This is a genomic window from Archangium sp. Cb G35, assembly GCF_001896145.1.
GTDB classification, from domain to species: Bacteria; Myxococcota; Myxococcia; order Myxococcales; family Myxococcaceae; genus Archangium; species Archangium violaceum.
In genome coordinates this window covers 56,532-171,874 of the sequence record NZ_MPOI01000015.1, presented here as the reverse complement: position 1 = coordinate 171,874, position 115,343 = coordinate 56,532, and the positions used below count along the sequence as shown (strand labels likewise).

General features: G+C 69.5%; 85 protein-coding genes and 1 tRNA gene (2 of these 86 cut by a window edge). 33 read left to right on the top strand and 53 right to left on the bottom strand.

What is annotated here, in order from left to right:
• A protein-coding gene (locus tag BO221_RS39550) for a UdgX family uracil-DNA binding protein (protein ID WP_073566099.1) crosses the window boundary here: on the bottom strand, positions 1 to 967 show its 5' portion. 452 nt of this gene lie to the left of the window's left edge; the window shows 967 of its 1,419 coding nt (coding positions 1-967); it begins with the start codon at positions 965 to 967; its stop codon lies off the left edge, out of view.
• Entirely contained in the window at positions 964 to 2,214 is a 1,251-nt protein-coding gene (locus BO221_RS39545) for a putative DNA modification/repair radical SAM protein (protein WP_073566098.1), read from the bottom strand. Before BO221_RS39545 ends, BO221_RS39550 begins: the two co-directional genes overlap by 4 nt.
• A 361-nt stretch (positions 2,215 to 2,575) precedes the next feature.
• Between BO221_RS39545 and BO221_RS39540 the strand changes: the two genes are divergently transcribed.
• Entirely contained in the window at positions 2,576 to 4,027 is a 1,452-nt protein-coding gene (locus BO221_RS39540; RefSeq protein WP_233166463.1) for a heme peroxidase family protein, read from the top strand.
• 85 nt (positions 4,028 to 4,112) lie between these two features.
• Here the strand turns inward: BO221_RS39540 and BO221_RS39535 are convergent, their stop codons facing one another.
• Entirely contained in the window at positions 4,113 to 4,655 is a 543-nt protein-coding gene (locus BO221_RS39535; RefSeq protein ID WP_073566096.1) for a hypothetical protein, read from the bottom strand.
• Between the two features lie 124 nt (positions 4,656 to 4,779).
• Between BO221_RS39535 and BO221_RS39530 the strand changes: the two genes are divergently transcribed.
• A complete protein-coding gene (locus BO221_RS39530; protein ID WP_073566095.1) occupies positions 4,780 to 5,886 on the top strand; it encodes a kelch repeat-containing protein in 1,107 nt (368 codons plus the stop codon).
• 175 nt (positions 5,887 to 6,061) lie between these two features.
• On the opposite strand, the gene BO221_RS39525 is transcribed toward BO221_RS39530, so the two are convergent.
• Positions 6,062 to 7,417, bottom strand: a complete 1,356-nt coding sequence (locus BO221_RS39525; protein ID WP_073566094.1) for a sigma-54 dependent transcriptional regulator — start codon at positions 7,415 to 7,417, stop codon at positions 6,062 to 6,064.
• A gap of 220 nt (positions 7,418 to 7,637) precedes the next feature.
• Here BO221_RS39525 and adh point away from each other — a divergent pair, with 220 nt between their 5' ends.
• A complete protein-coding gene (adh, locus tag BO221_RS39520) occupies positions 7,638 to 9,164 on the top strand; it encodes an aldehyde dehydrogenase (protein ID WP_073566093.1) in 1,527 nt (508 codons plus the stop codon).
• A 21-nt stretch (positions 9,165 to 9,185) separates the two neighbouring features.
• Positions 9,186 to 9,578 (top strand): DUF779 domain-containing protein, encoded by a 393-nt coding sequence (locus tag BO221_RS39515; RefSeq protein ID WP_073566092.1) that lies wholly within the window; start codon positions 9,186 to 9,188, stop codon positions 9,576 to 9,578.
• 129 nt (positions 9,579 to 9,707) lie between these two features.
• Here BO221_RS39515 and BO221_RS39510 read toward each other — a convergent pair whose 3' ends face one another.
• Genes BO221_RS39510 through BO221_RS54320 form a run of 4 tightly spaced genes read right to left on the bottom strand, consistent with a single transcriptional unit; the run spans position 9,708 to position 13,426 of the window.
• Positions 9,708 to 10,976, bottom strand: coding sequence for a nitrogen regulation protein NR(II) (locus tag BO221_RS39510; protein WP_073566091.1), 1,269 nt, complete (start codon positions 10,974 to 10,976; stop codon positions 9,708 to 9,710).
• The gene (locus BO221_RS39505; RefSeq protein WP_073566090.1) at positions 10,976 to 12,319 is read right to left on the bottom strand and encodes a hypothetical protein; all 1,344 of its coding nucleotides are present in this window, start codon (positions 12,317 to 12,319) and stop codon (positions 10,976 to 10,978) included. Before BO221_RS39505 ends, BO221_RS39510 begins: the two co-directional genes overlap by 1 nt.
• Positions 12,316 to 12,948, bottom strand: a complete 633-nt coding sequence (locus tag BO221_RS39500) for a hypothetical protein (RefSeq protein ID WP_052517506.1) — start codon at positions 12,946 to 12,948, stop codon at positions 12,316 to 12,318. The genes BO221_RS39505 and BO221_RS39500 overlap by 4 nt, the downstream gene beginning before the upstream one ends.
• Before the next feature lie 13 nt (positions 12,949 to 12,961).
• Entirely contained in the window at positions 12,962 to 13,426 is a 465-nt protein-coding gene (locus BO221_RS54320; protein WP_073566089.1) for a hypothetical protein, read from the bottom strand.
• A gap of 220 nt (positions 13,427 to 13,646) precedes the next feature.
• Between BO221_RS54320 and BO221_RS39490 the strand changes: the two genes are divergently transcribed.
• Entirely contained in the window at positions 13,647 to 14,576 is a 930-nt protein-coding gene (locus tag BO221_RS39490) for a helix-turn-helix domain-containing GNAT family N-acetyltransferase (RefSeq protein ID WP_073566088.1), read from the top strand.
• Between the two features lie 3 nt (positions 14,577 to 14,579).
• Here BO221_RS39490 and BO221_RS39485 read toward each other — a convergent pair whose 3' ends face one another.
• The 7 genes from BO221_RS39485 to BO221_RS39455 all read right to left on the bottom strand — a co-directional run bounded on the left by BO221_RS39485 (position 14,580) and on the right by BO221_RS39455 (position 25,078).
• A complete protein-coding gene (locus BO221_RS39485) occupies positions 14,580 to 14,984 on the bottom strand; it encodes a hypothetical protein (protein ID WP_073566087.1) in 405 nt (134 codons plus the stop codon).
• Between the two features lie 167 nt (positions 14,985 to 15,151).
• Positions 15,152 to 16,147 carry a ketol-acid reductoisomerase gene (gene ilvC / locus BO221_RS39480; protein ID WP_073566086.1) on the bottom strand — a complete coding sequence of 332 codons (996 nt, stop codon included), beginning with the start codon at positions 16,145 to 16,147 and terminating at the stop codon, positions 15,152 to 15,154.
• Positions 16,148 to 16,163: 16 nt separating this feature from the next.
• Positions 16,164 to 16,634, bottom strand: coding sequence for an aromatic-ring-hydroxylating dioxygenase subunit beta (locus BO221_RS39475; protein WP_052517520.1), 471 nt, complete (start codon positions 16,632 to 16,634; stop codon positions 16,164 to 16,166).
• Positions 16,635 to 16,639: 5 nt separating this feature from the next.
• Entirely contained in the window at positions 16,640 to 17,893 is a 1,254-nt protein-coding gene (locus BO221_RS39470) for a Rieske 2Fe-2S domain-containing protein (protein WP_073566085.1), read from the bottom strand.
• A gap of 4 nt (positions 17,894 to 17,897) precedes the next feature.
• Entirely contained in the window at positions 17,898 to 18,131 is a 234-nt protein-coding gene (locus BO221_RS39465) for a hypothetical protein (RefSeq protein ID WP_073566084.1), read from the bottom strand.
• Positions 18,132 to 18,350: 219 nt separating this feature from the next.
• A complete protein-coding gene (locus BO221_RS57155) occupies positions 18,351 to 21,893 on the bottom strand; it encodes a hypothetical protein (protein WP_073566083.1) in 3,543 nt (1,180 codons plus the stop codon).
• Positions 21,890 to 25,078, bottom strand: a complete 3,189-nt coding sequence (locus tag BO221_RS39455) for a CHAT domain-containing protein (RefSeq protein ID WP_073566082.1) — start codon at positions 25,076 to 25,078, stop codon at positions 21,890 to 21,892. The genes BO221_RS57155 and BO221_RS39455 overlap by 4 nt, the downstream gene beginning before the upstream one ends.
• A gap of 278 nt (positions 25,079 to 25,356) precedes the next feature.
• Here BO221_RS39455 and BO221_RS39450 point away from each other — a divergent pair, with 278 nt between their 5' ends.
• The 7 genes from BO221_RS39450 (at position 25,357) to BO221_RS39420 (ending at position 38,548) form a co-directional block, all read left to right on the top strand.
• On the top strand, positions 25,357 to 28,635 hold the full coding sequence (locus tag BO221_RS39450; protein WP_073566081.1) for a serine/threonine-protein kinase: 3,279 nt from the start codon (positions 25,357 to 25,359) through the stop codon (positions 28,633 to 28,635).
• A 10-nt stretch (positions 28,636 to 28,645) separates the two neighbouring features.
• Entirely contained in the window at positions 28,646 to 30,049 is a 1,404-nt protein-coding gene (locus tag BO221_RS39445) for a sigma 54-interacting transcriptional regulator (protein WP_073566080.1), read from the top strand.
• Between the two features lie 176 nt (positions 30,050 to 30,225).
• The gene (locus BO221_RS39440) at positions 30,226 to 33,027 is read left to right on the top strand and encodes an SBBP repeat-containing protein (protein ID WP_073566079.1); all 2,802 of its coding nucleotides are present in this window, start codon (positions 30,226 to 30,228) and stop codon (positions 33,025 to 33,027) included.
• Between the two features lie 23 nt (positions 33,028 to 33,050).
• Positions 33,051 to 35,345 (top strand): RCC1 domain-containing protein, encoded by a 2,295-nt coding sequence (locus BO221_RS39435; protein WP_083682134.1) that lies wholly within the window; start codon positions 33,051 to 33,053, stop codon positions 35,343 to 35,345.
• Between the two features lie 894 nt (positions 35,346 to 36,239).
• Positions 36,240 to 37,097, top strand: coding sequence for a Uma2 family endonuclease (locus BO221_RS39430; protein ID WP_073566275.1), 858 nt, complete (start codon positions 36,240 to 36,242; stop codon positions 37,095 to 37,097).
• A 72-nt stretch (positions 37,098 to 37,169) separates the two neighbouring features.
• Entirely contained in the window at positions 37,170 to 37,970 is an 801-nt protein-coding gene (locus BO221_RS39425) for a hypothetical protein (RefSeq protein ID WP_073566078.1), read from the top strand.
• 209 nt (positions 37,971 to 38,179) lie between these two features.
• Positions 38,180 to 38,548: a helix-turn-helix transcriptional regulator gene (locus BO221_RS39420; RefSeq protein WP_233166462.1), complete on the top strand. Its 369-nt coding sequence runs from the start codon at positions 38,180 to 38,182 to the stop codon at positions 38,546 to 38,548.
• Between the two features lie 66 nt (positions 38,549 to 38,614).
• Here the strand turns inward: BO221_RS39420 and BO221_RS39415 are convergent, their stop codons facing one another.
• Both BO221_RS39415 and BO221_RS39410 read right to left on the bottom strand, forming a co-directional pair.
• Positions 38,615 to 39,202 carry a thioredoxin family protein gene (locus BO221_RS39415; RefSeq protein ID WP_073566077.1) on the bottom strand — a complete coding sequence of 196 codons (588 nt, stop codon included), beginning with the start codon at positions 39,200 to 39,202 and terminating at the stop codon, positions 38,615 to 38,617.
• 53 nt (positions 39,203 to 39,255) lie between these two features.
• Positions 39,256 to 41,508 (bottom strand): protein-disulfide reductase DsbD, encoded by a 2,253-nt coding sequence (locus BO221_RS39410; protein WP_083682132.1) that lies wholly within the window; start codon positions 41,506 to 41,508, stop codon positions 39,256 to 39,258.
• A gap of 164 nt (positions 41,509 to 41,672) precedes the next feature.
• On the opposite strand from BO221_RS39410, the gene BO221_RS39405 reads away from it, so the two are divergent.
• Entirely contained in the window at positions 41,673 to 42,224 is a 552-nt protein-coding gene (locus BO221_RS39405; protein WP_073566076.1) for a GNAT family N-acetyltransferase, read from the top strand.
• Between the two features lie 9 nt (positions 42,225 to 42,233).
• On the opposite strand, the gene BO221_RS39400 is transcribed toward BO221_RS39405, so the two are convergent.
• From BO221_RS39400 to BO221_RS39390, 4 genes are all read right to left on the bottom strand, one after another.
• Positions 42,234 to 43,472 carry a VWA domain-containing protein gene (locus BO221_RS39400; protein ID WP_073566075.1) on the bottom strand — a complete coding sequence of 413 codons (1,239 nt, stop codon included), beginning with the start codon at positions 43,470 to 43,472 and terminating at the stop codon, positions 42,234 to 42,236.
• 173 nt (positions 43,473 to 43,645) lie between these two features.
• Entirely contained in the window at positions 43,646 to 45,073 is a 1,428-nt protein-coding gene (locus tag BO221_RS39395; protein WP_073566074.1) for an AAA family ATPase, read from the bottom strand.
• A gap of 181 nt (positions 45,074 to 45,254) precedes the next feature.
• Positions 45,255 to 45,416 (bottom strand): hypothetical protein, encoded by a 162-nt coding sequence (locus BO221_RS55625; protein ID WP_198956278.1) that lies wholly within the window; start codon positions 45,414 to 45,416, stop codon positions 45,255 to 45,257.
• A gap of 390 nt (positions 45,417 to 45,806) precedes the next feature.
• A complete protein-coding gene (locus BO221_RS39390) occupies positions 45,807 to 47,264 on the bottom strand; it encodes an ELWxxDGT repeat protein (protein WP_083682128.1) in 1,458 nt (485 codons plus the stop codon).
• A gap of 287 nt (positions 47,265 to 47,551) precedes the next feature.
• Here BO221_RS39390 and BO221_RS39385 point away from each other — a divergent pair, with 287 nt between their 5' ends.
• A complete protein-coding gene (locus BO221_RS39385; RefSeq protein ID WP_073566072.1) occupies positions 47,552 to 49,747 on the top strand; it encodes a (Fe-S)-binding protein in 2,196 nt (731 codons plus the stop codon).
• Between the two features lie 90 nt (positions 49,748 to 49,837).
• Here the strand turns inward: BO221_RS39385 and BO221_RS39380 are convergent, their stop codons facing one another.
• The 4 genes from BO221_RS39380 to BO221_RS39365 all read right to left on the bottom strand — a co-directional run bounded on the left by BO221_RS39380 (position 49,838) and on the right by BO221_RS39365 (position 53,808).
• Complete coding sequence (locus tag BO221_RS39380; RefSeq protein ID WP_073566071.1) at positions 49,838 to 50,803, bottom strand: PD40 domain-containing protein; 966 nt, start codon at positions 50,801 to 50,803, stop codon at positions 49,838 to 49,840.
• A 104-nt stretch (positions 50,804 to 50,907) separates the two neighbouring features.
• Complete coding sequence (locus BO221_RS39375; RefSeq protein ID WP_073566070.1) at positions 50,908 to 51,441, bottom strand: non-proteolytic archaemetzincin-like protein; 534 nt, start codon at positions 51,439 to 51,441, stop codon at positions 50,908 to 50,910.
• 28 nt (positions 51,442 to 51,469) lie between these two features.
• A tRNA-Gln gene (locus tag BO221_RS39370) sits at positions 51,470 to 51,543 on the bottom strand.
• Between the two features lie 129 nt (positions 51,544 to 51,672).
• Positions 51,673 to 53,808, bottom strand: a complete 2,136-nt coding sequence (locus BO221_RS39365; protein WP_083682125.1) for an MASE1 domain-containing protein — start codon at positions 53,806 to 53,808, stop codon at positions 51,673 to 51,675.
• A gap of 38 nt (positions 53,809 to 53,846) precedes the next feature.
• On the opposite strand from BO221_RS39365, the gene truB reads away from it, so the two are divergent.
• Positions 53,847 to 54,746, top strand: a complete 900-nt coding sequence (truB, locus tag BO221_RS39360; RefSeq protein ID WP_073566068.1) for a tRNA pseudouridine(55) synthase TruB — start codon at positions 53,847 to 53,849, stop codon at positions 54,744 to 54,746.
• 253 nt (positions 54,747 to 54,999) lie between these two features.
• On the opposite strand, the gene BO221_RS39355 is transcribed toward truB, so the two are convergent.
• Complete coding sequence (locus BO221_RS39355) at positions 55,000 to 58,866, bottom strand: serine/threonine-protein kinase PknK (RefSeq protein WP_143195948.1); 3,867 nt, start codon at positions 58,864 to 58,866, stop codon at positions 55,000 to 55,002.
• Between the two features lie 281 nt (positions 58,867 to 59,147).
• On the opposite strand from BO221_RS39355, the gene BO221_RS39350 reads away from it, so the two are divergent.
• From BO221_RS39350 to BO221_RS39325, 6 genes are all read left to right on the top strand, one after another.
• Positions 59,148 to 59,891 carry an energy transducer TonB gene (locus BO221_RS39350; protein WP_073566057.1) on the top strand — a complete coding sequence of 248 codons (744 nt, stop codon included), beginning with the start codon at positions 59,148 to 59,150 and terminating at the stop codon, positions 59,889 to 59,891.
• A gap of 36 nt (positions 59,892 to 59,927) precedes the next feature.
• Positions 59,928 to 60,683 (top strand): MotA/TolQ/ExbB proton channel family protein, encoded by a 756-nt coding sequence (locus BO221_RS39345; RefSeq protein ID WP_073566054.1) that lies wholly within the window; start codon positions 59,928 to 59,930, stop codon positions 60,681 to 60,683.
• Positions 60,667 to 61,080 carry a biopolymer transporter ExbD gene (locus tag BO221_RS39340; protein ID WP_073566053.1) on the top strand — a complete coding sequence of 138 codons (414 nt, stop codon included), beginning with the start codon at positions 60,667 to 60,669 and terminating at the stop codon, positions 61,078 to 61,080. The genes BO221_RS39345 and BO221_RS39340 overlap by 17 nt, the downstream gene beginning before the upstream one ends.
• Positions 61,081 to 61,086: 6 nt before the next feature.
• The gene (locus BO221_RS39335; RefSeq protein WP_073566050.1) at positions 61,087 to 61,527 is read left to right on the top strand and encodes a biopolymer transporter ExbD; all 441 of its coding nucleotides are present in this window, start codon (positions 61,087 to 61,089) and stop codon (positions 61,525 to 61,527) included.
• A gap of 371 nt (positions 61,528 to 61,898) precedes the next feature.
• Positions 61,899 to 64,574 (top strand): TonB-dependent receptor, encoded by a 2,676-nt coding sequence (locus tag BO221_RS39330; RefSeq protein ID WP_073566047.1) that lies wholly within the window; start codon positions 61,899 to 61,901, stop codon positions 64,572 to 64,574.
• Between the two features lie 24 nt (positions 64,575 to 64,598).
• A complete protein-coding gene (locus tag BO221_RS39325; protein ID WP_073566045.1) occupies positions 64,599 to 65,957 on the top strand; it encodes a hypothetical protein in 1,359 nt (452 codons plus the stop codon).
• A 184-nt stretch (positions 65,958 to 66,141) separates the two neighbouring features.
• Here the strand turns inward: BO221_RS39325 and BO221_RS39320 are convergent, their stop codons facing one another.
• Both BO221_RS39320 and BO221_RS39315 read right to left on the bottom strand, forming a co-directional pair.
• The gene (locus tag BO221_RS39320; RefSeq protein ID WP_158079993.1) at positions 66,142 to 70,488 is read right to left on the bottom strand and encodes a kelch repeat-containing protein; all 4,347 of its coding nucleotides are present in this window, start codon (positions 70,486 to 70,488) and stop codon (positions 66,142 to 66,144) included.
• A gap of 225 nt (positions 70,489 to 70,713) precedes the next feature.
• Positions 70,714 to 73,110: a PAS domain-containing sensor histidine kinase gene (locus BO221_RS39315; protein WP_073566041.1), complete on the bottom strand. Its 2,397-nt coding sequence runs from the start codon at positions 73,108 to 73,110 to the stop codon at positions 70,714 to 70,716.
• Positions 73,111 to 73,268: 158 nt separating this feature from the next.
• On the opposite strand from BO221_RS39315, the gene BO221_RS39310 reads away from it, so the two are divergent.
• Positions 73,269 to 74,030 carry a glutathione S-transferase family protein gene (locus BO221_RS39310; RefSeq protein WP_073566038.1) on the top strand — a complete coding sequence of 254 codons (762 nt, stop codon included), beginning with the start codon at positions 73,269 to 73,271 and terminating at the stop codon, positions 74,028 to 74,030.
• A 16-nt stretch (positions 74,031 to 74,046) separates the two neighbouring features.
• Here the strand turns inward: BO221_RS39310 and BO221_RS39305 are convergent, their stop codons facing one another.
• Positions 74,047 to 74,571 (bottom strand): hypothetical protein, encoded by a 525-nt coding sequence (locus tag BO221_RS39305; protein WP_073566035.1) that lies wholly within the window; start codon positions 74,569 to 74,571, stop codon positions 74,047 to 74,049.
• A gap of 256 nt (positions 74,572 to 74,827) precedes the next feature.
• Between BO221_RS39305 and BO221_RS39300 the strand changes: the two genes are divergently transcribed.
• Positions 74,828 to 75,610 (top strand): hypothetical protein, encoded by a 783-nt coding sequence (locus BO221_RS39300; protein WP_073566034.1) that lies wholly within the window; start codon positions 74,828 to 74,830, stop codon positions 75,608 to 75,610.
• A 19-nt stretch (positions 75,611 to 75,629) separates the two neighbouring features.
• Here BO221_RS39300 and BO221_RS39295 read toward each other — a convergent pair whose 3' ends face one another.
• Together BO221_RS39295 and BO221_RS39290 are read right to left on the bottom strand one after the other, a co-directional pair.
• A complete protein-coding gene (locus BO221_RS39295; protein ID WP_369865937.1) occupies positions 75,630 to 76,736 on the bottom strand; it encodes a metallophosphoesterase in 1,107 nt (368 codons plus the stop codon).
• The gene (locus BO221_RS39290; protein WP_073566032.1) at positions 76,733 to 77,872 is read right to left on the bottom strand and encodes a hypothetical protein; all 1,140 of its coding nucleotides are present in this window, start codon (positions 77,870 to 77,872) and stop codon (positions 76,733 to 76,735) included. Before BO221_RS39290 ends, BO221_RS39295 begins: the two co-directional genes overlap by 4 nt.
• Before the next feature lie 216 nt (positions 77,873 to 78,088).
• Between BO221_RS39290 and BO221_RS39285 the strand changes: the two genes are divergently transcribed.
• Positions 78,089 to 80,764 carry a protein kinase gene (locus tag BO221_RS39285; RefSeq protein WP_073566031.1) on the top strand — a complete coding sequence of 892 codons (2,676 nt, stop codon included), beginning with the start codon at positions 78,089 to 78,091 and terminating at the stop codon, positions 80,762 to 80,764.
• Between the two features lie 345 nt (positions 80,765 to 81,109).
• On the opposite strand, the gene BO221_RS55620 is transcribed toward BO221_RS39285, so the two are convergent.
• From BO221_RS55620 to BO221_RS39270, 3 genes are all read right to left on the bottom strand, one after another.
• Positions 81,110 to 81,517: a hypothetical protein gene (locus tag BO221_RS55620; protein ID WP_073566030.1), complete on the bottom strand. Its 408-nt coding sequence runs from the start codon at positions 81,515 to 81,517 to the stop codon at positions 81,110 to 81,112.
• Positions 81,518 to 81,673: 156 nt separating this feature from the next.
• Positions 81,674 to 84,127 (bottom strand): DNA topoisomerase (ATP-hydrolyzing) subunit B, encoded by a 2,454-nt coding sequence (gene gyrB, locus BO221_RS39275; RefSeq protein ID WP_073566029.1) that lies wholly within the window; start codon positions 84,125 to 84,127, stop codon positions 81,674 to 81,676.
• 125 nt (positions 84,128 to 84,252) lie between these two features.
• Positions 84,253 to 84,711, bottom strand: a complete 459-nt coding sequence (locus BO221_RS39270; RefSeq protein WP_073566027.1) for a hypothetical protein — start codon at positions 84,709 to 84,711, stop codon at positions 84,253 to 84,255.
• 99 nt (positions 84,712 to 84,810) lie between these two features.
• Between BO221_RS39270 and BO221_RS39265 the strand changes: the two genes are divergently transcribed.
• Positions 84,811 to 85,575, top strand: a complete 765-nt coding sequence (locus BO221_RS39265; protein WP_073566026.1) for a GNAT family N-acetyltransferase — start codon at positions 84,811 to 84,813, stop codon at positions 85,573 to 85,575.
• Between the two features lie 17 nt (positions 85,576 to 85,592).
• Here the strand turns inward: BO221_RS39265 and BO221_RS39260 are convergent, their stop codons facing one another.
• The 4 genes from BO221_RS39260 to BO221_RS39245 are packed head-to-tail and all read right to left on the bottom strand — an operon-like array spanning position 85,593 to position 89,504.
• Entirely contained in the window at positions 85,593 to 85,964 is a 372-nt protein-coding gene (locus BO221_RS39260; protein WP_073566025.1) for a response regulator, read from the bottom strand.
• Positions 85,961 to 87,610, bottom strand: a complete 1,650-nt coding sequence (locus BO221_RS39255; RefSeq protein ID WP_073566024.1) for an ATP-binding protein — start codon at positions 87,608 to 87,610, stop codon at positions 85,961 to 85,963. Before BO221_RS39255 ends, BO221_RS39260 begins: the two co-directional genes overlap by 4 nt.
• Positions 87,607 to 88,059, bottom strand: a complete 453-nt coding sequence (locus BO221_RS39250) for a response regulator (protein WP_073566022.1) — start codon at positions 88,057 to 88,059, stop codon at positions 87,607 to 87,609. The genes BO221_RS39255 and BO221_RS39250 overlap by 4 nt, the downstream gene beginning before the upstream one ends.
• Complete coding sequence (locus tag BO221_RS39245; RefSeq protein ID WP_143195946.1) at positions 88,056 to 89,504, bottom strand: CHASE3 domain-containing protein; 1,449 nt, start codon at positions 89,502 to 89,504, stop codon at positions 88,056 to 88,058. Before BO221_RS39245 ends, BO221_RS39250 begins: the two co-directional genes overlap by 4 nt.
• Positions 89,505 to 89,796: 292 nt before the next feature.
• Here BO221_RS39245 and BO221_RS39240 point away from each other — a divergent pair, with 292 nt between their 5' ends.
• Positions 89,797 to 91,893 carry a serine/threonine-protein kinase gene (locus BO221_RS39240; RefSeq protein ID WP_143195945.1) on the top strand — a complete coding sequence of 699 codons (2,097 nt, stop codon included), beginning with the start codon at positions 89,797 to 89,799 and terminating at the stop codon, positions 91,891 to 91,893.
• Between the two features lie 354 nt (positions 91,894 to 92,247).
• Positions 92,248 to 92,508 (top strand): hypothetical protein, encoded by a 261-nt coding sequence (locus tag BO221_RS39235; protein ID WP_073566017.1) that lies wholly within the window; start codon positions 92,248 to 92,250, stop codon positions 92,506 to 92,508.
• Between the two features lie 23 nt (positions 92,509 to 92,531).
• On the opposite strand, the gene BO221_RS39230 is transcribed toward BO221_RS39235, so the two are convergent.
• The 6 genes from BO221_RS39230 to BO221_RS39205 form a co-directional block, all read right to left on the bottom strand.
• Positions 92,532 to 93,248: a double-CXXCG motif protein gene (locus BO221_RS39230; protein WP_073566016.1), complete on the bottom strand. Its 717-nt coding sequence runs from the start codon at positions 93,246 to 93,248 to the stop codon at positions 92,532 to 92,534.
• A gap of 24 nt (positions 93,249 to 93,272) precedes the next feature.
• Positions 93,273 to 93,953: a TIGR02269 family lipoprotein gene (locus tag BO221_RS39225; protein ID WP_073566015.1), complete on the bottom strand. Its 681-nt coding sequence runs from the start codon at positions 93,951 to 93,953 to the stop codon at positions 93,273 to 93,275.
• A 69-nt stretch (positions 93,954 to 94,022) separates the two neighbouring features.
• On the bottom strand, positions 94,023 to 94,739 hold the full coding sequence (locus tag BO221_RS39220; RefSeq protein ID WP_073566271.1) for a double-CXXCG motif protein: 717 nt from the start codon (positions 94,737 to 94,739) through the stop codon (positions 94,023 to 94,025).
• Positions 94,740 to 94,760: 21 nt separating this feature from the next.
• Positions 94,761 to 95,441 carry a TIGR02269 family lipoprotein gene (locus tag BO221_RS39215; protein WP_233166461.1) on the bottom strand — a complete coding sequence of 227 codons (681 nt, stop codon included), beginning with the start codon at positions 95,439 to 95,441 and terminating at the stop codon, positions 94,761 to 94,763.
• Positions 95,442 to 95,476: 35 nt separating this feature from the next.
• Positions 95,477 to 96,625: an alanine--glyoxylate aminotransferase family protein gene (locus BO221_RS39210; protein WP_073566269.1), complete on the bottom strand. Its 1,149-nt coding sequence runs from the start codon at positions 96,623 to 96,625 to the stop codon at positions 95,477 to 95,479.
• A 57-nt stretch (positions 96,626 to 96,682) separates the two neighbouring features.
• Positions 96,683 to 97,120, bottom strand: a complete 438-nt coding sequence (locus BO221_RS39205; RefSeq protein ID WP_073566014.1) for an N-acetyltransferase — start codon at positions 97,118 to 97,120, stop codon at positions 96,683 to 96,685.
• Positions 97,121 to 97,621: 501 nt separating this feature from the next.
• Here BO221_RS39205 and BO221_RS39200 point away from each other — a divergent pair.
• A complete protein-coding gene (locus BO221_RS39200) occupies positions 97,622 to 100,351 on the top strand; it encodes a M1 family metallopeptidase (protein ID WP_073566013.1) in 2,730 nt (909 codons plus the stop codon).
• A 19-nt stretch (positions 100,352 to 100,370) separates the two neighbouring features.
• Here BO221_RS39200 and BO221_RS39195 read toward each other — a convergent pair whose 3' ends face one another.
• Complete coding sequence (locus tag BO221_RS39195) at positions 100,371 to 103,505, bottom strand: adenylate/guanylate cyclase domain-containing protein (RefSeq protein WP_073566268.1); 3,135 nt, start codon at positions 103,503 to 103,505, stop codon at positions 100,371 to 100,373.
• A gap of 370 nt (positions 103,506 to 103,875) precedes the next feature.
• Between BO221_RS39195 and BO221_RS39190 the strand changes: the two genes are divergently transcribed.
• Positions 103,876 to 104,763, top strand: coding sequence for a hypothetical protein (locus BO221_RS39190; RefSeq protein WP_073566012.1), 888 nt, complete (start codon positions 103,876 to 103,878; stop codon positions 104,761 to 104,763).
• Between the two features lie 37 nt (positions 104,764 to 104,800).
• Here the strand turns inward: BO221_RS39190 and BO221_RS39185 are convergent, their stop codons facing one another.
• From BO221_RS39185 to gnd, 4 genes are all read right to left on the bottom strand, one after another.
• Entirely contained in the window at positions 104,801 to 105,619 is an 819-nt protein-coding gene (locus tag BO221_RS39185) for a class I SAM-dependent methyltransferase (RefSeq protein WP_233166460.1), read from the bottom strand.
• Between the two features lie 42 nt (positions 105,620 to 105,661).
• Positions 105,662 to 106,243 (bottom strand): HdeD family acid-resistance protein, encoded by a 582-nt coding sequence (locus BO221_RS39180; protein WP_073566011.1) that lies wholly within the window; start codon positions 106,241 to 106,243, stop codon positions 105,662 to 105,664.
• A gap of 100 nt (positions 106,244 to 106,343) precedes the next feature.
• Positions 106,344 to 107,792, bottom strand: a complete 1,449-nt coding sequence (gene zwf, locus BO221_RS39175; RefSeq protein ID WP_083682115.1) for a glucose-6-phosphate dehydrogenase — start codon at positions 107,790 to 107,792, stop codon at positions 106,344 to 106,346.
• 3 nt (positions 107,793 to 107,795) lie between these two features.
• Entirely contained in the window at positions 107,796 to 108,815 is a 1,020-nt protein-coding gene (gene gnd, locus BO221_RS39170; RefSeq protein WP_073566010.1) for a phosphogluconate dehydrogenase (NAD(+)-dependent, decarboxylating), read from the bottom strand.
• A 236-nt stretch (positions 108,816 to 109,051) separates the two neighbouring features.
• On the opposite strand from gnd, the gene BO221_RS39165 reads away from it, so the two are divergent.
• Together BO221_RS39165 and BO221_RS39160 are read left to right on the top strand one after the other, a co-directional pair.
• The gene (locus BO221_RS39165; RefSeq protein ID WP_233166459.1) at positions 109,052 to 109,738 is read left to right on the top strand and encodes a TIGR02269 family lipoprotein; all 687 of its coding nucleotides are present in this window, start codon (positions 109,052 to 109,054) and stop codon (positions 109,736 to 109,738) included.
• 20 nt (positions 109,739 to 109,758) lie between these two features.
• Positions 109,759 to 110,502: a double-CXXCG motif protein gene (locus BO221_RS39160; protein ID WP_083682113.1), complete on the top strand. Its 744-nt coding sequence runs from the start codon at positions 109,759 to 109,761 to the stop codon at positions 110,500 to 110,502.
• A 27-nt stretch (positions 110,503 to 110,529) separates the two neighbouring features.
• Here the strand turns inward: BO221_RS39160 and BO221_RS39155 are convergent, their stop codons facing one another.
• From BO221_RS39155 to BO221_RS39140, 4 genes are read right to left on the bottom strand one after another with little or no spacing between them, the layout of a single operon-like run.
• The gene (locus tag BO221_RS39155; protein ID WP_073566008.1) at positions 110,530 to 111,264 is read right to left on the bottom strand and encodes a hypothetical protein; all 735 of its coding nucleotides are present in this window, start codon (positions 111,262 to 111,264) and stop codon (positions 110,530 to 110,532) included.
• Positions 111,261 to 111,944, bottom strand: a complete 684-nt coding sequence (locus BO221_RS39150) for a hypothetical protein (protein WP_198956277.1) — start codon at positions 111,942 to 111,944, stop codon at positions 111,261 to 111,263. The genes BO221_RS39155 and BO221_RS39150 overlap by 4 nt, the downstream gene beginning before the upstream one ends.
• A gap of 54 nt (positions 111,945 to 111,998) precedes the next feature.
• The gene (locus tag BO221_RS39145; RefSeq protein ID WP_073566007.1) at positions 111,999 to 112,529 is read right to left on the bottom strand and encodes a hypothetical protein; all 531 of its coding nucleotides are present in this window, start codon (positions 112,527 to 112,529) and stop codon (positions 111,999 to 112,001) included.
• Positions 112,530 to 112,563: 34 nt separating this feature from the next.
• Entirely contained in the window at positions 112,564 to 113,334 is a 771-nt protein-coding gene (locus BO221_RS39140; protein ID WP_073566006.1) for an SDR family NAD(P)-dependent oxidoreductase, read from the bottom strand.
• 135 nt (positions 113,335 to 113,469) lie between these two features.
• On the opposite strand from BO221_RS39140, the gene BO221_RS39135 reads away from it, so the two are divergent.
• Both BO221_RS39135 and BO221_RS39130 read left to right on the top strand, forming a co-directional pair.
• Positions 113,470 to 114,591 (top strand): kelch repeat-containing protein, encoded by a 1,122-nt coding sequence (locus BO221_RS39135; protein WP_073566005.1) that lies wholly within the window; start codon positions 113,470 to 113,472, stop codon positions 114,589 to 114,591.
• A gap of 214 nt (positions 114,592 to 114,805) precedes the next feature.
• Positions 114,806 to 115,343: the 5' end (the start) of an ELWxxDGT repeat protein gene (locus BO221_RS39130; RefSeq protein ID WP_073566004.1), read on the top strand. Its footprint extends 917 nt past the window's final position; the window shows 538 of its 1,455 coding nt (coding positions 1-538); the start codon lies at positions 114,806 to 114,808; its stop codon lies off the right edge, out of view.

Below are 115,343 nucleotides of genomic sequence, written 5' to 3'. Positions count from 1 at the left end.
GCCGGCCCTCCCGGTCCTCCGTGTCCCCCGGCTGCTCCCCCACGAGCATCACCGCCGCCGAGGTGGGGCCCTCGCCGAACACCGTCCGGGTCGCGCGCTCGTGCAGCGGACACGCCCGGCACTGCTTCGCCGCCTCCGCCAGCGCGGGCAGCTCCCGGCTCGCGGGGAGGAAGCGGCTCGCCTCGGACGGCTCCAGCCTGGGGGCCACCATGGACGCCGTGCGCTCCGGCGCCTTGCGCACCAGCTCCGGAATCAGCCGCGCCTCCGGCAGCGTCGCCCAGTGCTTCTTCGGCATCTCCGCGCGCATGGCCCGCACATTCAGCCGCGCCGGGTTGAACGTGGACACGTAGTACGCCGACCACAGCTCCTCCAGCGCGTCTCCCTCGGGCGCCTCCGAGCGGGGGACTCCCTTGCCGAACGTGAGCCGCTCGAGGTCCCAGTGCACGCAGGCATCCGGCGTGAGGATGCTCCAGCGCATCGACGGGAAACGCCGGGCGAAGAAGGGCGCCACGTACGAGACGATGAGGTGGTCCGGCCGGTGCCACGCGACGAAGTGCTCCTGCCCCTCGCGCTCCACCCGCCGGAAGCGCACGAAGGCCTTCATCTTGTGCGCGTCCCGCGTGACCGACTTCTCCATGCTCGTCAGCCGGTACACGTCCGCGTCGCTCACCACCTCCAGCAGCCGCCGCTCCCCATGCGTGAGCCGCCACAACACCCGGTAGAGCAGCGCCCACCGCTCCGGCGAGCGGTGACACGCCACGCGCCCGGCGAGCTCCAGGAAGGCCCCTGGAACGGACAGCGCTGGCCCCGGCGCGACGTCCGCCACGGACTCCGTCTCCAGCAACGAAGCCTGCCGCTGCCGTGCTTCCTCGAAGAGCACCTGCTCCGGAGGCACACCACGCGCGAGCAACCCCCTCGCCACCGAGCGGAAGGAGCCGAGGTCCTGCCCCACGCCCACCCGCGTCACAGCTCCCCCGTGCGGGCCACCACCGCGGTGGAGAAAAGCGAGAGCTGCTCGGCGCCAGGCCGTACCCGCTCGGGAAGCCGGGGCGAGTCCAACAGCGCCGTGGGCCGGTGGTCCGCCGTCACGATGAAGGGCTTCACCTTGTTGAGCGGCACGCGCAGCCGCGCCAGGTCCTCGAGCGTCAACGTGTGCCACTTCCGGATGCGCAGCAGCCTGTCCACCGTGCGCACGCCCAGGCCCGGGACGCGCAGCAGCCGCTCCCGCGGCGCGCGGTTCACATCCACCGGGAAGGCCTCGCGCCGGCGCAGCGCCCAGGCCAGCTTCGGGTCCATGTCCAGCGCGAGATCGGGCTGCTCGGCGGGGAGCAGCTCCCCCAGGTGGAAGCCGTAGAAGCGCATCAACCAGTCCGCCTGGTAGAGCCGGTGCTCACGCACCAGCGGCGGAGCCTTCGCGGGCAACCGCGCATCCACGAGCGGAATGGGGCTGTAGGCCGAGTAGTACACCCGCTTGAGCCGGTAGCGCGTGTAGAGCTGATGCGCGGTGTCCAGGATGACGGCGTCCGGCGTCGGCGTGGCACCCACGAGCATCTGCGTGCTCTGGCCCGCGGGCGCGAAACGAGGCGCCTTCGGACTCTCCTGGCGCTCGGCCTTCGACTGCTCCACGCGGACGTGGATCTCCCGCATCGTCTCGCCCGTGACGGCGAAGCTCTTCTCCGGCGCGAGCTTGCTCAAGTCCGCCTCCGTGGGCAGCTCGATGTTCGCGCTCAACCGGTCCGCGAACCGGCCCGCCTGGTCGATGAGCTCCTGGGAAGCGCCCGGCACGGCCTTGAGGTGGATGTAGCCCTGGAACTGGTGCTGCTCGCGCAGCGTGCGCGCCACCTGGACGAGCTGCTCCATCGTGTAGTCCGGGCTCTTGAGGACTCCGGAGCTGAGGAACAGTCCCTCGATGTAGTTGCGCTTGTAGAAGTCGAGCGTGAGCCGCACCACCTCCTCGGGGGTGAAGCGCGCCCGGGGCGTATCGCTGGAGATGCGATTGATGCAGTACTGGCAATCGTAGATGCAGAAGTTGGTGAGGAGGAGCTTCAGCAACGACACACACCGGCCATCCGGCGTGTAGCTGTGGCAGATACCCATGCCCTCCACGCTGCCGAGCCCGCCTGGCGTGGACTTCCGCTTGCCTCCACTGCTCGCGCAGGAAGCGTCGTACTTCGCGGCATCGGCGAGGATCTCCAGCTTCTTGCGCACGTCCATGGAGCCCTTCCCTTAACGGGCGCGCGCTCACCGAGCATCCCAGATCAGATTCACCCGAGCTCGCCCGCTCCCTCCCGCCCCACCCTCCGGTCCGAGGCTCCCGCGCGCTTCCGGACACGTGCCCTTCAGGGCATTGCGACACGTGCTCCGAACTGGAATTCATGCGCCGCGCTCGCGGTGCTTCCTGGCCGCGAGCAGGGGGGGACACACCATGACGACCAGGCTTTCGAGCTTCCCACCCGGAGCGGGCCGCCGCTCACAACCGCGCCGAGCCCTGTCTGTCTGAACGCACCACCACGTGGAGGGAAGCACAATGCCAGCCATTCATGGATTCTTGCTACGCAATGGGGAAGGGACCCCGTTGGGCCAGTATGTCCCGACGGGCAAGTTCGGAAGGCTCTTCCCCTCGCTCCAACCCCTGACGCCGCCGCCCGAGGCCCTGGATGAGCTCGGCCGCGCGATGAAGGACGCCTCCCCCGCCGACCCCAAGGGGGACAACGAGGACGTCCCCGCTGGCTACACCTACCTCGGCCAGTACATCGACCACGACATCACCTTCGACACCACCCCCATCCAGGAGGTGCTCGTCGATCCCCTGGCCCTCCACAACTTCCGCACCCCCGCGTTGGACCTCGACTCCCTCTACGGCAGGGGTCCAGCCGACCAGCCCTTCCTCTACCAGCTCGCTCCCAACGACGCCCTCTTCGTCATCGGCAAGACCAGCCCCAACCCCGGCGGCGGAGACCCCACCCTCAAGCCGTCGCTCGACTTCGATCTCCCGCGCGGCCCCCAGGGACTCGCCGTCATCGGAGACCCGCGCAACGACGAGAACATCGTCGTCGCCCAGATGCATCTGGCGTTCATGCGCTTCCACAACAAGATCGTCGAGGGCCTCAAGGATGGCACCGTCAAGCCGCCCTCGGCCGTCCGGCGCGGTCTGTTCGAGGAGGCCCGCCAGCTCGTCATCTGGCACTACCAGTGGATCGTCCTGCACGACTTCCTGAAGCGGTTGGTGGACAAGGAGGTGCTCGAGGAGGTGCTCGAGAAGGGCCGCGCCTTCTACCGCCCGCACCGCGACGCCTTCATCCCCGTGGAGTTCTCCGCCGCCGCGTACCGCCTGGGCCACAGCATGGTGCGCGAGGGCTACGACTACAACGAGGTCTTCACCTTCAAGCCGGGGCCCCGCCGGCGCGCGACGGCCTCGCTCGCGCTGCTCTTCCGCTTCTCCGGGCGCTCGGGCACCAACGTGCCCATCCCCAGCGATTGGATCATCGACTGGCGGCGCTTCTTCCAGTTCGCTGGAGACGGGGTGACCGCGGGCCTCAGCCGCCGGCTCGACCCGTTCCTCGCGCCCACCCTCTCCGAGATTCCCGACGGCGGCGTCCTGCCCGGCGTCAACCTGCCCATCGCCAACCTCCGGCGCGGGCGCAGCCTCGGCCTGCCCTCCGGACAGAACGTGGCCCGCCGCATGCGCATCAAGCCCCTCTCCCCCGAGGACATCGCCAAGGGGCCCGATGGGCAGGTGGCCGCCAAGCACAACCTGCACCTGGAGACCCCGCTCTGGTACTACATCCTCAAGGAGGCCGAGCAGCGCGGGGACGGCAAGCGGCTCGGGCCCGTGGGCAGCCGCATCCTCTCCGAGGTCTTCGTGGGCCTGCTCGAGCACGACTCCAGCTCCTTCCTCGCCAGCAACCCGCAGTGGAAGCCCACGCTGCCCTCGACCAAGCCCGGCCACTTCACCATGGCGGACATGCTGCGCTTCGTGGGCGACCTGTCGCCGATCAACGACCCGAAGAACCTGACGAGCCCGTGAGATGAGCCGTCCATGAGGGAGATGTGACCCGGCCGGGGGGGAGCACCTCCGGCCGGGTGTTTCATGCGCTGGCCAGTCCGGGACTTCAGCCGCCCACGGGGCCCAGGTCCGTCGGCTGGCCCTGGACCCATTGCACGCCCCGCTGCGCCCGGTAGTCGGTGAAGAGGGACGCGACGATGGTGCTCGCACCCACGAGGACGTGCACCCAGGTGGCCAACCGCCCGCGGCGTGCGCCTCCGAAGAGGAAGGGCGCGGCGATGACGCCGAAGCTCCACACGTAGTCGATGGCCTCGTGCACCTCGATGGGGATGAGCTTCAAGAGGCTCAGCCGGTAGTCGGTGAGCAGCGCCACACCCAGACCCGAGCATCCCAGCACCAGGCTCGCCGTCCGGAACGCCCCCGGGTTGGACAACAGCCCGGCCCCGGCCACCGTCACCGCTCCCTTGTAGTCCATCACCGAGTGCAGATTCTGGGGGATGCGCCGGCGCAGGGGCAGCTTGCCCAGCAGTGGCATCGCGGGGATTCCGGCCGCCGCGCTCTTGTCGAACAGGCCCTTGCGCTCACTCACCGAGGCGGGGACATGAACCAGCTCTCGCGGATGCTTCGGTTCGTGGTGCGTGGTGTCCATTCTGGCTCCTTGGGAGAGATGGCATCCCAACGGTAGGCACCCGCGCGGCCCTCCACCGGGCAGCACGCCCGGCCGCCTGGAATCCGACCGGTCATGCGCGCTCCGACGCGGGTACGATGCGGAGATGGCTCCCTCCCCCTCCGCCTCCCTCCAGCGCGTCCCCTATGCCGGCATATGGCTCGATGACTTCAGCCTGACGCCCGTTCCCGGTGGCGTGCTCCTCGCGGGCGGCGGCGAGTGGCACCGCGATGGCATCGGCGCCGTGCGCCGGACGTCCACCCTCGCCGTGCTCTGGGATTCCGCGAAGCAGGGCTGGATCGAACTCCCTCCCCTTCCCCACCCGAGCTCGGGGCACGCCGCGGTGGCACTCCCTGATGGGCGCGCACTGCTCATCGGCGGGCGCGATGCCTCGAGCCCGGAAGTGACGAGCACCCTCTTCTGGGAGCCGGGCACCCGGCGTTTTCTCGAGGGGCCTCCGCTCCTGTGGGGCCGCGCGAATCCCAGCGCCGTGGTCCTCCCGGACGGCTCGGTGCTGGTGCTCGGCTCCGATTTCGACGATGACCTGGAGCGGGGTACCCGCGCGGAGTTGCTCCGCCCCGGAGCGAACGCCTGGGAGCCCGCAGGACAGACCGTGCGCGTCTTCCACCCCGGGCCCGTGTGCGTGAGCGGCGAGCGCGTCATCATCGCCGGCGGCCGCGACAATGGCTCCGGCTTCGCCATCATCGAGGGGGTTCACATCGCGCCTCCCCTGGATCAGGGCACCGAGATCTGGGAGCCCCACGGCCGCACCTGGCGCATGGCCGGGCCCCTGACCCAACCCCGTGATGAGGCCAAGGGCGTGACGCTCTCGGATGGGCGGGTGCTCGTCGTCGGCGGGTGGCACCAGGGGACGTCCCTCGCTAGCGCGGAGGTGTGGGACCCTCGTACCGAAAGCTGGAGTCCGGCCGGGGAACTCGCCATCGCTCGCTCCTCGTTCGCGCTCACCGCGCTCCCCGATGGCCGCGCCGCTGTCTCCGGTGGGCTCGTGGAGACATTCCAGGCCACGGACTCGGTGGAGATCTGGGATCCGGTTCGCGGTACCTGGTCCCCGGGCCCTTCGCTGGCGTGCGGCCGCGCCGGTCATCTGCTCGCCCCGGTGGGCCCTGGGGTGTTCCTCGTGGTCGGGGGGTCCAGATCCACGGAAAGTGGGGACCCGGAGACCTCTTCCGAAGTGTGGCACTCAGGGTCTTGACGGAACCACGGTCAGAGGGTCAACCCGGGGCCTCGATACCCTCACCCCGTCCCTCTCCCGAGGGGAGAGGGGATATTGGGTTCTTGGGGTGATTGGGTTCTTGGGGTGATTGGGTTCTTGGGGTGATTGGGTTCTTGGGGTGATTGGGTTCTTGGGTGATTGGGTTTGATTGGACTCAATCCGATTCCGGGTCCGTCACCTTTTCTCCCAGGCTCTGCAACCGTGAATAGAGACGCCGGCGCGTGATGCCCAACAGCTTCGCCGCCGCCGTCTTGTTGCCCCCCGCCCTCTCCAGCGCCGCGTACAACAGCTCGCGCTCGAAGGTGTCCAGGTTGAAGCCCTCCCCCAGCACGTCCGCCGCTCGCACGCCCTTTCCGCCCCCTCGTGACAGCGACGGGCCTCCCGCTCCCAGGTGCTCCGCCTGGATGTCTCCCTCCCCCGATAGGATGAGCGCACGTTCCATCGCGTTCTCCAGCTCGCGCACGTTGCCCGGCCACGTGTACCCCAGCAGCCTCGCCTCCGCGTCCTTCGACAGCTTCTCCGTCGGCAATCCCTTCCTCGCCAGCACCGCGTGCGCCAATGACACCAGGTCCTCCTTGCGCTCGCGCAACGGCGGCACCTCGATGCTGAAGACGTTCAGCCGATAGTAGAAGTCTTCCCGGAACCGTCCCTCGCGCACCGCCGCCGCCAGGTCCCGGTTCGTCGCGGCAATCACCCGCACGTCCACCTTGCGCGCCTGTGTGCTCCCCAGCGGCACGAACTCCCGCTCCTGCAGGAAGCGCAGCAGCTTCACCTGCGTGGCCGGCGTCACCTCGCCAATCTCGTCCAGGAACAGCGTTCCCCCGTCCGCCGCCGCCAGGTGCCCCACCTTCCGCTCCGTCGCCCCCGTGAACGCCCCCTTCTCGTGCCCGAACAGCTCCCCCTCCAGCAGCGTCTCCGGCAACGCCGCGCAGTGCACCTCCACCAACGGCCCCGCCGCGCGCTTGCTCGAGTAGTGGATGAGCCTTGCCAGCTGGCTCTTCCCCGTCCCGCTCTCCCCCAGCAACACCACACTCGCGTCGCTCGCCGCCACCTGCTTCGCCGACGCCAGCACCTGCTTCATCCGCGGGCTCTCCGCCACCAGCTCCGGCGTCAGCCGCCGCACCAGCCGCTCGCTCCGCGTCTCCGCCGCGCGCTGCTCCGCCAGCCGCCTCACCCGCAGCCGCACCTCGTCCATCGCGAAGGGCTTGGTGAGGTAGTCCGCCGCCCCTCCCTTCATCGCCGCCACCGCGTTCTCCGCGGTGCCGTACGCCGTCATCATCACCACCGCTGGCGGCGTGGGCAGCGCCTGCGCCGCCTTCAACACCTCCAGCCCCCCTACCTCCGGCATCATCAGGTCCGTCAACACCACGTCGAAGCCCCGCCGCGCCAGCTCCACCAACGCCGCCCGGCCCCCCGCCACCCGCGCCACCTCGTGCCCGTCCAGCTCCAGCGCCTCCGCCACCAGCTTCCCCAGCTTCACCTCGTCATCCACCACCAACACCTGCGCCATGCTTCACCTCACTCGTCCGAGGACCCTCACCCTCGCGCGCTGATCACCCCCACCTCCGGGGTGTGACCGGGTGCCCGAGTGCCCCCTGCCCCGCTCGGTTGATCATTTTCGGACGTTCTCGTGTTCCTTTCCGGCGATGACGCGGAGCGGCACCTGTCTATCCTCGGTGCCCTCTCCCCTGCCGTTGCCAGTTCAACCCACGACTCACGCCGAGGTTCGAATGTCGACCGTCTACGAAGCGCCGGGACAGAAGGGCAGCAAGGTCCAGTACCTCCCCCGTTATGGAAACTACATTGGCGGGGAGTTCGTCCCGCCCGTGAAGGGGCAGTACTTCGAGAACATCACCCCCGTCACCGGCAAGCCCTTCTGTGAGGTCCCCCGCTCCACCGCCGAGGACGTCGAGAAGGCACTCGACGCCGCCCACAAGGCCAAGGCCGCCTGGGGCCGCACCTCCCCCACCACCCGCGCCGACATCCTCAACAAGATCGCCGACCGGATGCAGGCCAACCTGGAGATGCTCGCCGTCTCCGAGACGTGGGACAACGGCAAGCCCGTCCGCGAGACGCTCGCCGCCGACCTGCCGCTCGCCATCGACCACTTCCGCTACTTCGCCGGCTGCCTGCGCTCCCAGGAGGGCAGCCTCGCCGAGCTCGACGAGCACACCGTCGCGTACCACTTCCACGAGCCGCTCGGCGTCGTGGCGCAAATCATTCCCTGGAACTTCCCGCTGCTGATGGCCGCGTGGAAGCTCGCGCCCGCGCTCGCCGCCGGTAACTGCGTGGTCCTCAAGCCCGCCGAGCAGACCCCCGTCACCATCCTCAAGTTCGCCGAGCTCATTGGCGACCTGCTGCCTCCCGGCGTGCTCAACATCGTCAACGGCTTCGGCATCGAGGCCGGCAAGCCCCTGGCCAGCAACAAACGCGTGGCCAAGGTGGCCTTCACCGGTGAGACGACGACGGGCCGCCTCATCATGCAGTACGCCTCGGAGAACCTCATCCCCGTGACGCTGGAGCTGGGCGGCAAGTCGCCCAACATCTTCTTCGCGGACGTGTTCTCGCAGAACGACGACTTCGCCCAGAAGGCCCTCGAGGGCTTCGCCATGTTCGCCCTCAACCAGGGCGAGGTCTGCACCTGCCCCTCGCGCGCCCTCGTCCAGGAGCGCTTCTACGAGGAGTTCATGCAGAAGGCCGTGGAGCGCACGAAGCGCATCGTCCAGGGCAACCCGCTCGACACCGCGACCATGATCGGCGCGCAGGCCTCCAACGACCAGCTGGAGAAGATCCTCTCGTACATCGACATCGGCAAGAAGGAGGGCGCGAAGGTCCTCACCGGTGGTGGCCGCGCCAACCTGGCCGGCTCGCTCGCCGAGGGCTACTACGTGGAGCCCACCATCTTCGAGGGCACCAACAAGATGCGCATCTTCCAGGAGGAGATCTTCGGCCCGGTGGTGTCGGTGACGAAGTTCAAGGACATGGAGGACGCGCTCGCGGTGGCCAATGACACGCTGTACGGCCTGGGCGCGGGCGTGTGGTCGCGTGACACGAACACCGCCTACCGCATGGGCCGCGCCATCCAGGCGGGCCGCGTGTGGGTCAACTGCTACCACCTGTACCCGGCGCACGCGGCCTTCGGCGGCTACAAGCAGTCGGGCATCGGCCGCGAGACGCACAAGATGATGCTCTCGCACTACCAGCAGACGAAGAACATGCTGGTGAGCTACGACCCGAAGCCCATGGGCTTCTTCTAGGCCCGAGGACAGGAGCCGCCGATGAGCATCGAGCGCGTGACCGTCACCCCCCAAGCCGAGTCCCTGCTGCGCAAGCTGCAGGGGATTCACGGCCCCCTGCTGTTCCATCAGTCCGGAGGGTGCTGTGACGGCAGCGCGCCCATGTGCTTCCCGAGGGGCGAGTTCAAGGTGGGCCAGGAGGACGTCTTCCTGGGCACCATCGTGGACACGCCCTTCTACATCGGCGGCGCCCAGTACGAGTACTGGCAGCACACCCACCTCACGGTGGACGTGGTGAAGGGGCGCGGGAGCGGCTTCTCCGTGGAGGCGCCCGAAGGCGTGCGCTTCCTCATCCGCTCGCGCGTCTTCACCGACGAGGAGTACCACGCTCTCCAGAAGGAGGGCCCCGCTCCTCGCGGACCCCAGCACGGCTGAGGCGCTCGCGCCGGGGCGTGGATCCTGGCCCCGAAGCCCCCGCCGGGCACGTTGTTCACGAACTTGTCCAACAGTTGGACAAGTTCGTACGAAGCGAGCCCGGGAGGCGGGCTCACGACCGGGCGGACTTCAACGAGCCTGGGACGCCGCTGGCAGCCGCACCTCGAAGGTGCTGCCCTGACGCTGCTCGGGCACCAGCATCACCGTGCCTCCGTGCCGCTCCACCAGCCGGCGGCACAGCGCCAGGCCCAGCCCCGTTCCGTTCGCCTTCCCCGTGACGAACAGGTCGAAGAGCCGCTGGCGGACTTCCGGCGGCACTCCCGGTCCGTCGTCCTCCACGCGCACGCGCACCGCGCTCCCATCCGGCTCCGCCGCCAGCCGTACCTCGCCCTCCCCCTGGGCCTGCGCCGCGTTCTGCAGCAGGTTGGCGAACACCTGTCTCAGCCGCCCCGCGTCCCCCTCCACCGGTGGCAGCTCCGCGAAGCTCCGGCGCACCTTCACTCCCGGGAACGCCGCCTCCGTCGCCCTCGCCGCCTCCTCCAGCACCTCGGACAGCGCCACCCGCTGTGCCGCCAACGGCCGGTCCGCGCTCAGGTCCAGCAGGTCCTCCGTCAGCCGGCGCAGCCGCTCCACCTCGCCCAGCACGTCCTCCAGCGACTCCCTGTCCCGCTCGGACAGCTTCGCCCCGCTGCGCTCGCGCATCAGCTCCACCGTGCCGCGGATGACGCCCAGCGGGTTGCGGATTTCGTGCGCCGCCATCGCCGCCATCTTCGTCAGCGCCTCGCCTCGCGCCGCCTTCGCCGCCGCCTCGCGCCGCGCCCGCTCGTCCCGCAGCCACCGTGCCGCCACCAGCGCCAGCGCCAGCGCTCCCACCGCCGACAGCGCCACCCCGCCCCACAGCGCGCGCCGCAGGGAATCCCGTGCACTGGAGAAGGCCCGCCCCGCCTCCAACACCAGCACCGACTCCACCTGCCCTCCGCTCCCGCGCACCGGGAAGTAGCCCACCGTCACCTGGAGGTCGCCCATCGCGTAGCCAGGCCCCACCCGCGTCTCTCCCGCGAGCGCCGCCTCCACTCCCGCCGGGTCCGTGCGCAGCAGGTCCACCCGCCTGCGCGCCGGCCCCGTGGCGTCCGCCGGCACCGCCAGCTTCCGGTCCACCACGTACACCCCATCCAGCGCGTTGGCCTTCATCAGCGCTTCCAGCCGCCCGGCCGAGGCCGGTGCATCCGTCAGCAGCAGCGCCGCGGACCCACCCGCGCCTCGCAGCCGCGCATCCAATGACTGCTCCAGCGCCGCGCTCCCCGCGCGGTAGAGGGCCAGGGTCGCCGCCAGCGCGCCCACCAGTCCGAGCGTCGCGAGCCCCAACGGGCCCAGTGCACGCGAGGCGAGCCGCACCATCAGAACACCCCCCGGGACCACACCAGCGCCAGCCCACCGGTGAAGCGGCCATACGCGAGCTCGGGGACGTTCGAGGAAGCGCCGCGCCAGCCCACCGAGGCCTGCATGCTCCAGTGCATCGCCACGTCCCACTCCAGCACCGCGCTCGCGTCGAGGTAGCCGTCCTCACGGCGGGCCCCCAGCGGGTTGTCGAAGTTCTGGTAGCCGCGCAGGGAGTAGCCCACCTCGCCCAGCACGCGCAGCCCGGGGCGCAGGTCCAGGCTCAGTCCGGTACGCGGGCCGTGCTCGAAAAAGCCGAGCGCCAGGTCATACGCCCTCAGCACGCCGCCAGACCAGCCCGCGGACAGGGTGAGGCTCTCGGTGGGGCTCCACTCCGCGTCCAGCCGCGTGGTGCCGCGCCATCCGGAGTAGCCATCGAAGGCGGTGACGAGGAAGTCCTCGCGGCGCACGGCCGCCGAGCCCTCCATCACCACCGGGCCCACCGGCACGCGCGCGGCCCCCCGCAGCCGGTGCGCGAGCAGGTACGGCGCCCCTCCGAGCGCCAGGTAGTCCAGGCCATACTCCACGGTCCCCTGCAGTGCCGGGCCCACGTGCGCCCAGCCCAGCGTGCCCCCGGCACCGGCCAGGTCGAAGCTGGAGAAGCTCAGGTGGCCCCGGTAGTTCCCGGAGACGCGCGCGTACGGCCCCCGCTGGCCCCAGGGACGCACGCTCAGCTCGGCGAGCACCGTGCTCACGCCATCCGCGCTCCCGCCCTGCCGTCGCGTGCCATCCGGCGCGAGGTCCACGTTGGAGTCGTACTCGCCCCCCAACCGCGCCGTGAGAGACACCCGCCCCTCGCGCGCGGCCCGCAGGCGCAGCTCTCCCGCGCGCCTCGCGAGCCCCTCGTCCGGGGAGGCCACCGCCGCGTCGAAGAAGGTGCCCGCATCGTCCGCGCGGCCCTCGCGCAGCGCCAGCACCCCGAGGAAGAAGGAGGCCGTGTCCTGCAACTCCGGCTCCGCCAGCGCCTCGTGGAAGGCCGCCGCCGCCGCCGCGTCCTCCCCGCGCTCGAGGAGGGAGAGGCCGGAGAGCAACGACGCCGCCGCGGCCTCCGCTTCCGCCTCCGCGACCGAGTCATCCCGGCACAGCTTCTTCAGGGCCGCCCGCGCCCGGGCATTGCGCGGGTCCCTGCGCAGTACCTCGCGCCAGGCGATGAGCGCCGTCTCCGTGTCTCCCGCGGCCTGCTCGGCCTCGGCCACCTCCACGTAGGGCGCGGCGGCGGCCGGGTCCGGCGAGGCCAGCGGCGTCACCGGCCCGCAGAGGCCGGGCTCGGCGAGCAGCGCGGCCACCAGCAGGCCCGGGTTCACGGACTGGCTCCTCCCACCAGGGGCGCGGGCCGCTCGGACAGTTTCCCCAACGCCGCACGGGCCTCGGCGAGCCGGTACCGGTCCTCGCGCTTGCCGGCCAGCCCCACCGCCTCCTCCAGGTAGTGCGCGGCGAGCACCGGGCGCCCGGTGGCACGCACCTGCGCGGCCCGTGCGTGGTACCAGTCGATGGAGCCTGGCGTGGGCGCCGAGCGGAAGAGGACGGCGATGTCCGCGCGCAGCTTGCGCACCTGCTCGCCGATGCGCGGCCCGGAGGCATCCCCCACCGCGTCCAGCAGCGTGTCCGCGCACAGGTAGAGCCGCGCCTCGTAGCAGGCGAGCGCGTGGTAGTAGTCGAGCAGCGCGTCACGCGCGTCCGGCGCCTGCTTGCGCGCGGTGGAGAAGGCCTCCAGCGCCTCCTCGGCACGGCCGAGCTTCACCAGCGACGCGGCGATGTACCAGTCCGCCTCGCCGTCGGTGCCCAGCCGCTGGGCCACCTTGAATTCCACCAGGGCATTGGCGAAGCGGCCCTCGCGGAAGTGGCGGGCCCCCTGGAGCAGGTGGGGCGTCGCATCCGGAGGAGTGGCCGCCGTGAGCCCGAGCAGGGCGAGGCAAAGCGCGAGACGCTTCACACGAGGTTCTCTATCACGGGCCGCGGAGGGCTCCCGGCTCCTTCGGCCGGCCGTTCCCCGGGCTGTCGGGCTTGGGGTCCTTGTTCTTGCGCACGTGCTCGGAGCGGGTACGCCCCGCGGCATCCTGCGCCTCCGTGCCTCCGCCCGCGGCGCCCAGTGCGGCGGCGCGAGCGGCCTTGAGGCTCTGCCCCGGAGGAGTCCGTGCGGCCTGCCGTGAGGCCTCGCCGCGAGCCTTGCCGGCGGCCTCACCGCGGGTACGGGCCGCCGCGTCCTGGCGAGCACCCTGGGCCGCGGTGTCCCGGGCCGGCTCGGCCACCGGAGAGGACTCGTCGGGCAGACGGGGGAGCTGCGCCGGCAGCGTGGCCTGCGCCTCGAGCGCCTCGAGCATGGCGGCCCGGGGCTCCTGACGGCGCGACGGTTCCTCGGCGATGGCGCCCGCGGCCCACAACGAGATGGCGAGGATGAGGAGCCCGCGCATGCATGCCTCCGCGACGCGCCCCGGGAAAGGCGCACCTGGAAGCGTAGCATTCTCCGTGCCGGACGCTGGTCCCCCTGGAGGCAGCCTGTCCGCTACCAGAGCGTGCACCATCCGGGACACCCCGCTGTACCAACCGGTACACCCCCGCTCCCTCCCTCTCCCGCTGGGGCCGGGGTGGGGGATGCTTGACAGAGTCAACCATCTCCTTGACGCTGTCACCATGTCCGACAAGGGCGTTGCCCAGCGCGTGGAAGCCGTGAGGCACTTCAACCGCTTCTACACCCAGAAGATTGGCGTCCTGAGGGAAGGGCTGTTGGAGAGCCCCTTCTCCCTGACGGAGGTGCGCGTGCTCTACGAGCTCGCCCACCGTGAGGAGCCCACGGCCACGGAGCTCGGCCAGGAGCTGGGCCTCGATGCCGGCTACCTGAGCCGCATCCTCAGCCGCTTCGAGAAGAAGGGCCTCGTCCACAAGAAGCCCTCCACCTCCGATGGCCGGCGGAGCCTCCTCCAGCTCACGCGCCAGGGCCGGGAAGCCCTCGCCCCGCTCGACGCACGCTCGAGCGCCGAGGTCACCCGGATGATCTCCGGACTGCCTCCCGCCGCGCAGCGGCAACTGGTGGAGGCAATGCACACCATCGAGGGATTGCTCGGTGACAAGGCCACACCGAAGGCGCCCTACCTGATCCGTCCGCATCAACCAGGCGACATGGGGTGGATCGTCCACCGCCACGGAGTGCTGTACTCCCGGGAGTACGGCTGGGACGAGCGCTTCGAGGCCCTCGTGGCCAGCATCGTCGCCGAGTTCATCCAGAAGCTCGACCCGAAGCGCGAGCGCTGCTGGGTGGCCGAGAAGGACGGGGAGATCGCCGGCTCCGTGTTCCTGGTGCAGAAGTCGAAGACGGTCGCCAAACTCCGTCTTCTCCTGGTGGAGCCGTCCGCGCGGGGTCTGGGCATCGGCTCGCGGCTGGTGGACGAATGCGTGCGCTTCGCCCGGCAGGCTGGCTATCGCAAGGTGACGCTGTGGACGAACAGCGTGCTCCTCGCCGCCCGGCACATCTACGCGACGGCGGGATTCCAGCTCGTCCACTCGGAGCCGGATCCACTCTTCGGCGAGGGGCAGGTGAGCGAGACGTGGGAGCTGTCGCTCTGAGGCTCAGGCCCGGGCGAGCCGGTCTCGCACGTCGCGCAGGAACTCCTCCGTCTCCGGTTCGGGGTTCTTCCTCCTGCGCTGCGCCTCCTGGAGCAGCGCGAGCGCGTGTCCCAGCCGGTGGGCCACTGCCTCCGTGTCTCCGCGCTGCTGGAGGAGCTCCGCCTCCGCGCTCACCAGCTTCGCCAGCGCCTTGAGTTTCTCCGGATGATCCAGCAGCCCCGCAACCGAACCCGCGTCGATGGTGATGAGCATCCGGTACTCCATCCCGAAGAGCGACAGGCTCGTCTGGTGCACCAGGTCCAGCGCCTCCTCCGTCTTCTGGCTCTTGCCCGCCTTGAGGATCGCCGCCAGCGCCGCCACCAGCCGCTCGATCATTCGCTCGATGTAGTCCTCGCGGATTCCAGCCATGGGCACTGTTCCTCTCGGGAGGCCCTCCGACGGGAAGGCTCCTCAAGCTAAGGGGCCTTTGAGTCTTCGCAACCCTCGCATGGGTGGGAACCCGGGAGCCTCGATACCCTCACCCCGTCCCTCTCCCGGAGGGCGAGGGGATATTGGGCCTGGTGGGTGTGGGCGGCTCAGGGTTCGTGGAACCACGGCATCATTGCTCGCAAGCGGCGGCCTACTTCCTCGATGGGGTGACGTCTCCCTTCCTCGAGCAGCCTCCGGTGGTTCGGCCGGCCCGCTTCGTTCTCGGCAATCCACTCCTTCGCGAAACGTCCGTCCTGGATCTCCTCCAGGATGTCCTTCAGCCTCGCTCGCACCGAATCGTCCACCACCCGCGGGCCCCGCGTCAGGTCCCCGTACACCGCCGTGTCGCTGATGCGCTCTCGCATCCCCGTGATGCCGTGCTCGTACATCAGGTCCACCACCAGCTTCAGCTCGTGCAGCACCTGCAAGTACGCCACCTCCGCCGAGTAGCCCGCCTCCACCAGCGTCTCGTAGCTCGCGTGCACCAGCTCCGTGATGCCTCCGCACAGCACCGCCTGCTCCCCGAAGAGGTCCGTCTCCGTCTCCTCCCGGAAGCTCGTCTCGAGGACCCCCGCCCGCGTCGCTCCCATCGCCTTCGCGTACGCCAACGCCCGCTCCAGCGCCTGCCCCGTCGCGTCCTGCTTCACCGCCACCAGGCACGGCACCCCCTGCCCTTCCACGTACGTCCTGCGCACCAGGTCCCCCGGGCCGTTCGGTGCGATCATCACCACGTCCACCCCCGCCGGCGGCCGCACCAGCCCGTAGTGGATGGCGAAGCCGTGGTAGTAGAGCAGCATCTTCCCCGGCGTGAGGTTCGGCTCCACCGCCCGGTGGAACAGCTCCGCCTGCGCCAGGTCCGCCACCAGCAGCGCCAGCACGTCTCCGCGCTTCGCCGCCTCCACCGCGTCCACCAACTCGAAGCCCTCCGCCACCGCACGCGCCGCCGCCGGGGTTCCCGGGCGCTCGCTCACCACCACGCGCACTCCCGAGTCCCTCAGGTTCAACGCCTGCGCCCGCCCCACGCTCCCATAGTCATACACGGACACCGTCAACCCGCTCAGCCGCCCCAGGTCCGCGTCCGCGTCGTAGAACACCCGTGCCATCGGGCTCCCCCCTCGCTCAAATCGGATACACGAGCAGCCCCGGTATCCGGAACGTCTCGTACACCACGTCCATCCGCTCGAAACGAGGCTCCGGCCCGAGCGCCACCCGCGCCTCCACGTGCCCCACGCTCAGCAGCACCGTCTCGCCGTCCTCCGTCGTCCGGTACACCGCGTAGTTCGCCCGCGTCTCCACGTGTCCCGCTTCCACCTCGCCCACCCGCACGTTCGTGTGCAGGTGCCGGCAGACGTGCGGTGTGTAGACACAGGCCTTGCGGATGGCCACCACCCGGTCCTCCATCATCGCCCGGCTCGTGCACAGGATGAGGCTCACCGGCAACCCCCGCTGGTGATTCTCCCGCGGTATCAGCCGGTACTGCCCGCTCTCGAGGAACATCGCCGGCCAGCGCTCCAGCTCGCCATCGTCCAGCGCCTCGGCGTAGCGGTAGAGCAGGTCCTCCACGGTGCAGCGGATGGTCGGGTCCCCCATGCTCGTCACACTCCCATCAACGTGCGCCACGTCTTCCAGAAGCCGCGGATGGCCGTCTCGTTGGCCAGGTCCCGCTCCGGCTCGCCGTACTGCACCTGCGTCCCCCCGAGCGCCACGAACGCCGCGTCCCCCCGCTCGCCCTGGATGCCCCGCTGCACGATTTCCAGCGCCTCCACGTCCTCCAGCGAGATGTACCCCGAGGGCCCCACCAGGTTCGCCTGGAGGATGCGCTGGTTGCGCAGCTCCACCGTGTCATCCGCGTACCCCAGCAGCGTCCAGATGAGATCGAAGTCGTTCACGTCCCTCGGCAGCACGTGCCGCGTGGCGATGCTGTTGGAGATGCGGTGGATGACCAGGCTCGGGAAGATCGTCTGGATGGAGACCGCGATGTCGTCCCTGAAGTCCGGCAGCTTCCGCATCAACTCGGGCGCGCGCAGCCGGTAGCCCTTCTGGTACGTCGTGATTCCCTGCTGCTCGTACTCCTCGCGGTGCTCCTCCGCTCCGCCCTTGTAGGAGACGAGGTGTCCGCAGCCGCTCGGCTCCGCCAGCGTCTCACCCCGCTGCGTCGAGCGGAACAGCCCGAACGTGGCCACGAAGAGGTGCAACAGGCCCGCGTGGTACGGGTCCTTCACGTTCTCGAAATAGAGCTTCCAGTTGGCCCGCACCCGCTGGCGCAGGTAGCCGAGCACCTGCAGCTTCCTCCCATCGAACACCCGCGTGAGCTGCGGCCAGACACCTCCGAGGTACTCGCGCAGCGGCGGCGTGTCCTCGCGGAAGCTCGCGAAGACGAGCCCGTTGAGCACCTCCACCCGCAGGCGCCGCAGGCTCAACGCCTTCATGTCCATGTCCACGCCGCAGTAGCCCCCCTGGCCCTCCACCCCATTCTTGAAGGGCACCGCGCGCAGCGTCCCGTCCGGGTCGTAGCCCCACTGGTGGTAGACACAGTTGAAGCGTTTGTGCTGGCCACAGGCCTCGTGCAACACCAGCGCGCCCCGGTGCGAGCAGCGGTTGATGAGCACATGCACCTGCCCGTCCTTCGAGCGCGAGAGGATGACTGGCACGTCTCCGATGTGCGTGGTGCGGAAGCAGCCCTCCTCCGGCACCTCGGCCTCCAGCCCCACGTAGCTCCACGTGGGCCCCTGGAAGATGCGCTCCTGCTCGCGCTGGAAGAGCTCCGGATCCGTGAAGACACGGTACGGCACATGCGCCGTGTCTCCCTCGGGCCAGGGCCAGAAGGACTCCGCGGATGGGGTCGGCATGCGCTCAGTCGTTGTCCTTCAGCGGCGGCGACTCACGCTTGCTCACGCTCGAATCGTCCGCGCCGTAGCCGCCCACGCCCTTCTTCTGGATGCCGTCGGCGCCCACCTCCGCGTCCGCCACGTCACGACGCGGCTTACCCTCCTCTTCGTGCCGGGCTTGCTTCCGCAGGTTCTCCGCGTCCTCGTCCGCCCGTGGATTCTGGCTGCTCTTGTCTGGCCGGCCCTGGTTCTGCGCCATCGCTCGCTCCCATCGCAGAGGAGCCTCGCGCGCCACCGCGCGAGGCCCGGTGATGAGGCAAAGGTCCGAAGCGTCCCGCCACCCGACAAGGGACCAGCACACGCCCCGCCGCTCGCCCTCCGCTCGTCCGAGAGCCGGAGCAGGCAGGCGGGAATGCAGGCGTGGAGTGCGCATGGTGCCTTCGCCATGGGCGGCAGCACGGCGGCTCCGCACCGCCAGTCATCGAACAAAGAGCGGATAGAGAGGGAGGAGACGCCCGTAGCTGTGTTCACACTTCGAATAAAGCGACTGCGCCTGCCCCTCGCCTTCATCCAGGTAGACCTGGCGCGCTTCGGGAGAAAGGCAATCCACGTTGACCGCACGCAGCAGACGCTGAATCTCTGCAATGGACATAGGCCATACCCGTGCCGTCTTGTCCTTTGAGGCAGTGACGACGTGCTGACCGTCGGAACTGAAAACCGCTGACAAGACACCGTCCTCATGTCCCCTCAGCACCATGGGTTCTCCACTCCCATCCGCATTCCACACCCGCGCCGTCTTGTCCTTTGAGGCAGTGACGATGCGTTGCCCATCCGGGCTGAAGGCCGCCGACAAGATGCCGGCCTCACGGTCTCTTAGCACCACTGGTTTTCCACGCCCATTCGTCTTCCACACCCACGCCGTCTCGTCCTGCGCGGTCGAGACGACACGCTGGCCGTCCGGACTGAAGGCCGCCGACACGACACCTTCATCATGTCGCCCCAGCACCACGAATTCTCCATGCCCACCCGCCTTCCACATCCGCACCGTCTTGTCCCTTGAGGCAGTGACGATGTATTGGCCATCCGGGCTGAAGGCTGCCGACACGACGCCTTCCTGATGTCGCCCCAGCACCATGAGTTCTCCACGCCCATCCGCATTCCACACCCGCACCGTCTTGTCCTCTGAGGCGGAAACGACGCGCTGGCCGTCCGGGCTGAAGGTCGCCGACAAGACGGCGTCCTCATGTCCCTTCAGCACCACGGGCTCTCCACTCCCATCCGCCTTCCACACCCACACCGTCTTGTCCCTTGAGGCAGTAACGATGCGTTGCCCATCCGGGCTGAAGGCCGCCGACAAGACAGCGTCCTCATGTCCCTTCAGCACCAAGGGCTCTTCACTCCCATCCGCATTCCACACCCGCGCCGTCTTGTCCCCTGAGGCCGTGACGACGCGCTGGCCGTCCGGGCTGAAGGCCGCCGACAAGACAGCGTCCTCATGCCCCCTCAGCACCACCACGGGCGTTCTACTCCTCGCTGCCATCCACACCCGCGCCGTCTTGTCCTCTGAGGCAGTGACGATGCGTTGGCTGTCCTTACTGAAGGCTGCCGACAAGACGCCAGCCTGATGCCCTCTCAACACCACGGTCTCTCCGCTCCCGTCCGCATTCCACACCCGCGCCGTCTTGTCCCCTGAGGCAGTAACAATGCGTTGGCCGTCCGGGCTGAAGGCTGCCGACACAACGCCGCCCGCATGTCCCCTCAGCACCATGGGTTCTCCACTCCCATCCGCATTCCACACCCGTGCCGTCATGTCCCTTGAGGCAGTAACGATGCGTTGGCCATCCGAGCTGAAGGCCGCCGACCAGACGAAGTCCTCATGTCCCCTCAGCACCACGGGTTCTCCACTCCCATCCGCATTCCACACCCGCACCGTCTTATCCACCGAGGCAGTAACGATGCGTTGGCCGCCCGGGCTGAAAGCTACCGACAAGACGCCCTCCTCATGTCCCCCCAGCACTACGGGCGCTCCACGCCCATCCGCATTCCACACCCGCGCCGTATTGTCCCCCGAGGCAGTGACGATGCGTTGGCCATCCAGGCTGAAAGCCACCGACAAGACGCCCTCCTCATGCCCCCTCAGCGCCACGGGCTCTCCACGCCCATCCGCATTCCACACCCGTGCCGTCTTGTCCTTCGAGGCAGTAACGATGCGTTGGCCCTCCGGGCTGAAGACCGCCGACAAGATGCCAGCCTCATGTCCCCTCAGCACCACGGGCGCTCCACGCCCATCCGCATTCCACACCCGCGCCGTCTTGTCCCAAGAGGCCGTGACGATGCGTTGGCCGTCCGGGCTGAAGGCCGCCGACAAGACAGCGTCCTCATGGCCCCTCAGCACCACGGGCGATCCATGCCCATCCGCCTTCCACACCCACACGATCCTGTCATTCCCACATACGACGGCGATACGACTCCCGTCTGGACTGAATACCGCCGTGCTGATGTCTTTATTGCAGTGCAGGGTAACGATAGGAACAGGTGCTGCCAGCAGTTCGAGTGCCATCTCCACCCAGCCACGTGATTGCTCCGGTTGATTCACCTCCAGGAGCAGTCTGGAGGAAATAGCCAGATCGGCCCGCTCCATCTGCTCTCGTGTACCCGCCATCAACGCATGCTCACGCGCGAGTAGGCGCGCTGCATCAGCCGAACGCTGTTGCCACAGCGCCCAAAGCACAACCAGCACTGCTCCAACCGCCACCAGCCGCCATCTCTGTCTCGCCGCTCGCTCCTCCCGCAGCTTCCTGGTGGCCTCCGCCTCCCGCAGCTTCCTCGTCTCCGCCTCCTGCCGCTCTCGCTCCTTTTGCCGCTGCTTCTCCTCCTGCACCTCCCGGACCCGCGCCTCCCTCCGCTCGAACACCTTGCGTGCTAGCCAGTCATGCCCCAACTCAAAGTACTGACCGGGATGGTGCGCCTCGGCGTGAAGCACGGCAGACGCCTCCAGGTGCTTCAACACCGTGGTGGCCTCATCCTCCGACAACTCGGACTTGGACAGTTCAGCGCGCGCCTGTTTCTCCATCAGCAAGGTGCGGCTCCCATCGTCGGAAACCAGATGCTCTTCCAACAAGCGCCGCGCGTCTTCCTTCAGCGCCCCCAGCCCTTCCAACGCCATATCCAGATACTGGGAAAGCAGCGGCTCGGCCTGCGCCGCTCCGATGGCGCCGCCCACGGCCCGCTCCCCCCAGAGCGCCCGGCAGACGATCTGCGCGAAAGCCGCCTGCACTTCCGCCTCTTCTGAGTCATCCTGCCCGGCCATCCGCATCTGGCGCATCAGGCCGGACACTTCCTCCCGTGACCACTGCTGCGCCGGTGTGCCCGCCGCGGCAAGCTGGCACGCAACCTTCACCATCTCTCCGACCGTGAGTGGCCCCAGGCGAAACCCTTGCGCCAGCAGCTCCCGCCGTCCGCGCGCCCAGTCCCGAAAGCGACCCAGGTAGTCCTCGCGCAGCGCCAGCACGAGTTGCAGCCCCTGCAGGGGACTGCGCGCCAACACATGCAGGCTCTCAAGGAACTCCTCCATCTGCCTCGCGTCACGCCCCACTCGGAAGAGCTGCTCAAGTTGATCCAGGTAGATCAGCAGGGGGCGATCTGATTGCTGCTCCGCCAACTCCAGCGCCGAATCGATTCCGTCGGAGAGATTCGGGTGCTTCGGGGACGGCCCCAGGTCGAGTTGCCGGAACATGGTCTGCACGAGCCGCTCCAGTGGCGCCTCGTCCTTGAGCCAGCCTTCGATATGGACGACCCGGGTGTCGTGCGTGCCCACCAGCATCGGGAGCACTCCGGCCTGCATCAACGAGGACTTGCCCGCTCCGGAAGGTCCAAACAAGGTGACGCAGGGGTGCGCCAGGATCCGGTTCGCCAGTTGCTGGGTGACCTCGTTCCGACCGAAGAAGCGATGCCGATCCCCCGCCCGGTAGGGTTGGGGGCCCAGGAAGGGATTATCCCTCGAGGGAGGAAGCTCACTCATGAAGACTCTCCAGGCCGCAGCGCCTCAAGCAGTCGGGTCAACTCCGGGAACGCGACCTGGGTGGTCTGTATGCCCCTGCCTCTGGGCAGGCCGCGCCCCTCGTACCAAGCGCTGCCCGTGGCATCCTCCGGCTCCAGGAGTACGGTACTCCTATCCGGGATCGCCCGATTGAAGAGGCACTGGAGCAGGTGGCGGTGATCCCACGACAACAGGGACATGCCCAGCACCAGCGCAGGCTGGTTGGCCAGGGTGCTCAAGATCTGATCGGCCAGGACCTGGGGTAGCACGGACTCCAGTTCGCGCACATTGCGCAAGTAGTCGTCCTCCGTGAGCAGTGGAGGTGAGAACACCGGGCCGGGCAGGTAGCCACGGTAGAGTCGCACCAGCACTACATCCCGCTTCGTGTCGAAAGAGGTCGGCGGTGTGGCGCACTGCATCCAGCCCTTGCCGGCCACGTATTGGCGGATGTGGGGCCGATCCTTCGTCTTCGCGGGCTGGATGATGTAGAGCGGCACGTCGGGCCTGTGCGTGGCGAGTGCCAGTTCCAGGACGGGTTGCCGCAAAAGCGTGATGTGGAACCCGGGCCGAAGCCACCGTGCCAACACATCCACGAGTGGCATCGACGGAAGGACGTCCCTGTTGACCGCCTCCTGGAACCGCAGGCTCAGCTCGTCCTCCCCGGATTGCAACGCATACCGCTGTGCCAGCGCGCTTAGCGTCAGGTGCTCGGACGCTGTCCAGGGAGCCTCTTGGAGCTGCTCGTGCAACAACTTACGGAGCGGCTCGAAGGTGCCGCTCCAGTGGTCCCCCAGCAACAGCGAGAAAGGTTTCTGGAGCAGTTCCAACAGCGAGCGAACGGCAGGATTCTCCAAGGGAACGAAGGCCACGGTCCCGCCCGGCGGGTCACAATCGCGCGCCCCGAGGGACTCCAGGACACCTCGCTTGCCAAGAACGTGATGGACCAGGGAGACGGCGGCTCTGGCCGCGAAGGGCTGCGCCCGATCGTTCTTGTAGCCATCCGCCCAGTCGCAGATGGCCTTGACGAGAATGACTTCCACATTCATCCGCTGCGCCGCGGCGTAGGCACCCGCCCCCTCCATCTCGCCCCCCTGTGCCGTGGGAAAGGCTTCGAGCAGGGCATCGCGGAACGCGAGATCGTCGGTGAGCTTCTCTCCCGAGAGCAGGGGGCTCTGGAAGACATTGACGGTGTCCTCACCCCGGCCGAGCTTCCAATCCGCACGTCGCGTCCGGAATCGCTCGGACAAGATGGGGCCGCAAGGCAGCGGCTGCCCCCGGTGGACCACCCTCTCACCCACACGCTGCAGTTCATAGGGAAACACGGTCTCGGCGACGATGACATCTCCGAGCCGTTGCTTGTCTGGCCCGATGCCGAAGGCGATCCCGACCATCACGATGGCCTTGGGAGCGAGTTCCTTGATGGCATCACCCATCGTGAGCGTGGAGCCACCGTGCCCCATGCTCCCCATAGTGCTCTCCACGTGAGCAGCGACGTACTGGCCGAACTGGCCCAGACGGTAGGTGGTGTTGCGCAGAGAGCCCTCGACCAGGCTCCTTCTTCCGGGAAAAGGCTTCAGCACCTCATACAAGGCGTTGCGTTCCACCTCCGTTGTCGTGAGCAGCAGCACATCCACCCGGGGCAGAAGTCCCTGCAACTCCCGGGAGGTGACAGCCTCGAACACCGGAGGAGGACCGAAGGTGACAGGAGGGACGTAGCTGAAGTGGCACCGGGACCCCTCGCGGATCTCCTGAATGAACTTCACGCCCACCTGACCGAGGAGTGAATCGAGCGCACCGCTCTCGGCGTCCTGGAGCAGCCGGGCAATCTTTTCCCTGGGAAGTTGGATGGGAAGGATGAATCTTCCCTCCTGCAGAGCAGGAGCGGATGCCCTGGCTTCATAGCGGGTGGAAAGCGGCCCGGTGAGCAGTTCCCCGGAGAAGGCAGCGGGCACGGGAACGGACAGCCAGAGATCGAGCGAAGCCGTGGCAAGAGAGGAAACGGTCTCCGTGGTCGAGTCGGCGCGTGCAGCGGGAAGAGGCGCGGCCTCCAACGTGCGGCGCCGGAAGTCGAACAGATTGGAATCGCATCCGCGCAGGTACAGCACCGGGGAGAAGGCCTCCGCGCTCTCATTGAACTCCTCCAGGACGCTGCTCCGGGCGTCATGCAGGCCGCGCGCCACATCTCCCTTCGCAGTTCCAGCCAGCGTGAGCGAGCGATAGAGCGCCATCGCACAATGCCGTGCGACGTCCGCCTTTACGGGCCACAGATACGCCACCACCGCCGCGGCGCCGGACTGAACCAGGAGCTCCGCCGCGCTCATCAGCCCATCGGGGTTCGCCCCTTCGCGGGGCTCCAGAACAATCAGACGCAAATCCCTAGGGAACGCGGGGCTCAACTCCGAGGCCAGCTCCCTCACCTTGAGCCAGGAAGGCGCGCCCTCTGTGCTCGACATCCGCAAGCACAGGGACTCCTCAGCCAGTTCCCCATGCCCGATGAAGTGGAGGATGTGCGGCGTGGGCCCATGCCGCAGTCGCTCCTTGACGAAGGAAGCACTGGCACGAGAGCCCGTGAGCGGCTCCAGCCATTTGATTTCTCCTGACTGGATGCTCGGTTGCAGCTTCGCATACAGCCGGTCGGGTCCCTCCTTGTCCGAAGGAGAGATGACGAGCAGCCGAACAGCGTCCTTCACTTCGCGCGGCTGCAAGAATCCCGTCGACTCGACGCCACGAGCAAGGAACACCTCCTGCGACGTGCCCAGGAAGCCAGACGGCGGGCCCGGCCGATAGAGCGCCTCCCAAGGGATAGTCTTCAGCCTAGGCCCCTTGGGGTTCAGCCGCAGCAAGACAGGCATGCCCTTCGCGGCGCCTTGAAGCGTGAGCAGGGCATCCCGCAGCCCCTGCTGGAAGAGGGCATCGTGGAGTTCCCGGGCCTCGTGGAGCGCCTTGCCCTGGAGGGAGCGCGTCAGGACGGACTCGTCCAAGGCCGCCGTTTTCACCCACTCACCGAATTGGTGCACAGTCTCCGGCGAGAACCGCGCGCCCAGGGAGTGGGGGGCCCATTGCACATCCTGGCCCGCTCCCCAGGCGGTGGCGCTGAGCACATCCCCTGTCTGGGTGATGTCGATCTCCAGCCACAGCTCCGAAACCACCGGTCCATCCTTGTTCATGCGCGGCGGAGCTTACTCCTTCACGAAGGAGCATGCGCTCCAGCAGAGCCAGTCCGCATGTCCTGCCGGCCCTCCTCACCAGGAGTGTGGGGCTCGTGGTTCTGTTGGATGCACTCGGAGAAGTGGTCGATTTCCCGCCCTCGGGTAGCTCGAGTTCCACCATGTCCTCGGCGCGGTCGTCCCGGCGTCGGATGGGCCCCTGGTACGCACCCGGTAAAGGTGGCAACCTGCCTCCATCTCCTTCCGGGCGTTGATCACCGCATCAACGGCTTTCGAGCATGTCCGTCGTTCGCTCTCCGCGCGGTGTCCTCCCTCCCGAGCCTGGTCCCCAGACCACGGACACCTCCGGGGAGCACACCGCCAGCGAGGCGAGCCAGACGCCCGACACCACCGCGTTGACGCTCGACCTCACCGCGTCCCACTCGGAAGAGCCCGCTCCCCTCACCGCCCCGTCCCTCCGCGTCTTCGAGGACGACGAACTGGTCGCCTTCCGCTACCGCATCCGGGGCCTGCTCGGGCGCGGCGGCATGGGCGAGGTCTATGACGCGGAGGATCTCGAGCTCGGCGAGCGCGTCGCGCTCAAGGTTCTCCGGCGCGAGCTCGCCGAGCGGTCAGGCGCCCTGGAGCAGCTCAAGCGGGAACTCGCGCTCGCCCGCAAGGTCTCCCACCCGAACGTCTGCCGCCTCTTCGACGTGGGCTTCCATCTGCGCACCGGCCCCCGCGGACCCGAGCGCCTCTGCTTCCTCACCATGGAGCTGCTCCAGGGCGAGTCCCTCTCCGCCCTGCTGCGCCGCACCGGTCCGCTCCCGCCCACCGAGGTGCTCCCGCTCGCACGCCAGCTCTGCGAAGGACTCCTCGCCGCGCACGAGGCCGGCATCGTCCATCGCGATCTCAAGAGCGCCAACGTGCTGCTCGTCCCGGGCCGGCCCGGCACTCCGCCCCGCGCCGTCATCACCGACTTCGGCCTCGCGCGGCTCGAGGACGAGGCCACGGCGGCTCCCAGGGGGTCCGGCACACGGCTGGCCGGCACGCCCGCGTACATGGCGCCCGAGCAGCTCCAGGGCGGGCCCCTCTCCCCCGCCACGGACCTCTACGCGCTGGGCATCATCCTCTTCGAGCTGCTGACGGGCACCCGCCCCTTCCAGGGAGAGGATGTCTGGAGCGCCGCGCGCCAGCGGCTCCATTCCCCCGCGCCCTCGCCGCGCACGCTCCGCCCCGGGCTCGACAGGCGGTGGGAGGCCCTCGTCCTGCGCTGCCTCGAGCGCCTCCCCGAGCAACGTTTCCAGCGCGCCCACGAGGTCCTCGCCGCGCTCCCCACCCCAAGGGGGGCACGTCCGCTCGCGCAGTGGCTCCGGGCCGAGGCCCGCCGCGTCCTCGGACGCTTCGCCCTGCTCCTGGGTGGACTGTTCGCGGCCTTCCACCTCCAGCCGTCGGACACCGCCCCCGCGCGGCTGGCGCCCGCCCGCCGCTCCGTGGCCCTCCTCGGCCTGATGGATCGGACGTCGCGGCCCGACAGCGCCTGGCTGTCGATCGTGATCGACCAGGCACTCGCCATCGAGCTGAGAGCCGGTGAGCGGATTCGTCTCGTCTCCCGCAGTGGCGAAGCGAAGGCCGCCCTCTCGCTTCCGGACGCCGAAACCCATCCCCCCGAGACGCTGACCAGGCTGCGCGGCCTGCTCGGGAGCGACCTCGTGCTGCTGGGCTCGTACGCCCTCATGGAGTCCCCTGGCGCCACGCGCCTGCGTCTGGTGTTGCGGCTCCAGGACACCGCCACCGGAGCCACCGTCGCGCTCGTGGAGGAGAGCGGTCCCCTGAAGCAACCGCTGCCCCTGTTCACTCGCGCTGGCGCCCGCCTCCGGGAGGCGCTCGGCGTTCCGGACGAGACCCTGTCCCCACCGCTCGAGAGCGGCCTGCCATCCCGCCTCGACACCCTGCGGCTCTACGCCGAGGGGATGACCCGGCTTCGTCAGCAGGATGGAGCCGGAGCCCAGGCGCTCTTCGAACAGATGATCGCGCTGGAGCCGGAGCCGACGCTCCCCCATGCGCGGCTCGCCTCGGCCCTGGTGGCGAGGGGCGAGCGCGGCCGGGCCCAGGAGGAGTTTCGCAAGCTCCTCTCCCACCCGGAAAGGCTCTCGCTCAAGGGCCGCCTCGACAACGAGGCCCAGTCCGCCATGTATGCGCGGGACAAGCAACGGGCGGTGGAGCTCTACCAGCAATACGTCGGCCTGTTCGCGGACGAACCCGAAGGGGCGCTCTCCCTCGCTGGCGCACAGCTCACCGCCGGGGACCCGGCGGCGGCACTCGCCACCCTGGCGAAGCTGCGCGAACGCTCGCCTCCGCCCGTCTTCACCGTCACCCTCGATAACACCGAGGCGAAGGCCGCCCTGAAGCTTCGGGACTTCCCTCGCGCCCAGGCCGCGGCGGACCGCGCGGCCGTCCGGGCCGCGGAGTTGAAGGACTGGTACTCCGCGGGCGTCAACCGCAGCCTGGAGGCGGAGGTCTTGACCTCGCAGGGAGCCCGGGAACGCGCGCGGGAAGTCCTGAGGGACGCCGTCCGGCTCTTCCGCCGCTCCGGAAACCGGCGCTCCGTGGCCGACGCCATCCGCCAACAGCTCTCGCTGCTGCCGGTGGGGGACCTGAAGGGCGGGCTCCAGGTGGCACGAGAGGCGAAGGCCCTCTACGCCGAGCTCGGCTATTCCGCCGGGCTGTGCATGACGCTCCTCGACATGGGAGAGCACGAGCACCTGCTGGGCGAGCCGCGCGAGGCCCTTCGCACCCTGGAGGAGGCGCTGCCCCTCTGCCACGAAACACGCCTGCCGCGCCTGGAGATGGAAGGCTGGAGGCTGGTGGGCACGGTTCACCGGGGCCTGGGAGCGCTCGACGCCGCCGGGGCCGCGTTCCGCGAGCAGCTTCGGATCGCACGGGAGCAGCAGAGCCTGGCGGTGGCCGCCACCGCGCTCCTGGAGTTGGCGGAGCTCACGCTCGTGCGAGGAGACCTCGCCGAGGCACGGCGGCTCCAGGACGAGGCACGCGGACTCCCCCAGACGTCGGGACAGAACGAGCCAGAGAACCTCGACGGCCTGCGCCAGGCCTGGCTCGCCTTCGAGGAAGGCCACCTCGACGAGGCCGGGCGGCTGGCGGACGCGGCCGTGACGAGCGTGCCGGAGCTCTTCGTGCCCGAGGCCCACCTCCTCCGGGCCCGTATCCTCCTCGCCCAGCAGCTGTACAAGGAGGCGAACGTCGCCCTCCTGGAGGCCGGTGAGCCCAGCCCGCTGATGACGTGGATTGGCCTGAAGATCCAGAGCGCCCGCCTTCGCGCCGCGCGAGGAGGCGCCTCGGAGCGGGAGGAGGCGCGCACGAGCCTCCAGGAGCTGCTGGCCCGGGCCGGGAAGGTGGGCTGGCTGGAGGGGCAATACGAGGCGCGCCTGGCGCTCGCGGAGGTGGAGCTGGCCTCGGGAAGGCGGGCGGCCGGGCTCGCGCGGCTGGAGGCGCTCGAGCGCGACGCCCGGAAGAGCGGCCTCGGGCTGTGGGCCGCGAAGGCCGCCCGGCTGCGGTAGATTCCAGGCCGTGCCTCCCGACGACGAAACGCTGTCCAACCCCGGGCCGGAGTCCCACGCCCCGGCGGCACGCCCCAGGCCCTTCCTGCTCGCCGTCATGGAGATGGAGCAACCGCTGGCGCGCCCTTGTCTGTATGGGTTGGACGCGCTGGACGAGGTACTGCTCGGCCGGGGCGCGACACGGGTGTGGAGCCGGCGGTCGCACGAGGGACGCAGACAGCTCGTCCTCCAATTGCCAGACCGTTGGATGTCGCGAGAGCACGCCCGGCTGGTGCGCGCGGGCGAGCAGTGGATGCTGGAGGACGTGAACTCGAAGAACGGGCTCCGGGTGAATGGCGAGACCCGGGGCCGCGGCTGGCTGGCGGATGGAGATCTCATCGAGCTCGGCCACACCCTGCTGCTGTTCCGGCTGACGGCGAGCACGGGGCCCACGTTCTCACTGGACACCAGCGGCGGAGAGCCCCAGGAGCCGGTGCCCGGCTTCGCCACGATGAACCCCGGGCTGACGCAGGAACTGGCGAAGCTCGCGCGGGTCGCACGCACGCCCGTGCCCGTGGTGGTGGAGGGCGAGACGGGAACGGGCAAGGAGCTGCTGGCGCGCGCCTACCACGCGCTGTCGGAGCGGCCCGGCGAGTTCGTGGCCGTCAACTGCGGCGCGCTCCCGGACACGCTGGTGCAGTCGGAGTTGTTCGGCTACCGCAAGGGCGCCTTCTCCGGCGCCAACGAGGATCGCCCGGGGCTCGTGCGCAGCTCGGATCGCGGCACCCTCTTCCTGGATGAGATTGGCGAGCTGCCCTTGCCGGCCCAGGCCTCGCTGCTGCGCGTCCTCCAGGAGAGCGAGGTGCTCCCCGTGGGAGGGACGAGGCCGCTCGCGGTGGACCTGCGAGTGGTGGCGGCGACGAACCGGGACCTGGGGCGGATGGTGCGCGAGGGCTCCTTCCGGAGCGATCTGCTCGCGCGGTTGTCGGGGCTGCGGCTGTGGATTCCCCCGCTGCGCGAGCGGCGCGAGGACGTGGGCCTGTTGGTGTCGGAGCTGCTGCGGCGCCTGGTGCCCCCGGGAGCCCGCGGCCCGTCCTTCACACCGGCGGCGGCGCGGGCCCTGTTCCGCCACGAGTGGCCGCGCAACGTGCGCGAGCTGGAGCATGCCCTGGCCCTGGCCGTGGCGCTCTCTCCGGAGCGCATCGGCCTCGAGCACCTGCCCGCCGAGCTCCAGGCGGAGCCGCCGCCCCGTGCGCCGGAAACGGCCCCTCCCGAAACTCCACCCGACACCCGGGAGCGGGACGAATTGCTCGCGCTGCTCCGCGAGCACCAGGGCAACGTCAGCCGGATCGCCCAGGCGCTGGGGACCTCGCGGGCGCAGGTGCACCGGCTCTTCAAGCGGCACGGGCTGGAGCCCGAGTCCTTCCGGTCCTGACCCCGCCTCCGGTGTACCAGGTGTACCAATGGTCCAGGGGTGTACCGGCCCGGGAGCTCCGGGACTGGTACACCCGGGCCACCGCGGCCCCCTGAATCCAAGGGCTTGTCCCGGTGCATGGGCTGGCGTGGTGCTTGCTGTGGCGGACCTTGGGATCCAAACCCCGAGGCACACGCATGAAGCACGTTTTCGTCCGTCGGATTCTCACGGGCCTGCTGTCCGTCCTTCCCCTGGTGGGCTCCACCGGCGACGCCGCGCAGGTCTCCCACCGCGCCGCGCCGCTTCCTCCCGACAGCCCACTGGCCCTGCTGCCCGTGGATCCACGAGACAAGCCGCACGCGCCCGGCCGGGAGCGAAACGGAGACAACCACCGGGACCGGGGCAATCCCACCGAGTGGATCCGCCAGCACGGCACGCCCGTGTACGACCAGGCCACCGCCATCACCTGGTCCCGCGCCCACGTCTACACCGTGGGCAACAGCGGCGAGGACCTCGACGGCAACACGAGCGCCGGCGCCCAGGACACCTTCCTGATGAAGCACTCGCTGGCGGGTGCCCACCAGTGGACTCGGCAGCTCGGCTCCTCGGCCAATGACTACGCCACCGGCGTGGCCGCCTTCACTCCGGCCGATACAAACACTCCCGCGTTCCTTTATGTGACGGGCTACACCTCCGGCCGCATGCCGTCGGCTCCCGGCCTCAACGCGGGCGGCGCGGACCTGTTCCTCACCCAGTACGATGACGGAGGCACTGCCAACTGGACGCGGCAGCTCGGCTCGTCCGGCGGGGACTACGCCCAGGCGGTGGCCACCGACACGGCCGGCAACGTGTACGTGGCGGGCTACACCACCGGCAACCTCGACAACAACACCAGCGCGGGCCTCAAGGATCTGTTCCTCGTGAAGTACGACGCAAGCGGGAACAAGAAGTGGACCCGCCAGTTCGGCACGCTCAAGAACGACGAGGCGCGGGCCGTCACGGTGGACGCCAACGGCGCCATCTACGTCGCCGGCCTCACCCACGGCTCGCTGGCCGGCACCAACACCAGCCTCGGCGACGCGGACATGTTCCTGGCGAAGTATGACGCCTCGGGCAACCGCCAGTGGTTGAAGCAGTTCGGCACCTCGGACGTGGACGTGGCACAGGGCGTCACCACCACGCGCTCCGCCACGGGCGTAGTGGACGTGTACGTCTCCGGCTACACCCTGGGCGCCTTCGTGGGAACACGCGCGGGCGGTTATGACGCCGTGGTGGCGAAGTACGGCGCCGATGGCACCGCGGGCTGGAAGGTGCAGCGAGGCTCGGCCGGCAACGACCTGGCCTACGGCATCACCGCGGACGGCACGGGGAATCTCTTCTTCACCGGCACCACCAACTACGACCTCGGCACCAACCTGTCGGCGGGCAGCAACGACGTGTTCCTCACGGAGCTGCGCGCCTCGGACGGTGTGCACAGGCTGTCGCGGCAGCTCGGCTCCACCCACCCCAGCGACTCGCTGGCCGAGGGGGACATCGCCTTCGGCGTCACGGTGGACAACTCCGGCGGCATCTACGTGGCGGGCTACACCGAGGGCGAGTTCGCCGACACACTGCTCGCGGGGGACAAGGACGTCCTCATCGCGAAGTATGGCGGGGGTTGCGACTTCCTCGCCCCGAACACGTGCGACGGTGGCTCCGGCTGGGGTGACCCGCACCTGAGCACCTTCGATGGCAACGTGTACGACTTCCACGCGGTCGGCGAGTTCATCCTGGCCGAGTCCACCCATGGCTCGCCCTTCACCATCCAGGTGCGCCAGGCCGCCTACAATCCCTCCATCGCCGTCATCTCCGCCGTGGCGGCGCGAGTGGGCACGGACAGGGTGGTGCTCCACCGAAGCCGGTCGACCGTCTCCATCAACGGCGTGGCGACGTCCATCATGGGCGTCCTCCCACTGCCCGGTGGCGGCTCCATCTCCCGCCAGTCCGATGGTGCGTTCCTGGTCGCGTGGCCGGGCGCGGAGCGGATGAAGGTCTACGACTACGGCGCCTCCCTGAACGTCTTCGTGCTCGTGCCCGCGTCCTACCGGGGCAACGTGCGAGGCCTGCTCGGCAATGACAACGACATCCCCGCGGATGACTTCGCGCTGCGGGACGGCACGCCGCGGGCCGCGCCGCTCACCTTCGAGCAGCTGTATCGCGACTCCGACAGCTTCGCCCACAGCTGGCGCATCACCCAGGCCGAGTCCCTCTTCGACTACGAGCCCGGGCGGGATACCGCGTACTACACGGACCTGAACGCGCCTTATTCCTGGGCCAGCAACCACCACCTGACGCCGCAGGAGCGGCAGGACGCGGAAACGCTCTGCCTCAACGCGGGCGTGACGCAGCCCTTCGCTCTCGAGGCGTGCATCCTGGACGTGAGCCAGACGGGCGACCCGGGCTTCGCGGCGGGCGCGGCCCAGGCGCAGGGATTCCTGGGAGTGCTGTTCCCCTACGATCCTCTGCCCCCCGCGCCCCAGCCCATCTACTGGCAGGACTTCAGTGGCACGGTGGGCTCCGAGTGGAGCCACACGCAGACGAGCACCTCACCCGTGGGCAACCGGAAGTACCTCGGGGCGTTCGGAGACGGCCCGGTGACGCTGGTGGTGCCGAACCTGCCGGACCACACGAAGGTGACGATCAGCTTCGACCTGTTCGTCATCGGCGGCTGGGCGGGAGACACGTGGGGCGTGAACATCGACGGCGTGGGCGAGCAGCGCACCACCTTCTCCAACACGGCGAGCCCGCAGGCCTTCCCCGAGTGGAACGTGACGGCGAGCTACTCGGCGTACTCCGGCGCGGCGGAGGTGGACACGCTGGGCTACGCGGCGGGTGACTCCGTCTACAAGGTGAAGTTCACCGTGGACCACCTCGACCCGGTGCTGCGGCTGGACTTCTTCGGCGAGGGCCTGAGCTCGCAGACGTGGGGTGTGGACAACGTCCAGGTGCAGCTCCAGTAACGCGCGGTCACGGGAATCCACACATGAATGCGAACGGGATGTCGATGAGGCGCTCGCCGGCGCGGGCCCTGCTGGTGGGCCTCGTGCTGGCGCTCGGTTGTGCGCGGTCCGAGGAACAGGAAACGCCGCCGGAGCAGCGGGAGCAGGCGGTGAACGGGCTGGTGAGGCGGGCCCTGGTGTCAGGAGGCGTGCGGCACTCGCTGGCCGTCAAACCAGACGGGACGGTGTGGGCCTGGGGCGCCAACAGCTCCGGCCAGCTCGGAGACGGCACCGTCACATCGCGCACGAAGCCGGTGCGGGCCACGGGGCTGACGGCCATGAAGGCCGTGGCGGCGGGCTACCAGCACTCGCTGGCGCTGGGCACGGACGGCAAGGTGTTCGCCTGGGGCGCCAACAACTCCGGCCAGCTCGGCGAGGCCACCACCACCCCGCGCCGCCTCATCCCCACGGAGGTGACGGGCATCGCGCAGGGCGTGGACCTGGCCGCGGGGCTGTACCACTCGATGGTGCTGCGCGCCGATGGCACGGTGTGGACGTGGGGCGCCAACAGCTACGGACAGCTCGGGAACGGCACCACGGCCAACCAGGTGACGCCCTCACAGGTGGGGGGACTTCCCTCCGTGGGCGTGACGGCCGTGGCGGCGGGTGCCTACCACTCGCTGGCGCTGGACGTGGATGGCAGGGTGTGGACGTGGGGCTCCAACAGCTATGGGCAGCTCGGCGACGGCACCACCACCCCCAAGCGCTCCGTGGCGGCGAAGGTGCCCGGGCTCGAGAACGTGGTGGCCATCTCCGCGGGCTACTACCACTCCCTGGCCCTGCGGGTGGACGGCTCGGTGTGGGCCTGGGGAGAGAACCTCAACGGCCAGCTCGGCGATGGCACCATCACCCGGCGCTTCGCACCGGTACGGGTCACCGCCACCGGGCTGCCGTCCATGGTGGCGCTGAGCGGCGGAGGCCTGCACTCGCTCGCGCTCGGGACGGACGGCTCGCTGTGGGCCTGGGGCTCCAATGCCCGGGGCCAGCTCGGTGACAATGACCGCGCCAATCACCTGACGCCGGTGAAGATGCTGGGGCTCTCCAACGTGGTGGCGCTCGATGGAGGGGACACGCACTCGATGGCGCAGCGCGTGGACGGCTCGCTGTGGGCGTGGGGTGACAACGGCTACGGACAGGTGGGCGAGGTTCCCCTCGTCGACCAGCCCGCTCCCGTGCAGGCGCTGACCGCCTCCGCGCGCGGCATGGTGACGGCGGGCACCGCGTTCTCCTATGTGCTGCGCGCGGACGGCTCGCTGTGGGGCTTCGGGCTCAACGACTGCTACCAGATGGCGAGCACCGACCCGGACATCGGCCACAGCCCCGTGAAGGTGACGGGCATCGACAACGTCCGCATGGTGTCCGCCGGCCATGACTTCGTCATCGCGCTGCGCTCGGACGGCACCGTGTGGGGCTGGGGCAATAACGGACGCACCCAGCTCGGCGATGGGACCCCGGTGAACCGGCACACTCCGACGCGGGTGAGGGACCCGGAGGATCCAACGGGCCTGAAGCCGTTGGGCCAGATCGCGTCCGTGTCCGCCGGCTTCAGCCACGTGCTGGCACTGCGCTCGGATGGGACCGTCTGGGCGTGGGGCTACAACGATTACGACCAGATCGGGGACGGGATTCCCTCCACCACCTCCATCGTGAGGTTCGTTCCGGTGAAGGTGAAGGGGCTCGACAACGTGGTGGCGGTGTCCGCCGGCAGGTATCACTCGCTGGCACTGAAGGCGGACGGGACCGTCTGGGCGTGGGGTGGCAACATGGACGGCCAGCTGGGAATCGGGTCGACCGTCGCCAAGGTCTCGCTCCCCGTGCAGGTGCCGGGCCTGAGCGGAGTGGCGGCATTGGCGGTGGGCACCCGGGCGCTCAAGGCGGATGGCACGGTGTGGACCTGGGGCAACAACCAGTTCGGGTATCTCGGAAACGGGAATGCCCCCGTGGGCAGCAACGTCCCCGTGCAGGTGCCTGGCCTGGACCGGGTGGTGGCGCTGTCCGACTCCAACGGCGTCCTCGCCCTGCGCGCGGATGGCACGCTGTGGGCCTGGGGGCCCAACAACGGTGGCCAGCTGGGAACCGGCACGACCTCCTACTCCGTCACCACTCCGGTCCGTTCCGCCACGCTCAACGGCCTGGTGTCGATCGGAGGCGGCAGCGCGCACAGCCTCGTGATGCTCGCGGACGGCTCGGTCTGGGCTTGGGGATACAACGCCAATGGCCAGCTCGGGGACCCCACGCTGGCCTCCCACCTCACGCCGTTCCAGGTGGTGCTGCCCTGAGCACGGGAGCGCATCAGTAGTCCGGACGGCAGACCCAGGGCTCGGTCCCGGAGGCGCGGTGACAGCGCTGGAAGGGACCGCAGCCCTCGGGAACTTCCGGGTCGCAGGGCTGGCGGCAACGGAAGACATGGCAGACGAGCCCCTCGGGACAGGGGGGCTCGTTCCCGCCACAACGGGCGGCACACCGCATCCAGACCTCACCCGGGCGGTGTGGGGCGTAATCCACGAGGCACCTCTGCTGCTCGGGGCAGGGGGCGCGTTGACAGTCCTCACCGTGGACCCGCGCGCAGACCGAGCTGCGCTCTCCGACCTGGACGCAGCGCTGTCCTTCGGGGCAGGAGCGGCCATCACATGTGGGGCGTGTGCCACCTCATCGGCATTCCCGTGGGCAATCGAAGTACTCCCAGTCCGCGGGATCCTCGCAGCGCTCCGCCCACTCAGCCTCGCTCATCTACACACCAGGCGTCACGCCGTGATGAGACCCGCCACGTCCCCTTCTCTCTCGGGCACCAAGCCATCCGAAGAAAGTCCGTGCAGGGGTCTGTCCTCAGCTCAAGGGCAGGAAGGGGCGCTCCGGGCACGGTGTCGCCAAACTTGTCCAACTGTTGGACAAGTTCATGAAGAGCGCGCCCGGGAGGCGGACAGCACCCGCGGGCGTGAGTTGCGTGGAGCGTGCGGACCTGAAAGGACCTTGCTCCGATCGCCCTGGCGCGACTGAGCGGCGCCGAGTGTCCGTGAGATGAGACACGCCAGCCCCATGAGGGACGGCGAGCGCCGCGCTCCAAGCCATTGCCCACTCGGAGCGGCGTGCCTGTGTCATCTGGCCCACCGCTTGCTCATGGGGTTGCGTCGGGGAGATTGACCGGACAGGTCATGTGCCGCACCCTGAGGGTCATGGCACGTGACGAAGAGCCGCGAGAGGACGCCTATCCCCGGGCGCCCTCGCGGGAAGAGTGGGCGAGGATGAGCGAGGTGGAGAGGGCCCGGGTGGTGGAGGAGTTGCCCGGGGAGGTGACGTGGGACGAGATGGCGATGCCGGAGGGAGACCTGCACTCCCAGGCGAAGATGGGCGCGTTGCAGGCACTCAAGGGGTACTTCTCGCGGCAACAGCGGCGGGTGTACGTGGGCTCGGAGCTGCCGGTGTATTACCCCGCCGAGCGCCGCTTCGCGCCGGACCTGGTGGTGGTGCTGGACGCGGAAGCGCACCCGCGCAGCAAGTGGGTGGTGAGCCACGAGGGCAAGGGGCTGGACTGGGTACTGGAAGTCCATGTCGGCGGCGATCGGAAGAAGGATGCCGAGTACAACGTGGAGCGCTACGCCCGGGTGCGCATTCCCGAATACTTCATCTACGACCGGGCCCGGCAGCGGTTGTACGGGTACCGGCTGCCCTCGCCCGAGGCGCGGGAGTACGTCCCCATTGCCTCGGAGGGTGGCCGGTTCAGCTCGGAGGTGCTGGGGTTGGAGCTGCAGGTGGAGGAGGGGCGGTTGCGCTTCTGGGCGGGGAGCGCACTGCTGCTGGAGTACGAGGAGCTCATCGACCGGATGCGGGAGTCGATGAAGGGGCTGCAGCAGCGAGCGGACGCGGATGCCCGTCAGGTGGAGGAAACGGAGCGGCTGCGCCAGGAAACGGAGCAGCGGCTGGTGGAAGAAACACGGCGGCGCGAGGAGGAAACGCAGCGGCGCGAGGAATTGGAGCGGCGCCTCGCGGAGGCTCGAGCCGAACTGGAGCGCCTCAAACAGCGTGGGCCATGAGGTGACCTCCCAGATGAGGTGCGGCCTCCCGTTTCGCGAGGTGATAGAAAGGCGAACGGAAGGAGGCCGCACATGGCCGACGAATCACCCTTCAAGGGCGGGCGACTGGGGCCGTTCCACCTCGGCAGGCGTTACAAACACAAGGAGCTCGGAGCGGGCCTGGGCCGTGTCTACGAGGCACACAACGTCGACACCGGGGCGTCGGCCCTCGTGCTCACACCCGACCGGAACGCGGACTGGGAGCCCATGGAGGACTGGCGGATCTCCGCCTCCTCGCACGAGTCGCCTCCCTACGTCGCGCTGGAGGTGGGGCATGCCCCGGCCTCGGGCCGGCTGCCGGCCCTGGCGGAGTTGCTCGACCTGCTGGCCTCCGCGGTCGAGCGGTTGGAGCAGAACGCCGAGGCCCGCGCCCACCTGACCCGCGAGCCCATCGGACTGGCGCGCAGATGGCTCGGACGTTCGCGACGATGGCTGCGCTCCTGGCGGGGGCGCTCCCTCGCGGGCCTCGCCACGGTAGCGCTCGGCGTGGGCCTGTGGCTGGGCATCACCCGCTTCGACAATGGTCCGGAGCCTGAAGCCCTCACGGCCCATGGAGTGGGCGCCGAGGCCGCGGCCCGGCTCGATGCGCCCATCATGATCGACAAGCACGATCGGGGTGAGATGGCCATCGCCTATCCCATGCCTGGAGGCCCCTTCCGCAACCAGGCCAAGGCGCCCTGCTTCCCCGACGAGGGCGAGGTGGAGATCAATGGCGGGTGCTGGGTGGAGCTCGCCAAGCGTCCCCCCTGTCTCAAGAACCAGGCCGAGTACCAGGGCAAGTGCTACCTGCCGGTCGCCGCGTCAGCCCGAAAGCCCCAATCCATCCTTCCGTGAGCCAAGGTGCTTGCATGACCGGAAAAGTCATGTTCCTATACGGACTCGCGAAGTAGGACAGGAAACCCACTGACTGCCAGCGGTGGATGCCGTGGCTTCCCTCCCAAGGGCTGTACCGGCGTACCCGCGTCATGGCGGGGCGCCACCTCAACGCTCCCCGCGGTGCCTGGCAGCCCACGGTGGAGCGTTGTTCTTTTCTGGGGTGGAACGTGACCGAGCAGAATCTCCTCTCGAAGACACTGAGCAACATGGCCCGCGAAGCCCGGATGCGCGCGGGTCTTACCCAAGAGGACGTGGCCGAGCGCCTCGACCTCCACCAGGAGGTGTACGGCCGGATCGAACGAGGATCGCTGCTCCCCAGCATCCTCACCCTGCGGCGTCTGAGTCTGGTGTTGCATGTTCCCGCGGATGAGCTGCTCGGGATCGCCTCCACGCATCCGTCCGCGTTGACGCACTCACCGCCCGCCAGGCGGGATTCGCCCCAGGTCAGGCGGTTGATCCGCTCGGTGCGCGAGCTGAGTGCTTCCCGGCTGCGGACGCTGAGTCTCCTCATCTCCCACTTCCGGCGCCGCGACTGAGCCTCCAAACGAGAAGGCCCCCGTCCCCTTCCGGGAACGAGGGCCTCATCTTCACGGCGAAAGGGCTCAGCTCTTGTACTTCACCGAGCAGCCGTACGGCTCGGTGGTGGAGGCCGGCACGGGCTTGCCGGACAGGAGCGCGTCCACCGCCGTCTTCACGTGGTTGGTGGTGCCCTCCTTCTTGTTGCCGCGCGGATCATCGTCGATGGCGCCCGCGTAGCGCACCACGCCCTGCTCATCGATGACGTACATGTGCGGCGTCGTCTTGGCGGCGTACGCCTTGCCCACCGTGCCGCTCGGGTCCTGCAGCACCGGGTAGCCGAAGCCCTCGGTCTTCTTCCAGGCCGCGGACTTGTCCGGCGTGTTGCTCGCGGTGGAGTCCACCGCCAGCCACACCACCTTCTTCGCGTCCACGCCCGAGAACGTCTTCTGCATGGTGTCGGCCGTGTAGTGGCGCTGCACGAAGGGGCAGCCCGGGTTGGTCCACTCCAGCACGACGATCTTCCCCTTGTACTGCGACAGCGTGTGCTCCTTGCCGGCCTCGTCCTTCAGGGTGAAGGCCGGAGCGGGCTTGCCCACCTGGGCGGTATCGGCGGCGATGGCCGCCACGGGCAACATCACAGCGAGGGCCACTGCGGTGAAGAAAGGCTTCATTCGCTCTGCTCTCCTTGTGGGGTACTGCGGAAGAAACAACTCGCGGGCGGCGGCTATCGCGCGTCGGCCACCCGCTCGGCCGCCCGGCGCACGGCGTCAGTGACGGAATCGGCGGTGAGGAGCTCGGGAAGCACCTCGGGCTTGTCGGGCGCCGCGGGGCTCACCACCAGGTACATGGGCACGCCCGCGCGGCCGAACTCGGCCAGCTTCGCGCTGATGCGCTCGTCCCGCCGCGTCCAGTCCGCCACGAAGAAGGCCACCTTGTGCTGCGCGAAGGCGGCGCGCACGTCCTCGCGCGTGAGCACCGTGCGCTCGTTGAACTTGCAGGTGAGGCACCAGTCCGCGGTGAAGTCGATGAACACGGGCTGCCCCGCCTTCAGCGCCGCGGCCACCGCCGCCTCGTCCCACGGCTGCGCCTCGGCCACCATGGAGGCCTTGCGCACGGCCGGGCCCGTCTCCTCGAAGCGCAGCGAGAGGACGCCGCCCACCACCAGGATGGCCACCACCGCCGCCACGCCCGCCGCCTTGCGGCCGCCCGAGCCGCCCTGCACCAGGCCATACAGCCACGCGCCCAGGCCCACCACGGCGAGGAAGGCGAGCAGCCGCGCCATGCCGTCCACGCCCGTGAGGCCGCCCATCACCCACACCAGCCACACCGTGGTGCCCAACAGCGCGAAGCCGAGCAGCTGCTTGCCGCGCTCCATCCACGCGCCCGGCTTGGGGAGGAACTTCGTCAGCCCGGGCACGAGCACCAGCAGGCAGAAGGGCAGCGCCAGGCCGAGGCCCAGCATGAGGAAGGTGGCCAGCACCGTGACCGGGCCCGACGCGAGCGCGAAGCCCACCGCGGTGCCCAGCAGCGGCGCCGAGCACGGCGTGGCCAGCACCACGGCCAGCACGCCCTCACCGGCGCTGCGCGCGAAGCCGTGGCTCGAGTCCACCTTCTCCACCAGCGAGGTGCCGTCCGTGCCCACGTTGAAGACGCCGAAGAGGTTGAGCGCGAAGGCCACCAGCACCGCGGCCACGGCGGCCACGAAGAGCGGCTCCTGGAACTGGAAGCCCCAGCCCACGCTGCTGCCGCCGGCGCGCAGGGCCAGCACCACCGCCGCGAGCACCAGCATGGAGCCCACGATGCCACCGGCGTACGCCAGCGCGTGCAGCCCCACCTGGCCGCGCTCGGCGTGCACGGTGCGGGTGAAGCCGTAGGCCTTGAGGGCCAGCACCGGGAAGACGCACGGCATGAGGTTGAGCAGCGCGCCCCCGAGGAAGGCGAAGAGCAGCACCAGTCCCAGGGACAGCGAGGACTCGGCGGCCACGGGCGAGGCCGCCACCGCGGACGTCTGGGCGGCCACGGGCTTCTCCGCCGCGGCGGCCACGGGAGCGCCGGGCGCGGCGGCCACCACGGAGGCCATCGGCAAGCTCACCGTCAGCGCGGAGGAGCCCAGGTGCAGCACGCCCGCGAAGCGGGGCTCCTGCGAGGGCACGTCCGGAGCGGCCTGGCCCTCCATCTTGAAGGTGCCGGGACGGCCCGCCACGGGCGACAGCGCCAGGCGCGCGATGCCGGGGATGCGCTCGGGGACGAAGAAGTCCTTGCCCACCGCGGGCACCGGCTGGCCCTGGGGGCCCGTCACGGTGAGCGTGCCGGTGAAGGGCTGGCCGGCGGTGAGCGGCTTCGTGTCGAGCGCGAGCGTCACCGCATGGCCGGAGCTCTCGGGCGCCACGGGCACGCGCGCGTGGGCCGCGGCGAAGACGGGCTCATGCTCGGCGTCCGGCCGCGTCTCGGGGCCCACGGGGATGTTGCGGGTGAGCATGAGCTGCGCGGGCAGACAGTGCACCTCGCACACCAGCACGTCCGCCGCGGCCGACAGTTGCAGCGAGCTCTCGGCCTTCTCGGAGGCACGGGCCTCGGCGAAGAGGAGCACCTCTTCCGCGTAGCCGTAGGTGGTGATGTAGCCGTCCGGAGTGCGGAAGGTGGACGGCGCGGGCCAGCGCAGCTCGCCCACGGTGGTGCCCGGCGTGTCCCACGTCACCTCGGAGGCCAGGCCCGACTCGCCCGGGTTCTTCCAGTAGATGTGCCAGCCCGGGTCCATGCGGAAGCGCACACCCACGCGGAAGGCGTCTCCCGCCTTCACCTGGGCCACGTCCGTCAGGAGGGCGGCTTCCACCCGGTCATTGCCCTCGTCCCGCGCACCACTGGCCATGGCCGTGGAAGGCAATTGCGCCCGGGCCTCGGCCGCACCGAGGCAGAGCCCCAGCACCGCGAGGAAGAGAAGGGCTCCCCAGCTCGAACGTCGTACCCGCTGCTTCATGCGACTCCCGTTAACCCACCGGCCCGCCGTTCGCCAGCCGGATGGCCGTGGATGGGCTCTCCTCAACCCTCCAGGCGGTCAGGCATTCCCGGTGGGCCCTGCCCCGGTGTTACGGGTGATACGCGGGCCGCCATTCCCAGGTTACAGGGGGGAGGGCCAGGGTGATGAGGGTGGATACCTTCCGTAGCGCTCGAATGCTCGCCGAGCGGCCGGGCCCCGAGGATTTCCTGGAGTGGAGCCGGTTCCGCCAGGACCCCCGGGTCGCGGCCACGCTGGGCGGGCTGCGCCCCGAGGAACGCCTCCGGAGGGATCTCGACGCCATCCTGGAGCATTGGGCGCGCCATGGCTTCGGCGTCTGGATGTGGCGAGAGCCAGCGGACGGACGGCTCATCGGCCACTGCGGTCTCCGGCATTACCCGGTGGAGGGCCAGGAGGAGCTCGAGCTGCTCTACGCGCTGCGCTTCGAGTCCTGGGGACAGGGGCTCGCCACGGAGATGGCCGCGGCCTCGCTGGAGGTGGGCTTCGGGCGGCTCGGCTTCGAGGACGTGGTGGCCTTCACGCTGACCACCAACAAGGCCTCGCGGCGCGTGATGGAGAAGCTGGGCATGCGCTACGAGCGGGACATCACCCACGCGGACCTGCCGCACGTCCTCTTCCGCATCACGGCGGCGGAGTGGCGCCAGGGCGCGGGGCGCGAACGGTTCCCGCTCAGCTGAACCCGCCGCTCAGTTCCCGGCCTTCCGGAAGGGGAGGGCGGGCTGGATGATGCTCAGCCCCGTGTGCGCGTCGGCGGCCCGGGCGCGGCGCACCATCAGCGCCGGCAGCTCGCCCGCGCGCCGCCCCACCGCGACCTTCAAGTCCGCCAGCCGCTCCACGTGGCGCTTCGCCGGCACCGCATCCACCGCCAGCCGCACCAGCTCGCGCAGCGCTTCCTCCGCCACCTTCAGCGACTGCTCGGCGGCGATCGGATTGCGCCGCACCAGCGACTTCCACGCCGACGACTCGGCCGCCACCAGCTCCAACTCCGTCCCCACCGCGCGGATGAAGCGGCCCTCGGGGCTGTCGGGCAACACGCGCTGCACCGGCACCGCCACGCGCCGCGTGTCCCCATTCTCCGTCCACGTCGTCGTCACCCCGAGCGACCAGTCCGCCAGCTCCAGCCGCCCCGTGAAGAGCGCCCGGCGCGCGAACGCGTGCGAGAGCGAGCCCAGCCCCACGTTCAACGCATCTCCCTCCACCCGCGCCGTGTAGCGGTGACGGCACTGCAGCTCCGTGAAGCCCATCGGCTTCACGAACACGCGCGCGTCCGTCCCCACCTCGCCGAACAGCTCGGCCACCAGCGCCGCCGCCGCCACCGGCAGGCCCTCGGCGTCATCCACGTGCGTGAAGCCCGTGCCCGCGGGCGCCGTGAGCGCCTCGAGAATCTCCGGCAGGTAGTGCCGCCCCAGTCCCAGCGCGTGCAGCGTGATGCCTGACTCGGCCACCTTGGAGCCCAGCGTGCGGAAGTCCGCCAGCGAGCGCGGGCCCACCGAGGGCTCTCCGTCCGTGAGCATCAGCATCTTCGGCCGCGCCCCCGGAATGAACAGCCGGCGCACCGCCGCCGCCCCCGAGTCCACCGCCTCGTGCAGCGCCGTGCCCTCGCCGGCCTGCAACGCCGAGAGGCTCTCGGCGAGCTCCGTGCGCGCCTCCGCGTCCATCAGCCGCATCGGCACCAACTGCTCCGGCACCCCGTCGAACGCCATCAGCCCCAGGTAGTCCTTCGGCCCCGCGCGCTCGACGAGCAACTGCGCCGCCTCCACCGCCGCGGCCAACGGCGCGCCCCGCATGGAAGCACTCCGGTCCAACACCAGGTTCATCGCCACGGGTGCACGCGGCGCGTCCGACTCGGCCTCCACGGTGACGAGCAGATGTACATCCCGGCCGCGCTCACCATCGCGCTCGACCGCCCAGGCCGTCAGCTTCATTGCTTCATCCTCCGTGCGAGGCACGCTCGTGTGCCCCGGTACCGCCGCGTCCCCTCAGTATCGCCCCACTGGCCCCCACGGCCGCAACCCGAAGGCGCTCCCATTCCCACCGCTCGGCCACCGGACTCGCGGACACGCTCCCGGAATGCAGGACCCGGACACTCCGCGAACCCTCACGAGCGGGTCTCCTCCACCCCACCCGGCCCCGCTCCGGGCTCCCACACCACGCGCCCCTCCACCCGCTTCATCAAACCCACCGTCTCGGCGGGCAGCCCCGCCAGCAGCGCGGGAGACTGCGTGGCCACGAGCAGTTGGGTCTCGGTGGAAGCGCGCCGCAGCAGCCGGGCGAGCACCGGCAGCACGCGCGGGTGGAGTCCCAACTCGGGACCGTCGAGTCCCACCAGCGGCGCCTTCCGGGGCGACAGACACAGTGCCGCCAGGCACAGCAGGCGCAGCGTCCCGTCCGAGAGGTCCGCCAGCGTCAGCTCGCCCCCCGCGCCGGCCTCGCGCCACACGCCGAGCACGGTGCCCGGCCCGCCCCGGGGTTTGACCGAGAGCGAGTGGAAGGAGGGCCAGGCCTCGCGCAGGGTGGCCTCGAGCTCGCGCCAGCGCTCGGGGTGCTCCACCATCAGGTGGAAGAGCACGGCGCTCAGGTTGGCGCCATCCGCCGCCAGCAGGGGCTCGGGCTCCGAGAGCACGGGCCGCCGGAGGGCCGCGCTCCTCGACACGTCGAAGCCCGGGTAGAAGCGCCAGCCCGAGACGAACGCCCGGAAGCTGGCCACGGAGCGCAGGGCCGGCTCCAGCTCCCCGCGCAGCACGAGTCTGTCCGGAGGCAGCACATGGGACGCCGCGATCACCCGGGGCCGGGGCGCCGCCCAGCTCACCGTGCGGCTCATCCCCCGGCCATTCTCGAAATCCAAGAACGTGAACGACTCCGACTCCTGGCCGCTCGCGTCCGTCAGCACGCTGGCGAAGCGCTCGGAGGTGACGCGGGGGGCGCTCTCGGGACCGCCCAGGCCCAGCGAGTACCGGAAGGCGAGGCCGGAGCCGCTGGTGACGCGCAGGGACAGGTGGAGCCGCTCGGGCGCGCCGGCGTGGAACAGCCGCTGGCCGGTGCCGCGCGGGTCCACGCCCGGAGGCAGCGGATGCTCCACCGCGAAGGCGAGCAGCGCCAGGCAGTCGAGCAGCGAGGACTTGCCCGAGCCCGGCTCTCCCGTGAGGACCGTCAGGGCGCCGAGCCGCGCGTCGAGGCCCTCGAGCACGCGGTACCCATCCACGCGCAGGTGCGTGAGCCGGAGGGGCGCTTCCAGCGGGCCCTGGGCCGCGAGCCGCGCGCGCACCACCTCGAAGGGCTCCGTCTCCAGCACGGCCGGCGAGAGCTGGATGGCGTCGACGAGGCCTCCGTCCTCCCCGAAGAGCACCTCCGCGAGCTCCAGCTCCGGGGCGAACCGCTCCAGCGTGCGGGCCACCTCCACCTCTGGCAGGCCCGACAGCGCGCCGAGCTCCGCGGCCGTCCACGCCTTGCCGTGGTGGCGCTGGTAGGCCTCTTTCAGGGCGGGCAGCAGCCGGTCGAAGCGCGCGAGCTCCTCCTCGGGATGCACCGGGGGGACCGCTTCACTTGCGCTCGATTGGCTCGGAGAACCCACGTGGGGTCGAAGATACACGGAGCCGCGGATTCCATCCCCGGAACGGGTGCCAGGCACCGGCTCGACAGGGAGACGCGTCCCTCCGCGTCACACTCGCGCCCCCGCGTCGTGTCCTCTGGACGCGGGGGCCGTGGCACTACTCGGCGTCGTACCCGCCGTACGCTTCGTCCGCCCCCCACAACCGTCCGCCGGTCGTCACCCTCACCGGCATGATGGTTCCCGACTCATCGTCCTCACCGCCCGGAACCACGTAGGCCAGCCCCTCGTCGTCCAGGTACGTCGTGTCGTCGTGCACCATGGCTCCTCCTGGGCGCTCTTCGTGTGGCCTCAGGTCGCCGACCCGCGGGCTCGACGCCTCACACGCGCGCCCCCCTTTCGGTCACCTGGAGCCCACCCCATGTGGTGCCCCGTTCAACGCGTTGACCGATTTACCGTCCAGGTTGGCCATTGTGGGACGCCTTGTAAAGCCCTTGAGCTCCAAAGCAGCCAGGCCCGTCTGATAGTGCACGCCTGCTTGCTTTTACACTGTCCCTTGTGGCAGCCCGCCCGGAACGCCCCCTTCGAGGGCCCGGGCGGGCCGTGTTTTCAGCTCCGGCGCATCCGGGCCCGGCCGAGGGACGGCCAGGCGAGCAGGAGCAGGAGACCCAACAGCCCCGTCCCCTCCAGGTCCCTCAGGCCGAGCGAGGCGTCATGGCCCATCCGCCCAGATATCCCGGAGCATCACGGTGCCCTCGGGCGTGCCGTCCGTCTTCCAGGGCTCGCGGCCATGCACACCGTCATCTCCAGCGAAGAAGAAGGCGTTCTGGCTGGAGCCACTCATCCAGAAGAACGCGCCGGTGAAGTCTGGCGCGAAGGCACGCAGCTTCACGGTGCCTTCCACCGTCCCATCACTCGCCCACAGCTCGCGCGAGCGCGGCTCCGAGTACTTGAACGTGGAGAAGAGGGCCCGGGAGCCCACCCACCCCACGGGAACACACTCGGGAGAGTCGAAGCCCTCCCCCGGGAAGTTCGTGAGGCGCACGGTGCCCTCGGCCGTCCCATCGCTCCTCCACAGCTCGTACGAGAACGTCCAGGGATCGTTCCCGGACTCCATGGTCTGCGCGGTGAAGTAGACGAGGCCGTTGACGCCGAGCAGGAACTTCGGTTCGAACCACCAGTTCGCGGGCAGCCCGGAAGGCATCACGCGGACCGTGCCCACCCCGGTTCCATCGCTCTTCCAGAGGTGGGGCCCATGCGTCTCGTCATATCCGACGAAGAAGAGCGTCCCGCCCACCGCCGTCAGGTCCTCGAACGGCGAGAGGCTGTAGCCGGGAATGGAAGGCACGTTCGAGAAGACCTTCAGCAACACGGTGCCCCCGGGCGTCCCGTCGCTCTTCCACAGCTCGCGCGTGCTGGAGTCGCCCCATGACTGGAGGGTGAAGAAGAGCGTCCCGCCCACCCGCTCACTGTCGCGGACCTGGGGACCGGACATGGAGAGGGCTGTCAGCGGGACAGTGCCCTCGGGCGTCCCGTCGCTCTTCCACAACGCGGGCCCCGTCTCCCAATCCTCGGCGAGGAAGAAGAGCGTGCCGTCCACCTCCTTCAGCAGCTCGGCGACGTTGAGGCTCTTCAGCAACACGGTGCCCGCGGGCGTCCCGTCGCTCTTCCACAGGCCAGCGCCAGGGTAGGGATGGGGCACCGCCAGGAAGAGCGACCCGCCCGCGGGGGCGAACGCCATCACCTCGAGGGACTCGGCCTCGCTCCCCGTGAGCAGGGGCCGGGTTCCTCCCGGCGTCCCATCGCTCACCCAGAGCCGCTCACCCAGGCCATCGTTCGCGCGGAAATAGAGCCCGCCATCCCCCAGGACGAGCTGGTTCGGGCTGGAGCTTCCCCCGCCAGGGTTGATGTCCAGGACGAGCTGGGTCCCCGTGCTCGTCCCATCGCTCACCCACAGCTCACGCCCGTGGACCGCCTCGGTCGCGACGAAGAAGACCTTGTCGCCCGCCCACTGGAAGTACCACGGGTCGCTCTCCGGGGCGGCCGGAGGGATGGAGAGAGGCTGGGTGTCGCGCACCGTCCCGGGGGCCTCCTGGCCCACTTCCGAACAACCCGCCATCGCCGCCAGCACCACGGCCAGGCAGCCCACGCTTCCTCGAAAATGTCTCATCTGTCTGGATGTCCCCCCCAACGGAATGCCCTCCCCCTCGCTGGGGGAGCCCACCGGCCATGGGTCCGTCGGGAGGGGCACCGTGCGTGAAGCACGGTTGTACTGTCAACGTTGACCTGCCTGAGGTACGTGCGGGCTTCGTCCCGAGTAGAAACACTGCGGCACCTGCCCCGGACAGGTGCTTGATTCGCGAATCAACCTTGTTAGGGTTGCAGGGTGACAGCAGTGCCGCAGCGCGGCATCCGGTCCTCCCCACCGCGCCCCATCGCGAGGTTCACCGAACCGCCATGAGTCCCATCATTACAGGCCTCCTCCTCGCCGTCGGAGTCTCCCTCTTCGTCATGACCATGGCCGGGCGCATCGGCGTCCTGCTGGCGATGAAGCAGGAGAACCGGCTGGACAACCTCCCCCAGCGGGCCACCGCGCTGCTGAGCTTCGGCCTGGGGCAGAAACGCATGGTGGACCGGGAGGAGTTCACCCCGGGCCTCATGCACGTGTTCATCTTCGCGGCGTTCATGGTGCTGGCGCTGCGCACCATCATGATGTTCGTGATGGGCTTCTCCGAGACGGCCCTGGTGGTGCTCACCGACCTGACGGACCCCTTCTGGGGCTCGTACCCGGTGCTGCTCGACATCTACCGCGTCTACCTGCTGCTCAAGGACCTGGTGGCGGCCGGAGCGCTGCTGGGCGCGGCCTACTTCGTCTACATGCGCGCCAGCGTGAAGCCGGACCGCATGAGCCCCTCGTGGGAGGCCTACCTCATCCTCGGCTTCATCTCGGGGCTGATGGTGACGGAGTTCCTCTTCGGTGGCAGCCACATGGTGCCCCGCGAGCAGACGATGCCGCTGGCCACGAGCAACTTCGTGTGGTGGGAGCCGGTCACCAGCGTGGTGGGCATGGCCATGAAGCCGCTGGGCTGGACCGCGGCGCACGTGCTGGGCGTGGCGGGCTTCTGGATCCACCTCACCATCGTCCTGGCGTTCCTCAACTTCCTGCCCGTGGGCAAGCACTTCCACGTCATCACCGGCCTGTTCAACGTCTTCTTCCTGCGCCTGGGCCAGGGTCAGCGCAACACGCAGAGCGCGAAGCTGCCCACGCCCAACCTGGAGAAGGAGGAGTTCGGCGCGGCCACGGTGAAGGACCTCACCTGGAAGCAGGGCCTGGACCTGTACTCCTGTACCGAGTGCGGCCGCTGCCAGACGCACTGTCCCACGTACATCACGGGCAAGCCGCTCACCCACAAGGGCGTGAACCAGGACCTGAAGCACTGGATCTGGGAGCACGAGATGTGGGTGGAGGAGGGCCGGGGCCCGTCGGGCACGGTGGAGCCGCTGCCTGAAATCATCGGCAGCGCGCTGAAGGCGGAGACGGTGTGGGCGTGCACGAGCTGCGGCTGGTGCGAGACGGCGTGCCCGGTGTTCATCGAGAACGTGCCGCGGCTCATCGACATGCGCCGCTACCAGGTGCAGGTGAAGGCGGAGTTCCCGGCGGAAATCCAGCGCGTGTTCGAGGGAATCGAGCGCCAGGGCAACCCCTGGGGCCTGGGGCAGGACCGGCGCGACGAGTGGGCGGAGGATCTGGCGCTGCCCACGTGGGGTGACGGCGGGACGTACGAGTACCTCTTCTTCGTGGGCTGCGCGGGCAGCTACGACGACAAGCAGAAGAAGGTGAGCCGGGCGCTGGTGAAGATCATGCGCGAGGCGGGGGTGAGCTTCGCGACGCTGTCCAAGCAGGAGATGTGCAACGGCGACACGGCGCGGCGCCTGGGCAACGAGTACCTGTACCAGACGATGGCCAAGACGAACGTCGAGAGCTGGAACGCGATGGGCGTCAAGGCGGTGATTACGCAGTGCCCGCACTGCTTCAACACCATCAAGAACGAGTACCCGGAGTTCGGCGGCGAGTACCGGGTCATCAACCACACGCAGCTCATCAACGAGCTGCTGAAGGACAAGCGCATCAAACTGTCCGCGGTGATGAACCAGAAGCTGACGTACCACGACCCGTGCTACCTGGGCCGGCACAACGGGGTGTACGACGCGCCGCGCGAGGTGTTGAAGTCGATTCCGGGGCTCGAGGTGGTGGAGATGCAGCGCAGCGGGCGCGAGGGCTTCTGCTGCGGCGCGGGTGGCGGGCGGATGTGGATGGAGGAGCACATCGGCACGCGCATCAACCACAACCGGTTGAACGAGGCGGCGCTGACGCTCAAGCACGCGGAGGACCCCAGCACGCTGTACCCGGACGCGACGGACAGGAAGAAGCCGGGCCTGGTGGGCGAGTACAAGGAGCCGGGCGGCAAGGGGATTGTCGCGGTGGCGTGCCCGTTCTGCTCGACGATGCTGAACGACGCGGTGAACGACACGGGCCGCGAGGAGCGCATCAAGGTGAAGGACATCACCGAGCTGGTGGCGGATGCGCTGGAGGTGAAGCAGGGAACGGGCACGGTGGCGCCGGGCGCCGTCGTGAACGCCAAGCCCGAGTAGACACCCCACCCAGCAGCACCCCAGGTTGAAACAAGAAGGCCCGGAGACCCGAAGCAAGGGTCCCGGGCCTTCGTGCATCAGGAGCGAAGCTCAGATGCCGCCGTAGGAGGGCTCCTGGGCGCCCGGAACCACGAGGGTCCCCGCGCCGGTGGAGGCGATGCTGATGCGGTAGACGTTGTCATTGCCGCCCGAGTTGGACAGGAAGGCCACCTCGGTGTTGCCGCGCCAGCTGGGCCAGGTGTCCTGGACGCCGGACTCCCCCGTGTGCGACGTCAGCTGCGCCACGCTGGTGAGCGTCTGCCCGAGCTGTCCCACGAAGATCTGCGTGCCGCTGCTGGTGCGCCCATCGAAGGCCACCTTGGTGCCGTCCGGCGACACCGCGGGGCGAGTCGCCACCACCTGCGCCGTGTTGCCCAGGTTGAAGGAGACGACGTCGACGGAGCCGGTCGCCACGCCCACCTTCACGAGGAAGTTGAGCTGGCTGGTGGTGTAGCCGGCCGAGGCGAGCACGTACTGGCCATCCGGGTAGTAGGAGGCGGCGCCGTAGACGTAGGGGCTGCCGTTGGTGAGGAGCTGGAAGCTGCTGCCGTCCGCGTTCACCCGGGCGAGCTTCGCGTAGCCGCCCTGGTCCAGGGTGAAGACGATGGTGCTGCCGCTGGGGTTGAAGGTGGGGAAACGGAAGTTGCTGCAACCCGAGCAGGCGGTGCTGGCGCTGGAGAACACCGTGGAGGGCTGGCCCGTGCCCGTGGTGGGCACCGTGCGAATCTCCGACGCGGAGCCGGAGCGGAACACGAAGGCCACCGAGCGTCCGTTGCGCGACACCGTGGGGTAGTACGCGTTGCCCTGCGTGGTGAGCTGCAGCGGGGAGTTGGGGTCCCCGTTGTCGTCCACCGCGAACAGGTTGCGGCCGCTGGTGCCGGGGCGCACGAAGACGAAGCCGCGGCTGAAGGTGCCACCCGCGCCACCACCACCACCGCCATCCGGGTCCAGCGTGAAGCCATCACACCCCGACAGGCCCACCACCGCCGCCAACCCGAGAATCCGCAACAGCTTCATACGCTCGTGCTCCTGTTTCTTCCGGCCCCGCGCATGGAGACGTCCATGCGGGCGCGGCATTCAAACACGAGTGGGGAGCGGACGCGCGCGGACGGCCGGCGCGGCTAGCGGTTGAGCTTGTTCAGCTCGTTGCGGCAGTTGTTGCACAACGACATCTGCTTGCGATCGCAGTCCTGTGGCGTCTGGGCGAAGAACATCACACACCGGGCGTCCTCGCAGTAGGACAGGCCCAGCAGGTGCCCCGCCTGGTGCACGGCCTCCACCTGGAGCCGGCGCCGCAGTTGCTCACCGTCCGCGCCCTGCCGCAGGCGGAACAGGCTCATCACCGCGCTCTTGGACTCCCGGTCCGCCTCACCCAGCACGAAGGGGGAGTCCGGCACGAAGAGGTCCACGTCCGTGACGCCCAGCACCATGGACTGCCCGGGCTCCAGCATCCCCGCCAGCCGGCGCATGATGGCGTTGCAGTGGTACTGGCTCCGGTCCTTGTTGAAGGCGTAGGCCGGCGCCGGCAGCGAGGCCTTGCTCACCACCGAGGCGAGGCCGAGCTGCAGGGAGATGGGGCCTTCCAGCTCCTTCAGGAGCACCGGGGTGGGGCTCCCCATGGGGACCAGCAGGAGCACCTTCTGCGGCTGCGGCATCGGTCCACCGTCCTCGAGGGAAGAAGGGTGGCTGGGGCGCAAGGATTCGAACCTTGATGATCAGATTCAAAGTCTGACGTCCTGCCTTTAGACGACGCCCCAGCAAGATCGCACGGTTACAGCTCGACACTGGATTGTATGCCATCCAGTTGCGGCCGGAAACATTTCCGTACATCGGTTGGCTGGAAGACAGCGGGGAGGGCGGGCGGCCGCCCCGATGTCGACCGTCCTTCACGCCGGGTATGAGCCGGCGGGCGGGGGATGGGGCCAGGGGGAGGGGCCGGGCACGTAGGTGCCCAGGGGGGAGGCGGGCAGCTCCAGGACGAAGGTGGCCCCCTCGCCCGGCTGGCTGGTGGCATGGATGGTGCCGCCATGGGCCTCGACAATCCGCCGGGTGAGGAAGAGGCCGAGCCCCAGGCCGCCATACTCCCGCGAGGGCACCGCCCGCTCGAAGCGGCCGAAGATGCGCTCCAGGGCCTCCGGGGTGACACCGATGCCCTGGTCCTCCACCACGAGCCGGGCCGTGCCGTCCCACTGGGACACCTGGAGCCGGATGGGCCGGCCCCCCCCGAACTTCACGGCATTGCCCAACAGGTGGCCCAGGGCCTGCTCCAGCCGCTCCCGGTCCCACATGCCGGTGACGTGCGGCTGGAGGGACAGCACCACCTCGCAACCGGCGCGCCCCAGTTCCTCGGAGAAACGCTCCACCACGTCCTGGACCAGCGAGCCGAGCTCCACCGGCTCACGCTCCAGGGGCAACCGGCCGGTGTTGAGGCGCCCCACATCCAGCAGACCCTCCACCAGCCGCCCCAGGCGCGACACCTGCCGGGACACCGCCTGGAAGCGCGCGAGGACGGACTCACCGGCGGCCCCCTGGCGCAACGGGCGTTGCAGGTTCTGCAGCTGGAGCTTGAGCGCGGTGACCGGGGTGCGCAGCTCGTGGGCCGCGACGGTGATGAACTCGTCCCGTACTTGGATGGCGGACTGGAACTGTCCGAGCAGGTGCGCGTTCTCCACCGCGAGCGCGCAGTGGTGGGCCAGGTCCTCGGCGAAGGCCATCGCCCGCGAGCGGGCCACGTGGGTGTGCCCGGCCCGCACCAGCGCCAGACCGCCCAGCAGACGGCCCTGGTGCTGGATGCGCGCCAATACCGAGGCGCCCTCGGGACCGAGCCGGCGCCGGGAGGGCTCGGACAGCTGGAGGATGTCCTCTCGCAGCCGCCCCTCCGCTTCCTCCGAGAGCCCCAGCCGCGCCGCCGGGACGAGCCTCCCGTCCTCCTCCAACAGCCACACGGCGAAGCCGGAGAACAGCTCCGGCACGAGGAGCCGGGCCACACGCGGCAGCGTCTCCCGGGGCTCGAGCGACTCGGCGAGCACCGCGCCGGACTCGGCCAGCAGCCGCTGCTGCCGCTCCACGCGCCGGCGGTCACATGCCATGGCGGCGAGGATGAGGGTGGAGAGGGCCGCCACGGCGAGGAAGAGCTGCACGGAGATGACCCGCTCCGGGAGCGTGGCGTCCATCACCCCGAAGGGCCCGCGCCGGGCCGCGGTGTGCCAGACGGCGAAAGTCCCCAGCACCATGGCGGCGGTGGCCGCCCCCCGGGGGCCCAGCCGCAGCGCCGCCCCGAGGACGAAGGGCAGGCACAGGTAGGGCAGCGACATGAGGATGCCCCGGGGCTCGGGCAGGCCGAAGGCGAGATGGGCCACGAGCGCCAGCAGCATCATCATCCCCACCAGCTCCACGCCCTCCAGCTGGCGGCGGGGCACGGGGCGCGGAGCGCTCCAGGTGAGCAGCAGGGGGGCGAACAGCACCGCCCCCAGCCCATCCGAGAGGTACCAGCCCACCCAGCCGCGCCAGAAGTCCCCGGAGCTCAGCGGCTCCGGGCCGAGGAGCGCCACGGCCCCCATTCCCAGGGTGGCGCTGGGCAGGGGACCGAGCAGCCCTCCCGCGAGGAGCAGCGCGACCACTTCCCGGGGCCGGGAGAACGTCACCGGCCCGTCCAGCCAGCGCCGCATCAGCCCGGCCCCCACCACCGTGCGCAGACAGTTGCCCAGTCCCCAGAGAAGGGCCATGTCCCAGGGGTCTCCATAGAGGGGCACCAACATGGCTTCCGCGGCGAAGACGGCGGCCAGGTACACGGGCCAGCGGCGCGGGGCCGCACGCAGGAAGACGGCGAGCGTCAACCCGCTGGGGAGCCACACCGAGGCGCTCTCCAGGGGCGGGAAGACGAAGAAGGCACTGAGCGCCTTCAACCCGCAGAAGGCGGCGAAGAGCAGCAAGGCACGGCCCCACACCTCCGCCCGAGACTCGCCCGCCCTGTCCCGTCCCATTTCCACCATCGAGTCATCCCCGGAAATAAAGGTATGCATGCGCTACATCCAGAAGCACTTCCGAGGAATCCCGACGCATGAAGCCCGGCATCTATCTGGCCCATAAACCGGTGGGCGCCACCAGCTTCACCCTGGTGCAGGCACTCATGGGCGAAGTGGAGGCGGCGGGCCTCACGCGCAAACAACTTCCCGTCTGCCATGGCGGCACGCTCGACCCATTCGCGGAGGGCCTGCTGCTGCTGCTCGCGGGCCCGGCCACACACTTGATGGACCTGCTGCATGCCGTGCCGAAGACCTACGAGGCCGAGGTCATCTGGGGCGTGGAGACGGACAACGGAGACCTGCTCGGCCAGGTCACCCATGAAGGTGATACGTCTGTCCTGTCGGACAATATTCTGGACGCCGCGCTCGCTCCCTTCCTCGGTTGGAGGGAGCAGGTGCCACCCGCCACCAGCGCCAAGAAGATAGGCGGCGAGCCCGCGTACAAGAAGGCCCACCGGGGCGAGGCCGTGGAGCTTCCTCCCTCTCGCGTCTATCTCCACGAGGCGCGCTGGCTCTCGCATGAGCTGCCCCGCCGCAGCCGCCTGCGCATCACCTGCCGCGGTGGCTACTACGTGCGAGCGCTCGCGCGGGACCTCGGCCGGGCGCTCGGTTGTGGGGCGCACTTGTCGCGGCTGCACCGTACCGCCATCGGCCCGTGGGAGGACCCGGGCCCGGGAGGGCGCGTCTGGCTGCATGGCCCCGCGGTGCTGCCCTGGTGTTCTTCCCGCGCCATCGCGGGCGACGAGGTGAACGACCTCAAGCACGGGCGCTCCATCCCCCTCGGAGAAGTGCGGCCCCCGGACTGGCGCCTGCCCGAGGGGTTCCCGGATCCGGAAGCCCCCGTGCTCGCCCTGCAGCGCGGCCGGCTGGTGGCATTGCTGCGTGAACAGGAGGGTGCGCTGCGAACCACTACCCCCCTGTGGCCCGGGGTGTAATGCGCGCCTATCCCCTCGCCCTCCGGGAGCTGATCATTAGTCACATCTCCAGCGCCCCCTCGGAGCGCCCCTCTGGGAGATGCTTGGTTGCTTGCTCCGCCCAAGGGGATTCTCCGAGGGAGAAATGAGGGGCAGTCCAGATGTGACTAATGATCAGCTCCGGGAGAGGGTCAGGGTGAGGGTGCCTGTCCCTGTTCTTCAACCCGTGGCCCACCTTGGGGACAGGGGGTTCAACCTGGGATTCGTGGCACCCTCACCCCGTCCCTCTCCCGAGGGGAGAGGGGAGATTCAGCGCCTCGGATTCACGTACCAGCCCGGCACAACCCAGCCGGGTGAAGCCTTCCACTGCCTGCCGTGTGGCCTCCTCGCGCTCGGGGCTCCCCGGCGCCGAGGCCCGCGCCAACTCGAGCCAGGCCATCGCCTCGTCATAGGGCATGCCCATCTCGCGGGCCAGCCGCGCGCTCCGCTTCCACGCCGAGCGCGCCCGCCACTGGTGCCCCAACAACCAATGCATCCGCCCCGTGCAGCGCAACGCCACCGCCCCCGACAGGGGGAATCGGACCGCGAAGGACGACAGCCGCGCGCACGCCCGCTTCGCCTCCTCGGCCACGGGTGGCGGCTTCTGTCCGGGCACCCGCTCCCGCTCCCACAGCGCCAGGTACACCCGCGCCGCGCCCTCGTACCCGTGGCTCTCCGTGTACAGCATCGGCGGGAAGCGCCTCGCCAGCTCCATCACCTTGTCCGCCTCGTCGCGCGCCCGCTCCCACTCCTCCCGCTGCAGGTACGCCATCCCCAGCAGCCCGCCACAGATGATGTGCGAGAGCGGATCATGCTTCCCCTTCAGCATCCCCACCGCCTCGCGCAACAACGGCATCGCCTCGTCCAGCCGGCCGAGCACCAACAGGCTGCGCGCCATGGTGTACGCGCTCCACACCTCGTGCTGGAAATGTCCCCGCTTGTGGGCGGACTCACGGATGCTCGCGAAGCGCGCCAGCGCCGCCTCGAAACGCCCCGTGTAGTAGTCCACGTGCCCCAGCAGCACCTCGGACAGCTCGAACTCGCCCTTGTCTCCCAGCCGCAGCAACACCCGCTGCGCCTCGCTCGCCTTGGCCGCGGCCGGCTCCCAGCGCGCGAAGCACGAGTGGTACATGGACTCGACGATGAGCCCGAAGGCCGTGGCGCTCGGATCCTCCAGCAGCTGCCCCTCGCCCTGGGCGCGGCGGAAGTAGGCACGCGCCAGCGGGTGCAACCGTCCCATGCCCACGATGGAGCCGAGCTGCCCGTACAACCGCAGCATCTCCGCGTCGCGGCCCGCGCGCTCGGCCAGGTTCACCGCCAGCAGCGCGGTGGCCACCATGCGCATCGGGTCATAGCGCCAGTAGTAGCACTCGGCCAGCCGCGTCGCCGCGAGCGCCGAGGCCCCCAGCAACACGCGCGTCTGCCGGTCCTCCTCGCGCACCCACTTCCGGGGCAGCACCAGGTGCAGCACCTGCCGCACCACCTGCGTCAGGATGAAGCGCCCCAACCCTCCCTGCGTCTCCGGCAACGGCCGGCCCAGCTCCGCCAGGGCCTGCTGACCGTGCGAGATGCAGGCCTCGAAGTCCGACAGGCCGTGCATGGCCTCGGCCAGCAGCCGCTCCCAACGCGCGCGCCGGCTCGGGTCCACGCGCACGCCCGTGTCCTGCCCGCGCCGCACCTCCAGCTCCAGCGCCCGGCGCAGGTAGCCCGAGGCCTCCAGGTTCGAGCCCGCGTGCAGCGCGTGCGCCCCCGCCTTCTCCAGGTACTCGAAGGTCCACACGTCGTCCTGGGCGAGCTCGAAGTGGTGCGCCAGCACGGGGTAGAGCGCTGGGGGCACGCCCTCCTCCACGTGGTGCTCCTCCAGCGCCATGGCCGCCGCGCGATGCAGGGGCCGGCGCCGCTCGGGGAGGATGCCCTCGTAGGCGATCTCCCTCAGCTTGTCGTGGACGAAGCGCAGCCACCCGCCGCCCGCGTCCTCCAGCACGTGCCGCGCGCGCAGCTCCTCCAGCGCCTCCAGCTCCTGCAAATCTCCCAGCCCGGCGGCCACCGCCAGCACGTCCGCGTCCAGCTCGCGGCCCAGCACCGACGCCACCTCCAGCAGGCCGCGCGCCTCCGAGCCCAGGCCGTCCAGCCGCCGGCCCACCAGGTCGTGCAACACGCCGGGCAGCGGCAGCTCCTCGTGCAGCCGCTCCAGGGCATCTCCCCCCGCCGCCACCTGCCACCGGCCGAACACATCCCGGAAGAGCAGCCGCTCGTCGATGGCCGTGCGCAGGTACTCGGCCACGAAGAAGGGGTTGCCCGCCGAGCGCGTCGTCAGGAAGCGCACGAAGGAGTCCGGCGGCGAGGGCAGCGCCAGCATGTCCTCCACCATCCGCGCCACCATGGACTCATCCAACTGCACCAGCGCCCGGTGCGTCACGCCCGGCGCGGCCAGGAGCAGCCGCAGCGCCGCGTCCAGCTCCTCGCTGCGGTAGGTGCCCACCACGAACACGTGCGACTCGCCGAGGAAGCCGGCCTGCAGGTAGTCCAGCACGCCCAGCGACAGCTCATCGGCCCACTGCAGGTCGTCGATGACGAGCAGCACGGGCTCCTTCTCGCAGAAGGCGGCGAGCGTCTCGGCCAGGCACCGCATGACACGCTCGCGCGCGGCCTGCGGAGGAAGCCGGGGAGGCTCGGGCCGGGTGTCCTGTCCGGGCAGATCCGCCAGCGCGGGCTCGTAACGGGCCAGCACCCGCCCCCGCGCGCCCAGCAGCCGCTCCGTCTCCTCGAAACCCAGGTGCCGGCACTCGTCGGCAATGGCCTGCAGCAACGGCTTGAAGGCATGCAACGGCTCACCGTACAGCTGCTCGCCCGTGCCCGTTCCGGAGACCGGAAGACAACCGCCGGTGACGACGCGCACCGCCGTCCGGCTGGCGGTCACCGCGCACTCCATCACCACGCGCGTCTTGCCCGCGCCGCTCTCGCCGCCGATCAGCAGACACCCGCCATTGCCGTCGCGGGCCATCGCCAGCCGCTGCTCCATCTCCAGGAGGAGCTGCTGCCGGCCCACGAACTCCGGCCGGTAGAGGTACGGCCGAGGAGCGCCCACGGGCGGCCGGGGCAGATCCTCCGCATCGAGCCCGGCGAGCACGGCGGCCACGTCCGCGGCGTAACCGACGCGCTCACGGGGCACCTTCGCCAGCATGCGCTGCACCAGGGCATCCAGCTCCGGCGGCACGCCCTTCACCCACTCGGAGAGCTGGTAGGCCTGCTCCTGCAGGTGCCGCCGCAGCACCTCCCAGCCCGAGCCCGGGAAGGGCGGCTGCCCCACCACCAGCTCATGGAGGATGCAGCCCAACGAATAGAGGTCCGCCCTCGCATCCACCAGGCCGCCCTTGATCTGCTCGGGGGCCATGTAGACGTAGGAGCCCTCCATGCTGCCGGAGACGTCGAGCGACTCGCGGCCCAGCGGCCCTCCGAAGGCGGAGGCCAGCCCGAAGTCCACCAGCACCGGCGTGCCGTCCGGGCGGATGACGATGTTCTCCGGCTTGAGGTCGCGGTGGACGATGCCCTCGCCATGCAGGAAGGCGAGCGCGGAACACAGGCGGCGCACCAGGGTGAGCACCTCGCCCAACCGCTCCAGGGCCGCCTCGCGCCGCTGCTCCATGGGAGGTGGCCCGAAGGGACGGAACGAGACGCCCGTGGAGCCCGTGACGCTCGGGGCCTGGGGCGCGGAGACGACCTGGGTGATGACGTCCGTGGTGGTGCCGGGACTCCGCTTCCACAGCTCGTCGATGTAGCGCCGGAGGGTGAGCCCCTCGAGCAGCTCCATGGCGTACCAGGGCAGCCCGTCCTGCACGCCCTCGGCGACCACGCGCACCACGCCCGGGTGCTGGATGCGCCGCAGCGCGTGGATCTCCCGGCGGATGCCGCGCAGCATGGCCGCCTCGGGCACCCGCACCGTCTTGAGGGCAGCCCGCTCCCCCGTCTCGTCGTGACACGCGCGGTACACGACCCCCATCCCCCCCGAGCTCAACTTCCCCAGGAGGCGGTAGGGACCGATCCTTCCCTGCTCCAACTCCTGGAGCTCCGCGGCCGACATGGTCGTCCAGGAGACTCGCACGGTTCGGTGTACCCCTCCAAACAGACGGCCTTCCGAGAGGAGCGAACGCCTGTCCGCCCGCCTGGAGCGGGTTCCAGAATGGGATGACCTTTCAAGTCACATCAAACATCCCACCGTGACGCATCCGTTACATGGGACCCCTCCGTCACGAATCGAGCGCGAATCGTCACGCCGTGACGCGGCCGTGAGATGCGCGCGAGACGGGCGTGACGCACGGCGTGACGAACTGTTGCGGGGGCTGCACGTGGCTGAAACGTGACGTCGCTATACGGCTGGACGTCATGTTCGAGACCTACGACAGCGCCACCGACGTGCAGTCCGCCCGGCGGTTCGCGCTCTCGGGCGTCGCCTCCCTCGGGATGTGCGCCCTGATCGGAATCACCGCGGTGGCCGTGGGCAACCAGGTGAGGGAAGTCATCAAGGAGAAGAAGGTGGACGTGGTGTTCCGTCCTCCGCCTCCGCCCACCCCGGTGGTCGAGGTGAAGCCGGCCCCGCCGCCCCCTCCCCCGCCGCCGAAGCCCAAGGCGAAGCCGGCGCCTCCGCCGCCCACCGTCGCCGCGCCCGCGGCCATGGTGGCGCCCAAGGAGATTCCGGTGGAGAAACCGCCCGAGGCCGACGCGGAGAACGCCGTGGCCGCCGCCCCCGTCGCAGTGGGAGGCACGGGCCAGCTCGTCGCGGGCGCCATCCTCACGGGCGTGGACAGCCCCGGCGTGGCCGGTGGCTCGCTGCGCCCCAGGCCCATCAACCTCCCCGAGTCCGCCACGCCGCCCAAGGAGCTCAGCTCCAACCTGCTGCCCGAGTTCCCCTCCGACATGAGGGCCAAGGGCCAGGAGGGCATGGTCATCCTGAAGATCGTCGTCGAGGCGGACGGCCGCGTCAGCAACGTCAAGGTGATGCGCGGTGAGGAGCCCTTCGTGGGCGCCGCCCTCGCCGCGGTGCGCACCTGGCGCTACGAGCCCGCGCTCGTGGACGGCCAGCCCACCGCCGTCTTCCGCATCGTGAAGGTCCCCTTCCGTCTCAAGTAGCGAGCCTTTTTCGTCTCACCCGCCGGAGCCCCCCAGATGAACTTCAATCTGATCGAGATCTACCACCACATGGGCTTTTTCGCCCGGTGCATCGCCTACACGCTGGTCGCCTTCGCGCTGGCGTCGATGGTCGTTTTCTTCGAGCGCCTCATCTACTTCTTCCGCTCGAAGGCGGCGGACCGGAAGTTCGCCGCGCAGGCCGGCAAGTTGCTGGAGTCGCAGCAGCACGAGCAGTTCGTCATCGAGTCCTCGAAGGCCCGGGCGAGCAGCCTGGCGAAGCTGCTGGGCGGTGGCGTGAAGACGTACCTGGCCAAGAAGGCGGCGCCGCAGGGCAAGCTGGGCGCGGTGGAGCTGACGCGGAGAGACCTCGAGCGCATCTACGAGCGCGTCACCGCGGACGTGCGCCAGGGCATGAGCGTGCTGGCGTCGGTGGGCTCGGTGGCCCCGTTCGTCGGTCTGCTCGGCACGGTGGTGGGCATCATCGAGGCCTTCGCCGGTATCGCGAAGACGGGCTCGGGCGGCCTGGGCGCGGTGTCCGCCGGTATCGCCGAGGCGCTCGTCGTCACGGCGCTCGGCCTGCTGGTGGCCATCCCCGCCGTGCTGATGTTCAACTTCCTCACCACCCGCGCGGACGCGCTCCTGCTGTCGCTGGACCTGGCCCGCAAGGAGTTCATGGACCACCTGGAGGACGTGCACGGTGTTTTAGCTCCCGCGGTGCGCGGTGAGGGCGCGGTGGCCCTGGACGTGGAGCGCGCCACGCGCAAGGAGGGCGTCGATGTCCGCCCGGCGTAGCGGTGGGCTCGTGCCCGAGATGAACGTCACCCCGCTGGTGGACGTGGTGCTCGTCCTCCTCATCATCTTCATGGTGGTCACCCCGCAGCTCGAGGCAGGCGCGGCGGTGGACCTCCCGGCGGTGGTGAACCCGGACAAGGGCGAGGACAACTCGCTCACTCCCACCACGGTGAGCCTCACCGCGCAGGGCGCCTTGTTCCTGGACAAGAAGGAGGTGCCCAAGGCCCAATTCGCCGAGCAGCTCCGCGCCGTGCACGAGAAGGACCCCGAGGCCCGCGTGGTGCTCAAGGCGGACCGGAGCGTGCGCTACGCCGAGGTGCGCGGTGTCTTCAAGACGCTCCAGGACATCGGCTTCCCGGGCATCTCGCTCCAGGTCGTGGACCAGAAGAAGGAGTGACGCGCCATGGCCTTTGATCTCGGTGGTGGCAAGGGCGGTATCCGCCCGGCGATGAACGTGACGCCCCTCGTGGACGTGGTGCTCGTGCTCCTCATCATCTTCATGGTCGTCACGCCGTTGATGACCAAGCAGATGTGGATGGACGTGCCGGGCAAGGCGGACGAGCAGACCGAAGTGGCTCCGCCTCCCCCCGGCGCACTGCCTCCCGTGGTGCTCACCGTCACCAAGACGGGCGCCGTGCAGATCAACCGCGAGGACGTGCCGCGCGACCAGGTCGTCGCCCGGCTCCAGCGGATGATCAACGCGCGCCCGGACAAGATCGTGTTCTTCGACGCGGAGAACGATGTGCCGTACGGCACCGCGATGGATGTCATGGACCTCGCTCGTGGCGGGAATCTCACCGTCGCCGTGGTCCCCGACGCCGTCGCCGAGCCGGCAGCGCCGTGACCTGAAGTCTTCATTCCGGTCTCTCCCTTTTCACCTTCCATCCATTTCGTTGCCACGAGCGTCGCGTTCTCTACGCGCGCTCGCTGGTGAGGAGTCTCGTGTTGTCTCTCCATTCCCTTCGCGCCGCTCTGGCGGCGCTCACATTGCTGGCCGCGCCCGTCATGGCGCAGGCGCCTGTCCCCGAGGAGAGCGCGCCCGCCACGAGCCCTGGTGTTTCTGCTCCCGTTGTTTCGGAGACCTCCGAGTCCTCGCCTCAGGTTGACGCGGATTCAACCCAGCACCCTCACCCCGACCCTCTCCCGGGGGGAGAGGGAGGAGTGGGCACCGCCAGTGACATCGCAACAGACGCCGCTGAGAGCAGCGACGACGAGATGATGGCCGAGTCGGCAACGCCTCCTCCGGGTTTTACCGGCGTCTACGGCCAGGTCACCGACGCGCAGACGAAGGAGACGCTCATCGAGGCCACGGTGAAGGTCGTCACCGGCGGACAGAAGAGCGTGCTGACCGACATCGACGGCAACTACCAGCTCGCGTTGCCGCCCGGGAAGTATGACCTGCGCGTCTTCTATGACGTCTACGAGGGCCGCCGCATCACCGGCGTCATCGTGGAACAGGGCAAGGCCACGAAGCTGGACGTGCAGTTGAGCGCCGACGCGGGCGCCGTGCAGGAGGTCGTCGTCGAGGCCCGCGCCGATCGCCGCGCCGAAGGTGCCCTGCTCCAGGAGCGCAAGAAGGCCGCCGCCGTCTCCGACTCCATCAGCTCCCAGGAGATCGCCCGCACGCCGGACTCGAGCGCCTCGGACGCCGTGAAGCGCGTGGTGAGTGTCACGGTGGTGGATGGCCGCTTCATGCTGCTGCGCGGCCTGGGTGGCCGCTACTCGGTGACGCTGCTCAACGGCGCGCTGCTGCCCAGCCCCGAGCCGGATGAGCCCTCGGTTCCGCTGGACCTGTTCCCCACCAGCCTGCTCGCCAACCTCAACGTGGTGAAGAGCTACACCAGCGACCTGCCCGGCACCTTCGGCGGCGGCACGCTCCTCATCGAGACCAACACCTACCCGAGCAAGTTCGAGTTCAAGCCGCGCATCACCTTCTCGGGCGACAGCGTCTCCACCTTCCAGCAGCGCAACACGCACCCGGGCAGCTTCCTGGAGGCGCTGAGCTTCGCGGGCCCCGATCGCCATCTCCCCGCGGGCCTGCCCCAGAACGAGCGCATGGGCAGCTCGGCGGGCACCTGGCAGTCCTTCCCCAACATCTGGTCCGCGCGCCAGTCCACCGCACTGCCCAACATGGGCCTGGGCGCGTCCCTGGGTGACACGCTGCGCTTCGGCAACAGCCGCCTCGGCTACCTCGCCACCGTCAACTACGGCCACAAGGAGAACGTGCGCGTGTCCGAGTTCGCCCGCGCCGACATGCCGGTGGGCCAGCTCCAGGCCCAGGACGCCACCCGCGCCGTGCAGGGCACCGAGGGCGCCACCCTCAGCGCGCTCGCCAGCGTGGGCTACCAGTTCGACCGCGACAACGAGCTCACCTTCTTCAGCCTCTACACCCGCGGCACGGACAGCAACACCTTCACCTCCCGCGGCGTGAACAACGGCCGCTCGGAGACCTTCGAGAGCACCCGCCTCCAGTTCGTCTCCCGCGCCCTCTCCTTCAATCAGGTGCGCGGCTTCCACCGCCTCAACACCCTGTCCGACGCCGAGCTGGACTGGCAGGCCAACTTCAGCCGCGTGGACCGCGACGAGCCGGACACCCGCGACACCCTCTACAGCGACGACCTGGGCAGCCCCACCGGCAAGTTCGCCTTCCCCAACCAGCCCAACAGCGGCGAGCGCTTCTTCGGCACGCTCGGAGAAACATCCACCGGCGGCAGCGCCAGCCTCACCGTGCCCTTCTCCGGCCTGCGCCTGAAGGCGGGCGGCCTGGCCCAGGTGTCCTTCCGCGACTTCGAGGCCCGCCGCTTCCGCTACCAGCTCACAGACGCCCCGGTGGACACCTCCCTGCCTCCCGAGGAGCTCTTCGCCTCGTCCAACCTGGGCACCGGCATCCGCATGCGCGAGACCACGCGCGGCGATGATGCCTACGACGCGTACCTCGGCGTCTTCGCCGGCTTCGTGACGGCGGACTACAAGCCCGTGGAGCCCCTGCGCCTGGTGGGTGGCGTGCGCGTGGAGCAGTCCCTCCAGCAGCTCACTGCCCACAGCCCGTTCGACACCTCGCCCACCGCGAGCACCAACGCGAACTACCTGGACGTGTTGCCGGCCTTCAACGCCGTCTACGCGCTCCGCCCCGACATGAACCTGCGCGCCGGCTACAGCTACACCCTCGCGCGGCCCACCTTCCGCGAGCTGGCCCCGTTCATCTTCTTCGACTTCGTCCGCCGCCGGAACGTGTCCGGCAACCCGAACCTGCTCGAGACGCGCATCCACAACCTCGACACCCGTCTGGAGTGGTTCGTCGGGGAGAACGAGGTGCTCGCCGCCAGCGTCTTCTACAAGAACTTCCAGAGCCCCATCGAGCGCATCCTCCGCTACTCCGGCGACATGGGCTTCGAGAACGCCGACGGCGCCAACAGCTTCGGCGCCGAGCTGGAGGCCCGCGCGTCGCTCGGCCGCATCACCCCCGCGCTCTCCCACTTCCGCGCCGCGGCCAACCTGACGCTCATCCAGTCCAACATCGTCCTCACGGACCCGGAGAAGCTGGGCGCGCAGACCAACAGCCGGCGGCCCATGCAGGGCCAGTCGCCCTACGTCATCAACCTCAACCTCGGCTACGACCGCCCCGAGAGCGGCACCGAGGTGGCCCTCCTCTACAACGTCTACGGCCCGCGCATCAGCGAGGTCGGCCTCAACCCGCTCCCGGACGTCTACGAGCAGCCCTTCCACCGCGTGGACCTGTCCGTCAGCCAGAAGCTCGGCAACGGCCTGCAGCTCAAGCTCACCGGCTCCAACCTCCTCGACTCCGCCGTCGTCTTGGATCAGGGCGGAATCACCATCCTGAAGTACCGCCCGGGCATCGCCTTCTCCGCGGCGCTCGGCTGGACCCTGTAACCCCCCGTCAAAAGGAAGCTCACCATGAAGCGGCTCGCTCTCGGCCTCACCCTTGGTACGTCCCTGCTCGCTGGCTGCCCCGGTCCCGTGGACCCGGACATCGCTGACGACGTCAGCTCCAACATCACGCAGAACACCACCTGGACGGCCGACAAGGTCTACACCCTCAAGGGCTACATCTTCGTGGAGAACGGCACGCTCACCATCGAGCCGGGCACCAAGGTCGTCGGTGAGGATGGCAGCGCGCTCATCATCACCCGCAACGCGAAGCTGAACGCGGTGGGCACGCCGGAGAAGCCCATCGTCTTCACCAGCTCCAGGCCCGAGGGCGAGCGCTCCGCCGGTGACTGGGGCGGCGTGGTGCTGCTGGGCAAGGCGAAGATCAACGTCGCCGGTGGCACCAACACCGTCGAGGGCTTCTTCGCCACCAGCGGTGACGACCGCACCAAGTACGGCGGCGATGACGACGCCCACGACTGCGGCAAGCTGAAGTACGCCCGCATCGAGTTCGCCGGCTTCGAGCTGGCCGAGGACAACGAGCTCAACGGCCTGACCGCGGGCGCGTGCGGCACGGCCACGGAGATCGACTACGTCCAGGTGCACAAGGGCGCCGACGACGGCGTGGAGATGTTCGGCGGTACCGCCAACCTCAAGCACATCGTCATCAGCCAGCCGGACGACGACGGCCTGGACTATGACCTGGGCTACACCGGCAAGGTGCAGTTCCTGGTGGTGCAGCAGAACGACCGCGTGGGCAACCGCGCCATCGAGGCCAGCGGCAACAAGACCACCAACACGGCCACCCCGCGCTCGGTGCCGGAGATCTGGAACGCCTCCTTCATCGGCTCGGGCCGCCCCGCGGCCAGCACGGGCACCAAGCAGGAGGGCCTGGTGTTCAACACCGGCGCCGGCATCAAGCTGAACAACTCCATCGTCGCCCACTTCGCGGACAAGGCGGTGGACGTGGACGGCGCGGCCTCGGCGCAGCTCTCCGAGTCCGGCAACCTCACCATCAAGAACACCATCTTCTGGCAGAACAAGGGCAACACCACGTCCATCGACTACTCGGCCAACCCGGTGAAGGACGCCGCGGGCAACACCACCAACGAGGACGCCACCCGGCTGAGCAACGACACCATCTACCGGGAGCCGGACCAGATTCTCGCCACGGTCCACAACAACCGCGTGGTGGACCCGCTGCTGAGCGGCGCGGTGAACGCCAAGACGCCCAACTTCAAGCCGACGGCCGAGTCGCAGGCGCTCATCACCTCCAACTCCGCCACGCCTCCGGCGGACGGCTTCTTCGATACCAGCGCGAAGTTCATCGGCGCGGTGGGCAGCACGGACTGGACGGCCGGCTGGACCGCGTACCCGGAGAACTGAGCCTCACCTGAAGTGCGGTCCCATCGCCCGGAGGTAAGTTCTTCCAACGGAGGGGGCTCCGGCGGAAGACGTGCCTCCGGGCGGTGTCTTTTCCCGGCCCTGGACAAGAAGAAGGCCCCGGGCACGGCGATGGATTCGCCGGCCCGAGGCCTCGAAAGCGGAAGGAGGTCATCCCTCCCCGTGGCTACTCACCCAGGTCGAACACCTCGGATGTATACTGATAATCCGGCGTGGCGCTCAAACCCGCGGTGATGAGTACCCGGCCATCCGGCAGCAACGTGGCCGTGTGCAAGTAGCGGTCTCCACCCATGGAGCCGGTGGCGCACCAGGTCCCCGAGGCCGGGTTGTACAGCTCGGCGGAGGTGTGATTGCCGGTAGAGGTGTCATGACCCCCCACCGCCAACACCATTCCGTTGGGCAACACGGAGAGGGTGTGATGCCGCCGGGGCGAGCCCATCTCGCCGGTGGCGCTCCAGGTACCAGTGACCGGGTCGTACAGCTCGGCGAGGGAGCCCAACTGCCCGTCCTTGCCACCTCCCGCGGCCAGCACCTTGCCATTGGCCAGCAGCACGGCCGCGTGGAAGCCACGCGCCACGGACATGCCGCCCGTGGCCGTCCAGGTGCCCGTGGCCGGGTCGTACAGCTCCGCGGAGCCCAGGCAGTTGCTCCCCCAGCACCGGTCTCCACCATCGCTCAGGCCGCCAACCACCAGCACCCGGCCATCCGGCAGCAGGGTGGCGGTGAAGGCGCGGCGGGCCCGGGTCATGGCGCCAGTGGGAGCCCACGTGCCCAAGGCCGGGCTGTACACCTCCGCCGAAGCCAGCAACGTCCCGTTCTCGGCCGTACCGCCCATGATCAGCACCCGCCCGTCCGGCAGCCGCACCGCGGCGTGCTCGCGCCGGTACGTCACCAGGTTGCCAGTAGCGGACCAGCTACCCGTCCCCGGGTTGTACACCTCCGCCGAGGCACTCGGGGTGGCGCCATTACCGCCGGCCACCAGCACCCGCCCGTCCGCCAGCAGCGTGGCCGTGTGGAGACGGTGGTTGGTGATGGAGTGGCCCGTGGAGGACCAAGTGCCCGAGAACGGGTCATACAGCTCCGCGGAATAGGGCCAGCTCCACCCACCGAGGGCCAGCACCCGTCCGTCCTCCAGCAGCGTGGCCGTGTGCTGCTGGCGCAGCGTCTTCGTGTTGCCGCTGGGCAGGAAGTGGCCCGCGTTGGACGCACAGCAGCCGGCGGAGCCCCCCACCACCTCCACCGTACGAGTGGCCGAGGCGCCAAGCCCCGCACCGTCCTCCACCGAGTAGGAGAGGGTGTAGCGGCCCGGAACAGAGGGGTTGACGGAGCCGGACACCTTCACGCTCGAGGTGAGGTCACCGAAGCAGAGGTCGGATGCCACCGCGCCCGGATCCGTGTACGTGCTGGCGCCGCACCCCAGATGCACGAACTCCTCCCCCTTGAGCGTCAGCACCGGCGGCCGGGTGTCCTTCACGGTGACGGAGGTGGTGCACACGCTCTGGTGGCCCGCCACGTCGGTGGCCGTATAGGTGACGGGGGTGGTGCCCAACGGGAAGGACGCCGCCGAGGAGGTCAGCCCCGTCAGCCGGCACACGTCCGTGGCGGTGGCCTCGGGCGGAGTCACCGCGATGCTGGCGTCACACTCGAAGGAGGACGGCTCGGGACACGTCACCTCGGGTGGCGAGTCATCACGCACCGTCACGTCGAAGGAGCAGCTCGCCCGGTTGCCCGCCTCGTCGAAGGCCGTGCACACCGTGGGCGTCTTCCCCAGCGCGAACGTGCTGCCCGAGTCCGGCGAGCACGTGGTGCGGACCATCCCGCATCGATCGCTAGCCGTGGGCACGAAGCTGGCCTGAGCACCGCCGTCCTCGCACGCGAGCACGGGCGCGGCCGGGCAGACGATCTCCGGAGGGGCCATGTCGCTCACCGTGACGGTAGCCTCGCAGGACGAGCTGTTGTTCACCGAGTCCGTGCAGGTGAGCGTCACCTTCTGCGTGCCGAGCGTATATGGACACTCCGGCGTCTGCGTACAGGTGATGGTGTCCTTCGGGTCCGGGTCATAGGAGCCGTCGTTGACCGAGCCACACCCGCCCTCGCAATCCTCGTCCGCGGCCACCGTCACGCTCTTGCAGCGGGCCACCGGTGGACGGTTGAGGCAGTACGAGCCAGCGCAGCTCGGGCCGTCCGCCGGGTCATCCCATACCACCTGCTGCGAGCCCGTGGCCGCCTCCGGCAGGCCCGCCGTGTAGGCGAAGACCTTGATGGTGTTCTCACAGGACTGGAGCTCGGCGGTGAAGGAGAAGGAGGGATCCTTGCCGCAGTTCGTGCAGAGTTCCACCTCCGGCCCGCCGTTGATCTGATACCAGATGCGGTCCACCTCGGCGGGCAGGCTCTTCACCACGCCCGAGACGGGAACCGAGCCCCCCGCGGCGCAGCGGTCGATGGGATTGAGGACCACTGCCAGCGGAGGAACCAGCTTCAGCCGCTGCCCACAGCCCAGCGACACGCTCAGGGGCGCGAAGTTGGCGGTGTTCACGTCTCCGTCGTCGTTCACCATGGAGGCGCTCGGGCTGAGCGTGAAGGTGCCCTGCGGCAGCGTCATGGACAGCAGGCCGGATTCCTTCGCGTAGGACGTGGCGGAGCCGTACCCCTGGACGAACGGGTCACCGTGGAACCTGCCACCCACCGAATAGGAGGCCACCCGCCCCTGCCAGTCGGTACCACTGAAGGAGCCCGTCACGTCGGCCGTGGGGTTGTAGAAGCGGCCCAGGTCCGTCCGGTAGTAGAGCTGCACCTCGTTGAAGCAGTATTCGTGGTCGATGCGGTAGCGCTGTCCGGGCGCCATCAGCGCCGACCTGCCCGACGTCGGCACCAGCGTGAGCCAGCCGTGGCGCAGCTGATTCGGGTCATACAGGCCCGGCCGGGTGTTGAAGGACTGAACCCCGCCAGACCAGAATCGCAGCCGCAGCGAGCTCTGGGTCCACGTATGGGGAAGGTCATACGTGTTGGGCAGCACCTGCTCGTAGTTGGAGGACAGCTCTCCGCTGGACGGCACGAAGCCGCCCGGGAAGGCGGTGGACGAGGTGCCACTCGACGCGGACGCCTGCAGCCGCGTTTCATCGATGGTGACGTCATTGGGGACTCCATCACCGTTGGAGTCGAAGTCCGCCTCGAAGTAGAGCGTCTGCAGGGTGCTGGTGGCGCCAGGATTGCGCGGGATGTAGGGGTCCGCCAGCCGCACCGCGCCGTAGAAGTACGCCGGCTTCATGACGAAGGGATAGCGGGTCTCACCGCTGATCAGCTTCGTCACCGGGGTGAGCTGGTCCGCCACCACCGTGACCCGGCCCGAGGGCGTGGAGTTCCTCAGCTCGGGAGGATTGAAGACGGTGAACTGGCGGCCCTTGCGCAGGTACGCGAGCGCGGTCATGTCATAGAGGCCCGTCCGCAGCGTGGGGATCTTCCACCAGCTCGCCGGATCGCTGATGGGCGCATCCAGGGAAGCGCCGGAGACGGTGCTGTTGGCGCTGGAGCTACCAGGTCCAGACTGGGCCGTGACACGCCGGGCGTTCGTGAGCGACTCGCCGATGACCTGGAAGGGCCCGGTGAGGCCTCCGTAGGTGAGCGTCCCCGGCCCGGAGGGGATTTCGGGCACCTTGCAGATACGGACGATCTCGTCACACGCCACGGTCCACGACACGGGCATGAAGGTTCTCACCGCACCGCTGGACGTGCTGACGGTGTAGTTCACGTTCGCACTGCCGCTCGTTCCTCCGCGGACATAGCCCGTGAAGTAGCCCCCGTTCGAGAAGGTGGTCAGACCACTCACGCTGACGCTCGTGGCCCAGGAGGGGCTCGTCGCGCAGCTTTCATCCGTGCCGAGCTTGATCTGCACGACGCCCACGCACTGGGAGAACTCGACCTCGGTCGGCTCGGGCTGCACGTTCCGGGGCTTGACCCGTACGCCCGTCAACGTCGGGAAGGCGAGCGCGCCGCCCCGGTTGGCTCCCACATTGTAGACAACGCCCCCCTCCCCAGCCGCCGCGGCCTCCACCAGCATCTCGAAGGTGTACGCAGACGGGCTGGTGAACCTGCCAGCGGTCGTCGAGGCGCTGAACCCCGACGGAAGGGTACTGGTGGCCGAGGCCCGTCCGGACGAGCGCCAGGGATCGACGGCGAACAGCGCCAGAATGGCTGGATTCTCGTTGGTCAGCCGGGCCGTGCCTCGGATGACGTTGGGTCTCAGGTCGACACTTCCACTGCTCGCCGCGGCGGTGGCGGCGAGGCCCCGGAACTCATCGGCCCCGGCCGCTCCGGCGAGGAATCCCAGCTCCGGCTCCATCTCGGCCTGGCTCCGTTCTCCTTCCTCGAAGAGGAGCCCCGGCTCCGGATGGACAGGGTTTTCAGACAACTGGACCTGTTGCTCGGGTTCCAGTGCCACGGCTCGCGTCCCATCCTGCTCCGCGACACCACAAGCCAGCAGGCCCACTCCCGACAGCAAGGCCAGAGACCGCACACCACTTCGGTACATTATGCCCCCTCGCTTTACGCCCCGAGTGCGTAAAACACAAACAGGGTGCACGTAAAGCAGACAGGCTTTCAAGTACCTTGGATAATTATTTTCATCATCCCTGTGTCAGGGAAATGGAAAAACCAGCCAGTCCTGCAAAGACATTCAAGAACTGGAATCAGGATTGAGAGACAATACGAGCGCTCTTCGCGAAAGAATGAGGGAAACCCCTCACCCGCAGGCCGGGCGCAGCGGCAGCTCCACGGTGAAGGTCGAGCCCCGCGCGAGCTCGCTCTCCACGCGGATGCAGCCCTGCATGGCCTCGACGATCTGCTTGGAGATGAAGAGCCCCAACCCCAGGCCGCCGTAGTGCCGCTCCGACACCGCGCGCCCGAAACGGGAGAACAGGCGCGGCAGGTACTCGGGGGCGATTCCGATGCCCTCGTCCCGGACCGTCAGCCGGGTCCGCTCGCCCTCCACCGCCACGCTCACGTGGATGGGTTTGCCCGCACCATACTTGGCCGCGTTGGACAGCAGGTTGACGAGCACCTGGTCCAATCGCAGCGGATCCCAATACCCGTGTACCGGCGGCGTGTCGGGGAAGTCCACCTGGCATCCGGCCTGGGCGAACACCTCCGAAAGCCGCTCCATCACCTCGCGAAGCAACCCGGTGAGCTCCATCTCCACGGGCTCGAGCCCCAGCCGGCCAGCGCCGATGCGGCTCACGTCCAGCAGGCTGTCCACCAGGGACGTGAGCCGCTCCACCTGCCGCACCGCATTGGCGAGCCTCGTGCCCACGGACACCCGGCTCTCGGGAGACAGGGACTTGCCGATGAGCGCGTGCTGGAGCTTGAGCGAGGTGAGCGGCGTCTTCAGCTCATGGCTCGCCACGGAGAGGAACTCGTCCCGGAGGCCCACCGCCTGCCGTGCCTCCTCGTAGAGCCGGAGGTTCTCCAGCGACATGCCCACCCGGTGCGCCAATTCCTCCGCGAGTGCCAGGTCCTCCTCGTCGAAGCGCCGCCGCGGGGCACAGGCGGCGAGGATCATCATCCCGTGCACCTTGCCCCCCGCGCGCATCGGCACCGTCATCACCGAGTGGGCATCCAGCGTGTTCATCAGCGCCAGGTGCTCGGGGCTGACGGCGTAGCGCTGGCGGGCCTCCAGGGTGAACTCCCGGATGAGCACCGGCTTCCCGGTGTGAACCGCCTCCAACAGCGGGCTCGACCCGGGGACCTTGGACACGAAGCGCATGGACTGCTGGATGAGCGGTTCCTTGGACGCCTCGCGGTGCGCCGCGGCCACGCGCGGCAGGCGCCCGTCCGCCTGCGCCACGCCGATGATGCAGTAGGTGCAGATGGAGGAGGCGGCGAGCCGGGCCACCCGCTCGAGGATCTCCTCGGCCCGGTCCAGGCGCTCCGCGAGCAGGCGGCTGGCTTCCGAGAGGAAGCGGGCGCTGGCCTCGGCCCGCTTGCGCTGGGTGATGTCCACCACCGTGCCGTTGAAGCGCAGGAGCTGGCCCTGCTCATCGAACCAGGCGCGCCCCTGGGCGGAGATCCACCGCTCGACTCCATCCTGGATGCCAATGACGCGGTATTCGATGTCGTAGCCCCCCCCACTCTCCGGGCTCAGGGTCCGATGGATGACCTGCTGCGTGCGCTCGCGATCCTCGGGGTGGATGATGGAGAGGAACGACTCGCAATCCATCCGGAAGTCCGGCGGGCAACCGAAGAGCGCCTGGGTGCGGGGGTCGCACAGGAACTCGCCGGTGGCGGGGTTGTAGTCCCAGGTGCCGATGGTGGCCGAGGCGAGGGACATCCGCAGCCGCTCGTCGCTGACCCGCAGGGCCGCCTCGGTCTCCTTGCGCTGGGTGATGTCGAAGAAGGAGGTCACCATGCCCGGAGGGGATTGTCCGTCGGAGCTGGGGAGCGGAAGCGAGTTGATGGACAACCAGACGCGGGTGCCATCCGGGCGCTCCACCCCCATCACCTTGTCGAGCTGGGGCGTCCCCATGCGCAGGGCGAGCATGGCCGGGTGCTCCTCTCCGGGATAGGGGCTGCCATCCTCCCTCACGGCGCGCCAGCGGGAATCCATGGACGTGCGTCCCAGCAACTGGTCCTGCGTGAGGCCGAGCAGCCGGGAGGCCGCCTCGTTGGAGAAGGTGATGGCCCCCGTGACGTCCTGGACGATGATGCCCTCGCTCAGGGCGGCCACGATGCAGCGCAGGCGCGTCTCGCTCTCCCGGACGGCCTCGCGTGCGAGCCTCGGCTCGGGCAATTCCTCGACGTACAGGCAGAGTCCCACCACCTCCAGCCCCTCATGGAGGGGATGGCAGCTCACCCGGCCCCACTCCAGCTCCAGCCAGGGAAAGGGCTGCCCCGTCGAGAGCACCTGCTGGATGCGCCAGAGAAGCTCCTGCGTTTCCCCACCCGGAGGAAACACGTCGGCCAGAGGCATGCCCGGCCAGCTCCGGGCGTGCAGGCCGTGCAGCCCGGCCAGGGCCCGGTTGAAGCGGACGACCTGGAGCCGCCGGTCCACGAGGGCGATGCCGATGGGGGCGTTCCACAGCACCTCCCACGGGACCGCCTCCACGTCGAGCCGCGAGGCCGGGCCCTCCAGGGCCCCATTCATTCGCGTTTCCCCCTGTCCATCCAACACCCCCCAGAGTCCACAGCCCCCCCCTGCCGGTAACAGCCACCGGCCCGGCCCGAATGCCCTCACGGGCGCCTCGTCCACCGGACACGAGGCCACCTCCTCTGGCTCGCCGGGGAAGCAGCTATGCTCGAATCATGAGCCGTCCCCTCTTCGTCGCCGCCTGGTTCTCCCCGTGGTCGGAGCGGGCCCGCTTCGCGCTGGACCACCACCGCATCGACTACCGGGAAGAAGCGTACGTCCCGATGCTGGGGGAGCCGCTGCTGCGGTTGCGCACCCGGGTGTTCCGCGGCCCCGTCACGGTGCCCGTGCTCCTCCATGACGGGCACGTCTTCCGCGACTCGGTGGAGATCGCCCGGTACGCGGACCGCCTGGGCACGGGCTCGCCGTTGTTCCCCGCGAGCGCCGAGGCGGAAGTCACCCGCTACGTGGAGCTCGCCACCGGCATCATGGAAGCGTCGCGCGCGCTGAGCGTCTCCCGGATGGCCCGGGACGAGCGTCTGCAGTTCGAGAACCTGCCCCCGGCCGTGCCCGCACCGCTGCGTCCGGTGTTCGCCCGGATGGGAACGAGGTTCATGACGCGGAAGTACCGCCTGGACGCGCGGGACCTGGAACAGGACCGGGCGGCGATCCGGCGAGGACTCGAACAGCTGCGAACGGAGCTGCGTGGGCGCGACACGCTGCTCTCCAGCTTCACCTTCGCGGACATCGCCGTCGCCGTGTCGCTGACCATGCTGCGGCCAGTGGAGCACCCCGTCGTTCCCCTCGGCCCCGGGATGCGCGCCGCGTTCACGGAACCAGGGCTCGCGGAGGAGTTCGGGGACCTGCTGGCGTGGCGGGACAAGCTCTACGCCGAGCGCCGCTCCATGCAAGGCGCGGCGGGCCCGGCCGCGGCCTGACACCTCCAGCCGTGAATCACGCCGCCGCGGAACGGGCGGCCACGGGCGCCGTCTCGGCCGACTCGAGAGCCGCGGCGACGGCCTCGGGCGCGCTGCCCTCGGCGAACAGCGGGGCACTCGGACGGGTCTTCGGAGGACGGCCCCGGCGCTTCGGCGCCGACTCGTCGCTCTGCGCGGGAGCCTCGGCCACCACGCCACCGTCCGCGCGCGCCACCTTGCGCCCCGCCCTCGGCAGGCTGATGGCCTCCAGCTTCGTGCTCAGCTCCGCGTCCTCCTCGGCGAACACCCGCGCGTACGCCAGTGCCCGCTGGCCCTTCTGCACCAGCGCATCCTGACCCTCGGCCAGCACCTGGCGCGCCGCCTCCAACGCCGCCTGCGCCTTCGCCACCGCCTCGGCCTGCGCCCTCACCCGGCTCGCCGCCTCCTCCAACACCTCCGCGTCCACGTCCGGGAACTTCACCTCGGACAGCTCCGTGGAGAACACCTCAAGCAACGCCCGCATCGCGGGCGAGATGGGATCGTTTTCGTTCGTATCGAACATGGCCTGGGACTCCCCTCCAGCGTGCTGCGTGGGGCCCTCATGTGCACAGATGTTCAGTGCCTTTTCAAGGGGGTCCGCTCCGAGGCCGATTTACCGGCCCCGCATCGTGTTCACCCCTCGCCGTCCCAGCGGCGCCCGGTCCGGATGACTCCCCACATGTGGGCGGCGGACCCTACATCTCCGGTCTCATCGGGCCCAGCGCGGGGAGGTAGACTGGCGCGAGGAGCCCGGGAAGACCGGCCCTGGGGGAGCCGACATGCAGCCAGAGACGTTGGAGTTGCTCGCGGACACGGCGCAGTACGCCGCCGTGGCGTTCATCGGTGGGTTCATCGGAGTGGGCGAGCTCGTCTCCCGCTACAAGGATGACCCCTACGAGGCCATCACCAACCGCCATGCGATTACCTACACGCTGCTCAACGTGCTCGCCTCCGTGATGGCCCTGCTCGCGCTCAAGACGATGAACCCGGCGGACGTCCACGGGGTGCTCCTCGGGGAGGGGCCGGCCTCGTCGCGGGTCGGGTACACGCTGCTCGCGGGGTTTGGAGCCATGGGGCTCCTGCGCTCCTCGGCCTTCAACATGCGCGTGGGCAACGACGACATCGCCATCGGCCCGAGCGCGCTGTTGCAGGTCATGCTCTCCGCGATGGACCGCGCCGTGGACCGGGCTCGCGCCAGGGTCCGCGCCGAGATGATGGCCAGGACCATGCACCTGATTCCCTTCGAGCAGATCGAGGGCTCCCTGCCGCAGCTCGCCTTCGCGATGATGCAGAACGTGACGGATCAGGAGAAGCAGGACTTCGACAAGGTGATCTCCGCGCTCCGGGACAACGACAAGATGGACACGGTGGCCAAGAGCATCAGCCTGGGGCTGTCGCTCAGCAACATCGTGGGACAGGGCGTGGTGGATGACGCGGTGACGGCGCTGCGCAAGACCCTGGCCGCAGCGGGAGACCCCAGGTTCTCCGCCACCCTGGCGCCGCCCCTGCCCCCGCCCGTGGAGACCCAGGAGGCGGCGAGTCCCCCCACCGCGGAGAAGTGAGACGGAGAAGCAGGGCCGCTCAGTCCACGCGCACCAGCGACACGGTGCGCACGCCCTGGGCCGGGTCCACCTCCACCGCGAGGAAGTGCCGCCCCACCCCGTCGAACTGCTCGGGGATGGCGCCGCCGCCGCCCGAGATGAAGGACGGAATGCCCGCGTTGGAGAACGAGTAGTACGAGTGCACGTGGCCGTAGAGCGTGAGATCCAACTTCCCGTTGGCCAGCTTCGCCAGCAGGGCCGCGGCCTCGTTGCGGCTGGCGAAGGCGCCATTGCGCACGCCAATGGGGTCCACGATGGGGATGTGCGTGCCGAGGATGTGTACCGCCTCGCGCCCCGCCGCCAGCCATCCTTCCAGCATCTCCTCGGCCCTCGGATCCAACGAGCCGTTGCCCGAGTCGATCATCGTGAAGTGCGCGCCCTGGAAGGTGTAGTGCAGGTTCCCCCGGCCGAAGTACTCGTGGTAGCGCGGGTCCAGGGTGATGATCTCGTGGTTGCCCAGCGTGGCGAACAGGGGGATGCGTGACTCCAGCAGGCGAGACTGGAACTCCTCCAGCTCCTCCACGGTGCCCCGCTGCGTCAGGTCCCCCGAGAAGAAGATGAAGCGCAGCGTGGGGTCCGCGTTGATGCGCCGGTAGACGTCCCCCACGCGGGGCATGGCCTCCTGCACGTCCGCCAGCGCCGCGAAGCGGAAGGGCGCCGGCTGGTCCCACAGCGGAGGCGCCACCGTCAGCCGGGCCTCGGCGCCCGCGGGCACCCGCACCTTCCACGTCTTCACGGTGGGCAGGGGCCCCTCGGGCAGGGCCTCCACCAGGAGCGGCTCGCCGCCCACCATGGCCGAGAGCTCCGCGTCCGGCATGGCGTTGCGCACCACCACCGTCCACTCCTCGGAGGCCCCGGCCGAGGACACCGCGCGCACGTGGAAGGCCGGTGCCGAGCCCCACAGCGTCAGCGTGCCCGGCTCCACCTTGCGCACCACCGCCAGCCCGTCCTCCACCGTGAAGGACACGCCGTTGGCATCCACCTGCCCCACCCGCAGGTCCTTCAGCGCGCGCTCCTCGGCCGGCCGCTGGCTGCAGCCCGCGGCCAGCAGCGCGAGCACGGCGGCTCCCTGACGAATGATCCTCACGGCTCACCTCCCAACGCGTAGACGAGTGACACCCGGCCCACCACCGCCGAGCCCGCCTGGAGCTCCGCGGCCACGCCCCACGGCCCGGAGAGGAACATGCGCCCGCGCAGCCCCACGAACCCCGGCACCCCACCGCCGGCCTTGATGCCCCCGGGGAAGTCGTCCTTGCGGTGGTCGTAATAGAGCATCGCCTCGCCCCGGAAGGGTCCGCCCCGGCCCAGGTACACGCCGTACCCGAAGGAGAAGAGGAGCTGCTCGAAGAGGATGTCGTCCACCGGGCCCGTGTAGATGTAGCTCTGCATGGCGAAGCCCACGCCCATCTCCGCGAAGGAGCCGGCCATGCGCGGGCTGAAGCGCGCCATGTCGTAGCGGCCCCGCAGGAAGAGCTCGCCACCGGCCAGGGTGAAGACCTCGGCGGGGTAACGGTGCGCCAGCGCCGCGGCCTCCAGGTCCAACGCCGTGCCATCCGCGCGCCGGTGCGAGCCCTCGGGTGTACCCAGCAACCGGTACGCACCGCCCACGCGCACGCGCAGGTTGCCCTCGTCCGGCGACAGCCTCACCCCGGCATCCAGGCGCACGCGATCCAGCCGCGCCAGCGCGCCCACCGAGACGAAATGCCGGTAGTCGAAGGCCGGATCCATCACGTGCTGGTAGCCCGCCTCCAGTTCCAGGGGAGGCAGGTGCTGGGGCACCTGGCCTGGTGGGAAGGCGGGCGACACGGCGCCATAGAGGTTGGCCAGGGTGGAGATGGAGAGAATGCCCACCCCCGTCAGCGTCATCGCGTACAGCGGACCGATGACCCGGCGCGAGGCCCCGGACATGGCGATGGGAATGCCACCGGCGACCAGCAGCCCCAGGCCCGAGCCCTGCAGAAGGAAGTGCCGCCCCGCCGTCTGGGTATCCCCCGCCACGAGCGACCCCATCCCGTGCAGCAGCAGGCCGGGCACCACCGAAACGGCCGCCGGCAGCACCTCGAAACGCGGCCGGGTGGGCACCTCCTGGCCGCCGGACATGGGCTCCCCCCGGACGGGGAGGGCCTGGGCGGGGATCTCCCCTGCCGCCTGCGCCTCGCACACCTGGGCCTGGACCACGCCCGGCAACACCGCCAGGGCGAGCACCCACAGTCGCATCATCATCGCAACCCCTTCGCCCGGGCGGGCAGGGGGACGGGCCCGTCCACCCCGGCCGGGGCTGCCCCCCGAGCGGATTCCAGGATAAAACGTTGGCGGGTGGATTCGCAGCCTGTCCGCGGAGGTAGGCAATAAATCCACCCGAAGTACCCCCTAGCGGGACTTTTCCAGGAAGCGGGGTATGCTCCACGCTCCCTCTCCTCCAACAACGCGACGCGCATCGTGGCCGCCAACGAAGCTCGGGAGTTTGGCAAGTACGAATTGGTCTCGAAGCTCGCCGCGGGCGGGATGGCCATCACCTATCGCGCGCGCATGAAGGGCGCCGCGGGGGTGACCAAGCCGGTGGTCATCAAGCAGATCCTCCCGCACTTCGCCGACGAGCCCGACTTCGTGGAGATGTTCGTCAGCGAGGCGCGCGTGGCCGCGGGGCTCACCCACGGCAACATCGCCCAGGTCTTCGACTTCGGAGAGATCGACGGCCAGTACTTCCTGGCCATGGAGTTCGTACACGGGCAGACGCTGTCCAAGCTGCTGCGCCGCGCCCAGAAGGCCGGACTGCCGGGCCTGCCCATGCCGCTGGCGCTGTTCGTCGCCACGCAAATCTGTGACGGGCTGGACTACGCGCACCGGCACATCGGGGACGACGGCCGGCCCATGGGGCTGGTGCACCGCGACGTGTCGCCGGACAACGTGCTCATCTCCTACGAGGGCCAGGTCAAGGTCATCGACTTCGGCATCGCCAAGGCGACGAGCATCGTGGAGTCGCGCACCTCGCCCGGCACGCTCAAGGGCAAATACCCGTACTTCTCCACCGAGCAGGCCCGGGGCGAGCAGGATCTGGACGCGCGCTCGGACACCTTCGCCGTGGGCGTGGTGCTCTACGAGATGCTGTGCGGCCGGCGCCCCTACGAGGGCGAGCTCGCCGCGGTGCTGCCGCGCATCCTCGACGGAGACTATCCGCGCCCCTCCAGCCTCAATCCCGCCATCGGCCCCGAGCTGGAATCGGTGATGGGCACCGCGATGGCGCTGGACCGGGAGCAGCGCTACCCCACCGCCCAGGCCTTCTCCGAGGCGCTGCGCGAGCAGCTCTACTCGGGCTGGCCGCGCTTCTCGCCGGCCATGCTGTCGCAGCTGCTGGGCCACCTCTTCGCCGAGGAGCTCGCCGCCGAGGGCCGCAAGGTGGAGGTGACGCCCGCCTTCCTGGAGCAGCTCGCCGCGTGGCAGGCCCAGCCCATCAGCGAGCCGATGGGCGCCCAGGCGCGTGTGCCGGGCTCGGCCAGCGGCAGGACGAGCACCGGCTCCGGCGTGCGCGCCGTGCAGTCGCGGCCCGGCAGTGACAGTGGCCGGCTCCCGAGCAACACGGGCAGCCGGCCCGGAGGCAAGCCCTCCACCAATGGCTCCGTCCGGCCCGCCAGCAACGCGGGCGGGCGCACCATCAGCTCGGCCTCGGGGCGCCGGGTGACGTCCGGCACCGGCGTGCCGCGCCTGCCCTCCATCTCCACCATGGCCGCCCCGCAGGTGGAGGGGGAGGAGCCCTCCACGGCCGTGTCGCAGTCCGCCACCGCCGCCGAGAGCGCCGACGGACCGCACGACACTCCAGTCGAAACCCCGGCCGTCTCCCTGCCCAAGGGCGGGCCGGACTACCTGCGCCCCGTGCGCGAGGCCAAGCTCCGCGAGGAGGAGGAGCGCGCCGAGCGGCGCCAGCGCCTGGTGATGCTCATCAGCGTGCCCCTCTTCGGCCTCGCCCTGGTGCTGGCCGCCCTCCACTTCATCTTCTCCGACAACGAGGCGGCGGCCATTCCGGTGGGCTCGCAGTGGATCAGCTCCATCCCCCCGGGCGCCTCGGTGAAGCTCAACGGCAAGGACGTGTCCGGCGTCACGCCGGTCGTCGTGCCGAACGTTCCGCTCAACGAGGCCAACACCCTCGTCGTCACCCTGCCCGGCTACCGTCCCTGGACCCGGCGCTTCACCCTCACCACCGAGTCGGGGCCTCCGATGCGCGCGGATCTCGAGCGCCTGGAGCCGGAACCCTCCACCCCGAAGCCCGAGCCCACCGCCACCGTGCCCGCTCCGGAGCAGGCCGGCGAGTCACAGGCCGCCACGGCGGCTCCACAGGCCGGGACGCCCGCGGAACCGGCCACCGCGGCGGCGCCGGAGGACCTCAAGAAGTACAACGAGGTGGATTACCCGACGCGGCTGTTCGTCCTGCGCCCCCAGTACAACGCCTTCCCGGTGGACAAGTACGCCACGGCCTCCATCGAGCTCAACGCCGGGGCGAGCTACTCCGTCAGCACCACCGGCAGCGCCCTGCTGGGCCAGGGCCGGGGGAGCTCCACCAACACCCTGGTCTGGTTCGCCGAGGGAGAGAACCTGCCGGTGGAGGAGTCCTTCGGGCTGCTCGGCTCCGCGCCGCGCACCTTCAAGGGCATCCGCAAGCTGCACGTCTTCCTGCTGGACGACGACACGGCGGACAACGCCGGCGCGGTGCGGGTGAACCTGCGCCAGTCCAAGTGGGTGCCGCCGCGCCAGCTCACCTTTGATCCCAACCGCAACGCGCTGGTGCTCGCGCCCCAGCACCAGCTGGCCATGCGCGGGCTCAATCCGGACGCCATCTACCTGCTCACCGTGCGCGATGACTTCGCGGAGCTGCGATCGGGCACCACGGGCCGTACACGCCGGGTGCTGTGCACGGAAAGCAGCCAGAAGTCCGGCCGGCGCAACCACCGGCTCCTGGAGGCGGGCAAGCGCTACCAGCTGACCGGCGCCGACACACTGCGTTGCACCTTCCCGGACACCCGGGTGGAGGACAACGCGGGTGCGCTCGAGGTGGACATCGTCGATGTCACGGCCATGTCTCGCCGGGAGCGCGCGGCCGCACTGCGTGGCGCTTCTCGTTGACCAGAAAACAGTACCTGGGTTAAACAAGGCGTACGGGCGATCAGGCGGCAGCCGCCTTTTTCGTCCATCCCATTCGTACCCCCCAGCCGGGCACAAATCACCTCCCCTCGCATGTCGGAGGTGATGCGTACCCTGTCTGTCACAGCGGCCCACCTCGGTGGGCTTCGGGGACTACAACAAGTTCCTTCCGTAAGGGCTCATGGGGGTCGCAGACTGTCCCGCGACCCAGCTCAACAAGGACGGGAAAGGCACGTGGGCGCGGAGCCGATTTCGGCACCGGGCCCACGGGTCTTTTTGGGGTCTGGAAACATCAGCGGCGGGACGAAGGCTCGTCCGCCCGCCTGCTCAGTCGCACATCACGTCAGGGCAGCCGCCACCCGTGGGCGCGCACACACCGCAGCCCGGGTTGCAGCAGAAGTAGCCCTTGCCGCAGTAGTTCGTGCCGCACGGGCCACCGGAGCCGATGGAGATGGCGGCGGGCTCGGGCTCGGGCTGCTTCGCCTGGGCCTCCACCTCGGGCTGGGCGCTCGTCTCACACATGACGTCGAGACACGCGGCGCCCTTGGGGGCGCACACGCCACAGCTCGAGTTGCAGCAGTAGGTGCCCGTGCCACACACGTTGGGGCCGCACGCGATGCCACCGATCGCCAGCGCCTCCTCCACGCTCGCGGGGACGACCGGCTCCTGCTCCGACACACCACCACACGCCGCCATCAGGGACACCAGGGACAGCACCACCAGCTGCATCTTCATGATTCGCTCCTCCTCAGGGGGAGCGAATCCTCTACCAAAACCAGACAGGCCCGAGCAAATGGGATATCCGGGGTGCAACCCGGGGGCCGTGACACCCTCACCCCGTCCCTCTCCCGGGGGGAGAGGGGATTTGTACGGGGGAGGGACTTCCCTGGATCAGATGTCCAGGTTCTGCACGTCCAGCGCGTTGCGCTCGATGAACTCGCGCCGCGGCTCCACCGCCTCGCCCATCAGCAGCGAGAAGATTTCGTCGCTCTCCACCGCGTCCTCGATGCGCACCTGCAGCAGCGTCCGCGTCACCGGATTCATCGTGGTGTCCCACAACTGCTCCGGATTCATCTCGCCCAGACCCTTGTAGCGCTGCAGGCCCAGCCCCTTCTGCGCGTCCTTGCGCACCGCGGCCAGCACCTCCTGCACCGACAACGCCACCACCTCGCCATCCCCCACCCTCACCCGGTACGGCGCCTTGCCCAGCGCCTTGAACGACTCGCGCAGGCCCACCAGCTCCTGGTACTCCGGCGACGACAGGAAGCCGTGGTCGAACACCGTCTGGCGCACGCCTCCGTTGATGTCCGTCTTCACCACCAGCTTGTGCGTGTGGTGCTCCGGATCCATCGGGTAGGAGACCTCGAAGCGGCCCAGCGTGTCCGGCATCCGGGCCTTCAGGTACGCCACCATCGTGTCCACCTGCGCCCGCAGCGCCGCCTCGTCCGTCAGCAGCCCCGCGTCCACCCGGCCCGCCTGCACCAGCGCGTCCACCACCCGCGCATCCCGCCGCGCCGCCAGCTTCTCCAGGCGCTCCTCGTACGTAATCACCTTCTCCAGCAGCCCGCGCAGCTCCGAGCCGCCCAGCTCCCCGCCCTCCGTCACCACCCGCGAGTGCTCCGCGGCGATGCGCAGCAGGTAGTCGTTCAGCCCGCGCTCGTCCTTCACGTACATGTCCTTCTTGTTGCGCGTGACTTTGTAGAGCGGCGGCTGCGCGATGTAGAGGTACCCGTTCTGGATGAGCTCCGGCATCTGCCGGTAGAAGAACGTGAGCAGCAGCGTACGGATGTGGCTGCCGTCCACGTCGGCGTCCGTCATCAGGATGATGCGGTGGTAGCGCGCCTTCTCCGGGTTGTAGTCCTCGCGGCCAATGCCCGTGCCCAGCGCCGTAATCAACGTCACGATCTCCGCGCTCGTGAGCATCTTCTCGAAGCGCGCCTTCTCGACGTTGAGAATCTTTCCGCGCAGCGGAAGGATGGCCTGGTTGCGCCGGTCCCGGCCCTGCTTGGCCGAGCCGCCTGCGGAGTCACCCTCGACGATGTAGAGCTCGCTCTCGCTGGGATCGCGGCTCTGGCAGTCGGCGAGCTTGCCCGGCAGCGAGCCACCGTCCAGCACGCCCTTGCGCCGCACCGTCTCGCGCGCCTTGCGGGCCGCGATGCGCGCCCGCGTGGCATCGCCAATCTTCGCGACGATCTTCTTGCTGACGGTGGGGTTCTCCTCGAGGAAGGTCGCGAGCTGATCATTCACCATCTGCTCGACGAGGCCCTTCACCTCGCTGTTGCCCAGCTTCGTCTTCGTCTGCCCCTCGAACTGGGGGTTGGACAGCTTCACGGAGATGACGGCCGCGAGTCCCTCGCGCGCGTCCTCGCCCGTGGGCGTCTCCTTCAGATCCTTCCACTGCCCGCTCTTCTCGGCGTAGCTGTTGAGCGTGCGCGTGAGGGCCGCCTTGAAGCCGGACAGGTGGCTGCCGCCCTCGTGCGTGTTGATGTTGTTGGCGAACGTGAAGATGCGCTCGTCGTAGCCATCGTTCCACTGCAGGGCGATCTCCAGCGCCACGCCCTCCCTCTCCGTGCGGAAGTGGATGGGCTTGTCGTTGAGCGACTGCTTCGCCTTGTTGATGTACTCGACGAAGGACACGATGCCGCCGTCGAACTTGAAGTCGTGCTCCTTGCCGATGCGCATGTCGCGGATGATGATCCGCAGACCGGCGTTGAGGAACGCGAGCTCGCGCATGCGCTGGCTGAGCGTGTCGAAGTTGAAGTCCACCGTCTCCATGACGGTGTTGTCCGGCTTGAACCAGATCTGCGTGCCGCGCTTGTCCGTCTCGCCGACAACGGCCGGCGAACCATTGGACACGCCGCGCGTGTACGACTGCTCGTACACCTTGCCACTGCGCTGCACGCGCACCTTGAACCACTCGGACAGGAAGTTCACACAGGTGACGCCCACGCCGTGCAGGCCGCCGGACACCTTGTACGCGCCGTTGCCGAACTTGCTGCCGGCGTGCAGCTCCGTGAGCACCACCTCGAGGGTGTCCTTGCCCTTGAATTTGGGGTCGGGGTGCGGACCTACGGGAATGCCGCGGCCGTTGTCCTGCACGGACAGCGAGCCATCCACGTGGATGACCACCTCGATGTCGGTGCAGTGGCCGGCCAGGGCCTCATCGACGGAGTTGTCCACCACCTCGTAGACGAGCTTGTGCAGCCCGTACGTCATGGTGTCGCCGATATACATGCCCGGGCGCTTCCGGACGGCCTCCAGGCCCTCCAGCTTCGTGATGGCACCGGTGTCGTAATCCGCGGGCGGCGGCGTGGTCGCAGCGCCGGGGGCGGGGATGTTTTCCATGCGCGAAAAGTCCTTCGGGAAGACGCTTGGCGGGACAGGTGTGCCTACCACTTCGAGGCACCCTGGACAAGATTGTTGAGAACACGCAAAGCAGCGAAAAGATTCACGAAATGCCTCGCGCGACGCTACGCGTCAAAACGCGGGGCGGGCTTCCTTTCTTCCAGTGCGGCCGCCAGCTCACTGAAGGCCGTGCGCGAGGGAAACAGATGTCGCGTGAGCAGCACCCGGCCCCCCTCGTCCAGGAACAGGCCGAGCATGTCTTCCTTGCGGCCGAGGCGGCGCACGGAGTCGATCTGCCCCCAGGCCAATTGCAGCTGGCTGCCGGTGAAGGGACGCGCCAGTGCAACGCCCCTGGCACTGAGTGTAACGCCCCACCCGGGCCGTGGCCGCAGTCTGTGCCAGGCGAAGACGAAGGCGAGCAGGAGCCCGCCCGTGATGCCCGCCCGGGCCACGGCCAGGGGAGCGTTGCCCACCGCCCGCGCATCCGCCAGCGCCCAGGCGCTGAGAATGGCGAGCACGCACGCCCCCACGAAGAGGGCCCTGCGGGTGGGACGGGGATCGAAGGCGTAGAAGCGGGGCTCCATGCGAGCATCCGCACCCTAGCCTCCCGGACGGCCGGCCGGGGATTTTCCGCACGCCAGCTGTCCACCCGCGAGCGCATGGGAGCGCCTACCCTGCCCCCCATGACGGACGTTGAACTCACCACGCGCCTGCGCGCCAACATCCACGGCTTCAAGACGTTCCAGACGTGGGGCGGTCCGCTGCGGATGAAGGACCTGCCCGGGGTGCGTGCCTTCGCCCTGCCCGGCCACGGGGCCCCGCTCTTCCAGCAGCAGGTGCTGTACACGGACGCCCACGCGCTCGCCGAGGCACTCGGGCCGCTCGCCGCGTGGTACCGCGAGCTGGGCGTTCAGGCCTGGCGCGTGCCCGTGTACCCGGGCGACACCGCCGCGGAGGCCGTGCTGGCCCGCGCCGGACACCGGGCCGAGGACCACCTCCCCACCATGGCCCTCCCCCTGGACCACCCGCCGCCCCAGCTCCCCCCGGGCACCACGCTGGAACACCCGGAGGACCTGCACGAGGTGATGAAGCTCAACGCGCTCTGCTACGGCCAGGAGCACGTCGGCTACTTCGAGAGCTGGCGCCCCCGGCTCCACTCCTCCTCCGGACTGTTCGCCGTGCTGGTGCGCCAGGAGGGCCGGGCACTCGCCGGAGGCGTCTCGTTCGAGCGGGACGGCACCTCGGGCATCTACCTGGTGGCCACCCACCCCGAGGCCCGCCGCCTGGGACTGGGCGCGCTGGTGATGCGGGGCCTGCACGCGGACGCACTCGCCCGGGGCTGCACCCTCGCCGTCCTGCAGGCCTCGGCGCAGGGCCATGGCCTGTACCAGCGGCTCGGCTACCGGGACCTGGGCGCGTGGACGAGCTGGGTACGCCGCGCCGGCTGAGGCGTCACTCGCGTCTCTCACTCGCGCTGGAAGTGCTGGCCCACCGTCTCCACCAGCACCTCCACGTCCACCGGCTTGCGCAGGTAGGCACACGCCCCCACCTCCTCGGCCACCGCCGCGTTGCTCGCCGAGGCGGAGAAGATGACGATGGGGATGTCCTTCCACTCGGGCACCGCGTGCATCTCGTGGGCGAAGCCCAGCCCGTCCAGCACCGGCATCATCATGTCCAGCAGCACCAGCCCGGGCAACGGACGGGCCCGCGCGAGCACCTCCAGCGCCTCGCGGCCATTGCCCGCTCCCACCACCGCGTGGCCCGCGTCTCGCAACACCTCCTCGAGCGCCTCGCGCAGATCCGTGTCGTCATCCACCACCAGCAAGGGACGCGTCATGTGGACTCCTCCACCATCTTGCCCGCGGCGCGCAGGGGCAGCTCCAGGGTGAAACGGGCCCCTCCACCCGGACGCGGCTCGGCCCATACCCGGCCCCCATGCGCCTCCGCCGCCCGCCGCGCCAGGTACAGCCCCAACCCCAACCCCCCGTAGGAACGCGAGGATACCGCCCGGCCGAAGCGCTCGAAAATACGCTCGAGCTGCGCCTCCGGCACGCCAATGCCGCGGTCCTCCACCATCACCCGCGCCACCTCGCCGTCCGACACCACCCGCACGTCCACCGGCTGGTGCGCCCCGAACTTGAGCGCGTTGGAGACCAGTCCGGCCACCACCTGCTCCACCCGCATCCGGTCCCACTGGCCCACGAGCTCCCGGGCCGCCTCCAGCCGCAACGCGCAGCCCACGGACCGGGACTCCGCATCGAAGCGCTCCAGCACCTCGCGCACCAGCGCGACCAGGTCCACCCCCTCCAGCGTCAGGGACAGCTGCCCGGTGGACAGCCGCGACACATCCAGCAACGTCTCCACCAACGAGCCCAGCCGCTTCACCTGGCGCAGTCCCTTGTCCAGCCGCTCCACCATCTCCGGGGAGGACTCGCGCCGCGCCCGCTGCATCAGTGTGCTCAGTTGCAGGCCCAGCGTGGTGAGCGGGGTGCGCAGCTCGTGGGCCGCCACCGCGAGGAACTCGTCGCGCAGGCGGATGGCCTCCTGGGACTCGCGGTACAAGCGCACGTTCTCCAGCGTCAGCGCGGCGCGGCGCACCAGCTCCTGCACCACGGGCAGATCCACCTGCGTGAAGCGCGGCCGCGTCTTCCCGGTGATGCCGAGCGTCACCACGCCCAGCGAGCCCATGCGTCCCACCAGGGGCACATGGACGAAGGAGCGCAACCCCAGCGCGAGCAACCGGCGCAGGTGCTCCGGGGAGCGCGCCACCGCCGCCAGCCGCTCCGGGGGAACGTCCGGCACCACCCGCGGCTCGCCCGTCCGGAACACATACGCCGGACCCGAGGGGGCATCCGGCTCCAGGGGGAAGAGCCGGTCCAGCTCCAAGGCCCGCTCCACCTGCTCCGGGTCCTCGTGCGCCAGGGACGCCACCCGGAGGTGCCTTCCATCCTCGGAGAAGTAGACGGCGCACCAGTCCGCCAGCTCCGGCACCGGCAGGCGCGCTACCTTGTCCAGCGTCTCCTGCAAATCCAACGAGCCGGCCAGCACCTCCCCGGCGCGGGCCAGCAGGTTCCGGTCCCGCTCGGCCCGGGCGCGATCATGACGCAGCCGGGCCTGCTCCACCTCGCGCGCCACCGCGACCGGCAGCCGGGTGAGGAGCGCCTTGGAGAAGTAGTCGCGGGCACCCGCCTTCATCACCTCCTCGCCCTCGAACTCGCCCACGCTGCCCGAGACGACGATGAAGGGGATGTCCAGGCCGCTGTCGTGAAGGAGCTCCAGCGCGGCGGGCGCGTTGAAGCCGGGCAGGCGGTAGTCCGAGAGGATGACGTCCCACGCCCCGGGCTCGAGCGCCGCGCGCATCTCCTCGGCCGACTGCACCCTGTGGCAGGACACCTCGAATTCTCCCCGGCGCAGCTCGCGTTCCACCAACTCCTGGTCGTCCGGGTTGTCCTCCACCAGCAGGACGCGGAGCGGCCTCGTCATCCAGACACCCCCGGCTGCGGGGAGCGGTTGAGCTCCAGCCAGTAGACGCCGAGCTGGCGCGCCGCCTCGACGAACTCGTTGTAGCTCACCGGCTTGCGCACGTAGCTGTTGCAGCCGTGGCTGTAGCTCTCCACCAGGTCCTTCTCCTCGTCCGAGGAGGTGAGGATGACCACGGGAAGGAAGCGGGTGCGCGGATCGGCGCGAATCTGACGCAGCACCGCGTGCCCGTCCATGCGCGGCAGCTTGAGGTCCAACAGCACCAGGGCGGGCAGCGGCGCGTGGACCCGGTGCGAGAACGCGCCACGCCCGAAGAGGTAGTCGAGCGCATCCATCCCATCCTCCACCACCTCCAGGGGATGGGTGACGCCCGCGCGCTGGAAGGCCCGCTGCGTCAGGTCCACGTCGTCCGGGTTGTCCTCCACGAGGAGAATGGTTTGTGGGCTGCTCATGCGAGTGCCTCCTGGAGGGTGAAGCGGAAGGTGGCGCCCCCGCCCGGGGCCGCCTGGGCGGAGATGTCCCCGCCGTGCCGGTGGACGATGCGCTGCACCGTGGCCAGCCCGATGCCCGTGCCCGGGAACTCGGAGGGCTTGTGCATCCGCTGGAAGGGGCTGAAGAGCTTGCCCGCGTACGCCATGTCGAACCCCACCCCGTTGTCGCGCACAGCGTAGTGAGTCACCCCGCCGGCCGTCTCCGCGAACAGCTCGATGTGGGCCCCGGAGCGCTTGCTGGTGAACTTCCACGCATTGCCCAGCAGGTTCTCCAGGAGCACCCGGAGCAGCCGCGGGTCGCCCCGCACGGAGAGGCCGGGCTGGACCGAGCATGTCACGTCACGTCCGGACTCGCGCTGGCGCAGCTCCTGGAGTACCGAGGTGGCGATCGCGCTGAGGTCCACCGGCTCGCGGCGCAGCTCGGCGCGGGTGACGCGGGAGAGCTGCAACAGGTCGTCGATGAGCTGGCCCATGCGCGTGGCGGCCCCCTGCAGGCGCGTGAGGAGCCGGAGGGCCTCGGGAGACAGCCGCTCGCCCTCGTCCTCGCGCAGCGCCTGGGCGAAGCCGTCGATGGCGCGCAGGGGCGAGCGCAAATCATGCGAGACGGAGTAGCTGAAGGACTCCAGCTCCTTGTTGGCGGCGGTGAGCTCGAGGGTGCGCTGGGCGACGCGAGACTCCAGCCGGGCCTCGCTGGCGCGCAGGGCGTCCGCCTGGGCACGCACCTGGGCGAGGCTGGCGTCATAGCCCCGGGCCAGGGTGAGGAGCTGACGCCGGCTGAGCCAGGCCAGCAGCACCCCCACGGCGAGCGCCCACAGCCCGCCGGCGATGAGCACCGTGCGCCCCGCTCGCTCGGCCTCCAGGCCCTGGAAGGTGGCGCGCCGGAGTTCCTCGGCGCGGATGGTGTCCAGCGTCGAGCGCAGCGCGTCCATATGGGTCTTGGCCGCGCCCGAGCGCACCAGGGACAGCCAGTCGCCCCCCTGGCGGAAGAGGGAGAGCTGCTCGTCGGCCACCCGCTCCCATTCCCGCCAGCGCCCACGCACCTCCTCCATCCAGGCCCGCTGCTCGGGCGCGCCCTCGAGGCCCTGCTCCAGCTCCTCGAGCGCCACGGGGAGCCGTTGCCCGGCGGCCTGGTAGGGCTCCAGGAACGAGGGGTCGCCAGAGAGCAGATAGCCGCGCACGCCCGTCTCCCGGTCGATGAAGAGCAGACGCACCCGCTCCAACCGGGTGACGGCCACCTGGTAATGGCGCGCCTTCTCCTGGGCCAGGATGAGGCCGTTCACCGTCCACATGAGGATGCCCGCGAGCACCAGCAGCAGGCCCACCGGAAGCAGGATGGCGCGCAGCAGCAGCCGGCGGAAACGGAGGGGGTCGGTCAGGGGCATCACGTGGCGGGAAGTGGAAGACACGTCCCCGTGAAGGTTGGGGTCCGGGGAGGACCCTTCAACCCGTGCCACCGGCCACGGCGAGCGGACAGGGGCCGGAGGCTCGCCCGGGAAGCGGGAGGTGCCCTCCGGAAGCCAGGACCCGCCCACCGGCCGTGGAACCCGGGATGCGAGGTGAGGTGACCTCCGCAGTAGCCTGCGGGGTGATTCCGTGAGTAGTGTCCGGCCGCATGACGTGTCGGTTCACCTCCGGGAGGCGCCCGCGGCGGGAGCGCCACGGCCTCGCGGTGTGGGGACGACGCTGGAGGTCACCCGCATGGCTGAAAACCCGATGTCCCCCTCCCGTTCCGCCCAGCGTGGCGCCCGCCCCGGACCCCGGCGGCAACCCCCTCCCGTGCTGGACCCGGGCACCCGGGTGGCCGGCTACGAGGTGGTGCGCCGCCTGGGCGCGGGGGGCTACGGCACCGTGTACCTGGCGCACGCCGCCACGAGCCTCGTCGCGCTGAAGGTGCTGCCACTGGAGCGCTCGCGGGGGTGGGAGGAGCGGGAGGTGGACGTGCTGCGCCGGATGAGGCACCCCGGCGTGGTGCGGCTGCTGGGGTACGTCGACTGGCCGGAGGAGGAGCCCCGCGTCCGCGTGCTCATCATGGAATACGTGGACGGGCTGCCCCTGGACGAGCACGTGCGCGGGAGCAACCCGTCGGCGCTCGAGGTGGTGGAGCTGATGCGGGGGTTGATGGAGGCGCTGGAGGCGGTGCACGACGCGGGCGTGCTGCACCGGGACGTGAAGGCCTCCAACATCCTGGTGCGCGCCGGGGACGGCAGGCCGGTGCTGGTGGACTTCGGGGCGGGCGCCTACCTGGGGGCGCCCACGCTGACGAGCTCGGTGCTACCCCCGGGCACCCCGGAGTACCGCGGCCCCGAGGCCTGGGACTTCTTCCGCCACCACATGGGCGACGCGGGCGTGCGCTACTCGCCGACCCGCGCGGATGACCTGTGGGCGGCGGGCGTGCAGTTGTACTGGGTGCTCACGGACCGGCTGCCCTTCACCGGCCCGGACTTCCTGGCCATCGGCGCGGCGGTGCTCAACGAGAGGCCCGCGCCTCCGCGCGAGCTCAACCCGTGGGTACCGGAGGCACTGGAGCGCCTGTGCCTGCGCATGCTGGAGAAGTCACCCGAGGCGCGGTACGCGGACGCGGGCGAGGTGCGCTCGGTGCTGACCACGCTGAGGGCGGAGGCGGATGAGGCGTGGCGCGAGCCGCTGTTCGAGCCGCATGCGCCCCACAACGCCACCACCCGGCCCCAGGGACGGCTCGCGGAGGGGCAGGATCTGCTGCTGCGGATGAGCAGGCTCGCGCGGCAGCCTCCGCGGCGGGGCGAGGTGCCCACGCGGGAGGCGAGCGCCGTGCCGGTTGCGATGGGCGTCTCGATGGCGCCCGCGCTGAGTCACACGGAACGGGAGACGGAGCCCACCAGCGCGGAGTTCCCGGTACGGGTGCCCGTCCCTGGAACCCGGGCGGGGTTCGGGTGGCGCCTGGGCGCGGTGGGGCTGGGAGCCCTCGCGCTGGCCGCTGCGCTGTGGGTCCTCGCCTCGTGGAGGGCGGACATGTCCTCCGAGGTAGTGGCGAGGACCCAACCTTTCATGTCACCCGAAGCCTTTCCCATACGGTGGGATGCTTTTTTCCCAGATGTCGTGCCCTCGCTGAAACCGCCGCATGTTGTGGCGGACGCGGCGCCCAACGGACAGGCCGTTGCCGCGCCCGTCATCAACGCCAGACACAGCGAGAAAGACATGTCACAGAAGAATCCACCGCCCCCCCCCACTCCGACCCAGGCCAGGAAGACGCGGCCGAGCATCAGCGCCTGCCTGAGCATGGGTGCGATCGCCGCCCTGGCGGCGGGCTGCACCTCCGTCCACAACAAGGCCTTCCACGAGAACTTCGTCAAGACCGGGATCTTCTACGAGGCTGAGGATCTCTTGGAGTGCCCCCCCTCATTTGTCAAATCCATGAAGGAGCATGGCATTGCCATCGGGAGCCTCCATGATGCCGTCTATGGCTCTGGCCTCAACCAGGAAGAGTCTCGGCGTCCCCTGGAGAAGATTGGAGAGAAGATGTCGGTGCCATTGAATGGCACCGGAGTCGAACTCCGCTCCGACTGGGGTGGGCTCGGCGCGCTTGGCCGATTCGGCGGAGCAAGCATTATCGTGGAAGACCGCGTCTATACTCGTCTCGTCAACTTCAGTCCCTTCGCTATCGGAGCCAACCAGGTCCCCGTGTGCATGGAGGTCTGGTACGACGGAAAGCCCGGGGTTCCCCACTTCGGACGAGACCCGACGAAGCCGTTCCCGGGCGGCTTCATCTGGGTGGTGCCTCGAGTCCAGCTCAAGGCCGTGACGCGTTTTCACGAATGAGCGCTCCTCGCACTTGCGGAAAACAATCCCTCCGTGTTCTCAATGTCTCTCGGCCAGTTCCTGGTGATGGGGCTCCTCCTCGGAAAAGCCGCCGCACCAGATGTTCATCCATCCGAGCAACAAGATGGGCCTTCCACCAGGCCTTCCTCAAACTCCCACCAGGAGCCGAACTCCCAGGAGTGCCCTGGCCAGCAGGGACGCCTCGCGGCCGAGGCATTCTCCAGAATGGAGCCAGAAGGTCCATTCTCCGTCTGGGACATCACTCGGCGCATCACGTGGACACCAGATCTACAGGGTCTACGAAGAGTCGTCGTCTACCACAGCATCCATGCCCAGAATCCGTCGAAAACACACATGCTGCTGCAGGTGGAATTGACGCACTCTCTTGCCAGTACCGCCAGGCAGATGACGCACGCGGCGTTGCAGGTGGGCCGTAACGATTCCTGGCTCAGTATCTGGCAGGCACCTGATTCCTCGGAAGGAGTCCTGCGCCTACTCCTGCAGGGCACCGTGGATCTCCACAAAATCCATAAAACCCCCCATCAACTCATCCTCTCACGAGGCGAGGGCGGTGTAGAGCGACTCGCTGTGTTCGACAACATCATGCTCCAATGACGGCATGTAGTCGAAGCACCAGGTCAGGCGGTGGGCAGGGGCTGGAAGGCCACGCCGTCGAGGCCCAAACGACGGCAGGCGTCGACGAAGCGCTCGGTGCAGACAATCACGGTGGAGAAGTCCTCCAGCCGGAACAGGTCCAGGTGGCTGGGAACTGTAGCCACGTCCAGCAGCCTGTCATCGGGAAGCGTGAGACCTTCGCGGCCACAACGAGGGCATGGAGGTTTACGCTCAGCAGGCAAGCAATCCGGGTGCAATCGGCCCACGGGGAGGATTTCCAACTCGAGCAACTCAGGCGCGTTTCGCTGGCGGAAACGCAGTTGGGTGCGGCACCCCTTGAGTCCTTTCACCCCCTCGGCCTGGAGTTTCTCCAGCGCCTCGCGCTGCACCAGCAACAACCACGGGAAGAACGCCACGAGCGGCCCAAATCGACCCTGAGCATTGCCCACGAGCGGGCCAAAAGCCGAACCAGGCTGCAGCAGCGCTCCTGGAGGAAGCAGAGGGCGTACCAGCTCGCACATCCTTTCGTATTCGGCGAACGCTGCAGCTCTGGGCTCATCGAACTTGGCCAGATGGGCAATCGAACTCAGGTCCACCGAAGGGTATGCTCTGGTATCAGTCCCCCAAGAAGCATTACAGCCGGGGCAATGGCGGATGCCTGGAAGCCCCCATTGATGCTCGGCTCGAATGTCCCACGTGGACTGCGATGCCTTGTCTTCTTCAATACTGAAATAGCCCATACGTACGCGCAACCTGTTCATATCTCACGAGCAGAAGTAGGGCACGAGTGGCCCATTCACGCCAAAGCGCGACATGAGTTCTCCGGCGAATCGCCAGATCTCCGCCGGACCGGCGCCATCGTTCGTCCTCCGAAACTGCCGCCAAGCCTCATTCCACTGCCCGCCACGAGGGCCGCCACTGTGTAACCAATGGTGAAAGCTCGTGGGGAGACGAATGGTAAAGGCGTGATGGTCGATGTCCTTGCTCACGAACCACAGGGCAAACTCCTGCGGGAAGATGTGATGCTTCTCGAGCGGCTCCCGAGCGCGGACACACGGGGGCTTGAGCACCCGGGGCGCGTACTGGCCGCGGATGTTCCAGTTGTGCCACGGAATCTCGAAGATCGCTTCCCGGCCCCCAGGTACCGCCAGTGGACGTCCCCACCAGCGGGTCGGATTGGGAGGTGGACGAAGGCTGCCGTTGGCGAGGGCCAGCACCACCGGGTGCGCCTCCACCTCCACCACGTCCTCACACCGCCAGAGCCCGCAGCGCTCCTCGTCACACAGAGGCACCACACAGCTCGGGTCCTCCCGGGCCTCCTCCCACGAGGCCACGGGGTCCACGTCCTCGGCGAACCCGCTCTCTCCGGGTGCCGAGGTCGTCGCGCACGCGCTCAGCAACAACCCGAGCAGCGCCAGCCAGCTCTTCCAGGGCAGGACTCTCATCCCGCCCACCCTATACCACCGGTCCTCTCGGCTTCGACACGACCCCCGGGTTCGTCATGGCCCAGCGCTTCACTTCGTCGGCAGGGAGTGGAAACTCACTCCGTCCAGGTTGAGGCGGCGGCAGGCCTCGACGAAGCGCTCGGTGCAGACAATCACGGTGGAGAAGTCCTCCAGCCGGAACAGGTCCAAGTGGTGGGGAACAGTAGCCGCGTCCAGCAGCCTGTCGTCGGGAAGCGTGAGCCCCCTGCGGCCACAACGAGGGCAAGGAGGTGTACGCTCCCGGGGCAGGCAATCCTGATGCAATCGGCCCAGAGGAAGGATTTCCAGTTCGAGCAGTTCGGGCGAATTGCGCTGGCGGAAACGAAGTTGGGTGCGACAACCTTTGAGTCCTCGTATACCCTCGGCCTGGAGTTTCTCCAGCGCCTCACTCTGCATCAGCAGCACCCATGGGTTGAGCGTCACGAGCGGGCCAAAGCGGCCCTGGGCCTTGCCCATGAGCGGTCCCAACTCTGTCCCTGGCTCCACCAAGGCCCCCGGAGGCAACAAAGGCCGGACCAACTCACGCAGCCTCTCGTATTCCTCGATAGGCTCCGCCCGAGGCTCCTCGAAGTCGGCCAGGGAAGAGACTGGAGTGAGGTCCACCGAAGGGTACGATTTGGCACTGGCACTCCAACTGGCCTTACAGCCTGGACAGCCGAGAATGCCTGGCAGGCCCCATTTGTGGGTGCCATTGATATACCCCGTGTAGACCGACGTCCTGTCTTCCTCAATGCTGAAGTAATCCATGGAGAGGCGCCTCATCCTGCCTCAGTCACAATAATAGGACACAAGTGGACCGTTCACACGGAACCGCGACATGAGTTCGCCTGCGAACTTCCAGATCTCCTCGATGGTTGCATTATCATTCTGTCTCTGGAACCGACTCCATGCCTCATTCCACTGCCCTCCTGGGAATGACCCACTGTGTAGCCACTGGTGGAAGCTCTTGGGCAGCCGGATGGTATAGGCGTGAATGTCGATAGGCTTACGCTTGAACCACGTGGCCAATGCTTGAGGGAAGATGTGGTGCTTCTCGAGCGGCTCACGAGCGCGGACGCACGGTGGCTTGAGCACCCGGGGCGCGTACTGGCCACGGATGTTCCAGTTGTGCCACGGAATCTCGAAGACCGCTTCCCGGCCCCCAGGTACCGCCAGCGGCCGTCCCCACCAGCGGGTCGGATTCGGAGGTGGACGGAGGCTCCCGTTGGCGAGGGCCAGCACCACCGGGTGCTCCTCCACCTCAACCACGTCCTCGCACCGCCAGAGCGCGCAGCGCTCCTCGTCACACAGGGGCACCACACAGCTGGGGTCCTCCCGGGCCTCCTCCCACGAGGCCACGGGGTCCACGTCCTCGGCGAACCCGCTCTCTCCGGGCGCCGGAGTCGTCGCGCACGCGCTCAGCAACAACCCGAGCAGCGCCAGCCAGCTCTTCCAGGGCAGGACTCTCATCCCGCCCACCCTACACCACCGCTACGGCACCGCTTTCACCGTGCCGTGAGCAGCTCCGACTGGGCGGCGGCAACGCCTGAACCCGGCTGCGCCTTGTGGCCCGCCGCCGCGAGCGCCCGCTCCACCGCGCCCACCGTGGCCAGCACATCCCCCGGGCCCACCACGTTCATGTGACCCACCCGGAAGTAACGCGTCTTCAACTGCGGATGCAGTCCGCCCGCCAGCACCACACCCTGCTCGCGCGCCCGTCCGATCATCGCCGCGTCCACGCCCTCCGGGTAGTACAGCGCGCTCAGCGTGTTCGCCGCCACGGACTCGTTCACCGGCAGCAGCTTCAACCCCAGCGCCTTCCAGCCCGCCCGGAAGGCCCGCGCCATGCGCTGGTGACGGGCGAAGCGCGCCTCCATCCCCTCGCGGAGGATCTGCCCCAGGCTCACGTCCAGCGCGTACACCAGATTCACGGGCGGCGTCGCGAAGTAGGCCGCTCGGCCCGCCTCGTAGGCCTCCATGATGGGCAGCCATTCGGCGAAATCCGCGTACAGCGAGCGCACCGGCGTCTTCCGCGAGCGCCAGGCGTTCATCCCCTTCTGGCTCACCGTGAGCAGCGCCAGCCCCGGCGGCACGCCAATCGCCTTCTGGCTCGCCGTCAGGTACACGTCCGCGCCCCACGCCTCCTGGTGGAACGTCTCGCCCGCCGTGGCGCACACCCCGTCCACCACCGACAGCACCCCGTGCCGGCCCGCCGCCTTCACCAGCGCCTCCACCGGCGCCAGCACCCCCGTGCTCGTGTCCACGTGCGTCACCGTCATCACCTTGAAGCGCCCGCTCGCCAGCACACGCTCCACCGCCGCCACGTCCGGCACCTCGCCCGGCGCGCACTTCTCCTGCACCACCTCCGCCCCGTAACGCTCCAGCAGCAGCGCCATCCGGTCGCTGAAATACCCCGTGTTCACCACCAGCGCCCGCTCGCCCGGCTCCACCAGGTTCGCCACCGCCAGCTCCATCGCCAGCGTCCCGCTGCCCGACACCACGAAGGGCTGCGCCGACGGCGCCAGGCACACCTCGCGCAGCTTCTTCAGCGCTCGCCCGAAGATGGCGATGAACTCCGGCGCCACGTGGCTGGCCGTCTTCATGCCCAGCGCCCGCATCACCTCCGGGTCGAACTCCACCGGGCCAGGAATCATCAGCAGATCTCTCTCGCTCACGGGTACTCCTCTTCGGGGTTGGTGGCCTGGGGCCTTCTACTTCGTCAGGCGCTTGCTCAGGAAGTAGCGGCTCTCGCCTCGTGGATAGTCCGGCAGTGTTCCGAAACGCGTGTAGCCCTGCTTCTCATAGAAGCCCAGCGCCTGGAAGCTGAACGTGTCCAGGTGCGCCGAGTGGCAACCCCGCCGCACCGCGGCGTCCTCGATGCTCGCCATCAATCGCCCGCCCCAGCCGTGCCCGCGCAGGCGCTCGTCCACCCACAGGTGGCTCACGAAGAGCCACTCCCAGTGGGTATAGCCCATCACTCCTCCGAGCAGGCTCCCGTCCTCCGAGTGCATGAGGACAGCGAGGTCCCTCGAGTTCTCCGGCACCGCGCGCGTCTCGTTGTACCGCACCAGGCTGCGAATCAGCCCCCGGAGCTCCTCCTTGGAGGGCTCCTCCACCACCGTCATCTTCAACGCGTCCAGGGAATCCATCCCGCGATGGTAGCGCCTCCCAGCGCCCGGAAAATCCCCCGGAAAAGAGTGTGTCAGGACACGGCGGCGGAACGCGTCTCTTCAAGTGTAGGCGGGAACGACGGCGGCATCGCCCGAACCCCCGCGATAGCTTTGAAGCGCCCGGCAGGAGAGGTCATACACGCACCTCTGTTGGTTCGAATCCAACTTCCCGCACCATGCGCGGGAATAGCCTAATGGTAAAGGCACTCGACTATTAATCGAGCAGTCAAACGGCTTTTCCACTCGGGCGTTTCAATTTCTCTCTGACAGCATTTGCGTCCGGCCGAAGAGGCCCTACACGCTCGTCACTCTCAGGGCCGCCGGTTCGAATCCGGCTCTCCCCCCTCCTTCATGGGGGAGATAGCTCAGTCGGTAGAGCATGAGACTCCAAGACGGCTTCCTCACTCGGACGCAGACCCCTTCCCCCGCTTCCGGCGGTGGGTTTTTCTGGATCGAGCCGAGCGGATAACCTCGCGCCCCATGCGCTGGTTACCTGTCGCTCTCGTCGCTCTCCTCTCCCTTCGCTGTGCCCATGCACCCGAGGCCCCACCAGCGGCCCCCACGGCTTCCACGCCCGTGGCCGCCGCCCCGGAATGGCCCGAGCCCCAGCCTCCGCAACTGCGCCTGCCCGACTCCGTGCGGCCGGTGCGCTACGCGTTGGATCTGACGCTCCTCCCCGCCGAGCCCACCTACTCCGGCACCGTCACCGTGGACCTGGACGTCCGTGAAGCGGTACGTCAGGTGTGGCTGCACGCGCAGGATCTCCAGGTGACGCAGGCCCGCGTCCTCGTCAACGGCCGCACGCTGGAGGCCCGCGCCGTCACCGCCACCGAGGGCCGGCTCGGCGTGCTGCTCCCCGAGACGCTCGGCACCGGTCCGGCCCAGCTCGTCCTCACCTTCACCGGCCGTGCGGACCGCGAGCGCAGCCAGGGCATCTACGCCGTGGAAGAGGGCGGCGAGCCCTACCTCTATACCTTCTTCGAGCCCATCGACGCGCGGCGTGCCTTCCCGTGCTTCGACGAGCCGGGCTTCAAGGTGCCCTGGACGCTGCGCTTCACCGTGAAGCAGGAGCACGCGGCGCTCGCCAACCACGCCATCGTCTCCGAGGAGCCGCTGCCCGGGGGCCTCAAGCGCGTCACCTTCGCCGAGAGCCGCCCCATGCCGAGCTACCTCGTCGCCTTCGTGGTGGGCCCGTTCGATCTGGTGGACGCCGACACCATCGGCCGTGCCCACGTTCCCCTGCGCTTCATCGTCCCCAGGGGCCGCGGCGCCGAGACGGCCTACGCCGCCAGCGTCACCCCGCGCATCATCACCCTGCTCGAGGACTTCTTCGACCAGACCTATCCGTACGAGAAGCTCGACGTGGCGGTGGTGCCCCGCTTCTGGGGCACCATGGAGCACCCCGGCATCGTCGCGCTCGGCCAGCCCCTCACCCTCATCCGCCCCGGCGAGGAGACGCTCCAGCGCCGCAAGTCCTATGTGAACATCGCCATCCACGAGCTGGCCCACTACTGGTTCGGCGACGTCGTCACCTGCCGCTGGTGGGACGACATCTGGCTCAACGAGTCCCTCACCACCTGGCTCGACCACGAAATCACCGGCCAGTTCGACCCCGCCTGGCAGTACGCGCTGGAGGGCCAGGCCAACTCGGCCTCCTTCGCGCTCGAGACGGACTCGCTCATCACCTCGCCCGCGGTCCGCAAGCCCATCACCACCAACGACGACATCATCGGCTCCTTCGACAACGGCACCACCTACTCCAAGGGCGCCTCCCTGCTCTCCATGCTCCAGGGCTGGCTCGGCGCGGAGCGGCTGCGCGACGCGCTGCGCACCCACGTGCGCAAACACGAATGGGCGGTGACGGACTCGGATGGATTCCTCGCCACGCTCGGTGAGTCGCTCGGGCCCGACGCGGCCCGTGTCTTCCGCGGCTACGTGGACCAGCCCGGCGTTCCCCGCGTCTCCGCCAGCCTCCAGTGCAAGCCGGGCACGGCGCCGAAGCTGACACTCTCCCAGGAGCGCTACCTCCCCGCCGGCTCCACCGGCTCCACCGCGCAGACGTGGGATATCCCCGTGTGCCTGCGCGCCGGCAAGGGCAAGGACGCCACGCGCACCTGCACGCTCCTCTCCACCCCCACCGCGGAGGTGGAGCTGCCCGTCCAGGGTTGCCCCTCGTGGCTCCTCCTCAACGCCGGCGGCACCGGCTACTACCGCGTGAGCTACTCGCGCGAGCAGCTCGCCCAACTGCTCTCCGTTCCTCCGGGGACGCTGAGCACCCAGGAGCGCCTCGCCTTCCTGGCCGACGTGAAGGCCGCCGTGGACCGGGGAGACGTGCCGCTCGGCGAGGCCTTGAAGCTCGTCCCCGCCACCGCCTCGGACCCCCAGCGCCTCATCCTCCAGCGCGGCGTGCAGCTCCTCTCCGGCGTCCAGGCCGAGCGTCTCCCCGAGGCGGAACGCTCGCGCTACCGGGCCTGGCTGCGCGACACCTATGGCGCCCGCGCCCGCGCCGTGGGCTGGACGCCCAAGCCGGGCGAGAGCGATGACGTGAAGCAGCTGCGCTTCCAGCTGCTCGGGCGCGTGGTCATCGTTGGACGGGACCCCGCACTCACCCAGGAGGGCAGCAAGCTCGGCCGCGCGTGGCTGGCGGACCGCAAGGCCGTGCACCCGGAGGTGGGCTATACCGCCCTCCGGGTGGCGGCGCGCGAGGGCGACAAGGCCCTCTTCGACACGGTGCTCGCCCAGGCCCGCGTGGCGAAGGACCGCACCGAGCGCACCCGGCTGCTCAGCGCGCTCGGCGTCTTCCGTGACCCGGCGCTCGTGAAGGAGGCCCTCTCCCTGGTGGCCGGAGACACGTTCGACGTGCGCGAGACGACGTCCATCCTCTACACCGTCTTCTCCATCCCCGAGTCGCGCGCCCAGGCCTGGGACTTCTACCGGAGCCAGTTCGACACCCTCTCCAGCCGGATGCGCTCGGATGAGCTGAACCAGCTCATCGGGATGGTGGGAGGCCTCTGCGACGAGCAGGGGCGCGCCGAGGCCGAGGCCTTCCTGCGCTCCCGCGTGGAGAAAATCGAGGGTGGACCCCGCTCGCTCGCCCGTGCGCTGGAGTCCATTCAGCTGTGCATCGAGGCGGAGCGCCGCCATCAGCCGAGTGTGCGGGAATTCATCCGCGGCCTCGGCAAGGGCGTGAACACGCCAGCACAGCGCTGAGGCCCGCCCGGGACACCGCTCACGCCTGGGCGGTGTCCCCCTGAGCCTCCAGCACGTTCCGGCCGAGCACCCGCAGGGCCTCGCGCAGGTCCGACGAAGCCGCCTCCGCCGGAGCACCGCGCGCCCGCTCCACGCGCCGCCGAGCCTCCGTGAGGCACTTCATCCCCGCCTCGCTGCCCGCGGCACTCCGCGCGGCCTCGGCCAGGTCCAGCGAGGCCCGCAGCAGCGAGGAGAGCTCGCGCAGCACGGCGTCGTCGCGCAGCTCGGGCGTCACCTCCAGCGAGGCGAAACCATCCCGGGCCGCCACGAGCTCTCCGAGCGCCGCCTGCACCGAGGCCAGGTGCGCGGTGAAGCGCAGCGCGTGCCAGCGAGACACCCGTTCCAGGATGGAGATGGACTCCGACAGGCAAGCGCGCGAGGCCTCCAGCGCTCCGAGCGCCACCAGGGCCCGGCCCAGCTCGCCCAGCGCGACGCCCTCCAGGATGCGCATGCCGAGCTGCCGGCCCATGCGCACGGCGCCCTCCAGGTGCTCGCGGGCCTCGGCCGCCCGGCCCGCGTCCAGCAGGAAGCAGCCCAGGTTCACCCGCGCCAGCGCGTACCCGGCCCTGTCTCCCACGCGCGAGGCCTTCTCCATGGCCTCCTCCAACAGCGCCACCGCCTCCGACGTGCCTCCGCCCTCGCCAATCGCCATGGCCTGGTTGGTGAGGAAGCCCACCTCGAAGGCCACATCTCCCACGGCGCGGAACAGCTCCAGCGCCGTGCGCAGGTGTGGCAGCGCCGCCCCGGCCCCATGGCGCCCCAGCTCCAGGATTCCGAGGTTGCCCACCGCGTACGCGTCCAGCCACCGGTCTCCCAGCGAGGGCAGCTCCTGGGCCTCCTGCACCAGCTCCCACGCCGTGCCCATGTCTCCCTCATCGCGGGCCACGATGCTCAGGTCCACCAGCACGCGCTTGGTCCGGTCCACCGCGTCCAGGGAAGCGAAGGCGGAACGCGCCGCCTCCAGGTCCCTCCAGGCCGCGGCGAGCTGGCCCGCGCCATGGTGCGTCCGGCCCCGCACCGCGAGCGCCTCGGCGCGCAGCTGCGGCTCCACGTGCACGGTGGACGCCAGCTCCAGCGCCCGGTCCAACCGCGACAGCGTAATCCCCACCGGACCCCGCGCCGTCACGTCAGGCTCCAGCGCCACCAGCGCGCCCAACGCCCGCTCCAGGGAGCCCTCGGTGGCGGGCACCACCGCCAGCGCGTTGTCACAGGCCGCCAGCAGGTTCTCGCGCTCCAACGCCAGCCGGCGGAAGGCCAGCTCCCCGCCCTCCCCACGCATCCGCGCGCTCAGCCGCCGGGCCATCGCCAGGTAGCAGCTCGCGTGGCGCGCCGCCAACGTCGGCCCCTCGCCCCGCTCCGCCAGCCGGGAGGACGCGTACTGACGGATGCTCTCGTACATCCCCAGCCGCAACTCCCCGGGCAGCCCATCCGGCGCATAGGCGCGCAAGAGCGACTTGGAGCGCAGCGAGTGGATGATCTCCATCACGTCCGGCCCACCCGGAGGAAACACGAGCACCGCCTCGGCGGCCTCCAGGGAGAAGCCCCCGCGGAACACCGAGCACTGCGCCAGCGCCGCCCGCTCCGCCGGCTCCAGCAGATTCCAGGACCAGTCGATGGCCCCCCACAGCGTGCTCTGCCGCGCCGAGCCGTCGCGCCGCGCGCCTCGCAGCAGCTCGAAGCGGCGGGACAGCCGCTCCTGAATCTGCGACACGCCCAGCAGGTTGGTGCGTGCCGCCGCGAGCTCGAGGGCCAACGGAATGCCATCCAACTTGCGGACGATGTCCGCCACCAACGGGGCCTCCGCCTCCGTCAGCTCGAAGCCTCCGCGCACCGCCCGGGCCCGCTCGACGAACAGGTGCATGGCGTCACAGCGGCCCAGGATTTCCGGGCGCGTCTCGCCCTCCTCGGGCACCTGCAACGGCTCCAGGTCGATGACGCGCTCCTCGGGCAGCAACAGCGACTCGCGCGAGGTGACGAGGAAACGGGCCCGGGGTGCCAGCGCGCGCCAGCGGCCCAGCGTGGCCGGCATGTGCTGGATGACGTGCTCCACGTTGTCGAGGATGACCAGCACGTCCCCGCGCCCGGCCAGGGCCCGCCCCAGCCGCTCCGCCGGCTCGCTGTCCTCCCCGAGGCGGGTGAGCGCGACGCCCAGCGCCTGGCCCATGGCGTGGCAGATGTCGCCCACCGTCGACGCGTCGGTGAGCTCGCACATCCACACCCCGCCCTCCCAGGTGCGCGCCTCCAGCTCCTGGTTGCCGAAACGCGTGGCCAGCCGGCTCTTCCCCATGCCTCCGGGGCCCAGCAACGTGACGAGCCGCGCCTGCGTGTCGAAGCACCTCCGCAGCGCCGCCAGCTCCTCGCGCCGGCCAATCAACTCCCCCGTCTCGGCCGGCACCTGGCCCCGCAGCACCCGCTGCACCCGGAGCGCGTCGAAGCGCCGCTCCGCCAGTTCCTCGGGCCGTACCTCCACCAGCGTGACGGCCTCTTCGATGCCCTTGAGGTGGTACTCGCCCAGCGCATGCACCCGGGGCTGGCCCAGCGCCGCCAGCTCCCCTTCCACCCGGGCCCAGGCCGCCCCACTCACCAGCACCTGCCCGCCATGGCCGGCCGACGCCACACGCGCCGCCACGTTCACCATCCTCCCGACGTAGTCCATCGCCCCCGTCTGCTCGTCCAGACGGCACTCCGGCTCACCCAGGTGCACCCCCATGCGCACCCGCAGGCCCCGGTACACCCAGCCGCCCGGCCCCTTCTCCTCGGCTGCGTCCGGCTCGGCGAGCAATTCCTCCGGCCAGGGCGCGCGCAACAACGCCTGCTGCGCCTCGAGGCACCAGCGCACCGCCTCCACCGCCGAGGTGAAGGCCACCAGGAAGGAGTCCCCCTGCGTCTTCACCTCATAACCGCCGTGCTCGGCCAGCAGCGCGCGCAGCACCCGGTCGTGTACCTCCAGCGCCGTCCGCATACCACCACTGCACCGCTCCCACAGCTGCGTGGAGCCCTGCACGTCCGTGAAGACGAGCGCCACCGTGCCGGTGGGAGCCGCGACGGACGGAGAGCGCCGCCGCGAAGCCCCCCCGACTCCCGGGCCATCCGTGGTGCTGAGTGTTGGAAACATGTGCAGGAGGCTCCCCATCACCCGCTCCCCTCGCCTGCGAATCATGATGACCGTGGGGCCGGAATTTCGCGCCCCCCCCACCTTCCATTCGTGCACCACCTCACGGAGCACACGCACCACTCAACACGAGCCGGCTCCCACCCGCCCCTCCCTCTGGCCACACCCGGTGCGTTCGTCCAATGCCCGACGGCTCCACCCCGGGGGTGTCTTCCATTTCACGCGGTGGACGTTCGCCGGCAACGCTCCAGTGCGGCCCGCGCCGGAGGCTGTATCGGGGTTACAGAAACAACGTCACTTTCTTCCGTGGAGCCCTCTTCGCACCACGCCATCCGGGGCGGAGACTTCACGAGCGGGCTCCGGGGGGAAGATCATGAAGAGCACTTGCGGAGCACTGCTGCTGACACTCGCCGTGGGCTGCGGCCCCGTGGACGGGGAAGCCCCCGCGCCTCCTCCGGAGGTGGGCACCTCCATCCAGGGACTCGAGGACGACAACGGGCTGACCATGAATGGGCTCACCATGAATGGCCTCGCCTTCAACGGGCTGGCCTTCAATGGACTGGCGTTCAACGGACTGGCCAGCAGCACCTTCACTTCGTGGTTCCAGCAGAGCCCGCTGACGACGAGCCTCTTCATGAAGTACCTGGTCCGCTGCGCCGTACCGGCCGGGCAGTCCCGCACCTTCTCGGACGGGTGGTTCACCTATACGTGGCCCGGGAGCCTGGGGCTGGCGCCGGGCTGGTCGGGTGGCGCGCCAGCCACCGCGGAGGAGCAGCAGCTCGTCACCGCGTGCGTCGCGGCGCTCGTCAACAAGTTCGGGCGCTCGGTGGGCGTCTCCGTGCTGGGCGCCAACGCGCAGGGACAACTCATTCCCTACACGGCCACGGAGCTCTCGGACTTCCCGGTGCGCGAGGCGTGCTTCTTCGGCAACATGTTCACCGACGAGGGCTTCTTCGTCGGAAATGACCAGGCCCCGCTGGCCCCGTGGCAGAGCAGCCTGAGGGCGTGCGCGCTCGAGGGGAGCAACGAATGCCCGCCCCTCGTCCACATCGGGAGTTGTCAGGCGAGCTGCACGCTGGACCCCACCGGGACGTACTACACGCGCTGCACCCGCGACGGCAGGAGCTACCGCCCCATCACCACCCGGCTGCGCACCCAGGACGTCGTCGTGTGCGGTGACGGCATCTGCCAGTTCACCGAGTCCTGTGGCAGCAGCAACCGCTACGACGACTGCGCGCTGGACTGCGGCCCCTGCCGCTGAAACACGTGGGCTTCCACGGCCCGGGGCCCGGCGCGCCTCAACGCCCGCCCTGGGCCCGGAGCAGGTAGAAGACGTAGCCGTAGGAGGCGCCGTAGCGGGTGTAGAGCTCTATCTCCCGCTCCGTCTCGGCGATGGCGGTGGAGAGGTCCGCGTCGCCGCGGGCGCGCTCACGCAGGGCGGCCATGCGCGCCTCCAGCGGATGGTAGTACTCGTCCCACCACGCCGGAGCCGGCAGCACGAAGGTGTCCAGCACCTCGAAGCCGGCCTCGCGCGCCGTGGCGCTGTTGGAGGCGATGGTGCCCATGCGCGGGTAGGCCTCGCGCCAGAAGTCGGCGGCCTCGGAGGGAGGCGAGTCGGTGAGCCACGTCGCCTCGCTGGCGGCCAGCAGGCCTCCTTCGCGAAGCACCGGGCGCCACCGCCGCAACCCCGCGCCCCAGCCCAGGATGTAGATGGCGCCCTCGGACCAGATGAGGTCCACGCTGCCCGGGGCGTCCTCGAGCGCCGCGAAGTCCGCGCGCCGCGTGCGCACCATGTCGCCGAGTCCCTGGGCCGCCGCCTCGGCCTCCAACCGCTTCAGGAAGGGCTCGTGCGAGTCCACGGCGGTAATGGACGTGCCGAGTTCCTTCGCCAGCACGAGCGTCTGCCGGCCGGGGCCACACCCCAGGTCGAGCACCTGGGGAGAAGGAGGAAGAAGCGGTCGCAAACGGCGGAGCGCCTCGCGGGTGCACTCATCGCTCCCAGGTCCCTCGCGAGGCAAATCCGTATGCAGCAGCAGGAAGGCGTCACCGAGCATGAGGAGAGCGTAATGTCGGGCGCGCCCCGCGTCTTCGTCGAAGTAGCCCGGGGTGCCGCTCATGGACAGACGCCCGGAAGGGCGCCCGCTCGTGGGCCCCTCCGCTCACGTGGGGATGCGCCGGTGCAACACCCCACGCACCACGAGCGCGCCCGCCATGATGGCGATGCCCCGGAAGAGGATCTCCACGCCCACCACGACGCCCAACGCCCACAACGAGGAGGTGGGCAGCTGGGCGAAGATGATGACGCCCAGCGCCACGGACACCAGGCCATAGGCCAGGTCCCACCCCCAGCCCTCGTAACGGTCCGAGAGGGAGGTGATGCCCCGGAAGAGGCCGCTGGCGAAGAAGTACCCGGCCATCAGCAGCGTCACCGCCACCAGCCCGATGCCCGGCCGGGCCATCACCATGGCGCCCACCACGAGCGACAGGACGCCTCCCAGCAGGAACATCCAGAAGGGCCCTGTCTTGCGGATGCGGAAGGCGTGGACGATCTCGAAGACGCCCGCCGCCGCCAGCATGGCGCCGTAGAAGATGACCGAGAAGAGGCTGGTGAGCACGACCGCGCCCAACGCCACGACGCCGAGCAGGGTCAGGAGCAGCCCCACCACGAAGGGACCGCCCCACAGGCCCGCCGTGCCGCGGGGATTCCGGGTGGGGGTGAGGTTGGAGTCGGTGATGGGCATGACGAGCCTCTCGGGAAACCGGGTTGCATCATCACGAACCTGGGAGTGCTCCGCGGTACAGGCAAGCCTCTCGTGCTCCCTTCCCCTCCTGGCGCCGGTGCTAATGAATGGCCGCCGGGGCTGGTTCCTCGTGGTGGGCCTCCTCGGAGAGGGCTTTCTCGGAGCGCTCCGCCGCGCCCGGCACGGGGCGCCAGCGGCCATGGGAAGCGATGAGCGCGTCGGCCTCGCGCGGGCCCCAGGTGCCGGGCTCGTACTCGTGGAGCGGAGTGGCACCTCCCACGATGGGGTCCACCACCCGCCAGGCCTCCTCCACCGACTCCTGGCGCGCGAAGAGCGAGACGTCTCCGCGCATGGCATCGCCGAGCAACCGCTCATAGGGCGTCATCGTCCCGCCCCGGTTCTGGATGGCCACCAGGTCCACGTCCTCGCCGCGCATGGCCCCTCCAGGCCGCTTGGCGCGAGCACCGAGGGAGATGAGCACGTCGGGACCGAGCCGGAAGCGCACCGAGTTGGGGGAAGACAGGGTGGGCCCCTCGAAGATGGGGCGCGGCGGGTAGTTGAGCTCCACGAAGACCTCGGTGGCGGTGGCGGGCAGGCACTTGCCCGCGCGGATGTAGAAGGGCACATCCGCCCACCGCCAGGAGTCGATGAACAGCCGCACCGCGGCGAACGTCTCCACCCGCGAGGAGGGAGACACGCCCCGCTCGCTCCGGTAGCCGCGGAACTGGCCCCGCACCACGCTGGACGGATCCAACGAGCGCATGGCCTTGAAGACACGGGCCTTCTCGTCGCGCAGGTTCTCGGGGTCCGAGCAGAAGGGCGCATCCATGGTCAACAGCCCGACCACCTGCAACAGGTGGTTCTGCAACACGTCGCGGATGGCGCCCACCTCCTCATAGAAGGCGCCCCGTCCCTGCACACCGAAGCGCTCGGCCAGCGTCACCTGCACGCTGCGCACGTGCTGCCGGTTCCAGATGGGCTCGAGGAAGACATTGGCGAAGCGGAAGAAGAGCAGGTTCTGCACCGGCTCCTTCCCCAGGAAGTGGTCGATGCGGAAGACGGCGGACTCGGGCAGGAAGCGGTGCAGCGTCTCGTTGAGGGAGCGCGCGGAGGCCAGGTCCCTCCCGAAGGGTTTCTCCACCACCACCCGCGCCTGCTTCAGGCAGCTCGCCTGGGCCAGCCCCTCCACCACCGTGGCGAAGAGGCTCGGTGGAATGGCCAGGTAGTGCAGCGGACGCGATGCGCCCCCGAGTGCCTCACGCACCCGGGTGAACGTCTTCGGGTCGCGATAGTCCCCGTCCACGTAGCGCAGCAACTGGCTCAAGCGTTGGAAGTGCCCCTCGTCGAACATGCCGTGCTCCCGGAGGCTGGCGCGGGCCCGCTCGCGCAACTGCTCCAGCCCCCAGCCCGCCTTGGCCACACCGATGATGGGACACGTCAATTGCTCGCGGAGCACCAGGGATTGCAGCGCGGGGAATATCTGCTTGTACGCGAGGTCCCCCGTGGCCCCGAAGAAGACGAGTGCGTCCGAGACGGGTGTGGCGGCCATGGCTCACCTTCCTCCCTTCTTCTCCAGGTGCCCGCCGAACGCGAAGCGCATGGCGGACAACAGCTTGTCGGCGAAGTCCCCCTCTCCACGGCTGCTGAAGCGCTGATTGAGCGCACTGCCGAGCACCGGCGTGGGCACGCCCTCGTCGATGGCCGCCGCCTGCGTCCACCGTCCCTCGCCGGAGTCGGAGACACGGCCAGAGAACCCGCCCAGCTCGGGATCGCCGCGCAGGGATTGGGCGGTGAGGTCCAACAGCCAGGAGCCGATGACGCTGCCACGCCGCCACAGCTCGGCCACCTCGGGCAGGTCGAAGGCGTACTGGTAGTCCTCGGGGTTGCGCAGGGGCGTCGTCTCCGCGTCGGTGTCGTGCCGGTGCATGCCCACGCCGGCGTGGCGCAGGATGTTGAGCCCCTCGGCGTAGGCGGCCATGAGGCCGTACTCGATGCCGTTGTGCACCATCTTCACGAAGTGGCCCGCTCCGTTGGGGCCACAGTGCAGCCAGCCCTGCTCGGCCGGGGACGGCGGACCCTCGCGCCCGGGCGTACGCGGCGCGGACTGGACTCCTGGGGCCAGCGCGGTGAACACGGGCTCGAGCCGCCGCACCGGCTCCGGCTCGCCGCCAATCATCAGACAGTAGCCCCGCTCCCGTCCCCACACCCCGCCGCTCACGCCCACGTCCACGTAGTGGAGGCCCCGCTCGCGCAGCCGCGCCGCGCGTCGCAGGTCATCGTGGTGGTACGAGTTGCCTCCGTCGATGACGGTGTCGCCGGCCTCGAGTAACGGCATCAGCCGCTCGAGCGTGCCGTCCACCACGCCCGCGGGCAGCATCAACCAGACCGCGCGGGGAGCCTGGAGCGCGCGGACCAGCTCCTCGAGCGAGAAGGCACCCACGGCCCCCTCGGCCTGGAGCTGCTCGACGGTCTCCCGGCGCACGTCGGTGACAGCACAGCGGTGCCCCGCCGCGAGCAGCCGCCGCACCATGGCGGCGCCCATCCGGCCGAGCCCGATCATTCCCAGCTCCATTCCCCTCATTCCTCCTCGGGGAGCGTGGCCGGTCCGCCCTCATGGGCCGGTGAGGCCCGGTTGCCCGTCCGGCCCTCCACCCCGCGCACGTGCTGCGCTGGGGTGCCCTCGTCAACCTGTGCACCGGGCGGGTGACACGGCAGCGGTGTCACCCGGGGGCGCCCGATGGAGCCCACGAGTCCCCGAGGGACGGGACGGCCGAGCGGCCCTGGCTCGCCCGCTAGTACAGTGGGCGTATGAGCTTCCCGCACCTCAAGACCTGGATCGCACTGCTCTGCGTGGTGTTGAGCGCCTGTGCCACCTCAGCCTCCGCCGTGCGCGGGGAAGAAGAGCCGTTGGACGCGGTGGCCTCCTGGGAAGAGGCCCGAGCGGACCCGAGCTGCATGGTGCCGCTGTGCGACGAGGAGCGCTGTGCCCTGTGGCGGTGCCAGGACGTGGTGGAAGCGGATGAGCCTCCGGTACTCCTGGCGTGGGCGAACGGTGCTCGCCTTCCGCTTCCGGCCCCCAACCCCAGCCGCTGGTGGGGGCGGCCCCTGGTCGCCCCCCTGGGCACGGAACCTGTCTTCGAGATTCCCTGGCACAACTGGAACATCCGCGGCCGGTACGCGGCCCTGGCACTCCGCCCTCCATGCATCCCCTCACGGGAGCCCATAGAAAAGCATCACATCTTCCCGCAGGAGCTGGCTGTATGGTTCAAGGGAAAGAAGATCAACATCCACTCATTCACCCTTCGTCTTCCCAAGAGCTTTCATCGGTGGCTACACAGTGGCGGAGCCCAAGGAGGTCAGTGGAATGAGGCGTGGCGGCAGTTCCAAAGCAAAAACATCAACGCCACCAGGGACCGCATCTGGGAATTCGCGTTCGAGCTCATGTCACGATTCGGCGTTCATGAGCGCCCCCTCGTCCCCTACTATTGCGAATGAGTTCGACGAGTCACTCACGCATGCGCTACTTCATGGTCCAGCCGGACGATCCTTCGCGCTACACGGGATTCGTCAACGGCTCGCACAAGTGGAAGCTTCCTGGGATAGACACATGCCCAGCCTGCAAGTCCATCTGGGGTGACGATTCCAGAACGTACCCCTCGGTGGATCTGGCCTCGGTGGCCTTGGCTGCCCACTTCGAGGAAGCCAGAGCCGAACCCATCGAGGAATACGAACGACAGTGTGAGCTCGTACGGCCCTTCCTCCCCCCGGGAGCCCTGCTGAAACCGGGTGCGTCCTTGGGACCGCTCGTGGGCAGAGCTCAGGGACACTTCGGACAGCTCGCACCTCTCCATCCCTGGCTGCTACTGGTACAGCGGGAAGCACTCGAGAAGCTCCAAGCCGAGGAACTTCAAGGACTCAAGGGCTGCCCAACCCAGCTCCGCTTTCGCCAGCGCAACTCACCCGAGTTGCTCGAACTGGAACTGCTCCCCGTGGGCCGTGCGCACGCGGACTGCATGCCTCCCGATCTCGGAACACCCTGCCCGCGCTGCGGCCATATTGACATTACCCTGCCCGAAGACCTCCTTCTGGACGCCACCACGCTTCCCGGTCACCTGGATGTATTCCGCTTGGAAGACCTCTCCGTCCGCATCTGTACCGAGCGCTTCGCCAAGGCCTGCAAGCGTCTCAAATTAGATGGGGCTGTCTTCAAGCCCGTGCCCATCTCCCGCTCCAGGAAACGCGCCGCCACGGTGAAGTGAAGCCACTCGCCGAAGCCGGCCAACGCCTCAAGGCGCCGTATCCGCGGCCACCCGAGGCCCCGCGAGCAGCTTCGGCAACTCCGCCGCCTGGAAGGACTCCTGCTCCACGCCGCCCCCACAGTGGACGCCGCCCGAGTTCTCGCGCGAGATCGGGTCGCGCGGGAAGACGAGGAAGCCCGCCTCGCCGCCAGCCCCCCGCCAGGGCACCACGTGCAGCCGCTCGGCCTTCGTGCGCGTCCCCGCATCCCCTCTCAGCAGCGCCTGCGCGATCCGCGCATCGGGCACGCCGGACCGGGACAGGTCCAGTGCCTGCCGGCACAGCCCCTCGTTGTCCCACTCCATGTGCCTGGGATTGAAGCGCCACGAGCTCACCGTCAGCGGCGCCCGGCCCGACGCCAGCCAGCCCACGTGGTGGCCAATGCCCACCGTGGCCATCGTCGCGCTGAAGAGCAGCACGAGGAGCGCCACCAGCGACACGCTCCAGCGCACGGGCCACGCTCGCTCGTCATCGGGGCGCAACTGCCGCCACAGCCGGCGCAGGAACAGGTGCGAGCCCACGCCCAGCACCGCGACCACCGCCACCGTCTCGGCGATGGCGCCCCACCGCCACGTCACCTCCGGCACCACTCGCTGCAGGAAGCCCACCCAGCCCACCGCGAGCGTCCAGGGCACCTGCATCAACCACACCTGGCCCGAGCAGGTGAACAACACCAGCAGGAACAGCACGCCGAGCACCCATCCAGTGACCTTCGTCGCCTTCACGGGGTGCCTCCCGCCGCGAGCGCCTCGTGGATGGACGCGATGGGCATCCGGCGGATGTCTCCATCCGTGAAGAGCACCCACCGCTCGGGACCGAACAAGCCCGGCTCGTAGGCCAGCGGCGTCGCGGGCGCGTCCGCCTCGAGCCCGCTCACGTAGACGAAGTGCAGACCCGAGCCGCCCAACACGTTCCAGCGCTCCTCGGGAATCTCCGGGACGAAGTCACTCGGAGGAAACTCGCTCCCGTGCCCGGCCGCGTAGGCCCACAGCGCCACGCGCAACTCCTCCAACCGCTGCCGCCGCGCCTGGAGCACCAGCTCCTTCTCCGAGGGCAGCTCCGACTCCTTGAGCTGGTAGGTGACCCCCTTCTTCTCCCAGGCCCCTGGTGTCATCAGCTCGCGCCCGCCGGCGATCATCGACAGCACGAGCTGGAAGCCCAATCCCCACAGGAACACCAGCGCCAGCGCCGAACCGAAACCGAGCTTCGGCAGCCGGGGCACGTCGCGCCCCAGCCGGTTCCACAGGGCCCGCACCGCGAACGTCACCAGCAGGAAGAGCGCCAGGAAGAAGGAGATGGCCTGAAAACGCTGCGAGGCGATTTCCGTCAGCAGGAAGCTCGGCATCCCGGCCAACGCCACGGCCGGGGTGAGCAGGAACAGGACGAAGGGGAGACGCGAGGTCACGGACGGCAGTCTGCCCCGTCCGAGCCCCGGCGATCCATCCACCCCCCGTCCGATTCAGACGCGGAAGGGGCCCGTGTTCGCCTCGGGCCAGAGCACGCGGGGCACCCCATCCTCGGGCACCAGGGCGATGATCGCGCCCTCCAGCAACTCCTCGTCGTCGAGCACCTCGAGGAAGGTGCGCACGGCGATGTCCGGATCCATCACCCGGCAGAAGACATTCATGCGCCCGGGCTGCGTCTCACCACCCTCCACCTCGCCGTTGCCCGTCCAGCCCAGCGCATCCGTGAGCACCTCCTCCACCGAGTGGCGCTTCTGGAAGTCCTGCCCCGAGCCCTTTCCCTTCAGTGCATACTGAATGACGAGCGGCGTCATGGCCTCTGGATCCGGCTCGTCATACCCCTGGTCCACGAGCGGCTCGGCGGCCTGCGCGATGACCATGTCCGGGTCCTCTTCCGCCGGAACGGGGGTGTCACGCTGCTCCCCCATCTCACCCACGACCCCCTGGTGAACGGTGAGCGTGTCCCCGTTCACCCAGGCCTCCCAGTAGCGGAGCGTGTCGCCTTCCTTCTTGTAGAGCCTCAGCACGCGCGCACTCTACACGAGCGGCGCCCCGCCCGAATCAGAAGGCACGGCCCTGTCCACCATCCACCGGCACCGTGGCCCCCGTCACCCACCGCGCCCGCTCGGAGCACAGGAAGACGGCCACGTCCGCCACTTCCTCGGGCGTGCCGAAGCGGCCCCAGGGCAATTCCTCGCGCACCATCTTCTCCACCTTCTCCGGCTGCGCCTGCCGCCGCCGGTCCCAGCTTCCCCCGGGAAAGAGGATGGAGCCCGGCGCCACCCCGTTCACGCGGATGCGGTGGCGCGCCAGATCCAACGCCATTTCCTTGGTGAGCGCCATCAGGCCCGCCTTGGCCGCCGTGTAGGGCGCGCTGGTGCCGTACTCGCGGCCGTAGATGGAGTTGATGTGCACGATGCAGCCGCCGCCCCGGGCCTTCATCACCTCCACCGCGTGCTGGCTGCACCACACGGACGCCATGAGGTTGCGGTCCACCACGTCCTTCCACTGCGCGGCGGTGGCCACGTCGAAGGCTCCCGCGCCCCCACTGCCGCCCACGTTGTTGACGAGGATGTCCAGCGCCCCGAAGGCCTTCACCGCCGCCGCCACCGCCGCCGCCGCGCCCTCCGGTGTAGCCACGTCACCCACCACGGTGACCACCTCGGCCCCGGACGCCCTCAGCTCCGCCGCCGCCTGCTCCAGTCCCTCCGCGCCGCGCGCGCTCAAACACACACGCGCCCCCTCTCGGGCCAACGCCGTGACGATGGCCCGGCCAATCCCCCTGCTGCTGCCCGTGACGACTGCCGCCCTGCCCTTCAATTCCAGATCCATGGCAACACCTTCTATCCCGGCGCCAGCCTTGAAATCAGGGCAATCCACTAGACCGGGAGCAGCTACCCGCGCCTCCCGCTACACTGACATCGCGGTCAACCCCCAGACCGCACGCTACCCATAGGGAGGGGTACAATGAAGACGACCCGTTTGTCGTTGTTGCTGGCGGGCCTCGCATCCATGGCCGGTGGATGCCAACCCGAAACCGGAGCGCCGCCCCCACAGGCGCCCGGAGCCACGCTGAAGGCCCACGAGGCCGCGCTGACCACGCCGGTGGGCACCTGGACGAGCAATGCCTCATCCCTGCTCGCGCACTCCGGAAGCCACACCGCCACCCTGCTCAACGGCCCGGGTGACGTGCTCGTCGTCGATGGCAGCGGAGCTGAAGTGTACAACCCGTACACGAACGCGTGGCGGCGCACGGCGTCTCCGCTCAACGCCCACTCCCTCCACACCGCGACGGAGTTCCCCACCTCGGGCCAGGTGCTGGTGACGGGTGGCCATGCCGGAACCTGGGGCGACTGGACCACGAACGCGGAGCTGTACGACCCGGCCACGGACACCTGGAGCTCCGCGAGCCCCATGAACACGCCCCGCGGAAACCACACCGCCACGTTGCTCGACTCGGGCCAGGTGCTGGTGGTGGGTGGCAACACCCCCGCCCTTTGGACGGGGCCGCAGGCGGAGGTGTATGACCCGGCCACGAACACGTGGAGCGGCGTCTCGGGCGCCTTCACCCCGCGCAGCCGCGCCACCCTGACGGTGCTCTACTCGGGCAAGGTGCTGGTGAGCGGTGGCTACCTGTGGTCGAGCACCAGCAACGCCTCCTCCGAGGTCAGCCTCTATGACCCGGCCACGAACAGCTTCTCGCCCGCCGGCAACCTCGCCCGGGCCCGCCACGGCCACGGCGCCATCCGGCTCTACTCGGGCAAGGTGCTGATCGTCGGCGGCATCGACGGCGGCAACACGGTGGAGCTCTACGACCCGTTCAACAACCAGTGGTCCCTCGGCCCGCCCTTCCCCTACGACATGACGCCGCTCTTCTCCGCGACGATTCTCTACTCGGGTGAAGTGCTGGTGACGGACGCCATCGGCCAGGCGGCGGTGTACGACCCCGCGACGAACGCGTGGACGCCCACCCCGAACATGAGGCAGGGCCGCACGTCCCCCACGGCCACCCTGCTCCACACGGGCGAGGTGCTGTTCGTGGGCGGCAACAGCAGCGGCCCCCGCTCCGTGGAACGCTTCACGCGCTGAGCGGACGAAGTGAGGCAGGCCACCGGGAGGGCGCCCACTCGCCCGCCCGGCGGCTCGCGTCCGGTTGTGCGCGCCACCGCGAGGAGTGGCGCGTGAAACTGCATGACTGTCGATGCACGACCGCCCGTCACCCCCGTGCACGGGTGGGCAACCCGACTCTCGTGAGCAGATTGCGGCCCCACGCGGCGCCAGCCGCACTCAGGAGCTGCACACGATGAGATACTGGAGAGCCTTTCCGGCCCTGCTGGCACTCGCCACGGGCTGTGCCGTTCCGCTCGAGGACGAGACCCGGGCGGACGAGGGACTGTCCACGCGGGAGTCGAGCGTCACCTGGGAGCCCTGCACGGACACGGCCCGCCTGCTGAGGGACATCCGGTCCGGCGCGCCGGGCTCGGAGCCAGGGGACCTGGTGCGAGGAGAGGACGGGCTCTTCTTCACCGCGGATGACGGCGTGTACGGCCGCGAGTTGTGGGTGAGCAGCGGCACGGGGGGAGCGGGCACCTTCCTGGTGAAGGACATCCGCCCGGGGCTCGACAGCGCCGAGCCCAACGAGCTCACCGTGGTGGGAAGCAAGGTCTTCTTCACCGCGGACGACGGCGTGCACGGCCGCGAGCTGTGGGTGAGCGATGGCACGGCCGCGGGCACCTGGCTGGTGAAGGACATCCATGCCTCGCCGATGGAGATCGGCCCGAGCGGGCTGGTGGAGTTCAACGGGCGGGTCTACTTCGCCGCGGATGACGGGGTGAACGGGC

Coding starts and splice junctions, on each gene's coding strand:
- BO221_RS39195 (WP_073566268.1), bottom strand. CDS start 103,505: ATGTTTCCAACACTCAGCACCACGGATGGCCCGGGAGTCGGGGGGGCT.
- BO221_RS39490 (WP_073566088.1), top strand. CDS start 13,647: ATGTCCGACAAGGGCGTTGCCCAGCGCGTGGAAGCCGTGAGGCACTTC.
- BO221_RS39330 (WP_073566047.1), top strand. CDS start 61,899: ATGATGGCCGAGTCGGCAACGCCTCCTCCGGGTTTTACCGGCGTCTAC.
- ilvC (WP_073566086.1), bottom strand. CDS start 16,147: ATGGCACGGGTGTTCTACGACGCGGACGCGGACCTGGGGCGGCTGAGC.
- BO221_RS39260 (WP_073566025.1), bottom strand. CDS start 85,964: ATGACGCGTCCCTTGCTGGTGGTGGATGACGACACGGATCTGCGCGAG.
- BO221_RS39270 (WP_073566027.1), bottom strand. CDS start 84,711: ATGGAGCCCCGCTTCTACGCCTTCGATCCCCGTCCCACCCGCAGGGCC.
- BO221_RS39530 (WP_073566095.1), top strand. CDS start 4,780: ATGGCTCCCTCCCCCTCCGCCTCCCTCCAGCGCGTCCCCTATGCCGGC.
- BO221_RS39350 (WP_073566057.1), top strand. CDS start 59,148: ATGTTCGAGACCTACGACAGCGCCACCGACGTGCAGTCCGCCCGGCGG.
- BO221_RS39290 (WP_073566032.1), bottom strand. CDS start 77,872: ATGATGATGCGACTGTGGGTGCTCGCCCTGGCGGTGTTGCCGGGCGTG.
- BO221_RS39160 (WP_083682113.1), top strand. CDS start 109,759: ATGCGCTACTTCATGGTCCAGCCGGACGATCCTTCGCGCTACACGGGA.
- BO221_RS39235 (WP_073566017.1), top strand. CDS start 92,248: ATGCTGCTGCAGGTGGAATTGACGCACTCTCTTGCCAGTACCGCCAGG.
- BO221_RS39225 (WP_073566015.1), bottom strand. CDS start 93,953: ATGAGAGTCCTGCCCTGGAAGAGCTGGCTGGCGCTGCTCGGGTTGTTG.
- BO221_RS39215 (WP_233166461.1), bottom strand. CDS start 95,441: ATGAGAGTCCTGCCCTGGAAGAGCTGGCTGGCGCTGCTCGGGTTGTTG.
- BO221_RS55625 (WP_198956278.1), bottom strand. CDS start 45,416: ATGGTGCACGACGACACGACGTACCTGGACGACGAGGGGCTGGCCTAC.
- zwf (WP_083682115.1), bottom strand. CDS start 107,792: ATGGCCGCCACACCCGTCTCGGACGCACTCGTCTTCTTCGGGGCCACG.
- BO221_RS39240 (WP_143195945.1), top strand. CDS start 89,797: ATGGCTGAAAACCCGATGTCCCCCTCCCGTTCCGCCCAGCGTGGCGCC.
- BO221_RS39415 (WP_073566077.1), bottom strand. CDS start 39,202: ATGAAGCCTTTCTTCACCGCAGTGGCCCTCGCTGTGATGTTGCCCGTG.
- BO221_RS54320 (WP_073566089.1), bottom strand. CDS start 13,426: ATGCGCGGGCTCCTCATCCTCGCCATCTCGTTGTGGGCCGCGGGCGCC.
- BO221_RS39510 (WP_073566091.1), bottom strand. CDS start 10,976: ATGGTGCGGCTCGCCTCGCGTGCACTGGGCCCGTTGGGGCTCGCGACG.
- BO221_RS39250 (WP_073566022.1), bottom strand. CDS start 88,059: ATGAGCAGCCCACAAACCATTCTCCTCGTGGAGGACAACCCGGACGAC.
- BO221_RS39185 (WP_233166460.1), bottom strand. CDS start 105,619: ATGAGCGGCACCCCGGGCTACTTCGACGAAGACGCGGGGCGCGCCCGA.
- BO221_RS39545 (WP_073566098.1), bottom strand. CDS start 2,214: ATGGACGTGCGCAAGAAGCTGGAGATCCTCGCCGATGCCGCGAAGTAC.
- BO221_RS39435 (WP_083682134.1), top strand. CDS start 33,051: ATGAATGCGAACGGGATGTCGATGAGGCGCTCGCCGGCGCGGGCCCTG.
- BO221_RS39265 (WP_073566026.1), top strand. CDS start 84,811: ATGACGGACGTTGAACTCACCACGCGCCTGCGCGCCAACATCCACGGC.
- adh (WP_073566093.1), top strand. CDS start 7,638: ATGTCGACCGTCTACGAAGCGCCGGGACAGAAGGGCAGCAAGGTCCAG.
- BO221_RS39405 (WP_073566076.1), top strand. CDS start 41,673: ATGAGGGTGGATACCTTCCGTAGCGCTCGAATGCTCGCCGAGCGGCCG.
- BO221_RS39525 (WP_073566094.1), bottom strand. CDS start 7,417: ATGGCGCAGGTGTTGGTGGTGGATGACGAGGTGAAGCTGGGGAAGCTG.
- BO221_RS39340 (WP_073566053.1), top strand. CDS start 60,667: ATGTCCGCCCGGCGTAGCGGTGGGCTCGTGCCCGAGATGAACGTCACC.
- BO221_RS39135 (WP_073566005.1), top strand. CDS start 113,470: ATGAAGACGACCCGTTTGTCGTTGTTGCTGGCGGGCCTCGCATCCATG.
- BO221_RS39335 (WP_073566050.1), top strand. CDS start 61,087: ATGGCCTTTGATCTCGGTGGTGGCAAGGGCGGTATCCGCCCGGCGATG.
- BO221_RS39535 (WP_073566096.1), bottom strand. CDS start 4,655: ATGGACACCACGCACCACGAACCGAAGCATCCGCGAGAGCTGGTTCAT.
- BO221_RS39515 (WP_073566092.1), top strand. CDS start 9,186: ATGAGCATCGAGCGCGTGACCGTCACCCCCCAAGCCGAGTCCCTGCTG.
- BO221_RS39410 (WP_083682132.1), bottom strand. CDS start 41,508: ATGAAGCAGCGGGTACGACGTTCGAGCTGGGGAGCCCTTCTCTTCCTC.
- gnd (WP_073566010.1), bottom strand. CDS start 108,815: ATGGAGCTGGGAATGATCGGGCTCGGCCGGATGGGCGCCGCCATGGTG.
- BO221_RS39430 (WP_073566275.1), top strand. CDS start 36,240: ATGGCACGTGACGAAGAGCCGCGAGAGGACGCCTATCCCCGGGCGCCC.
- BO221_RS39310 (WP_073566038.1), top strand. CDS start 73,269: ATGAGCCGTCCCCTCTTCGTCGCCGCCTGGTTCTCCCCGTGGTCGGAG.
- BO221_RS39385 (WP_073566072.1), top strand. CDS start 47,552: ATGAGTCCCATCATTACAGGCCTCCTCCTCGCCGTCGGAGTCTCCCTC.
- BO221_RS39300 (WP_073566034.1), top strand. CDS start 74,828: ATGCAGCCAGAGACGTTGGAGTTGCTCGCGGACACGGCGCAGTACGCC.
- BO221_RS39380 (WP_073566071.1), bottom strand. CDS start 50,803: ATGAAGCTGTTGCGGATTCTCGGGTTGGCGGCGGTGGTGGGCCTGTCG.
- BO221_RS39180 (WP_073566011.1), bottom strand. CDS start 106,243: ATGCCCATCACCGACTCCAACCTCACCCCCACCCGGAATCCCCGCGGC.
- BO221_RS39465 (WP_073566084.1), bottom strand. CDS start 18,131: ATGGCGCAGAACCAGGGCCGGCCAGACAAGAGCAGCCAGAATCCACGG.
- BO221_RS39205 (WP_073566014.1), bottom strand. CDS start 97,120: ATGGATTCCCTGGACGCGTTGAAGATGACGGTGGTGGAGGAGCCCTCC.
- BO221_RS39475 (WP_052517520.1), bottom strand. CDS start 16,634: ATGGGGGACCCGACCATCCGCTGCACCGTGGAGGACCTGCTCTACCGC.
- BO221_RS39210 (WP_073566269.1), bottom strand. CDS start 96,625: ATGATTCCTGGCCCGGTGGAGTTCGACCCGGAGGTGATGCGGGCGCTG.
- BO221_RS39190 (WP_073566012.1), top strand. CDS start 103,876: ATGAAGAGCACTTGCGGAGCACTGCTGCTGACACTCGCCGTGGGCTGC.
- BO221_RS39200 (WP_073566013.1), top strand. CDS start 97,622: ATGCGCTGGTTACCTGTCGCTCTCGTCGCTCTCCTCTCCCTTCGCTGT.
- BO221_RS39315 (WP_073566041.1), bottom strand. CDS start 73,110: ATGAATGGGGCCCTGGAGGGCCCGGCCTCGCGGCTCGACGTGGAGGCG.
- BO221_RS39230 (WP_073566016.1), bottom strand. CDS start 93,248: ATGGGCTATTTCAGTATTGAAGAAGACAAGGCATCGCAGTCCACGTGG.
- gyrB (WP_073566029.1), bottom strand. CDS start 84,127: ATGGAAAACATCCCCGCCCCCGGCGCTGCGACCACGCCGCCGCCCGCG.
- BO221_RS39305 (WP_073566035.1), bottom strand. CDS start 74,571: ATGTTCGATACGAACGAAAACGATCCCATCTCGCCCGCGATGCGGGCG.
- BO221_RS39485 (WP_073566087.1), bottom strand. CDS start 14,984: ATGGCTGGAATCCGCGAGGACTACATCGAGCGAATGATCGAGCGGCTG.
- BO221_RS39140 (WP_073566006.1), bottom strand. CDS start 113,334: ATGGATCTGGAATTGAAGGGCAGGGCGGCAGTCGTCACGGGCAGCAGC.
- BO221_RS39390 (WP_083682128.1), bottom strand. CDS start 47,264: ATGAGACATTTTCGAGGAAGCGTGGGCTGCCTGGCCGTGGTGCTGGCG.
- BO221_RS39400 (WP_073566075.1), bottom strand. CDS start 43,472: ATGAAGCTGACGGCCTGGGCGGTCGAGCGCGATGGTGAGCGCGGCCGG.
- truB (WP_073566068.1), top strand. CDS start 53,847: ATGAAGCCCGGCATCTATCTGGCCCATAAACCGGTGGGCGCCACCAGC.
- BO221_RS39165 (WP_233166459.1), top strand. CDS start 109,052: ATGAGCTTCCCGCACCTCAAGACCTGGATCGCACTGCTCTGCGTGGTG.
- BO221_RS39365 (WP_083682125.1), bottom strand. CDS start 53,808: ATGCATACCTTTATTTCCGGGGATGACTCGATGGTGGAAATGGGACGG.
- BO221_RS39425 (WP_073566078.1), top strand. CDS start 37,170: ATGGCCGACGAATCACCCTTCAAGGGCGGGCGACTGGGGCCGTTCCAC.
- BO221_RS39450 (WP_073566081.1), top strand. CDS start 25,357: ATGTCCGTCGTTCGCTCTCCGCGCGGTGTCCTCCCTCCCGAGCCTGGT.
- BO221_RS55620 (WP_073566030.1), bottom strand. CDS start 81,517: ATGAAGATGCAGCTGGTGGTGCTGTCCCTGGTGTCCCTGATGGCGGCG.
- BO221_RS57155 (WP_073566083.1), bottom strand. CDS start 21,893: ATGAGTGAGCTTCCTCCCTCGAGGGATAATCCCTTCCTGGGCCCCCAA.
- BO221_RS39325 (WP_073566045.1), top strand. CDS start 64,599: ATGAAGCGGCTCGCTCTCGGCCTCACCCTTGGTACGTCCCTGCTCGCT.
- BO221_RS39220 (WP_073566271.1), bottom strand. CDS start 94,739: ATGGATTACTTCAGCATTGAGGAAGACAGGACGTCGGTCTACACGGGG.
- BO221_RS39345 (WP_073566054.1), top strand. CDS start 59,928: ATGAACTTCAATCTGATCGAGATCTACCACCACATGGGCTTTTTCGCC.
- BO221_RS39455 (WP_073566082.1), bottom strand. CDS start 25,078: ATGAACAAGGATGGACCGGTGGTTTCGGAGCTGTGGCTGGAGATCGAC.
- BO221_RS39375 (WP_073566070.1), bottom strand. CDS start 51,441: ATGCCGCAGCCGCAGAAGGTGCTCCTGCTGGTCCCCATGGGGAGCCCC.
- BO221_RS39440 (WP_073566079.1), top strand. CDS start 30,226: ATGAAGCACGTTTTCGTCCGTCGGATTCTCACGGGCCTGCTGTCCGTC.
- BO221_RS39470 (WP_073566085.1), bottom strand. CDS start 17,893: ATGCCGACCCCATCCGCGGAGTCCTTCTGGCCCTGGCCCGAGGGAGAC.
- BO221_RS39255 (WP_073566024.1), bottom strand. CDS start 87,610: ATGACGAGGCCGCTCCGCGTCCTGCTGGTGGAGGACAACCCGGACGAC.